Genomic DNA, 114,659 nt, shown 5'->3' on the forward strand with positions numbered 1-114,659 from the left:
AATACTCCTGGGTCAACCAGACCATCTTCGTCGGACAAGGACGCGTCCAACCCGGACCCGTCGTCGAATTCCAAGTCTTCCGAGTCACCGCATGAGTGGGCTGCATACGCAGGTCCGGCAGTTGTTGCACTCCCTCTCCGGACGCCCTGCCGCACAGCCGTGGGAGATGTCGATCGCGGCCTACCGAGAGGCCGGCGAGAAGTTGATCGCATTGGCAGGCGATGTTGAAACACGCTGCGAAGTAGCCGATTTCACGATACCCGTGCGCCAGGGCGCAGTCACCGCGCGGCGCTACCGGCCAAACGTGGCCACACCGGTGCTGCCGGGCGTTGTCTATCTGCACGGCGGGGCATTCGTACGCGGAAGCCTAGACACCCACGACCGGCTCTGCCGAAAACTCTGTGTACGGGGCGAACTCATCGTGATTTCGGTTGCCTACCGCCTTGCACCAGAAGAGCGGTTTCCCCGTGCTCACCATGACAGCGCCGATACGTTTGCCTGGGTCGGTGAGCATGCCGATGTACTGGGCATCGATGCCGAAGCTCTGGCGATCGCCGGTGATTCCTCCGGGGGCGCGCTGGCGGCCAGCATCGCACTCGCCTCGCGTGAACAAGGCCCCCCGGTCAAGGCCCAAGGTCTGGTGTGCCCCGCACTCGATGCCACCATGAGCAGTGACTCGGTCGAACGGTACATGGACGGCCCATTCCTCACCCGAGCCGCACTCGAATGGGCTTACGACATGTACTTACCCGAGATCGACGACCGCCGTTCGAGCCTCGCCTCACCGTTGCTGACACAGAATCTCCTGGGTGCCCCGCCTGCCGTGATCGTCAGTGCTCAGGTGGATCCCGTCTCCGACGATGCCCACCGCTACGGCGAAAGGCTCGCGGCCACAGGAGTCAAGGTCCAGGCTCACGAATACGAGGGCATGCCGCACAGCTTCCCGTTGCTGGCGGGCGTACTCGACGATGGCGATCACGCCATCACTGTCTTCGCAAGGGAACTCGCCGCGCTGCTCAGCTAGATTTCTGATACGCCCTACCGGCGTTCACCCCTGATCTAAACACGCACCAGCACACGCCATTACGGCGTGGGCTGTGCTGACCCTGTGCTCTCTCCAGATGTCGGCACAACCCCGGTCCAACCAGTCCAACCAGAGGAAACCAACGATGATTCCCTTTTCGGATGACGAACATGCGCACGTCCCGAAATATCGCGCGCGAAGCCGGGTCAGGGCACTGATAATCGTCCTGTATATCGTTGCGTCAGCGACGATTTCGACGAATGTACCGGCTGCCCAGGCTGACGAAGCACAGTATCTGGCGTTCTACACTCCGCCGGATCCCCTGCCCGCGGGGGCCCCGGGTGACCTCATCCGAACGGAGCCTTCCAGGCTGGTTCTGGAGCCTTCCGGACAACTGGGCTCATTCGTGGGGACCGGGACTCGAATCATGTATCGCAGCGCCGATGCACAAGGTCACCCCGTGGCGGTCACGGGCACCTACATCGAACCTGAAGTCCCCTGGCCTGGCAGTGGACCCCGCCCGCTGCTGGCCTACGCCACCGCCCCGTACGGGATGGGAGAGCAGTGCGCTCCCTCTCGCCTGTTCAACCAAGGCATCCATGCCTCTTTGGACACGGGATTCGACCTGATGTTCAATCTCGAGGAGGGATTCATCGCGACGCTGCTGGCGCGGGGCTACGCCATCGTCGTCACCGACGGGGTCGGACTGGGAGTGCACGGTCAGATGGCGCCGCAGTTCCTCAACCGGGTGGCAGGCGGGACGGCACTCAACGACGCCGCACGTGCGGCGATGAAGCTTCCCGGTACCACGTTGGATCCGCATGGGCCCGTGGCCTTCTGGGGCTGGCTGGCCGGCGGCGGACATTCCGCGTTGGCGGCGGCCGAGCTGGCCGGCGCGTATGCACCCGAACTCAACGTTGTCGGAACCTATGCCAACGGCGCGACGACCGATCTGCCCAGCATGTTGCCGCCCCTTGACGGGAACCAGCTCGCCGGATCAATTGGGTGGGTGCTACGAGGTATTCAAGAAGCGTATCCCGATATGACACAACCGATTGCGGACTCCCTCACCCCACGTGGTGCGGAGATGCTCGCCAACACCAGTCGGCAGTGCATGATCCAAACCGGCATCAACTACGCGTTCCGACATCTGCAGCCATGGTTCAAGAAGGACCTCTATCAATCGGTGCAGGAGGAGCCCCTCCATTCGATCCTGGCGATGCAGCGGATCGGGAAAGTCAAACCCACCGGCCCGGTGTACCTTTCGCACAATCGGTGGGATTCCTTCGCGCCATATGAGTCGGTTGTGGCCACCGCGCGAGATTGGTGCGCACTGGGAGCCGACGTCACGTTGTGGACCAACGAGCAACCGCCTTTCCTGAACAAGACGGATGCCAATGCACTGTTGACCGCCTTCGTCGATGGCGAGCGGAGCATGGCTTGGCTGGCCGACCGGTTCAACGGCGCGCCCACCACGCCCAACTGCGTTGACGTCATGTCGGAATACTCTTGAGCGCAAGGCGAGTTGATAGAGCAATGACCCATCCGACTCTGGGCACCTTCGGCGTTTTCGGCCTTTACGGGCAGTGGAAACAACTGACCGCCGCGCAACTGAGGGACATCGAGGCGCTCGGCTATGGCGCCATCTGGGCAGGCGGCTCACCGCCGGCCGAACTCGACTGGGTCGAGTCCATCCTGGAGTCCACCGAGAAGCTGAAGGTGGCAACAGGCATCGTCAACATCTGGTCGTCCGCCGCCGGTCCGGTTGCCGAGTCGTTCCACCGCATCGAGGCAGACCATCCCGGGCGGTTCCTGCTCGGGATCGGGGCGGGACACCCGGAGTTGATCACCGAGTACAAGAAGCCCTACGCCGCGCTGACCGAGTACCTGGACAAGCTCGACGAGTACGGGGTGCCCAAGGACCGGCGCGTTGTCGCGGCGCTCGGCCCACAGGTGCTCAAACTGTCGGCGCGCCGGAGTGCGGGAGCCCATCCCTACCTGACCACGCCGGAGCACACCGCCCAGGCGCGGGCTCTGGTCGGACCGGATGCCTTCCTCGCTCCGGAACACAAGGTCGTGTTGACCACCGACGTTGCGCAGGCAAGGACCGTCGGGCGCAAGGCTCTCGACACCTACCTCATCGGCACCAATTACGTGAACAGCTGGAAGCGACTGGGGTTCACCGACGCCGACGTCGCCCCGCCGGGAAGCGACGCCCTGATCGACGCCCTCGTCGGGTATGGCAGCACCGACGCCATCGCAAGCAGGCTCAAGGAACATCTGGCCGCCGGTGCGAATCACGTACCCGTGCAGGTCCTGACGGGACCTGACAACCTGGTTCCCGCGCTAGCCGAACTGGCCGGACCGCTCGGCCTCTACTGATCCGACGGCCTTGCCTACGCCCCGCCGTACGCCGCCTGCAATTCGGCGACGTCGAACTTGCCGACCGTCTTCAGCACCGCTGACATCAACCGGCCGTCGGCGGCGTCATCGCCCTTGGCTAGCAGGTCGTAGTACTCGTTCGGGGTGATCTGCCAGGCCAGCCCGTACTTGTCCTTGAGCCAGCCGCAGGGCAGTTCCTCGCCGCCCTCGACCAGTGCCGCCCAGATCTGATCGAGCTGCTCCTGGCCGTTGACGCGGACTTCCAGGGAGACGGCCTCGGTGAAGTGGAAGTGCGGGCCACCGTTGATGCCGACGAAACGCTGCCCGGCGAGCTCGAACTCGACCACCACCGGCACATCCTGCGGAGACGGCGAATCCGGGTGCGAGGCGATGGTGGTGACGATGCGGCCGTTGCCGCCGAACGCGTCGATGTAGTGCTGCGCGGCCTGTTCGGCCTCCCGGTCGAACCAGAGGTTGGGGACGATGCTGGCTTTGATTTCGGTCATGGCATGTAGACCCGCGACAGACCGCGAGCTCATCGGCACGCAGCCTTACAACGAAATCAAGCATGAATATCTGCAGCTCAGAGGGCAGTTACTCGACAGTACTGCAACCTGTTCTATTATCGCCTTCCATGAAGACCAAAGGCGCCCTGCTGTGGGAACTCAACTCGCCATTCAAGGTCGATGAGATCGACCTCGGTGACCCTGTCGCCGACGAAGTACAGATCCGGATGCACGCCGCGGGCATGTGCCATTCCGACTATCACCTGACCACCGGTGCCACCCCGATGGCGCTGCCCGCGCTCGGCGGCCATGAGGGCGCCGGCGTCGTCACCAAGGTCGGCAAGAACGTCACCGGCATCGAGGAGGGCGACCACGTCATCCTCGCCTTCATCCCGGCCTGTGGTGAATGCCCGCCGTGTTTGAAGGGCTTCCGCTCGCTCTGCGACCGCGGCGCCGTGCTGCTCGGCGGCAAGGCCATCGCCGACAGCACCAGCCGCATCACCGCCGGCGGTCGTGACGTGTCGCCGATGAACCTGCTCGGCACCTTCGCCCCGTACATGACCGTGCACAAGGATTCGGTCGTCAAGATCGACAAAGACATCCCGTTCGAGACGGCGGCCATCATGGGCTGCGCGGTGCCCACCGGCTTCGGCTCGGCCACCAACGTCGCCGACGTCAAGCCCGGCGAGACCGTCATCATCGTCGGTGTCGGCGGCATCGGCATGAGCGCGCTGCAGGGCGCGGTGATCTCCGGCGCCAAGCACGTCATCGCGATCGACCCGAACGAGTGGAAGCGTGAGCAGGCGATCAAGTTCGGCGCCACCCACGTCTACCCCTCGATGGCCGAGGCCATCGCGCCGGTCATCGATACCACCTGGGGCCTGATGGCGGACAAGGTCATCATCGCCGTCGGCGACATGAAGGGCGAGTACATCGAAGAGGCGATGATCCTCACCGCCAAGACCGGCACCTGCGTGGTGACCGGCATGGGTTCGATGATGGATGCCGACGTCAAGCTCAACCTGTTCCTGTTCACCATGTTGCAGAAGACGTTGAAGGGCAACATCTTCGGCGGCGGCAACTCGCACGTCGAGACGCCCCGGCTCACCGCGCTGTACAAGTCGGGCCTGCTGAACATCGACGACATGGTCACGCGGACCTACAAGCTCGAAGATATCAACCAGGGCTACCAGGACATGTTGGACGGCAACAACATTCGCGGCGTCATCAAGTTCGACGAGTCGGACTGGTAACGACTTCTGCGCAAGCGGACGCGGAAGCCCCCTTTTCAGCGTGGAAAAGGGGGCTTTTGCGTCTTCTCAACGGGCCAGCCCGGTCAGGCGCACCAGGGCATCGAACCCGTCGTCGGTACCGGGCCAGTGCGCCCGCACGGCGTCCAGCCCGGCGTGGCGCACGACACTGCGCAGCACCACGGCGACGATGATGGCGTCGTCGGCGTAGCCGAGCACAGGGATGAAATCGGGGATCAGATCGATGGGCAGCGCCAGGTAGACGACCAGCAGCGCCAACCGGACGCGCACGCCGCGGGGCAACGACTTGTCCCCGGCCAGCCGCGGGATGAGGCGCAGCAGGTCCGGAAGTATGCGCAGCGCCTCACCGAGCAGGTTTCCGCGCGGCCGCACGATGAGCAGCGCGATGACGAGGACGAGCCAGCTCAGCAGCAGCGCGGCGCCGAGGCCGATCAGCGCGTTGCCCCACCAGGTATCGGTCATCCGACGATTCTGCCCAGCAGACACAAAATCGCACTCCTCCCCAGGGAGAAGAGTGCGATTTTGTGTGTTCGCGAGAGTTACTTGGGTGGCATCCGGATGCCGCCGTCGACGCGGACGACCTCGGCGTTCATGTACGAGTTGGTCAGCAGCTCGACGACCATGGAGGCCAGCTCGTCGGGCTTGCCGAGGCGGTGCGGGAACAGCACCGACTCGCCCAGCTTGGCCTTGAATGCCTCCGAGGCCTCGCCCTCGCCGTAGATCGGGGTGTCGATCAGGCCGGGAGCCACGGTGTTGACACGGATGCCCACAGCGGACAGGTCGCGGGCCACCGGCAGGGTCAGGCCGACCACACCGCCCTTGGACGACGAGTAGGCCGCCTGGCCGATCTGGCCATCGAAGGCCGCGACGCTGGTCATGTTGACGATCGCGCCGCGCTCACCGGTGTCGGTGAGCTCGTTCTTGCTCATCTGGGTGGCTGCGATGCGGATGCAGTCGAAGGTGCCGACGAGGTTGATGTCGAGCACCTTCTTGTACAGGCCGAGGTCGTGAGCCGAGGAGAACTCGCCGTCCTTGCCGATGGTGCGCTGGGCCCAGCCGACGCCGGCCGAGTTCACCAGGGCGCGCAGCGGGCCGAGGTCCGCGGCGGTCTTGACCGCGTCGATGATCTGATCGGTGTTGGTGACGTCGACGGTGACGAAGATGCCGCCGATCTCTTGGGCGAGGGCCTCGCCCTTGTCCGCCTGCAGGTCAGCCACGACAACGCGGGCTCCCTTGGCAGCCAACTGGCGGGCAGTCGCCGCGCCGATACCTGATGCGCCACCGGTGACGATGGCGCTTGCTCCGTTGAGTTCCACGCCCAACAGAGTAAGGCCCCGATTTTGCCTCCCGATCGACCGGTTGGTCAGTCAGGCCCGTCGGTAGGCTGACGCCATGGCTCCGGGGACGTCCAAGGTCGATATCCGACGCTCCGCGGACCGCGGCGCAAGCACGACCGGCTGGCTGCAATCACGGCATTCGTTCTCCTTCGCCGACTACTACGACCCGGCCAACACCCACCACGGCTTGTTGCTGGTGAACAACGACGACATCGTGGCGCCGGCCGCTGGATTTGATACCCATCCGCACCGGGACATGGAAATCGTCACCTGGGTGTTGTCGGGCCAGTTGGCGCACAAGGATTCGATGGGCAACTCCGGGGTGATCTACCCGGGTCTGGCCCAGCGGATGTCGGCGGGCACCGGCGTGCAGCATTCCGAGAAGAACGGATCTGCCAGTGAGCCCGTACATTTCGTGCAGATGTGGGTGTTGCCCGATACGGCCGGAGTGACGCCGAGCTATCAGCAGCAGGAGATCGAGCTGGCCGCCACGATGACCCCGATCGCCTCTGGGGCCATCGACGCGGCGGTCACCCTGCACAACCGCGATGCCACGCTGTACGGCGCGCGTCTGCAGCCCGGTGATTCGGTCAACCTTCCGCAGGCCCGCTACGTCCATCTGTTCGTCGCGCGCGGCACGGTCACTCTGGAGGGATCCGGGCCGCTCGCCGAGGGCGACGCCGTCCGGCTCACCGATTCGGGCGGGCAACGCGTCACCGCGGACACCGCAGCGGAGATCCTGGTCTGGGAGATGAATGCGGGTCTGGGCGGCGCGTAGCGCGATCGCACTCGTCACCGCGGTCGCCCTGGCCGCGTGTGGGACCGACTCGGACACCGCACCACCGCCGTCGTCGGGCACTCCGCCCGCCGGGCTGGCAGCTGCGCCCCTCCAGGTGCCGAAGGATCTTGCCCAAGCCCCACTCGACGAACCTCGCCGGGCCCTGATCCCAAAGGGCTGGACCATCGAGGTGATCGCCCGGGTGCCGACGGCCCGGATGGCCGCGTTCGCGCCGGACGGCGCGTTGCTGGTGTCGGTGCCGGCCACCGGTCAGGTGCTGATGGTGCGCCCCGACCGGCGGACCCTGCTCGACGGGCTGGAGCAGCCGCACGGTCTCGCCTTCGCCGGTACGACTCTCTATGTGGCCGAGAGCAACCGCATCGACGCCTACGACTATGTCGACGGCCGGGCAGTCAATCGTCGCACCATCGCCGACGATCTGCCCGACGCCAAGAGTCCCGACCTGCACGGCGCCTATGCCCACGCACTCAAGAGCGTGGCCGTCGGAACCGATGGCGCGGTGTACTTTTCGATCGGTTCGACGGGCAATGTCTCGGCCGACGACCGGACCGCCACCCCGCCGCGGGCCACCGTCATGCGGGTGCCGCCCGGCGGTGGACCGGCAGCACCGTTCGCCACCGGAGTGCGCAACGGCACCGGCCTGGCGTTCGCCGATGACGGGTCACTGTGGACCGCGGTGAACAATCGCGACGACGTGGCAGACCCGCAGGGTCAGGTGCGGCAGGACTATGTGGACGACCATCCGCCCGAGTCGGTCGCCAAGCTCACGCCGGGACGCGAATTGGGTTGGCCGTACTGCAATCCCGACGGGGCACCACCGGCCGGATTCATCCGGGACATGCAGACCAACGCCGACGGCAACCGGCTGGACTGTGCCGCGCTGGCACCGGTCGAGCAGACGCTGGCCGCGCATTCGGCCCCGCTGGGCATGAGTTTCACCGAGCTCCCCGGTTACGGCCCCGGCGCGTTGATCGGGGTGCACGGCTCATGGAACCGGCGATCCCCGCAGGCACCCGAGGTGTCGTTCTTCGGTTGGTCCAACGGCACATTGGGCCCGCAGCAGACCCTGGTCGGCGGTTTCCAGACCGATGACGGCGCCCGCTGGGGACGCCCGGTGGCCGCGGTCGCGGGCCCCGACGGCGCGGTCTACATCACCGACGACTACGCCGGCGCCGTGTATCGGCTGGCACCACCGGCCTAGTCGTCACCGCCGGCTCGCGGGCGATCGGTGATCCACCGCGCCGCCAGGATGCCCGAGACCGCCGTCAGCACCCCCGCCGCGACGACGGCGGACTCCAGCCCCAGCCAGTTGCCCATCACACCGGCGACCAGCGCGCCGACGGCATAACCCGCATCGCGCCAGAACCGGTAGGTGCCAAGCGCATTGGGCCGCCAGCTCGGGTGGGCGTGATCGGAGACCACGGCGATCAGTGCCGGGTAGACCATGGCGGTGCCCAGCCCGAGGGCGATCGCCGAGGTGACACCGGCCAACAGCGGCCAGTTCAGCAGCGCCAGGGCCAACCCGAATCCGCCCGCCTGGACCAGCATTCCGGCCACCACAAGAGGTTTGCGGCCAATCCGGTCGGCGAGATGCCCGGTGGGAATCTGCCCGAGACCCCACAACAGCGGGTAGAGGCCCTTGATCAGCCCGATCGCGGCCAGACCGAGCCCGTGATCGGTGAACAACAGCGGGAACACGCCCCAAGTGAGGCCATCGTTGAGGTTGTTGATCAGACCGGCCTGGCTGGCGCCCCGCAGGCTGCGGTCACCCCAGCTGGTGCGCGCGAAGACGGTGCGCAACCCGCCGTCTGCAGCGGGCGCCGGATGCGGGTGGCGCTCCAGTTCCAGGGCGACGTGCGCCGCGGTATCCCGTACCACCAGCGACAGCGCGAGTCCGGCGACGACGAACACCACGCCGATGAGCTCGGGGGCCGGGCGCAGCCCATAGGTAGTGGCGAGGTATCCGGTCAGCAGGGCGGTGGCACCGACCGCCACATAACCGGCGGCCTCGTTCAGGCCGGTGGCCAGGCCCCGCCGCTCCGGGCCCACCAGATCGATCTTCATGTTGACCGTCATGGACCAGGCCAGGCCCTGATTGAGGCCGAGCAGCACGTTGGCGGCCACGATCCAGCTCCAGGACGGACCCCAGGCCAGCATGAACGGGACCGGGACACCGACCGCCCAACCCGCCAGCAGCAGGTGCTTGCGCCGGAACCGTGCGGTGAGCGCTCCCGCCGCCAGGTTGGTCAGTGCCTTGGTCACCCCGAACGCGATGATGAACGAGAAGACCGCCAAATCGTTTGTCAGTCCGAATGTTTCGGATCCGATCAGCGGAACGGTGGTGCGTTCCAGACCCACCAGGGCGCCGACGCAGATGTTGACGATCACCAGCAGGGTGAACTGCAGCCAGTTCTCCCGCAGGCCGAGTTCGACCCGAAGGGATGGCCGGTTCCCGTCGACGCCCGTGGATCGCATAAACCCGACTGTACGTTATTCCATGAAATTATGGAATAATGCAGTCATGGATCGCTCACCAGCGAAGACGCGTCTGTACGAGGAGTTCGCCGCCAGCGGGAAGGCACTGTCCCACGCCAGCCGGCTGGAACTCCTCGACCTGCTGAGCCAGGGCGAACGCAGCGTCGAGGCGCTCGCCCGTGCGGCTGGCCTGAACCTGACCACCGCCTCGTCACACCTGCAGGTGCTCAAACAGACCGGCCTCGTCGAGACCCGACGCGAAGGTGTCAAGGTCTACTACCGCCTGGCCGGCGACGATGTCGCCCAACTCCTGGTCTTGTTGCGGACGGTCGCCGACCGTCGCCGGTCCGAGGTCGGCGCCGCCCGCGACGCTTATCTCGGTGAGCCCGTGGGTACGGGTATCGACCGCGACGCTTTGTGGTCACGACTCAACGACGACACCGGCGATGCGCGGGTGGTGGTGCTCGATGTCCGCCCCGACGAGGAGTTTCTCGCCGGGCACATCCCGGGCGCGGTCTCGATCCCGGTGGACCAACTCGCCGCGCGCATCACCGAACTGCCCACCGACGCCGACATCGTCGTCTACTGCCGCGGTGAGTACTGCGTGTACGCGCACGACGCCGCGCGAACCCTGATCGCCGACGGCCGTCGCGCCATCCGCCTCAACGACGGAATGGTCGAATGGCGGCTTGCCGGGCATCCGGTCAGCACTGGGCCCTAGACGTACGATCGCGATGTGGCCGACCAACAGCTGGGCGATCTCAAGCTGCTACGCCGGGTCCGGGACCGTATCGACCGCGAGTACGCGCAGCCGCTGAACGTCGAAGCGCTTGCCCGCGGGGTCAATATGTCCGCCGGGCACCTCTCCCGCCAGTTCAAGATCGCCTACGGCGAGTCACCGTATTCGTATCTGATGACCCGCCGTATCGAACGTGCGATGGCGCTGCTGCGCCGCGGCGACCTGTCCGTCACCGAGGTCTGCTTCGCCGTCGGCTGTTCCTCTCTCGGCACGTTCAGCACCCGGTTCACCGAACTCGTCGGCATCCCGCCCAGCCGGTACCGCGAACAGACAGCCGCGGTTACCGACGGCCTGCCGTCGTGCATGGAGAAACAGGTCACCAAACCGATCAGGAATCGAGAAGCGCCCGCCACCCGCCTCCACTTAGCGTGAGAGGCATGGAACTCACCATTCACTCCAGCATGTTGCCACTCGACGATCCGGACGAGTCCCTCGCGTTCTATCGCGACATCCTCGGCTTCGAGGTCCGTCTCGACGTCGGCAAGGACAGGATGCGTTGGATCACGGTCGGACCACCGAACCAGCCCGACACATCCATCGTCCTGTACCCGCCATCCGCCACTCCCGGCCTCACCGACGACGAGCGCCGCATGATCTCCGAGATGATGGCCAAGGGCACCTTCGGCACGCTGCTGCTCGCCACCAAAGATCTCGACGGTACTTTCGAAAAAGTGCAGGCCGGAGAGGTCGAGGTGGTCCAGGAACCCACCGAGCAGCCGTACGGTGTGCGTGACTGCGCCCTTCGCGATCCCGCCGGAAACATGGTCCGTATCCAGGAGTTGCCCTAGCCGATGAGCGCCAAGACCCATCCCGCCGACAGTCACGATCTGATCCGGGTCACCGGTGCCCGGGAGAACAACCTCAAGGACGTCGACATCGAGTTGCCCAAGCGACGGTTGACGGTGTTCACCGGCGTCTCGGGGTCGGGCAAGAGCTCACTGGTGTTCGACACCATCGCCGCCGAATCCCAGCGGTTGATCAACGAGACCTACAGCGCCTTCGTGCAGGGCTTCATGCCGAACCTGGCCCGCCCCGAGGTCGACGTTCTCGATGGGCTGACCACAGCGATCATCGTCGACCAGCAGCGGATGGGCGCCGACCCGCGCTCCACCGTCGGCACAGCCACCGACACCGGGGCGATGCTGCGCATCCTGTTCAGCCGGCTGGGCAGCCCGCATATCGGTTCACCGCAAGCATTTTCGTTCAACGTGGCCTCCATCAGCGGGGCGGGGGCGGTGACGCTCGAGAAGGGCGGCCGCACCGTCAAGGAACGACGTGACTTCAAGATCGTCGGCGGTATGTGTCCGCGGTGTGAGGGCCGCGGCGCGGTCAACGACATCGACCTGACCGCACTGTATGACGACACCAAATCGCTGAACGGAGGCGCGCTGAGCATCCCCGGATACAGCATGGACGGCTGGTACGGCCGGATCTTCCGGGGCTGTGGATTCTTCGATCCGGACAAGCCGATCAACAAGTTCACCAAGAAGGAACTCGACGCGCTGCTGCACAAGGAGGCGACCAAGCTCAAGGTCGACGGGGTCAACCTGACCTATCTGGGGCTGATCCCGCAGATCCAGAAGTCGTTCCTGTCCAAGGACGTCGAGGCCATGCAGCCACACATCCGGACGTTCGTCGAGCGCGCGGTCACGTTCACCACCTGCCCGGAGTGCGACGGCACCCGGCTGTCGGAGACCGCGCGGTCGTCGAAGATCGCCGGGGTCAACATCGCCGAGGCCTGCGCGATGCAGATCACCGACCTGGCCGAATGGCTCGGCACGGTCAAGGACACTGCCAAAGCGAAATCAGTGGCGCCCCTGCTGACCGCGCTGCAGCACACGCTGGATTCGTTCGTCGAGATCGGGTTGGGCTATCTGTCACTGGACCGCCCCGCGGGCACCCTGTCCGGTGGAGAAGCCCAGCGCGTCAAGATGATCCGCCACCTGGGCTCCTCCCTGACCGACGTCACCTACGTCTTCGACGAACCGACCATCGGCCTGCACCCGCACGACATCGCCAGGATGAACAACCTGCTGCTGGCCCTGCGGGACAAGGGCAACACCGTGCTGGTCGTCGAGCACAAGCCCGAGACGATCTCGATCGCCGACCATATCGTCGACCTGGGGCCCGGCGCCGGATCGGCCGGCGGCGAGGTGGTCTTCGAGGGCAGCGTGGCGGGCCTGCGGGGCAGCGACACCGTCACCGGCCGGCACCTGGGTTACCGCGCCACGCTGAAGGACGAGGTGCGGAAAACCAACGGCACCTTGGCGATCCGCGGTGCCGACACCCACAATCTGCGCGACGTGGACGTCGACATTCCACTGGGCGCACTGGTGGTGATCACCGGGGTCGCGGGCTCGGGCAAGAGTTCGTTGATCGGCGGCTCGGTGGCCGGCCGCGACGGAGTGGTGGTGGTCGATCAGAGCCCGATCCGCGGGTCGCGCCGCAGCAATCCGGCCACCTACACCGGGCTGCTGGAGCCGATCCGCAAGGCCTTCGCCAAGGCCAACGACGTCAAACCGGCCCTGTTCAGCTCGAACTCCGAGGGCGCCTGCCCGACGTGCAACGGTGCCGGGGTGATCTACACCGACCTCGGGGTGATGGCCACCGTCGAGACCACCTGCGAGGAATGTGAGGGCAGGCGGTTCGGAGCCTCGGTGTTGCAGTACACCCTGGGCGGGCGCGACATCGCCGAGGTACTGGCGATGCCGGTCAGCGAGGCAGAGCAATTCTTCGCCGACGGTGAGGCCAAAGTTCCTGCGGCGCAGAAGATCTTGTCGCGCATGGCCGATGTGGGCCTGGGCTATCTGACTCTCGGCCAGCCGCTGACCACGTTGTCGGGCGGGGAGCGGCAGCGGCTCAAGCTGGCTGCCCGGCTCGGCGATACCGGAGCAGAGAAGGCCGACACCTACATCCTCGATGAGCCGACGACGGGCCTGCACCTCGCCGATGTCGAGCAACTGCTCGGACTGTTGGACCGCCTCGTGGATTCGGGGAAGTCGGTGATCGTGATCGAGCATCATCAGGCGGTCATGGCACATGCCGACTGGATCATCGACCTGGGTCCGGGCGCCGGGCACGACGGCGGTCGCGTCGTCTTCGAGGGCACCCCGGCCGATCTGACCGCTCAGCGCGCCACCCTGACCGGGCAGCACCTCGCCGATTATGTGGGTAACTGAACCAGCATTGTCAGGGAACCCGAACTTTCGCGTGTCAACTCCCAAACTTATTGTCGAATAAGCACTTTCGGCGGGGACGGTTTGCGCCGTCCCCGCCGGCGTGCGTATGGTGGATGACAGCGAAGGGGAGTAGCCCCCAATCGGATACTCGACATACTGGCCGCACAGCGACGTGTTGACGGCCCGGATATCCGAACCGGCCAGTGGCCGGTGGGCGAGACCTTCGGCCGTAGACCATTGGTTTGCCGGCCGGAGGCATCTATTCAGCCCCCAACGGCAGCCAACGACCGAGGAGTTGTTGAGTGCTTGCTGCTCTGCTCTTGAGTTTCGCTGTCATCTTCGTCGCCGAACTCGGCGACAAGTCCCAGTTGATGGCCATGACCTTCGCGCTGCGCTACCGCTGGTGGGTAGTGCTCATCGGCATCACCGCGGCCACCACCGCAGTACACCTGATCTCCGTCGCAGTCGGTCACTACCTCGGCGCGGCACTGCCGACGCACCTGCTCGGCATCCTGGCCGGCGTGGCGTTCGTGTTCTTCGGGCTGTGGACCCTGCGCGGCGACAAGCTCTCCGATGACGAGGCGACACGCGCCCAGCGTTCGACCGCTCCGGCGTTCTTCACGGTCACCTCGGCCTTCCTGCTCGCCGAACTCGGCGACAAGACGATGCTCGCGACGATCACGCTGGCCGCCGACAACGACTGGGTGGGGGTGTGGATCGGCTCGACCATCGGCATGGTGGCCGCCGATGCCCTGGCCATCGTGGTCGGGGCGATCGCGGGCAAGCACCTGCCCGAGCGGATGATCCAGTTGGGCGCGGCAGCCCTGTTCGTCATCTTCGGTGTCGCAATGCTGCTGGAGGGCGCCTTCCCGGCGGCCCCGGTGCTGCTGACCACCGCGGGTGCGATTGCGGTGACCGCCCTAGGCGCAGCAGGCCTACGCGCGCTGCCCGCACATTTGCGGCCGGCAGTGCTGCGCAAGCCCGCTGCCGCAGAGCCAGCTAACACCGATCAACCAGGTGCGATCCCGTCTTGATCCAACCGTGACCAGGCTGTTACGCATGTTGACAGAGTTTCCTGTGTGGTTATTGTGTACTTCGTGCCAGGCCTGGCAAAACTCTTCCGGCGTGCGGTCGCTACTGCGGCCGCCGTTGCCGTCTGCGCGGCGCTAGCCACCACGGGCTCCCCCGTCGCACGAGCCGAGGACGCCAGGACGCTGTTGCTCGGGGCGATCGCCAACACCAAGGGCGCTTACCTCGTCTACAACTTCGGCGGCCAGTTCGCCGCACCGTTCCTGTCTGCCGACGGCCGCGCCTACACGCTCAACAACGGCGGTCACCTGATGGCCATGAAGAACGCCTCCGGACGGCTCAACCCGCGTCTGCTCGTCGACAGTCATCAGGGTTATCAGTCCCGCTGCGAGCGCACCCCCGGTGCCCGCACCGGGGAAGGACTGTGGCAGGCGTCGGAAACCTATGCCCCCCTCGCCGCCTGGCAGGTTTTGGGTCAGCCGACCATCGCGGTCAACGCAAACTTCTTCGACGTGCGCGGGCAGCAGGGCGGCTCGTGGCGCGATACCAAGTGCTCGTCCCCGCTGGGCGCCTACGTGGACAACACGCGCGGGCAGGGCCGGGCCAACGCCGCGGTCACCGGCACTCTGGCCTATGCCGGCAAGCAGGGCCTGTCCGGCGGTGACGAACGTTGGGCCGCACTGGCCACGATGATCCTTCCGATGGGCGGCGCCCCATATGTGGTGATGCCCAAGGGGCCCGACGACTATGACTCGGCCACCCCGGTGATCCAGCGGCTAATGGATCAGAACGCCCGGTTCGTCGCGGTGGCCGGCATCGGGCTGCTCGCGCCAGGCGACACCGGCCAGCTCAACGACAACGGCCCGAGCGCGGCGCGCACCGCGGTCGGCTACAACCGGGCCGCCGATCAGCTCTACGTCTTCCAGGGCGGCAGCTACACCCCGGACAACATCCAGGACCTGTTCCGCGGACTGGGCGCCGACAACGCGCTGCTGCTCGACGGCGGCGGCTCGTCGGCGATCGTGTTGCGTCGCGACACCGGCGGCATGTGGAGCGGCGCCGGATCACCGCGCGGGAACTGCGATACCCGTCAGGTGCTGTGCGATTCGCGCGAGCGGGCCCTGCCGAGCTGGCTGGCCTTCAACTGACCAGCCGGCTAGTTCACCAGGATTTCGGTGAGAACCGCATTCGGCATGTGTAAGGGCAGCAGGTACTTTCGTAATCCCGGGTGGCACAGCTGCAGCAGCCGTTCCTGAGGCTCGGTCTCTCCCATACGTTGGTCGCCAAGGTATTTCAGTGTCGCGCCGGAGGGAAGATCGCCGGCAACCGATGACGCAGTCGTGCCCGATATCAACGTCTGCCCAACATGCGCGACATCGCGCAAGCGCTCCGTGCCGGTGCGAGCAGTGTGCACTCCGATACACAATTCGAACGGATCCAACGGCGTCAGTTGCAGATACAGCGCGCAGGACACCGCGTCGGATGCGCGCTCGAAGCTGGCAGTGAAGCCGTGACAGGCGGGCTGCCTTCCCGACAGGATGCCGCCATGGAGTGCCACGAAGTGGGTGACCGTCGCGCGAAAGTACGGGAACGCGGCCGCCGTCTCCCCCGGCCGCATTTGCCGCAAGCCTGCGGATCCCTCGGTGCGGGCCATCAGCCACGTGGTGTCGGTGGACAACTTCTCCGTCACGCGCCCGTTGCTCCCGCCTGTTCGTCGCCAGTCACCTCGCACCAAGAGGCACGCAGAATGCCAGCGTAGCCACTTTCGGCAGTACCCGCGGCGACGATCAACGCCGTTGCCGCAGAACCTCGTTGCCAACCCGCGGCCGCGGCGCCGTTGCCCACGTGGGACGCGCGTAAGCCGTCACAGGCGCGATTTGCTGGCCCTCAACTGAGCGTCAGTTCTCCAGCCACAGGTCAACGCCTTCGTTGGCGAAGATCGACAGCACGGTGCTCCAGGTGTCTTGTCCGAGCGCTTCTTTGATGTTGCGGTACGACGTCATGACGAACCGGAACCTACGGTTGTCCGGGGTGCCGAAACCGCCGCGGAGGCAGTCGGCCAGCGCATCCAGATTCGACCCGAAGTAGCCGTCGTCGCCGTTGACCGCACGGCCCATCTCGGTGAAGAAGTCCGCCTTGGAGGCCACCTTGGTCCCATCGATCCGATACGTCTTCACATGCCTCCGATCAGGCAGAAGGATTCGTAGTGGTCGCCGGTGTAGTAGTACTCGGGCGGGTCGTTCTGCGGCGCTCCGCCGGTGACGATGCGCCGCTTGCCGCGGTGTTTGTTGCCGGGCGTCGGAACCGTGTACTCGTGGTAGTAGCCGCGCTCATGTTTGGGCAGCCGGCCTTCGTAGTTTCCGAAGACGACGCCGTCATTGCGCGGGTAGGGAAACGGCCCATCGGATTGGATGAGCTCCACGGTCTTGTCCACCTCCGGCGGAAGCCCGCCCAGGTCGCACGTACCGTCCGCTGCCGCCGACTTCGTCGGTGATGCCGACGCCGATACCGGCGGCGCGGCCGGAGATGACGTGGGCTGAGTCGGCGCGCAGCACCCCGAAAGCAGGCCGCACAGCACTGCCAGCGCCGCAATGCGTGATCGTCCCATCGGGATGAGGCTAGCAACAGGCTCACAACAGGCCCGGTAAATCCAGGGCCATTGCCGGTCGGCGTGCGACGATCGTTACTCGAGTGAACAGAGTGATTACCCCCGCGAGGCCCGCCGCCCGCCGCGACAGCACCGCGAGTGGGCGAAAGCCCCTGTCGAACAAACAGTTTCGCCCCGACATCGAGGGCCTGCGGGCGGTCGCGGTACTGGCCGTGGTGCTGTTTCATGCCGGGGTGCCCGGGTTCGGCGGCGGGTTCATCGGCGTCGACGTGTTCTTCGTCGTGTCGGGATTCCTGATCACCGGACTGTTGTGGCGCGAGGCCTCGGGCACCGGGACGGTGCAGATGGCGCAGTTCTATGCCGGACGCGCCCGTCGTCTGCTCCCCGCCGCCGCACTGGTCCTGGTCACGACGTCGATGGCGGCCACCCTCCTACTCCCGCCGCTGCGGGCCCGTTCGGTGCTGGCCGACGCGATCGCGAGTGCGCTCTACGCCGGCAACTACCGCTTCGCGGCGGAGGGCACCGACTATCTGGGTGGAGGGGGCACCGGCCATCGGGCGGCGGAGACGGCGGCGTCCCCGCTGCAGCACTACTGGTCACTGGGCGTGGAGGAACAGTTCTATCTGCTGTGGCCGGCGCTGATCCTGGGCACCGCCTGGCTGCTGGCACGCAGTGGCCGGGGCACCCGTTCCGCCGTCCCGTACACGTGCGTACTGGCAGTGGTGGCAGGCGCGTCGCTCGCCCTGTCGCTGTCGTGGACCCAGACCATGCCGCCGTGGGCGTTCTTCTCCCTGCCCACCCGCGCCTGGGAGTTGGCCGCCGGCGGTCTGATCGCGTTGACCGCGGCACACTGGCGCACCCTGCCGCCGGTCTGTGCGGCGTTGGTCGGCTGGGGCGGCCTGGCGCTGATCCTGGCCACCTGTACACAATTCGGCACCGCGACGCCCTATCCGGGCACGGCGGCTCTGCTGCCGGTGATGGGAACCGCCCTGGTGATCGGGGCGGGTTGCGCCATACCCGATCTCGGGGTGGGACGGCTGCTGTCGAAGCCGGCGATGCGCAGCCTCGGCCGGGTGTCGTACTCGTGGTACCTGTGGCACTGGCCGGTATTGCTGTTGGCGCCTGCACTGTTCGGCCACGGCCTGGGCCTGGCCGGCCGACTGGCCATGGTGCTGATGTCGCTCGGCCTGGCCGTCCTGACCTTGCACCTGGTCGAGAACCCGGCTCGGTTCGCCGCGGCGCTGCGGGGCTCGTCGTGGCGCAGCCTGGCCGTCGGCGCGACAGCGACGGGGGTCGCAGTGTGCGCGGGCCTGGTGCTGTTGGCGGTGCGCCCGGTGCCGACGGGATCCGGTCCCGCGGCAGTTCCGGTCGCCCTGCCGGTGAGCGGGGCGGTTCCGCCTCGTTCCGCTGCCCCGACGCTGACGCCCGAGCAGCAGGTCCAAGCGGCCGTGGCCGCCTCTGCCGAGCTCGGCGCGGTGCCGTCGAATCTGTCACCGCAGCTGGGCAATATCACCAAACCCGAGGCGTTCGTCAACGGTTGTGTCCTGTCCTGGATGGACGTCGCGGTTCCGGACTGCGCGTCCGGGGACACCGCCTCGGCCACCAAAGTCGCGTTGATCGGCGATTCCCACGCCGGGATGTGGCAACCGGCCCTGGAAGCCGCCGCACAGCAGCGCCATTGGCGGTTGGAGACCTTTGCGAAAGTCACCTGCCCACCGATGAAGCTCCCGATCCTCAGCCCCTACCTCGACCGCGCGTTCACCGAATGCCAGCAGTGGCGAGCTGACGTGCTGACCAGGATCGCCAAGGAACGCCCGGCGCTGATCGTGCTGGACATGGTGCGCCGCTACGGCGCCGACTTCGGGTTCGTCAGCTACGACCCGACCTGGCTGGACGGATTGACGCGGCTCGTGGCGCAGTTGCGCGGAACCGGCGCGCGCGTCCTGGTGCTCGGCCCCGTGCCCGACCCTCACACCACGGTGCCGACCTGCCTCTCGGCGCACATGGACGACGCCTCGGCCTGCGCACCTGGCCGCTCGATCGCGGTGAACGACAACGGCATTGCCGCCGAGACGGCGGCGGTGCAGGCCGGCGGCGGGCAGTACGCACGGCTGGACCAGTTCTTCTGCACCGACCAACGCTGCCCCGTGATCATCGGCAACACCCTGGTCTTCCGCGACGACAACCACATCACCGCCGAGTACGCACAGTTACTGTCCCCGGTGTTGGACCGCCTGGCCGTCAGTGCCTTGGCACCCAACTAGTTCCGATCAGAACCGGGCCACCCGCTCAGTGAACGCACCGTGGTAACTCATCGGCAGGTGGAACGGGAGCCAGGCCTCGGCGATGGGGCCGGCTTCCACCCGCGGGGCGTCGAACACCATGAGCCGGCTACGGTGCTGGGTTTCGTCGTAGCCCACCGTCAGCACCCATCCATCCCCTTCGGCGGTACTGCCCGGGCGGGGTACGAAGATCGGCTCGACGAGTTTGTGGCCTGGCGGGCAGTAGGTCTGCACGCTGCCGTCGGCGTGGTTGAAGCGGCCGATCCCCTCCCCTCCGCCCTCCCCATCACTGGGAACGGTCACATACGTCACCGAGTGCGGTTGAGTTGAGCGGCGCTGATCGATCTGCGGGAATTCGCAGCCCATCTGGGCCAGCGGTTCAGCCAGGACACGGTCGTCGGGGGTGATGCGGAACCGGGTGAGCCGCACCGTATCCGGTCTGTCCTCGGTGGCAACGTCGGCATACAACCGGGACGTGTCGCTGCGGCTGTCAGATCCCCAGGCCTGCATGCCGCCGAAGGTTTCGGGAGCGAACCGCGGCAGCTCCACCACCACGTCGGCTCCGTCCTCGTAGGCGTTGGCGTAGTGCCACATGTAGAACGGATCGGTCTCGATGACCCGAACCTTTCCGCCATCACGCGGGGCAAGGATGAAGTAGGACGGTTCGTTCTGTTTGAACTTCATGGCATCCCAATAGGATTGCCGTCCCATCAGGGCCCACGGATCGATCCGCAACGGGGACAGCATGAAGACCGCGTAGCGCGGGGTCAGCGCCATGTCGTGGATGAGTCCCACGCCGGGCAGCGGCACCGCACGCAGGTACCGGGTGACGCCACGGTTGTCGGTCTCGTAGAGGCGCAGCCGCATGCGGGGAATCGCCTCGCCCGCGAGTTCCCGCAGCCGCCTGATCTTTTCGGCCCGGTTCGGGGCGCTGCGGATGTGTCGCAGATCGATGCGGGGGAAGTAGGGCTCGAAACCGAAGTTGACCCGGGAGTCCGTCGTCGCGTCGTAGGTGTAGTGCGCGGAGTACGCGCCGACCGGGCCCTTGAGCACCCCGTCGAGGGTGCACATCCCGATGGTGTTGAGGGTGTCGAGGTCCATGCCGTGCGGACGCCCGCCCTCCCAGAGTGCGAGCAGTTGGTCCCGGCCGATCATCACGTTGGTGTTGGCGGTGTTGGCAGGTAGCCGAAACACATTGGCCCGCATGCCCCCTGGGCGCTGATAGGCGAATCCGCGTTTCACCATCCGGCCCGCCGCGGTGGTCGTCAGATAGTGCTCGGTGCGGACGAAGCGGTTCTTGAACCGGACCCCGTTACCGTCGATCGCGAAGGCCGACACCATGCCGTCGGCGTCGAACAGGCTGTCCACCCGCGACGCGCCGATGTTCCAGCGGCCCGATCCGTTGCGGTAGAGCGTGCCGGTCAATCCCTGCGGGATCCCGCCGGTGACCTCGGTGAGGGTCAGGTCATATTCGCCGGGGACGTCCTCCCAGTACCGCGAGGAACCGTCGATCTGGGGCGAGACGGGAGCAGCCATAAAAGACATCGTGTCTTTTATGGCGTACCGCTGTCAATAGCCGAAACATCGAATGGGCTGAACGGCAGGGCCGAGCCACCGTCCCAACACAGTTTCGTGAGGTGCTCGACGAGTTCGGCACGGGGCATCGAGGAGTCCCGGATCCACCATTGGGCACTCACCATGACCGAGCCGACGATGGCCCGCGCCCACGGCGCCGCCGCCGCGGTATCGGCGCCACCCGCCGCCATGGATGCCGCCAGCATGGCCTCGACCGCGGTGGCGAGTTCATCGAAGATTCCCGGCATCTCGTGACCACCGGCGGCATGCATGCTCAACGCCCGGTACAGGTTCGGATCGTCCTGCATCCAGGCGCAGATGACATCGAAGAACAACGACATGCGTTGGCGCAGGTCGGCCGAACCGGCGGCGCGCCTGGTGATCTCGATCAGCAGGCGATGAGCCTGACGCTCGCCGAGTGCCGACAGGATGGCCGCCCGGTTCGGGAAGACCGCATAGACGGCCGAGCGTACGAAGCCGGCCTCCTTGGCCAGCTCGGCGATCCCCACGTCGGGTCCGTGGGTGCGGATCGCGCGTTCGGCGGCGTCGAGCAGATCCGAGCGCCGCTGCTCGACGTCGACGCCAGGTCCGGCGGGCCTACCGCGCCTACGCCTTGCCGAAGTCACCGCTCAATCGTAGTTTCTGCCTGGGCTGCCTCAAGGTTCTCCGCGCAGCGCAGCAGCAGCGCCGCGAGTTCCTTCTGGGCCCGGTGAGGAATTCCGTTCAGCATGCCCTGCTCGACAAGGATCACCGTCGCGTGCGCCTCGGTCAGCCGACGCTTACCTGCGGGCGTCAGCTGCAATGCTCGGGCACGGCCCCGTTGCGGTCCGGACGATTCCTCGACCAGGGCATCGGCGCGCAGACCGCTCAACACGTCCTGCAGCGACTGACGCGTGACGAAGCACAGCCGCGCCAGTTCCGCCGCCGACGCTTGCGGGTGGTCGGCCAGCGCGCGCAAGGCTGTGTACTGCGCCATCGACAACCCGGTAGACCGCAGTGCCGCATCGCAATTGCGGCGCAGGCTCTGCTGTACCCGCTTGACGAGATAGCCGGCACCGACTTCCACGTTCGGACGCATGACAGGAACCTTACATTAGTGTTATCGTCGAATATGTAAGGAACCTGACATTGGAGAAATCGTGACGACCATCCAGGAACACAGCCCCCACGCCACTCTCATCAACGTGTTCACCGTGGAGCCGCAGCGGGCGACCGAACTCGTCGAGCTGCTCCAACGGGCAACCGAGGACGTGATGCGCCACGTCCCCGGATTCATCACCGCCAACATCCATCTGAGTACGGACGGCACTCGCGTCATCAACTACGCGCAGTGGCGCAGCGCCGAGGACTTCCAAGCCATGCTCACCGACCCCACCGCACGGGAGCACATGGGCCGGTGCGCTGACATCGCGACCAGTTTCGACCCTCACATCTACACCGTGGAATCGGTGCACCAGGCGGGCTAGCCGCGAGACGGGTCGGCCGTCAGGCGGCGTCCTTCTTCTCGGTCTTCTTGGCGGGCTTCACCGAATCGCCGGCCTTCTTGACGTTGTCCTTCACGTCGTTGACCGCCTTCTCCGCGCCCTTCTGGATGCCGTCGGCGGCCGACTTGATCTGCTTGCGCCCATCGTCGGCGAGCTTGTTCACGCGATCCTGAGCGTCCTGGACCGCCTTGGCCGTCCGCTCTCGCGCCTTCTCGGCGGACGCTTTCGCACGCTCGCCGGCTTCCTTGACGGTCTTGTCCACCTGTTCGCGCGCGTCGTCGGCCGCGGTGGTCAGCTTCTTCGCGCTGTCCTGGACGTTCACCTTCGAGTCGTTGACAACCGATTCGTCCGCAACAGATTTCAGATGCACCGTGTCCGTGCCGACATCGGTCTGCGCGATACCCTTCGGCTCGAAGGTTGTCTTCGCAAGGCTCTGTGTCCCAACGTTATTCCCAACGCTGTCGAGTGCGTCCGGAGTGAGGTTGTTCAGCGCGTCGGTGAGGGCAGAGAGATCCAGCCGGGACAGGTTCGGCGAGCCGCCGACGCCCAGCAGGCCCAGCAGGGTCTTGATGGGGTTGGAGACCGGGGTCTGGCTCACCAGGCCATCGTCGATGGCCTTCTGGATGCCGGTAACGAGGTTGTTGACCAGGTGCCCGGGCACCTGTCCCCAATCGACATCCGCGGGAAGGGTGCCGAAAGCCGTTGGGACATCGGCTTCGTCGAGTGAGCGCTCATAGATGCCCGTCGTCGGGTCGTAATACACGTCGGTGTAGCCGAGGTTGACCAGGCTGGTCAGCACCGGGCTCAGCGCCGTGCCGATCGGGTTGTTGAGGTTCGCCCCGGTCAGCAAGTTGACGACGTCATACGCCAGATACGTCGGCTCCAGCAGGGGCAGGCTGTTGGCCGGGATCGTGATGTAGATGTTGAGCTTGGGGCCTAGTTGGGGGTTGTCCCCGGGATCGGCCACGTAGTCGGCGATGTCTGCGCCGAGTTGCGATACGACTTGGTCGATCAGGACCGTAGTGAGCGTGTCGAGCGACTGGTTTCGCAGGATGTAGGTCGGGAACAGTCCTGCCGCAACATTGTTCGCCATCGTGAACGGGTTGGGCCAGGCGGCGAAGTCCGAGAGCGGCAGGTACTCGGCGGTGGCGTCGATCTTGATGGGGATCAGGTTGGCACCGCCCGGGGTCAGCCCGAACAACGGGATGTCACCGACCACGGGGATGCCGGAGACAATGCTGGTCCCGCTGCTCTGCACCTGCGTATCGGGTGTCACCGTGTCGATCCCGAGCAGTCCGAAGAGCGGATACGCTCGCGCCAGGATGCCGCCGTTGGCCCGGCCCGGGTTGTCGATCAGGATCATCGGCAGGATCGTGAAGCTGCCGAGCAGGGGGTTGGTTCCGGTGTAGTTGGCACCGCCAGGCTGATTCGGCAGATCGTCGACCACCTGTTGGTACGCCGCGCCCGCGGCGAACGCGCCGAAGCCCCAGCCCGCCACGATCGGGATGCGCACATCGGCGGCATTCGTGCTGAGGTCCGGCAGATGTATGCCGATCGCTGCGAGCGCCACGCGGATTGCCAGGAGCCCGGCGCCGCTCGTGGGGAGACCAAGCGCGTCGAAGATCGACTCGAGGCTGACCTGAAGGTACGGGGTGTTGTTGATCTCGTCGGCCACCGAATTCGGGAACGACGGCACCCAGCCGAGGTCTACGCCGAGCAGACGGATGAGAGTGAAGAGCCCGCCTGTCGTGATCAGGTTGACCCCGGCCGAGGAGAGTGGGTCCGCGAGGTCGAGGCCGAGAAGGTCACCTACATCAACTGGCAATCCTCCCAGCGCGCCGCCGAGCGCCCCACCCAGCGCATCATTGAGCGGGCCCTCGATTGCGGAGGTCGGATCGATTCCTGCCGCCTGCAGGAGGGCGAGCAGGTTGAAGTTGTTGACGAACGCTGTTTCGAGCTGCGCGCCGACGGTCTGGAACTGGTTGTAGACCTGGGTGCCGAAGCCGCCGGTGAGGTCCGGAATCTGGTCCGGCGGCGGGAAGATCTGGACCCCGGACTGCAGCCGAAAGTCGCGCTGGACCGCCGCGGCCTGAGCCGGAGGAGGAGCAACGCCCACCGTAAGCGCGGTGACTGTTGCGGTTGCCGCCCCGAAGGTCGCAACCCTCTTGACGCGCCGCCGCTGCCTACGGTGTTTGACTGCCATCTGACCAGTCCTTTCGGCCGTCTTCTCAGGTTGATCTCAGGCAACTTAACACCCCTGTGACCTTTGTCACTACATTGCTGAAAAGAATTCACTATTCGCCTTCGCAATCTGTCGCAAACTAGTTGCAAGCGACCCGATCGGCCTTGCGCTGGACTTAGAACTATTAACGCTTGCGTCAGGCAATGGCCCGCTCGGCGGCGAGGCGATCAGCGCGATGTTGCTACGGGCCGCCGGGTACTCGGCTTGCCGTTGTCAGAACGCGGCTCATGTGTCAACCGATTCCGATCGCCGTCGCAACCATCTCAACCTGCGTCAGTCGTCGCCGGATACACCACCTGAGCGGGTCGAACTACTGGATCCGTAGTTTGCTGGCGTGCGCCAGCGAGTTCAGCCGCTCGTCGCGTAGAACACGCCCCAAGAATCATTGCCGGCCAACGACATTGGCAACGGCTGCGACATCGGTCCGGATCGGGTGCTATCGCTGCAGCATCAATGATGTTGCGTCGTAGTCGATTACCGGAACACAGGGCACGCCGCCCTCCACCGCCGGCCAGTCCAGTCCGGCAACCTCCGCCACGAAGAACCCGGCCGGCGTGGACGCATCGCGTTTGGCGAAGGCGTCGGCCCGGTCGCCTATCCGGTCCTCACCACCGACGGCTCCGACGACTTTCTCACTTACGACAATGACCGGACCACCCTGCGCAACCCGGACGGACGTGAGCGATGCACGTTCAACGACCGTCCCACGGATGCCACGGGACGCATGTCCCCGGACGGCATGGCAGTGATCTTGGGCAAGCAGGTCGTGTTCGGCACCCGCGACGCACTCGCGAGCTTCGACCGAAATACCTGTGCGCCAGTGGCAATCATCCCGACCACGGTGCGCGCGGCGGCGCTCATGGCAGTCCCGGGAGCCACCCTTACCGTGCGCACCGACGACACCGGCACATGGGTCGACGGCTACGCCTGATCCGCGACGTTTCCCCGCGCTATGCGACTTTGGGCGGTGGTTGGGGTTGGAAGGGTTGGTACCACCACCAGTCGGCGCGCTCGCCGGTAGGCCCGGGGCACGGTGGAACATCGGGTGGAGGTGTGGTGGGTGGCCGGGCCAGCGATCCCTTAGCGAGTGGTCTGCCGGCACTGTCGGTGACACCGAGTTGGTGGGCGGGGCCGGTGATAGTGATGCCGCCCCGATGATGCAGCCGGTGGTGGTAGGGGCATACGAGTACAAGGTTGTGGAGTTCGGTGGGTCCGCCGTCTTCCCAATGCACGATGTGATGGGCGTGCAAACCACGGGTGGCCCCGCAGCCGGGAACCACGCAGCACCGGTCGCGGTGCTCCAGTGCCCGGCGTAGCCGGCGGCTGATCTGTCGGGTGGCGCGGCTCGAGCCGATCACCTGACCGTGGCGGTGGAACCAGGCTTCCCAGGTGGCGTCACACAGCAGGTATGCGCGTTCGTCGTCGATGAGTAGTGGGCCCAGATGCAGTGCGGCGGCGGGTTTGTCGCCGTCGTGGTCGAGGTCTACATGCACCACCACGGTGGTGTGCTGCCCATGTGGGCGGCGCGCCGCCTCGGTGTCCCAGCCGGCTTCGACCAGGCTCATGAACGCATACACGGTGTCGGGGAACGGCGGCGCCGGCACATCATCAGTGTCGTGATCGCGTTTCCAGTCGGCGATCACCGCGTCGTGGTGCGACTGAAGCGCCGCGCCGAATTTCGCGGCTTCCATCCGCGGCAGCCGAATCCGCCAGGTGGTGTACTCCGCCTCAACGATTTTGGTGATCGAACGCTCGGGCTCGGACCTGGGCTTGGGCGGTGGGTCGGTTTGTGGTTCCAGCTTGACCGCAGTGCGCAGCTGATCAACCGTAGCCACCGCAGCCAGCTCCGCGTAATGCTCATCGGATCCGTCGGCGGCCTTCTCAGCGATGACCCCGACCTGGTCCAGCGACAGCTGGCCTTCGCGCAAACCGGCGGCACACCGGGGAAACTCCTCGAGCCGACGCGCGACGGCCACCACCATCTCGGCGTTGCGTCGTGTGACACCGGTCTTCCACGCGACCAGCGCCTGGATAGACCGAGCACCGGTCGCGCCGCACAGCTCATCGCGGTCCAGTTCGGCGACGATCTCCACGATGCGACCATCGATCGCGTTGCGTTGACCGCACAGCTCCGACAACTCCTCGAACAGCACCGCGAGACGTTCATCCGGACGCGCCTCAGCGACCACGGAAGCGGCGGTCGAGGACATGACTCAATTGTGGCAACCGGGTCCGACAAGTTAGATCGACCGGAGCGGTGACAACCGCGACCATCCGGCAAGATAGCTGCGGTGGGGATAAACCTGTTGCCTTCTGCGCATCTCTCAGATGCTGACGTCGCCGGTGCGCTCGACAATGCGGTGGCCGTGATCAACCCCGTACTCGACATCTTCACCCGATTCGACCCACTCGGCCTGAGGCGGCGTACCCATCGCGAGGGCCCCTCAGACGGGGCTGTCGGCAAGTCCCTCGACATCGCGGCCGCTGTGCTCAACTTCGCCGAACTGCCGGGCACCAAGGCCTGGGCCGACATGGATCAGGACGGCCACGTGAAGTGGTGGGTGCATCGTGCGGGCGCGGTGACCACCATCCTCGTCGCCTTCCCCGGCGCGCTCGGGGCAATCGCCGATCGGCTTCCCATTCAGGACGTCCTGGGCTTCTCCAACCAGGCCATCGTGTTGTGCGCGGTGGCCCGCGAGGACGGCGTCACCGATCACGGTGATCAGGTGCAGCTACTGGGTGCGGTGTTGTGCGACCGCCAGCTCGCCGACACCGAGTCCGACGCACCGCCCGATGATCCCACCACAGCGCCCCCGCAGTCGCTACCCGGAAAGCTGTGGGAGTTCGCCGGGACGCTCCGCGCGGTGGGTGACGAGTTCACGAAAAGGCCGCACCCGCAAAAGCTTTACCGTTACCTCGGCATGCTGCCCGGGATCGGCGCAGTGGCCGACTACGTCGGCGAATTCACCGCCCTGCGGCACGCGGCTGATGCAGGTGCGGCGTGGATCAGCGAGCATCCTCCACAGGAGCCGGCCCGAACTTGAAGATCAACGCGCTGATCGCCACCACCACGGCCGCCGCTCCGATCACGGGCGCAACGGTGAACTGCGACACCGTCCCTCCGAGCACCGCACCGCCACACATCGTCAACACCACGCCGTAACGCAACTTCTCGCGGTCCCCGGTGCCGCCGGCCAGCCTGCTGTCGAAGCCGATGCCGACGATCGTCTGCGTCAGCACCGTGGTGCTCAGTTCCTGGATGCCGAACTGACGCGCCGTCGCATTCTGGATCCCGAACGTCATCGCGAGAACGATGAGGATGAATTTCCGGTTGTCGTCATAGGCCAGCACTCCCGTTCCGCAGAGAATCGAAAGCACGGTCAGCAGAACGACTTCCACCCCCAACGCGGTGGTCAGCCAGTTCCGGACGTGACTGTCGAGATGGCGCCGCAGCCGCCCACCCACCACAGTCCCCAGCACGAACCCCGCGAACGCGACCAGGGCCCCCGTCACATCCACACCCGAGTGCGGCACGAACCAGAAGCCCAGGAAGATCACATTCCCGGTCATGTTGGCGACGAACACATGACCCAGCACCAGCACACTGACCGCGTCGACGATTCCGGTCGCACACGTCAGCAACAGCAGTGCCACAACGGTCGACCGCTGCGTCACCGGGGAGGCGATGGCCATGCCTACATCCTCACCGCTACAGCTGCGGAGACAGGTCCAATTGGGTCAACGCGGGCATCTGGGTGATGCGCCAATCCCCATCCGTGCGCTGCAATGTCAGCCGATAGGACGAATACCGCAGCGACGGAACGTTCTTGGTGACCGGACTCGTCGACACCGTGTTGGTGTAGACGATCGCGGTGGCCTCATCGCCGCCGATGGTCTCCACCGCGGTGCCCATCACCTCGGTGTTGTTGGTGACCTTGGCCTGCTTGTTGGTGGGCACGATCGAATCGATCAGCTGCCGGTACTGGTTGGCGAAATCGGTCGACAGATACTTTGCGGCCCGGTCCGGCAGGCTTTCGATGTTGTCCGGGTTGTAGGTCCACAACGTGGTGATGGCATCGGCCGAGGTCTTCGCCACTTGAAGCTTGGTCGCCACCAATGCCCGGTCGGCCAGATACGGCTGCAGCATCGCACCGCCGAAAGCCCCGGCCGCCACGAATACCACCGCAGCACCCGCCGCGAAATACGTCAGGCGCTTGCCGGCCTCACGGTGCGGAACCAGAACCTCGTCCTCGGCCGGTTCAGTGTCCGTCGCCTCGACGTCGGCTTCACTGTCCGGCTCCTCCGTCGCCTCAGCGTCGGCTTCAGGCTCAGCTTCGGACTCGACGGACGCGTCAGGTTCCGCGTCCGACTCAGTTTCGCCGGCACCTGCGGACTCGGCGTCACCTTCGGGCTCGGTCACGGCCTTGCGGCGCGACTTGCCCGTCGGGGTCCGACGCTCCGGAGCGGACTCCGCATCCCCGGCGTCGTCGGATTCAGAGACAGACTCCGAAACCGATTCCTCTACCACCGCCTCGGCACGGCCACGCCGCCCGAAACGCAGTCTGCGGCGCGGCTTGTCAGGCTCGCCGGTGGTCAGATCACCTGAATCAGCTGGCTGATCTTCCACTGCTGTCCTTCCCAAATCGTCGTCGCAACCCAGCGGCTGCCGCTTTCGATCACGGACTTGCCGTCCGCGGTTCGTGTGCTGATCTTGGTGGCGACCAGCACGTCGGCACTGCCGTTGTCGTTCCATCGCTGGATGCCGGCATCGAGCACAGCACCCTCCGTCGGCTCGGCACGCGCTACCTGAACGACGATCTCGTTCTGCTTCTCGGAGAACATCTTTCGGAAATCACCGGTCGCCTGTTCCTTGATGCGATCCGCGTAGTCGTTGGCGTGGAACGGATCCAGCGTCGTATAGACCGTCATGAACTCGCGCACGTAGTCGAGCGCGCCGGCACTCTTGATCTCGGCACGCCGATCGGATTCGTGACGCACCAAGATCAGGCTGCTGCCCGCAATGGCGGCCGCGATGAGCAGGGCGGACAACATTCCGACGATCGGCAGGCCCCAACGGATGGGTTCCTTGGGCTCCTTGGGCTCGACCGCGAAGTAGTCGCGCTCATCGGGCTCGATCCGGCGACGCGGGCTCACTGTCCGCCCCCGTTCAGTACCGGCCGCTTGAGCACCGTGAGGTTGTCGACGAGCCAGTGATCATCCGACTTCTTGAACTCCACCCGCACCGTCGCGGTGATGAACTTCAGTTCCTGTGGATTGGTGCCGCGTTGGCCCTGCAGCGCCACCAGCATGTTCGCCGTATCCGAGGTCACGCCCGGCAGCACCGCGCTGCTCACCGCCCAGTAGTCGTTGGTGGTCGGCCCGGCCTTACGCACGGCGTCCTGCTGAGTGACCAACTGCTGCCGATAGTTTTCGGTGGCCAGCGCCTGCGCCTTGGTGAAATCCGCGTCGACGGAATCCACCCCGTAGCTGAGCAGCTGCTCGACGATGCGCGGGCCCTGCTCGGCGATCTGTGCGCGCGCCTGATCCACTGCCCGATCCTGGCGGTACACGGCCAGGTATCCCACACCGCACGCGATTCCGCTGAGCAGCGCGAGAGCCAGCAGCATCGCGCCGACACCACGCCGCACGTTGCGTTCAGGCCGCTCGACGCGGCGCACCTCGGTGCGGGTCAACAGATCGGCGAACGTCCGGTTGCGCGAATCCCACAACGGCCACAGCCAGCCCACGAACACCGCCGCGGTGTCCAGCAGATGCGCGAGATCACGCAGCAGCAGCCGCCCGAGACCGGCATCGCCGGCCCGTGAGACCACCCGGATGCCGAACACCGACCGACCCGGGCTCCAGCCCGTCACCGCCGGCAGCAGAACGCGATTCACACCGGCAACGGCGACCAGCAGGACCAACGCCCCCGCGTACACCGCCCACCACGACCACTCGCCCAACGCCGTTCCCTGGATGACCAGCATCAGCGTCACGATCAACCCGGCGGGCGCCAACACGTCGATGGCCAACGCCCCGGCACGAGCCGCCCACGACGCCAACCGCGCCTGGTCCGCTCCGGTGACCTCGGTGGCCGCCGGACCGGCGTTGTCCAGCACAGCGGTCACGACGACGTGACCTGGTCGAGCCGTGCGACCTTGTAGTTGCCGTCCTCGGCGCGGGCCATCTTCACCCGCAACCGATAACCCTGCTCTTCATCGGACTTCTCGCTGTTGGTGACCAGCACCCGCACCGCGACCAGCAGGTCCATCGACCCGTCGTCGTTGTGCTTCTCCACCGCGGCCCGCAGATCCGAAACCTTCACCTGCACATTGGCGGCCTGGTACGCATCGAGCAGCATGCCGCTGTAGAGACCGGCCTGTGCGCCGAAGTCACCCGTCGCGCATTCGATGATCTTGGTCTGGGCCTCGATCATCGCCTGGGTGTTGGGCGCCTGGGTCGCCGTCACACACTCCTTGGCCGCCTGCAAGGCCTCGGCCTCGTCGCTGGCGATCCGTTCACTGTCCTGATGAGCGCGCAGGGCCAGGTAGCCGCCGACACCGACGGCAGCCGCCAAGACCAGCAGCCCGGCGAGGATCGCCGCCATCCAGCCCCGACCCAGACGCGTCGGCCGCGAGCCGGCCTCCTCGGCGTCCGTGGCCGAGATCGGATCAGCGATCTCGGTGACTTCCTCCGCTTGCGGTTCGATGGTGTGAGTGTCCTGCTGGTCGGCGAGGTTCAGCTGGCTGGCGCCAGCATCTCCTTCCATCCGTCATCTCCTGGTTTATTCGAGTTGGTGACGGAGTACTTCACACCGCCGGGACCGACCACCTCGCCGCTTGACGGGCTATAGGTAGCGGTCGAACCTGCTGCCGGAGTGTAGATGCAGGGGTTCGGCTGCTGTCCACTACAACTCACATTGCCACCCCGCGGCGCCGTCAGCGGATCGCTGCGCATCGCCGTTGATTCCGGTGGTGGAAGCTGACTTGCCGGCAACGGGTTCAACCCATTATTCACCGAAGGCGCGGGAATCACCCGGCCCGGATCAACCGGCTGATCGCAGCGCGCGGCCGGGGCCGGGCAGTTGCGGATCTGGTTCGGATCGCCATACCACGGGTTGGTGCCCAGTGGCTGGTAGGGCTCATTGCTACGGCACTCCATGGGCGAGGCGGCCCGCTTACCGGGCACGTCGGCACACGGGTAGTTACGCGCCCCACGCACCGCGTTCGGCGCATCCTTGGGGATCTTGCAGTACAGACCCGACGGCAGCGGTGCCGTGGACGTGTCCGCAGGCGAGCGCCACTGCGACGCGGGCAGGAACCCGGTCAGGCACGGCGGCGGCATGTTGATACCGAGGCCAAAGTGCAGCAGGCCCTTGGGCGCGAAGATCGTCGCAGTCTGGGCGACGGCACCACCCTGGGGCAGTGCCACCAACACCTGCTCGACGTTCTTGTTGTACCGCTTGAGCATGTCGATGACGATTTCCAGGTTCGCCAGCGTCTGCGGCAACGACTCCTGGACATCACCGAACACCGAGTTCAGCTGATCAGCTGTCGGTGCCGCCTGCTGGATACCGCCCCGCAACGCAGCGTCGTTCTGAGCACTCTGCGCGGCCAGCGTGTTCAGGTTCTTCGCCCACCGCGAGATCGCGTCGCCCGAATTCACCTGACTGTCGATGATCGGCCCGGAGTTCTCGACAATGTCGTTGACCGACCCGATGTTGTCCTTGAAGTCACTGGCGATCGCCTGGGTGGAATCGACCAGATGCTGCAGTGACGGCCCGAGCCCACCTACCGCTGTGGCCGTCTCGTCGAGCAGCGTCGCGATCTTCTCCTTCGGCAGCGCCGCCAGGCCCCTCTGCGCGGCGTCCAGCGACGGACCCACCTCGGCGGGAACGGTGCCGATCTGGATCGTGTCGCCGTCGCGGAAGTACTCCTTCGCGCCGCCCTTCGAGACCAGGTCGATGAACTGCTCACCCACCGCCGACACCGAGTGCACGTTGGCGCTGGCGTCGATCGGCACCCGGAACTGGTTGTAGATGTTCATCTTGACGTGAGCGCCCTGCTCGGTGGGCTCCACCGAGGTGACCTTGCCGATCGTCGTTCCGCGATAGGTGACGTTGGCCGTGGCGTACAAACCGCCCGAATTCGGGAGGTTGGCGTTCAGGTTGTACATCCCGACACCGGCCCAGGTCGGCAACCGCAGGTAAACCAGCGCCAGCACAACCAGGGCGATCAACGTCAGCACCGTGAACAGAACGAGCTGCATCTTGATGAAGCGGGTCAGCAACATGTCTCACTCCCCCCTTTCCACAAGCGGGCCACCAGGTGCGTCGTGCGGGTTCGGCGTGAACCGGACATCCGGGATCATCGTCGCCGGATCGCGGCCCCACGCCTGCTCCAGCGCGCGGAGCATGCCCGAGACACCGGTACCGGACAGGAACGCGTTGTCCACCGAGCTCAACGTCAGGTCGATCGTCAGCGACACGTTGATGTAGTCGCCGCGCACCGCCTTCGGGATGTTCTCGATGTTGAACGGCACCGTGAGGATCAGCTTGAGCGCCTCAACCAGGTACGGAGCCGAGCGCGCCAACTGCTTGAGCGGCCGCTGCAGGTTTTGCAGGTTCGTGTGCAGGTTGGCGTTGCTGTTCGACAACGTGTCGTCAGCGGCCTTCGACAACCGGCCCAGCGAGGTCACCGCGTCGGCGAACAATTCGCGCGTGTCGGCGAAGTGCTGGATCAGCGGCGGGAACTCGGTCAGCACCCGATCCAACGTGTCGTTGCGCGCCGCGACGATGTTCAACAGCCGGTTGGTCGAATCGATCGCCCGGGTGATGTCGTTGCGCTGCTGGTTGAGCTCGTCGGTGAACGTGTCGAGCCGGCCCAGGAAGTCGCGGATCTGATCGGCGCGACCGTTGAGGATGTTGAACACCTCGGTCTGGATGGTCTCGACGTTCGGGATGCCACCGCCGGTCAGGATGCCGGAGATACCGGCCAGCGTCCGCTCGATCGTCGGGTAGGCCGACGACTGTGCCAGCGGGATGGTGTCCCCGTCGCGCAACTTCTCCTCGGACGGCTTCGCCGGCGGGTTGAGCTCGATGTGCTGCGACCCCAGCAAGCTGGTCTGGCCGATCTTGGCTTCGGTGTTCTTGGGCAGCTCGATGCCCGGCTCCAGGTCGAGGGTCAACGTCGGAACCCAGTTGATCAGCTCGATCTTGCGGACCCGGCCGACGAACACGTCGCGCACCCGCACCCGGCTGTTGGCGTTGAGCGCCAACGTCTCCGGCATCTGCACGTACACCGTGGTGTGACCGGACTCGGTGCCCGGCCCGCCCGGCAGTGGCACGTTGGCCACGCCGCGCCACTGCCCACACGAGGTGAGGATCAGCGTGGACGCCGACAACACCGCGACACGTCTACCGACGCGACCCCATTTGCGTGTCTTCATCCGGCCTGTCTGTTCGCTCATCATCACGGCTGCCCTCCGGCCTCGGCGGGCAGCGCCGGTCCGGCGGGCGCCGGGCCGGGTGCAGGAGCAGCTGCCGGTGCGGGACCCGACATCGGGTCACCCGGGATCACACCCGGCGCGGGCGCCGGCGGCGGTCCGGGCTGCGGATACCACGGCGGCGGCAACGGATTGGTTTCGTTGTACGAGTTCGGCGGTCCGGGCAGGTTGCCTCCGGGCGGAGCCCCGAACGCCGGCGGGGCCGGCGGGGCCACGATGTCCGGGCCACCCATCAACTCGGACAACGACTCCGGGGTCAGCATCTGCTGCGTGGCCGGCTGCACCTGCACACCCTGCATGCCCGGCGCGACGGTCCAGCCCGGCTCATGGTTGCCGTGCGAGAACAAGGTGTCGCGCGACCAGATGCCCGGGACGGTGGTGTCCTTGTAGCCCCCCGGCGGCTGCAGGCGCGGATCCGAGTAGGAGATCTGCTTCGGCAGCGTCATCGCGGTGTTGGCCAGGTTCTGGCCGAACGGCAGGAAGTTGAACTTGATCGCGTCGAGGATCGGCGCGAGGTACTGCGCGCACAACTCGGCCGAATCCTGGTACCCCAACCGGCTACCCGCCTGGATCGAACTGCAGATGAACTGCAACGGGTTGGAGAAGTTGGTCAGGCCCGGCAGAACCGGCAGACCCACGATGCCACCCTGGTTGGGCGAGACGATGTTGAGCACGTTGGCGGCCAGGTTCGGGTAGGCGTGCAGACCCGTCTCCAGACCGTTGCGCGGCTCGGGCTGCAGGATCGCCGTCGTCGCCTCCGACAAGTTGTTCACGTCGTGGGCGAGCACCCCGCCGTTCTTGTCGAGGAACTCACGGGTGGTCTTGAGCACCCGGTTGAGATCCTGCAGGGCCGTTGCCAACTCCTGATCGGTGTTGGTGAACGAGTTGGTGAACTGCGCCAGATCGTGGTTGAGCGCCACGAACTGCTGATCGCTCTTGTGCAGGGCGTTGACGAACAACGCCAGGCTCTTGACCACCTGGAAGAAGTCGCCACGACCCTGGTTCAGCGTCGTCAGCGCCTCCGACAACCCGTTGAGGGTGCGGTTGAGCTGTTCACCCTTGCCCTGGAAGCCGTCGGCGAAGGACTCGATGATGTCGCCGAACGGACCCTTGGGCTGTTCGGCGGTCGGGCCCAGATCGTCGAGCAGACGGGTGATCTGGTTGCGCAGCTCGTCGTATTCGACCGGGATCTGGGTGTTCTCGATCGGGATGACTGCGTTGTTCTTCATCTGCGGCCCGCCGGTGTAGGGCGGGGACAGCTGGATGACGCGCGAGGCCACCAGGCTCGGGTTCAGCACGGATGCCGTGGCGTTCTCGGGCATCTTGTACTTGTTGTTGACGTGGAAGACGACCTTCATCTTGTCGCCGTCGGTCTCGATGCTGTCGATCGCGCCGACCTTGACGCCCATGATGAGGACCTTGTCGCCGGGGTACAGCGCAAGGACCTCGGGGAAGTACGCGGTGACCGTGGTGTTGGTCATCTTCTTGTACAGGTTCAGGCCGAAGTAGCCCAGCACCAGGGCCGCCACCACCGCCAGCGCACCGACGATGATCGCTGCCCGTGAAGCCTTGGGCAACTTGATGTTTCGCACATTGAAAACGGTAGACATAGCTCCCTATACCCCTGTCTATCCCTGCGACCCGGGCGGAAGGAACGGCGGATTACCCGGCAGCGGCGGCGTACCCACCGGCCCCGCATCCGGCCCCGGTCCCGGCGGTGCCGGGGGAGCGTTCAGCGGCGGCGGGTGCGGTGCGTAACCCGGGATGTCTCCCGGCGCCACCGGCAATGGGGCAATCGGAACGGTGCGGGCGCCGGGCGGGCCGGGCGCCAACTCGACAGGGGCGCCGGGCTGATCCGGAGGCATCTGGCCGGGGATGGCCCCACTGGGCACACCCGGCGAATGCGCGATGCCGTCAGGATTCGGCGCCGAGGTCGCGAGGTCCGGCGGACCGTACTCCGGGCCGCCGAACGGACCCTGGGTGGCCGCTGCGCACGGCATCGGGTTGCCCGGGGACGGGATTCCGGCCGCGGTCGGCGTGTACGAGCACGGCGATCCAGGCGGGACGGCAGGTCCCGGATGCTCCGGGGTGCCTTCCAGCGGTGTCGGGGCCGGCGGCGGAGCGCCGTTCTCGAACCGCTTGCCATTGGGATCGGGGAAACGGGACGAGGGCAGGCCGGCGTTACGCCAGAACTCCTCGGGGTCGATGCCGCGCTTCTTGAACGCGGAATCGACGAAGGGCTGCAGGATCTGCGGCGGGATCAGGTTGACCAGCATCACCTTGAAGTACGGGCCAGAGGCCAGCGCCTCGGCCAGGGAGGTGATGAACTTCCCCGCCACGGTCAGCGTGTCGGCCAGATCCTGCTTGCGCTCGACCAACAGGTCGCTGACCGTACGCAGCTGCTCCAGCACGTGGTTGAGGTTCGGGTTGTCGTTGATCAGGCCCTCGACCTGACGCGACACCGACGACACCCGCTCCAGCAGCATGCTCACGGCCTGGCCGCGCTCGTTGACCGCGGCCAACAGGGTCTGGGCGTTCACCAGCAGCTGGTTGACCTGCGTGCTGCGGTCCCCCAGGATCGTGGCCACCTTGTTGGCGTTGGCCAGCAGCTTCTTGACGTCCTCGTCGCGCTTGCCGATGGTCTCGGAGAACCTGGCCACCCCGTCCAGCGCGGCGCTCAGGTGCGGCGAGGTCTGATCGACCGTCTCCGACAGGACATTCAGCGATTCCTTGACCGACTTGGTGTCCCAGCCCGACGCGTTGCGCGTGACGTCGAGGAACGCGTCGTAGATCTGGTACGGCGTGGTCGTCTGGCCCAGCGGCAACATCCCGCGGGGTTGCAGCGTCTGGCTGCCTCGCGGCTGGATCTCGATGTTCTTACGACCCAGGATCGTGTCGGTACGGATCGCCGCGCGGCTCTCGGTACCGATCGTCTTCCCACCCAGGGTGTAGCCGATCTCGACCTTGTCGCCGTTGATGTCCATGCTCTTGACCGTGCCGACATCCATACCCGCGATGCGGACCTTGTCGCCCACGCTCAGGCCACCGGTATCGGAGAACTGGCCGTAGTACGTGGGGACCGCGAACAGCATCGGCACACTCGTCAGCGTCGAGCCGACGCCGATTACCAGTGCCACGACCGCGACGCCCATCAGGCCTTTGCGGAAGCGGTCGGAACCTTGCAGTGTCCTCATCGCGGCGTGCACCTCCCCGACGGCTGTGAAGCGAGTCTGACGGTTCGGACGGGCCCGCCCGGCTGCAACCCGTTGAGCTTCAACGAAAGGTCACAGGCATAGAAGTTGAAGAAGTCACCATAGATGCCACCGGCACGGCCGATGATCTTCAACGCTTGTGGGAACTGCACCAGGATGTCGTTCAATTGCTGCTTCTGGTCGATCAGCGGCTGCTGGATGACCTCGAGTTGACCGATGGTGTCCTTGAGCAGCGGACGGTTGTCGGACAGCAGATCCGCCAGCGAACCGGCCGCATTGCTGATGTTGGCCACCGAGGCTCCGATCGGATCGGCACGGTTCTTCAGCCCGGTGATCAGCGTCTCGAAGTTCTTCAGGGTGTCGTTGAACTGCTGCTGATGCGCAACGGTGGTGTCCAGGACGATGTTCAGATTCCGGACCACCTCACCGATCGCCTGATCCCGGTCGGCGATGCTCTGGGTGAGCTGCGCCGTCTGGTCCAGGATGTCGTTGATGGTGCCGCCCTGGCCCTGGAAGATCGTGATGATCGACTGGGAGATGGTGTTGACCTTCTCCGGGCTCAGCGACTGGAACAGCGGACGGAAGCCGCCGACGAGTGCGTCGAGGTCCAGCGCCGGCTCGGTGCGTTCCAGCGGAATGGTGCTGCCGGGCGCGATCTTCGTATTGCTCTCGCCGCGCTTGAGTTCCAGGTAGCGGTTGCCGATCAGGTCCTGGTAGCGAATCGCGGCCGTGGTCTGGTCGAACAACGGCAGCGACTTCTCGACGTTGAACGTGACCTCGGCCTGCTGGCCACCGTTGACCAGCTTGACGCCCGAGACTTTGCCGACCTCGACACCGGACGCCCGGACGAACTGCCCGGTGCGCAAACCGCTGACGTTCTTGAAGACCGCCGAGTACTCGGCGGTCCGGTTGAACCGGATCTGACCGAAGACCACGAAGATGATCGCAGTGAAGGTGAGCAGCACCAGTGAGAAGATGCCGAGCTTGATAAGCGTGCCCTTGATGCTCATGGGTTGATCGTGTTCTCCCCCACTTGGCGTCCCCACACGTACTCGGCCACGAGAGGTTGCCCCAGCTCGAGGTGGTTGTATGGCGCGATCGATGCCCCGGTATCCATCACCAGGTACGGCATGGGCCACAGGTCCTTGGTAATCGGCTGCCAGCAACCGGGCCGGCCCTCGGGCCCACCCTTTGCGTTGACCCGCGGCAGGTTGTCGGGATAAACGTACGGGTTGCCTACACCCATCACCAACGACTGGGTCTGCAGCGAGTAGCCGTTACCACCAAGTGCGCCTGCAAGTTTCGGGCCGGCGTCGTGGTAGTTGCGGATCGTGCAGAACAGCGCCGGGCTGTACTTGTCGAGCAGTGCCGAAGTCGGCAGCAGGTCCTGCGCGCCGCGGACCAGGTACGGGCCACCCCGCTCGAAGATGTCGCCGCCGGTGTTGCCGAAGCCGACCGCGGCCACCAGGGCCTGGTCGAGGTTGCCGCGCTGCTCGTTGAGCGTGCGGGCAGTGGTGACGGCGTTCGTCAGGCCGTCGAACAGGTCCGGGCCGGCGTTGGCGTAGACCTCGCCCAGATCGGCCAAACCGGCGATGTCGCGGCGGATCTGGGGCATCCGCGGGTTGAGGTCGCTCAGGATGTCGTTGCCGTTGACGATCGACTGGCCGAACTTGTCACCCAGACCGTCGAGCGCCTGCGCGGTCGCGGTCAGCGTCTGGTTCAGCTTGATCGGGTCGATCTGCTCGGAGATCGCGGTGATCGTCTCGAACAGCGTGTTGAACTCCGTCGTCACACCCTGCGCACGGATCGGCGTCGACGGGGACAACCGCTCCTTCGACGGGTTCGGCGGCGACAGGAACGAGATGTACTTGTTGCCGAACACCGTGGTGGCCCGCAGTTCCGCACTCACGTTCTCCGGGATCAGCTTCAGATACTGGGGCTTGACGTCCAGGGTCAGCTTGGCCTCGGGGTTGTCGTCGACAGTGACGACGTCGACCGAGGACAGCCGCCCGATGGGCACCCCGTTGAAGGTGACCTTCGAGCCCGGGTCCATCGACAGACCGGCCCGACCCGACAACACGGTCAGCTGTGTCTTCTTCTCGAACGATCCGCGGAACTGCATCCACGTCAACGCCACGATCACCGAGGTGATGAGGGCGAGGATCAGGCCGGCCAACTTGTACGGCGGGATCTTTGGCTTGTTCAGAGGTGCTTGAGGTGCTGTCATGCCGCTACACCGTGAGGTTGAAGTTGGGGTCGGTGCCGTAGAGCGCCAACGATGCCAACAGGACCACCAACACGATTGCGATCAACGAGGTTCGCATCGACCTCCCTACTGCCTCACCCACACCGACGGCACCGCCACTGGCGTAATAGCCGAAGTAGCAGTGGTTCAACATGACTACGACGGACATGACGATGACCTGGAGGAAGGACCACATCACGTCGTCGACGCGCAGGAACGTATGGAAGTAGTGCTCATACGTACCGACTGACTGCGAGTAGAAGACCGTCGTGACGAACTGCGCAGACAGGAAGGACAGTAGGACCGCCCCGGCGTAAAGCGGGATGATCACGATCGAGCCGGCGATCAGGCGGGTGGACACCAGATACGAAATCGACCTGATGCCCATGACTTCCAGCGCGTCGATCTCTTCGCTGATGCGCATGGCGCCGAGTTCGGCGGTCGCGCCGGCACCGACGGTGGAAGCCAGGGCCTGACCGGTGACGACCGGGGCAACGACGCGGATGTTTGCCAGGGCGGCGAAGAAGCCGGTAAAGGCCTCGACACCGATGTTGCCCAGGGAGGCGAAGCCCTGGATGGCGATCAGGGAGCCTGCCGAGAGCGTGACGAAACCGATGATCGCCACGGTGCCGCCGATGACGGCCATGGCACCCGTACCCATACCGATCTCGGCGACCAGCCGCAGCGCCTCGCGCCGATAGTGCCGGAACGCGTGCGGGACGGAGCCGATGGATTGGACGATGAACCACGCGACGTGGCCCATGCTGTCGAGGAACCGGCCCGGCGTGCCCGCGATGTCTGAGGTGCGCGAGAACGCCCGGGGGAACCGGGAGCGAAGGACTGTTGCGGTACTCATGTCAGTGCCCTGTTCCGAACCGCACACCGATGGTGGTGAGCACGACGTTGACTGCGAACAATGCCACCACGCACAGCACCAGGGTCTCGTTCACCGCGGTACCGACGCCCTTGGACCCACCGGCCACCGTCAGGCCCCGATAGCAGCCGACGAGTCCGGCGATCAGGCCGAACAGTGTGGCTTTGATGACCGAGATCATCACCTCGGGGAATCCGGTGAGCAGGGTCAGCGTGGACACGTAGGCACCGGCGGACACGTTCTGGACGTAGACGCCGAAGAAGAAGCCGCCGATCAGCCCGATGGTGATCACGGCGCCGTTGAGCATGAAGGCCACGAACGTAGAGGCGACCACGCGGGGAACGACCAACCGCTCGATCGGGTCGATGCCGAGCACCTCAAGTGCGTCGATCTCCTCACGCACGGTGCGGGCACCGAGGTCGGCGCAAATCGCGGTCGATCCGGCACCGGCCACCACGAGCACCGTCACCAGCGGACCGAGCTGCGTTACCGCGCCCAGTGCGGCACCAGCGCCCGAGACGTCAGCCGCACCGAACTCCGCCAACAGGATGTTGAGCGTGAAGATGATGAGCACGGTCAGTGGGATCGATACCGCGAGCGTGGGCAGGAATGCCACGCGGATCAAGAACCAACTCTGCAGCACGAACTCTTTCCACTGGAAAGGCCGTGTGAGAAAGGCCTTTCCAGTGAGCACAGTCATCTTGAAGAAGCCACCGACCATAGCCAGCGGCTTCTCCAATTGACCACGTACGTAGCCGACGAGACCGTCGGCAGGCGCCGTCACCGGTGCGCCCCCTGGACGTGTCGCACGCCCCCTCCTCGTCGCCTGTCAGCTTGTGTGATCCGTCTCTCCCTACTCACCAGTAGTAATTGAGACCACCGGACTGTACCCGATAAAAACCGGGCCGTGCACTGCATCGGGAGGATTGTGCCATCAACCGTTAGCGAGGGCGTGCAAAGACAGCAAACTTTCGGCGCGACCTGCAGAAACCGTTGACACTGAGTTACTTTCGAACCCGTCAACCCTATTGGGCGTTGATGGGTGAGCCGAAGCGTTCCCTGAGTTCAGTCTTGAGCACCTTGCCCGAGGGGTTGCGGGGCAGAGCATCAACGATTTCGAGCGCCTTCGGGTGCTTGTAGCGCGCCAGGCGTTCGGTGAGGAAGCCGTCGAGATCCCCGAGGTTCAGGGAGTCCGACAGGGCTGCGAGAGCTATTACGGCGACCGGAACCTCGCCCCACTTCTCGTCATGCCGGCCGATCACGGCGACCTCGGTGATGGCGGGATGCCCGGCGAGGACGTTCTCCACCTCGGCGCAGTAGATGTTCTCGCCGCCGGAGATGATCATGTCCTTCTTGCGGTCGACGACCCAGATGTAGCCTTCCTCGTCCTGGCGAACCAGATCCCCGGAGTGGAACCAGCCGCCGGCGAACGCCTCGGCGGTGGCTCTGGGGTTGTTCCAGTAGCCCGCCATCAAAGTTGGGGCGCGGTAGACGATCTCGCCGACGTCGCCGACCGGGACATCGTTCATGTTCTCGTCGACGACGCGCGCGGAGACCGTGGGGATGACCTGCCCGACCGAACCGAGTTTGCGAATTGCGTCGTCCGCCAACAACATGCAGGTGACCGGGGACATCTCGGTCTGGCCGAACGCGGCGAGGATCTGGCTGCCGGGGAAGGTTTCGGCCATCGCACGCAGCAACGTGTCCGAGGCCGGTGCGGCACCCCACGACAGGGCGCGCAGGCAAAGGTCGCGCGGATTGGCTTTCTGCTCCGCGCAAACCGCCTGCCACTGCGCGGGCACCAGGAAGATCGCGGTCACCTTCTCGGCCGCCAGGACGTCGAGCAACGCACCCGGATCGAACGCGCCGAGCGGATAGATGACAGTCGGCAGGCCGAGCGTCAGACCCGTGTTCACGTTTCCGGCGACACCGGCGATGTGGAACAGCGGGACGCCGATGAAACCGACATCGTTGTTGATGTCGACACCGGTGGTGAACAGATTGGTCATGCTCTGTCCGACCAGGTTGTTATGCGTCAGCACGGCGCCCTTGGGCCGGCCCGTGGTGCCCGAGGTGTACATGATCAGCGCGGGGTCATCGCCGGGGATGTCGACAGGTTGCGCGGGTTCGCCTTCTTCGGCGATCAGGTCCTCGTACCCCAGGACGCCTTCTTCGGTGGCGGCGTCGGCCACGATGACCGTCGACAGCGTGGCATCGAGATCGCGTACCGCCGTGGCGACTCCGGCGAGCACGGGCTCGGTGACGATGACGCGGGCCTCGCAGTCGCTGACCAGGAAGGCCACCTCAGGCGGGGTCATGCGGAAGTTCACCGGCACCGCGATGGCGCCGAGCTTGTTGGCCGCCAGCATCGCCTCGATGAACTCGGGCCGGTTCAGCATCAGGATCAGCACGCGGTCGCCGCTTCCGATCCCGCGTCGGCTCAGGGCGCCGGCCAGCTTGGTCACCCGGTGGTCGAGCTCGCGCCACGTGGTGGTGTGCCCCAGGAACCGCAGGGCGGTCTTGTCGGGCTGCATCAGGGCATGCCGGGTCAGTTGGTTGGCCCAGTTCTGACGACGGGCCAGGTATGGCTGCTCGGTGGGGAACGGCTCGGCAGTCAACGGATCTGTACTCCATCGGTATCGAGTTGCATGAATTTTATATTTGATCAAACATGGGGTTGCCCCGGTCACACTATGGCCTCGGCGCCTCGGCGACAAGCCCACCAGAAAGGCGACCGGATTCGCGTGAATGCACCTGCCAGAGCGGCCGTGCAACGTCGTCGCGGAGGACGGCGCGAGCAACTCTCCGACGAGGTCGCCGCCCAACTGCGGGCCGAGATCATGACCGGCGTCCTGCGGCCCGGGACGTTCATCCGCCTCGACGACACCGCCGCGGCGCTCGGGGTCAGCATCACTCCGGTGCGGGAGGCACTGCGCACGCTGCGCGGCGAGGGCATGGTGCAGTTGGAGCCCAACCGCGGACACGTCGTTGTGCCCCTGACCCGCGCCGATGTCGAAGACATCTTCTGGCTGCAGGCCACCATCGCGCGGGAGCTGGCCACTACCGTCACGACCCGCATCACCCCGGCCCAGATCGACGAGCTGGAGCAGCTCAACGCCGACCTCGCGACCGCCGTCAGTGCTCAGGATCCCGGGGCGATCTCGTCAGCCGAATTCGCCTTTCACCGGGCCTTCAACCACGCCAGCGGCCGGATCAAGCTGGCCTGGTTCCTGCTGCACGTCGCGCGGTACCTGCCGTCCCTGATCTATTCGACGGATCCGAAGTGGGGCACCGAAGCCGTGGAGAATCACCGGCTGCTGATCGACGCGCTGCGCCGGCGCGATGCGGCGGCCGCGGTCGAGCTCAACTCGAACCAGTTCACCGACGCCGCCCAACGGCTCATCGCACGACTCAACGACATCGGGATGTGGGACTGACACGCTGACGCTGGATCCGCCCGAGTGTCCTGCGCCGCGTGTCGACGGGCGGGAACTGCGCGCGGCAGCGGCCGACCGCGCGGCCTAAGCGGACAGCTGCTGCACCCGGGTGACGAGAGCGTTGGCCAGGTGGTCCAGGGTGTCGCCGATCAGCTTCTTGACCATCATGGCCGGGATCGGCAGCTTGACCTCGACCTCGAGGTCGACCTGAAGCAGCGTGCTGTCCGGCCCGAGAGGCACGACCGAGAACCGCTGCTCCTGCTTGGTGAAGTGCTCGCCCTGCTGCAGCACGGTGTAGATCTGGCTCTCGGCGGGGTAGTAGACCGCGTTGATGAAGGTGCCGGACTGACCCTGGATCTCGACGTCCATACGCAACTGGCTGGGCCGGCCGTCGTCGTAGCGGGCCAGGATCCAGCAGCCCTTGATCTCGGGGTTCCACTGCGGGTAGGCCTCGAAATCGGCGACGATCGCCAGGATCTTCTCGGCAGGGGCTTCAACCTCGACGGTCTTGCTCACGAGCGGCATCCGGCGAGCATATCGACTGCAGCAGATCGCGGATCGCGCCGGGAATCGGTACCGGACGTCGCGAGGTCCGATCGACGTAGACATGCACCCAATGGCCGACCGCCGCGACCGGGCCATCCGGCTCGAACAGTCCGAGCCGGTAGGTGACGCTGCTGTTCCCCAACCGGGCCACCGCCAGACCGACCACCAACGGGTCGGGGAACTTCAACTCGGCGAAGTAGCGGCAGCCGGACTCGGCGACCACGCCGAGCCAGGGCGCGGTGACCGGATCGACGTCGCAGTTGGTGTTGATCCAGGCGTTGATCGCGGTGTCGAACAGTTCGTAGTACACCGCGTTGTTGAGGTGGCCGAACATGTCGTTGTCGGTCCATCGGGTCAGCACCGGCCAGTGCAACGGAAAGTCATCGCGGGTCAGGTCGGCAGCGTCGGTCATGGCTGAAGTCTGACAGCAGGTGACAGGCTGGTGACATGTTGATCCGCGGCGCCGTCCTCGAGCACATCGGTCTCCCCCGCCCGTACGCCGAGTCCCGACCGATCCGGGTGAGCGACGTCGAACTCGCCGAACCCGGTCCGGGCGAACTGCTGGTGCGCATCGAGGCGGCGGGGCTGTGCCACTCCGATCTGTCGGTCGTCGACGGCAACCGGGTACGCCCGGTCCCGATGCTGTTGGGTCACGAAGCCGCCGGGATCGTCGAGGCCGGTGACAGCGATCTGCCGGTGGGCCAACGCGTGGTGATGACATTCCTGCCGCGCTGCGGGGCGTGCCCGGCGTGCGCCACCGACGGGCTCACCCCATGCGGCCCCGGATCCGCCGCCAACGGCGCGGGCACCTTGATGAACGGCGACATCCGGCTGACCCGCGACGGCCAACCGGTGTTCCATCACCTCGGGGTGTCCGGGTTCGCAACCCATGCGGTCGTCGACCGCCGCTCGGTGGTGCCCGTCCCCGGTGACGTACCCGCCACGGTGGCCTCGCTACTGGGCTGTGCGGTGCTCACCGGCGGCGGCGCGGTGCTCAACGTGGGCACCCCGCGCCCCGGCCAGACCGTGGCCGTCGTCGGTCTCGGCGGCGTCGGCATGGCCGCGGCCCTGACCGCCCTGGCCCACGACGGCGTCCGCGTCATCGGCGTGGACCAGCTGCCCGACAAACTCGCCCGGGCCCGTGAACTCGGCGTACACGAGACCTACACACCCGAGCAGGCTGCCGACCTCAAGGCCGACGTGGTGATCGAAGCCGCCGGCCACCCGGCCGCGCTGGAAACCTCGATCGCGCTCACCGGGCCGGGCGGGCGCACCATCACCGTCGGCCTGCCCCGTCCTGACGCCCGAATCTCTGTGTCGCCGTTGGGTTTCGTGGCCGAAGGCCGGTCACTGATCGGCAGCTACCTGGGCTCGGCGGTGCCGGCCCGCGACATCCCGCGCTTCGTCGAACTCTGGCGGGCCGGACGGCTGCCCGTCGAGCAACTGGTGTCCTCCACCATCACCCTCGATCAGATCAACACCGGCATGGACGAACTGGCCGACGGACGGGCCGTGCGCCAGATCATCGAGTTCGGCTGAAACCAGGCTAGAACCAGTCGTCGCGCATCTCCAGCGTGGTGCGATCCAGGCTCTCGAGCAGGTCCAATTGCGGTGCGGTCCTGGGCAGTTCGTAGCGGAAGAAGTACCGGGCGGCCTGCTGCTTGCCTCGATAGAAATCGCCGTCGCGCCCTTCGGCGGCCAGAAACTGCTCGAGCCAGATCCACGCCACCACGATGTGCCCGAACGCCTCCAGGTACACCGCACTGTTGGCCATCGCGGCCTCGACATCGCCCGAGGCGAACATCCCTGCCGTGACCGTGACCAGGCGCTGCCAGCTCGCGTCCAGCTGGGCGGCCAACTCAGGTGCCGCACCCGAAGCCGCCGTGACCGTCGCCGCGATCCGCTCCCCCAGCGCTGCCAAATTGGCCCCGCCGTTCTGGGTTACCTTGCGACCCAGCAGATCCAGGCTCTGGATGCCGTGGGTGCCTTCGTGGATCGGATTGAGCCGATTGTCCCGGTAATGCTGCTCGACGTCGTACTCCCGGGTGTAGCCGTAACCGCCGTGCACCTGGATCGCCAGGTTGTTGGCCTCCACGCACCACTGCGACGGCCAGCTCTTGGCGACCGGCGTGAGGATGTCCAGGACAGAACTGTCCCCGGTGGCATCCCTGTCGATGAGCCTGGCGCAGTAGAGCGCCAACGCCAGCCCGCCTTCGACATAGGCCTTCTGCGCCAACAGCATTCGCTTGACGTCGGCATGCTCGATGATCGGCACCTGGGGGGTCGACGGGTCCTTGACGCCCATCGGCCTGCCCTGCGGGCGCTCTCGCGCATACTCCAGCGACTTGAGGTAGCCGGTGTAGCCGAGCGCGACCGCACCCATCCCGACGCCCAGGCGGGCCTCGTTCATCATGCGGAACATGTAGACGATGCCGCGGTGCGGCTCCCCGACGAGGTAGCCGACAGCGCCGTCGAAGTTGAGCACGGTGTTGGTGATACCCCGTTGCCCCATCTTGTGATTGAGCCCGGAGATGGCCACGCCGTTGCGGGTGCCGTCGTCCAGGAACTTGGGAACGATGAACAGCGAGATGCCCTTGGTGCCTGCCGGACCGCCGGGAATCTTGGCCAGCACGAGGTTGACGATGTTCTCGGTCATCTCATGCTCGGCCCCGGAGATCCACATCTTGGAACCGAACAGCCGGTAAGTGCCGTCGAGCTGCGGCTCGGCGCGGGTGGTGATGTCGGCCAGCGAGGATCCGGCCTGGGTCTCCGACAGCGCCATGGTGCCGGAGAACCGGCCGGCCAGCATCGGTTTGACGAAGGTCTCGATCTGCTCCGGAGTGCCGAAATGCGCCACCAGATTGGCGTTGGCGATGGTCAGCATCAGATAGCCCGAGGTCGACACGTTGGCCGCGGCGATCCAGGCGAACGCGGCCTGCGCGACGGTGGCCGGCAGTTGCGCTCCGCCGATCTCGGCATCCATCCCCATGGCGATCAGATCGGCCGCCGCGAACGCGTCCCACGCCTCTTTGACGTCCGGAATCAAGGTGACGGTCTGCCCGTCAAACGTCGGCTCGTTGGCATCGCTGAGCTTGTTGTGCGGCGCGAAGTAGCGGGTCGCAAGTTGCTCGCACAGATCCAGCACCCCGTCGAAGGTTTCGCGGGAGTGCTCGGTGAATCGGTCGAGCGCCGTGAGCTTTTCGACGTCCAGCCACTCGTAGAGCAGGAAATCCAGGTCTCGGCGCGAGAGGATCGTCGACTTCATGCCGCCAGGTTAATCGTCGGCAGGCGGCTCGGGCAGCGACATCCGGGCCAGCCGTCGTGGGTCGAGGATCGACACGATCCCGACCAGTCGGCCCCCGTCAACGGTGCAGGCCATCACGCTGAGCGGACGACCGGTCGGCCCCCACGCGAGGATCCCCGGCTCGCCGTTCACCGACACGCGCCGGGCGACGACGCGGGTCCCCTGCCCGCGCCTAACCGCAGCGATGACAGCGTCCGATCCGGTTCCGACGGTCACGCCGGCGGCCGTGAACCGCTGCCAGCTGACGTCGGGATCCAGCACGCGCAGCAACGCGTCGAAGTCACCGTCGCGGGCGGCGGCCAGGAAGGCGTCGACGACCTCGCGCTGCTCCTGCTTCCGGCGGCGGCCCCGGCTGGGCGGCGGCACGTCCTGCACCTTGCGGCGCGCGCGGCTGGCCAGCATCTTCGCGGCGTCGCTCGACCTGTCGAGGATCTGCCCGATCTCGGCGAACGGCACGGCGAACATGTCGTGCAGGACGAACGCGAGGCGTTCGTCCGGTCGCAGCGACCCCAGCACAACGAGCATCGCCAGCCCGACCGAGTCCGCGAGCACCGCAGCGTCCTCCGGGGTGTCGACGTCCTCGGTGACGACGAGTTCAGGAATATCGGCGGCGGCCGGGGACACTTCGGCGCGGCTGCTGCGCGCCCGCAGCGTGTCGATACAGATACGGCCCACCACGGTCGTCAGCCATCCGGCGACGTTCTCCACCGAGTCCGCGTCCTGGCGGGACAGGCGTAGCCATGCTTCCTGGACGGCGTCCTCGGCGTCTGCCCGTGACCCGAGGACGCGGTGGGCAACCGCGAGCAGCCGCGGGCGCTGTTGCTCGAATGTCTCCGCCAGTGATGCCTCGGGCGTCATGAGTTACCTCTCCTCGCGCGGATCCGTCAGAAGAGTGACGAGTCGGCAGAGCCCGACGTAACTACGAGGCCCGACGTAACCACGAAACGGAGCGCGCAATGAACACCACCCTCTGGATCATCACCATCATCGCCGCGGCGGCCTACGCGGCAGGCGGGACCAGCCTGCTCTTGATGTCGCGGGAAAGGTACCGGTCGATGGGCACCACCCAGCATTGGATCGATGAGTTCGGTGACGGTCACCTCAAGGTGATCGCGACCATCAAACTGGTCGGTGCGGTCGGCCTGGTGCTACCCGCCGCGGTAGGCATCGCGCCTGTGCTCACCCCCGTGGCCGCCTGCGGCCTGGCACTGTTCATGGCCGGTGCGGCCACGACCAGATTCCGTCGCAGCGAGTGGCTCTACATGGCCGGCGACGTGATCTATCTCGGTGTGTTCGCCTTCTTGGCCTGGGGCTGGTTCACCTTGCCCGTCACCTGATGGTGCTGACCCCGCCGTCGACCGGGATCACCGCGCCCGTGATGTACGCGCTGGCGCGGCTGGCCAAGAACACCGAGATCCCGGCAATGTCGTCGGGCTGCCCGATGCGGCCGAGCGGCAGGGCCGATCCCACCGCCTCGGATCCGCCACGCAGCATCTCCTTGGTCATCCGGGATTCGAACAGGCCCGGTGCGATCGCGTTGACCAGGATCCTCGGGGCGAGTTCGCCGGCAAGGTGGCGGGTCAGCATATGGACAGCGGCCTTGCTGGCGCTGTAGGAGAAGTTGTCGCGGCCCTTGCCGGGCGCGACGATGCCGTCGATGCTGCCGGTGTTGATGACGCGTGCGGGATCATCCTCGGTGGCAGCGGAATTCAGCAGCGGCGTGAGCGCCCTGGTCAGCAGGAACACGCCTTTGACGTTGACGTCGTAGACCTTGTCGAACCCGGACTCCGGGAACTCCTCGTACGGTGCGCCCCAAGCCGCGCCCGCGTTGTTGAACAACGCGTGGACCGCATCCTCTCGCTCGGCGACCGCCGTCGCCAGCGTCGCAACGCCCTCGACGGTTCCCAGGTCGGCAGGCACCGCGGAGACCCGGCCGAGCGGGGACAACGCCTCCACCGCCGAGTCCAGCTCCGCCTCCTTGCGGCTCGAGAGGTACACGGACGCCCCTGCCTGCAACAGGCCGCGGGCCATCATGAGGCCGATGCCACGGCCGCCGCCGGTGACGACGGCGACCTTGCCGTCCAATCGGAACAGATCAGTCACCTTCTAAGCCCTTTCCTCGACGTCGACACCGAGCGGGGATTCGTTGCGGATCCCCTCGTCGCGGATCAGCCCGCGCAGCAGCGCCGTGCTGAACTCGACGGCGATCTCCTGGGCCGACCTTCGTCCGTGCGGTCGCAGCCAGCGGTAGGAACCGAGCGTCATGCCGATGTAGCCGAGGGCCAACACGTGGGAGTCGCAGTCGTAGAACTCGCCGCTCGCGATACCGCGATCGATCACGTCGCGGACATGCTCGTACACCTGGGTCTCGGCGCGCCGGATGTAGGCCACCTGCTCCTCGGTGAACCACTCCGCGATGTACGGGCCTTCCTGGAAGTACACCGCGGCGCGCTCGAGATCGTTGGCGATGCCGACCATCAGTCGCCGGGTGAAGTTGTAGATGGTCTCCCGGGCCGTGGCAGTCGGGTCATCGTGGAGCGCCTCGACGGTGAAGTCCGCGGTGCCCTTGTAGATGTCATAAAGGATCAGCGACTTACTCGAGTAGTAGTGATAGACCGTGGCCTTGTTCAGTCCGACGGCCTCGGCGACGTCGTCCATCCGGGTGCCGTGATACCCGCGAGCGGCGAACAGTTTGGCGGCAACGGTCAACAGTTCATCGCGGCGGGATGTCCCGTTGCCAGTCGCACCCCCGCGGCCCCGGCCGCCCTCTGCATCGGATGACATAGCACACTCACTATCAGCATCGCCCGGACCTTGCCCAGGAAATCAATCAACTAGATGGTTGATCAGTGTAGGCAATTCCCTTCCCGACCCTGTTCCGGCCCGCCGTCCTACGTCTAGACTGCGGGAATGGATCCCAATCCTGACTACGACGTCAGCGACGAGAGCGACTTCTTCTTTCCGTGGCTGGCCTGGGGTCTGCGTGGCGTCTATCCGCCGCCGGCCTACCCCCCGGTGTAATCAGGACTGTTCGTCAGTCTTCGCAGTCCTCGCGCGCTGGTGATGCCGGCGCGCCTTCATGCGATTTCCGCAGGTAGCCATCGAACACCACCGTTTTGTGTTGGGCTTGGTCCGATCTATCAGGAAGAGCCGGCAATCCGGGTTCGCGCACGCACGTAGCCGCCCCGGACTCCCAGTTCGCAGCGCATCCCATGCCAGGATCGCCCGCTGGGCGCCGCGCATCGCATCGTCGGTATCAAGTTCCCATCTCACGCCGTCGGTGGTCGCGTGTGCCCGCAGTGCCGCTTCGCTGAGAAGGGGCTCCAAAGCGACCGCCGTCTCGGCCCCGCGCACCAACGCCTGAAGCACATTCCGCGCCGCGACCAGATCGGTCAGCTCGGCTTCGGTCGCCCCATGCCGGCGCAACCAGGCGTGCGCCTCCGTCCGTTGCGCAAGCACGTCGCATTGCTTTCCCTCCACCACCGGCGTGGTGTTGAGCAGATCGAGCAGCAAGGTCTCGTCGTTCAGCCCTACCTCCGTCAGCTCCATATCTAACCTCCAAAGAACTATTGACAGGTTATGCCTCCCGGCGTTAGATGTCACTAACCACTAAAACTAGTTATAGGAGTTAGACATGACCGTTCATCATCGCTACGCCACCGTCGACGGGCAGCGGCTGTTCTACCGCGAGGCGGGCTCGCCCGACTCCCCGACAGTCGTTCTGCTGCACGGTTTCCCGACGAGCTCGTACATGTTCCGCGACCTCATCCCCCGGCTGGCCGAGCGCTACCACGTGATCGCCCCCGATCACCTGGGCTACGGCCACTCCGATGCACCGGCTGTCACCGACTTCGACTACACCTTCGACGCCCTGGCCGATCTCACCGAAGGCCTGCTCAACCAACTCGGGGTGTCCCGCTACGCGATCTACGTCCAGGACTACGGCGCCCCGATCGGCTGGCGCCTGGCGCTGCGGCACCCGGACGCCATCACCGCGATCATCAGCCAGAACGGCAACGGATACGACGAAGGTTTCGTCGAGAGTTTCTGGACCGGGGTATGGGCCTACCAGCGCGAGCAGAACCCCGAGACCGAGGCCGGCGTACGGACCGCCTTGAGCATCGAGGGCATCAAATGGCAGTACCTGACCGGGGTTTCCGACGAAAGTCTGGTCAACCCCGACACCTGGGTCCACGACGCGGCAATGGTGGCCCGGCCGGGCAATGATCTGGTGCAGCTCAAGCTGTTCCGGGACTACGCGACCAACGCCCCGCTGTACCCGACACTGCACGAATACCTGCGCACCAGCGCGGTTCCCGTGCTGGCCGTGTGGGGCGAAGGCGATCCCATCTTCGGTCCCGACGGGGCACGCGCCTTCGCCAAAGACGCCGTCGACGCCGAGATCCACCTACTCGCCGGCGGACACTTCCTGCTGGAGACGCACGTCGACGAGGTCGCGGGCCTGATCGACGGATTCCTGCAGCGACGCGTCAGCTGATCCAGCCGCGAAAGTGACGCCATGGTCGTTGCCCGAGAGGATCTACGACCATGGCGTCACTTTCGGCGCAGAAGGTTATGCCGCGGCTTGCTTCACGGCCTCACTCACATCCGTCCGCAACTTGAGGTATTCCGGCGAGCGACGCAGTTCGTGCGCGTCGACGCCGGTGCGCGGCAGTTCCACCGGCAGGTCCACGGCGATCTTCCCGGGCCGGCGCGTCAGCACCACGATCCGAGAACCGAGGAACGCAGCCTCATCGGCACTGTGCGTCACGAAAACCGTTGTGCGACCGGACTCCGCGCTCACCTGACGGACATCCTCCTGCAACCGCTCGCGGGTAAGCGCATCCAGCGCCGCGAACGGCTCGTCCAACAGGAACAGCGGGGTCTCTGCGGCCAGCGCCCGCGCGATCGCGACGCGCTGCTGTTGGCCGCCGCTGATCTCCCAGATCTTGCGCTTGGCAGTGCCTTCCAGCCCGACGCGCTCCAGCAGTTCCTCGCGCCGTTCGACCCGTCGCTCGCGCGGCACGCCGGCGTACTTGAGCGCCAGATCCACATTGCCGCCGACCGTCCGCCACGGAAACAACCGCGGCTGCTGGAACACCACGCCGGAGGTGACACCGGGCGTCGGGCGGGAACCGGACACCTCGACCTCACCCTCCGACGGGGTCTCGAAACCGGCGATCAGGCGCAGCAGCGTGCTCTTGCCGCACCCCGACGCCCCGACCAGGACCAGGAACGAGCCGGGCTCGACGTCGAGATCCACCGGGCCAAGGGCGGTCACCTCGTCCGAGCCACGCCCGTAGCGGTGGGCGACGTTCTTGATCTTCAGACCGCCGGACGTGTCACTGCTTGGCGATGACATCCGGCAACCCCTTCGTGTAGATGGCGCCCTGGAAGGCCTGCAGCGGCGCGGCCTCGGGGATCTGCTTCTGCTCGGCCAGGAACTGCGACGCACTCTGCAGGTTGGCGGCGATGTTCCCCGGTGCCCCTTCGGTACCCAGCCATTCAGGTGACGCCACTTCGGCCGGCGTCAGGTAGACGCCCTGCTTCAGTTGTCCCGCAACATCTTCGGGGCTCAGGCCGACCTCGGCGGCGATCGCCTTGGCTGCGGCCTGCGGGTCGTTCTTGATGACGTTCAATGCGCGGGCCTGCTGCTGGCGCCAGATGTCGACGACCTCGGGGTGGGCGTTGGAGAACTCGTCGGACACGGCGGCCAGATCCAGCGTCGGCTTGCCGTCCTTAGCCAGCTGCCGGCTGGTGATCAGATCCCTGCCGGTCTTGCGCAGCTGGTCCAGCGTGGGCAGCCAGCTGTACGCCGCGGCGATGTCGCCGCGCTCCCAGGCCGCCAGGATGGCCTGCGGCTGCAGGTCGATCAACTGAACATCACCGGACGACAAACCGTTCTGTGCCAGCGCCGCCAGCAGGCTGTAGTGCGCGGTGGACGCGAACGGCGTGGCGACACGTTTGCCCCGCAGGTCGGCGATCGAATTGACGCCGGCGCCGTCACGGGCCACCAAAGCCTCGTTGTCACCGGCGACGTCGAGCACGAACGCCACCTTGTACGGAATGTTCAGCGGGGCCGACAATCCGCGGGCCACCGGGCTCGAGCCCAGGGCGCCGAAGTCCAGCTCCTTGGCGATGAACGCGGTGTTCACGTCCGCCCCGGAGTCGAACTTGGTCCACTTGATGTTGTAGTCGGGCAGCGCCTCTTCGAGCCACTTGTTGTTCTTGACGATCAGGTCCCCACTCGGAAAGGACTGGTAACCAAGGCGAATGGTGGGCTTATCGGAGCTCTGCCCGGAGTGGTCCACCGCGCAGCCGGCCAGCGCGACCATCGACAGCGCGGCAGCGGCCAGCAATGACTTGAATTTCATATCTTCCCTCTCCATGGAACAGCCCGCCGCTCGACGGCCCGCAATCCTCCGTCGATCACCAGACCCGAGATCCCGATCGCGAAGATCCCGACCAGCACGACCGGTGTGTTGTTGTAATTGCTTGCGTCCTTGACCAATCCGCCGATGCCGGGGATGCCGTTGAACAGTTCGGCGGCCACCACCGACGAGTACGCCATGCCCACCGCGAGCCGGATTCCGGTGAAGGTTTCCGGCAGCGCCGAGGGCACCACGACGTCGCGGATGACCTGTGTCCGGGTGGCGCCCAGGGCCCGGGCCGCCTCCTGCAGTCCGACCGGTGCGGCGACTACGGCCGCGGTGGTGGCCACCGCGGCGGGCGGCAGTGCGGCCAGGGCCAGCAGCGTGATCTTGGGCGCCTCGTCGATGCCCAGCCAGATCACCAGCAGGAAGAAGTAGGCCAGCGGCGGCAGAGCACGCAGGAACGTCAGCCACGGTTCGAGCACACTGCGCAACCAACCGACGGAGCCCATCAGAAGCCCCAGAAGGACACCGACGACCACGCCGATGACGACACCGGCCAGGACGCGGCGCAACGTCATATAGAGGTGCTCGTAGAGCAGGTACCCGGCGTAGCCGCGGGCACCGTCATGGGTTGTCGAAACGTCGACGAAGGCACGCCAGACCGCCGACGGGTAGGGCACGAAGGTCTGGTTCCAGATACCGGCCCAGGCGACGGCCTGCCAGACCACGAAGAACACCACGACCGACAGCAGCGGCAGTGCGGACCTGATCAGCAGGGCACGCCATCGATTGGACGGTGCGGCAGTACGTGGCGGACCGGTTTCGGCCTCGCTGGGAACGATGTCGACGAACACAGACACTGTGGGCAGCTTTCTGTTGCTGAAGGCAGGAGGTGGCGATGGGCTTCAGCGACGACAGCAGCCAGGCAGCGTTCCGTTCACTCGGGTATTGCTACCGGCGAGCGCCGGCCGGGTGAAGGTCTGAAATCGAGCTGAGTTTATTCACCCCGGTTGACATCGCTCGCAAATAGTGAGTACGTTCATTAATGAGCGCACTCATTAGCGAGGTGATCATGACCGGCCGGCGGACGCGGAACATGCAGGACAAGCAGCAGCGGATCTTCGCCGCGGCGAGTTCACTGTTCGACGCGCACGGATTCGAGTCCGTCACCGTGGCCCAGATCGCCGAGGCGGCCGACATCGCCGGCGGCACCCTGTTCCGGTACGCGTCATCAAAAGCCGAACTGCTGCTGATGGTTTACAACGACCAGTTCCGGCAGGCCATCGAGCTGGGCATGCACAACGCCGCCGATATCGACGATCCGAGCGCAGCCGTCTTCGCGATGGTGGCCCCCGTCATCACCGAGGCCGCACGCCGGCCGGGCAACGCGACGGCATACCAACGCGAATTGCTGTTCGGCGCTCCCACCGAGCGTTTCCGCGCCGAAGGCCTCGACAACGTCAGACGGCTCGAGGATGCAATCGCCGCGCGCCTGACGCGCGACCATCCGGCTGATCCGGACACCGACACCGAACTGCAGGCCGAGGCCGACCGCGCCGCCAGAAGCGTCTTCGCGGCGCTGCACCTGTTGGTGGTCCAGCCCTCGACCGGCATGAAGTGGGGCGCCGACGGCGCTCACGAACTGCTCCAGCAGATCAACCAGATCGTGCTGGGGTTCCTGGCAACCACAACACCACGAGAAGGAGAAACATCGTGACGAACTCGATCAAGACGGTGACCGTTCTCGGGACCGGAGTGCTCGGTTCCCAGATCGCGTTCCAATCCGCGTTCAAGGGCTTCACTGTCACGGCGTACGACATCAACGACAAGGTCCTCGAAGCGGCCAAGGGCCGGTTCGGGAAGCTCGCCGAGACCTACGCCAACGAGGTACCCGACGCCCGTGACGGCAAGGCCCAGGAAGCACTGACCCGACTCACGCTGACCTCCGATCTCGCCGCGGCGGTGGCCGACGCCGACCTGGTCATCGAGGCGATCCCCGAGATCCTCGATCTCAAGCGGGAGACCTACCAGAAGCTCGGTGAACTCGCGCCGGCCAAGACGATCTTCGCCACCAATTCTTCGACGCTGCTGCCCAGCGACCTCAAGGATTCCACCGGCCGGCCCGACAAGTTTCTGGCCCTGCACTTCGCAAACCGCGTGTGGCAGTTCAACACCGCCGAGATCATGGGAACCGCCGACACCGACCCGGCCGTTTTCGCCGCAGTGGTCGAGTTCGCCAAGGCCATCGGCATGGTGCCGATCGAACTGCACAAGGAGAAGGCCGGCTACGTCCTCGACTCACTTCTGGTGCCGTTCCTCAACGCGGCCGCCGAACTCGCCGCGGGCGGCTACGCCGACCCCAGCGCCGTCGACGACACCTGGCGGATCGCCACCGGCGCACCCGTCGGCCCTTTCCAGATCTACGACATCATCGGCCTGACAACGCCTTACAACATCATGGCCAACGGAGATGCCGAGGCCCAGAAGCTCGCCGCATGGCTCAAAGAGAACTACATCGACAAAGGAAAGTTGGGACTCGCCGCCGGCGAGGGCTTCTACAAGTACAGCTGACAAGGAGAAGTGAGTGAAATGTATTACAGCAGTGGAAATTACGAAGCATTCGCGCGCCCTCGCAAACCAGAGGGTGTAGAAGACAAGACCGCATGGTTCGTCGGAGCCGGCCTGGCGTCGATGTCGTCGGCGGTATTCATGATCCGCGACGGACAGCTTCCGGGTAACAAGATCACCATCCTGGAGCGGCTCCAGCTGCCGGGCGGCGCTCTTGACGGCATCAAGGAACCCGAGAAGGGCTTCGTGGTTCGCGGCGGCCGCGAGATGGAAGACCACATGGAATGTCTGTGGGACTTGTTTCGGACCATTCCCTCGATCGAGACCGAGGGCGCCAGTGTGCTCGACGAGTTCTACTGGCTCAACAAGGACGATCCCAACTACAGCCTGTGCCGGGCCACCGTGAACCGCGGCGAGGATGCCCACACCGACAACAAGTTCGCCCTCAACGCCAAGGCGCAGAAGGACATCGTCAAGGTGTTCCTCGCGACCCGCGAAGAGATGGAGAACAAGCGCATCAACGAGGTGTTCGGAAAAGACTTCCTGGAGAGCAACTTCTGGATGTACTGGCGCACCATGTTCGCCTTCGAAGAGTGGCACAGCGCGCTGGAGATGAAGCTCTACATCCACCGCTTCATCCACCACATCAAGGGCCTGCCGGATCTCTCGGCGCTGAAGTTCACGAAGTACAACCAGTACGAGTCGCTCGTGCTGCCGATGTACCGGTGGCTCCTGGATCAGGGGGTGACCTTCCAATTCGACACCGAGGTCACCGACATCGACTTCGACATCACGCCGAACCGCAAGCAGGCCACCAGGATCCATTGGATCAAGGACGGCCGGCCGGGCGGCGTCGACCTCAGCCCGAACGACCTGGTAATCACCACCATCGGCTCGCTGACCGAGAACTCCGACGACGGCGACCACAAGACTCCCGCCAAGCTCAACACCGGGCCCGCCCCGGCCTGGGACCTGTGGCGTCGCATCGCGGCCAAGGATTCGTCGTTCGGGCATCCCGACGTGTTCGGCAGCCACATCCCCGAGACCAAGTGGGAGTCTGCCACCGTCACCACCCTGGATCACCGTATCCCCGAGTATATCCAGAAGATCTGCAAGCGAGATCCGTTCGCCGGCAAGGTGGTTACCGGTGGCATCGTGACGGCGCGCGACTCCAAGTGGCTCATGAGCTGGACCGTCAACCGGCAGCCGCACTTCAAGCAGCAGCCCGCCGACCAGATCGTGGTGTGGGTGTACGGGTTGTTCGTCGACACCCCAGGCGATTACGTGAAGAAGTCGCTCAGCGAGTGCACCGGCGAGGAGATCACTCAGGAGTGGCTGTACCACCTGGGTGTGCCGGAAGCCGACATCCCCGAACTGGCCGCCAATGCCGCCAAGACCGTGCCGGTGATGATGCCCTACGTGACGGCATTCTTCATGCCGCGACAAGCGGGCGACCGTCCCGCCGTCGTCCCGGACGGTGCGGTGAACTTCGCGTTCATCGGTCAGTTCGCCGAGACCACCCGCGACTGCATCTTCACCACCGAGTACTCGGTGCGTACCGGGATGGAGGCGGCCTATCAGCTGCTGGGGATCGAGCGCGGGGTGCCGGAGGTGTTCAACTCCACTTACGACGTCCGCAAACTGATCGCCGGAACGGTACATCTGCGCGACGGCAAGGAGGTCGACCTGCCCGTTCCGGAGATCATTCGCAAGCGCGTGATCGGCAAGGTCACCGACAACGAGATCGGTGAACTGCTGGCCGAATACGGGTTGATCCCCGGCAACAGCTGACGATCGGCACCGATCAGGCCGCGGGTTGCGGCATCTCCCGTATCGCGTAGCGGACGGTCACCAGGATCAGTGACGTGGTGACGACGAACAGCGGCCAGCCCATGGCAATACGCGCGACGGCGAGCAGCCCGGCCTGATCGGTGACGTACAGGTAGTTCTGGACCAGGAAGCGCGACCAGGACACGGCAGCCAGCACGGCGGTAACGAGGTAAAAGGCCAGGCGCACCCGTGGGACCTCGCGCCAAGCGCCGCCACGGCCGGTCATCCAGGCCCAGACGACGCCGACGAGCGGGCGTCTGATCAGGATCGACAGGGTGAGCAGCAGCGCCGAGAACAATGCCATCCAGATACCCGGCAGGTAGAAGTCCTTGGCCTGGCCGGTGACCAGGGCCAGGCCGGCACACAGCGCGACGCCGGCGAACCCCCACAACGCCGGCCGGGCCGATTCCCGGCGCACCAACTGCCAGACCAGAATCGCCGCAGCCACACCGAGGGCCGCGGCGATTGCGGGGATGCGATCGAATGCTGCCGAGATCACCGCGAAGGTCGTCACGGGCAGAGCCGGGTACACCAGGCCTTGGATGCCGCCGACCCGCGCCAGCAGGCTCTCGACCGGACTGCTCGTCATTCCAGCGACAGTACCTAGCTCCCCTGCACAACTATCCTGACCAGCGCCGAGGTCACGAGCGAGGCCGCACAAGCCGGTTGCCGAGGGCGGCAGGCAACTCTCGGTAGCCGTGCAGATTGACCAGTCCACGTGGCTGCGGGTCCTGCGTGAGCCGCACGTCCGGATAGGTCTCGAACAGTGACCGCAGCGCGGTCACCCCCTCGATGCGGGCCAGCGCCGCGCCGAGGCAGGCGTGGATACCTGACGCGAAGGCCAGATGTTCGCGGGAGTTGGCACGGGTGATGTCGAAGCGGTCGGGTTCGGCGAACACCTGGGGATCACGATTGGCGCCACCGAGAAGCACGACGACCATGTCCCCGGCACGAATGCGTCGTCCGGCGATCTCCAGGTCGGACCGCGCGGTACGCGCAGTCATCTGCACCGGGCTTTCCATGCGCAGGATCTCCTCCACCGCGGCGGGCCACAGGTCAGGGTTGTCGCGCAGCAGGGCCAACTGCTCCGGATGCCGGAGCAGCAGGACGATTCCGTTGCCGATGAGGTTGACGGTGGTTTCGAAGCCGGCTCCGATGAGAAGCGCTGCGTTGGCCGCGAGTTCGTGATCGGTGAGATCATGGGCCGCCGCCATCCGGCTGAACGGCGTGACGCTCGTGTACCCGGCACGAACCTGGTCGAAGTGGTCCGTGAGATACGTGTCGATGCCGCGCAGTCCGTCGACCGCACGCCGGTAGGTCCGCCACGGAATACCGATGTCGAGCAGCGGCGATCCGTGGTGCCCCCACTCGAGTAGTTGCGCATGACGGTCGGCGGGCAAGCCCAGGATCTCGCCGATCATGACCAGCGGCAGGGTGGCCGCGAAATCGGCGATCAGATCGGGTTGTGGCGTTGCGGAAAGACTTTCGATGAGCTCGGCGGTCACCCCGGCCACCCGACTGTCGAGCTTGTCGATGGCCCGCGGAGTGAAACTCTGGGCCACCAGCTGCCGGTACCGGGTGTGATCGGGCGGGTCGACGATGACCATGGCCGGCGGTTCGACCGGGTTGGCCACCAACGGATCGGTCCACTCCAGTAAACGCGTCAGCGGTCGCGGCATTTCCATGCCGGTGGGCGGCGTGACACCGAATCGCTTGTCACGCAGCACTTCCCGGCACACTGCATGATCAGCACTGACCCAGGCGAATGGAGTCCGGATCAGCGGGCCCCGCCGCCTGACCTCCTCGATCAGCGGATAGGGGTCGTTTTCCCGACCATGGTTGGCGATCAGTCCGGCCAGCGGGTTGCCCAGGCGGCCCTGGATCCTCATGAAAGCCTTCGGCACCGCGTGCAGTGCCACCCATCGCGTCCACAACTTGATGTCCATAAATGCGCCCCCTCGCCTGACCCGATCATTAGAATGAGACGTGCGAGACAATTAGACACTCATCGTCTCTCTCGTCTCGATGGTTAGGCTACGACGATCGGGACACGCGGGCAAGGAGAACCTCGGTGACATCCACACGAACAGCGGACTTCGTGCGGCGACTCGCCGAACCGGATCCCGCTGCGCTGGCCCGGGTGCGCGATCCCGACCCGATCAGCAGCCGAATCCTGTCCGCCACGCTCGAACAGGCCGAACTCGTCGGCATCCGGCGCACCACGATGGAAGACGTGGCCCGCCGTAGCGGCGTCGGCCGCGCCACGCTCTACCGGCGTTTTCCCACCAAAGACGCCCTCATCGACGCACTGGTGCTGTCCGAGGCGCGGCGCTACCTCGACGGCAGCGCCCAGGCCCGGGCGCACGCCGACACCCTGGAAGACCGGCTCGTCTACGGCACCGTCTTCACGGTGACCTTCCTTCGGGACCACGCCCTGCTCAAGAAACTCCTGCGCACCGAACCCGAGACGATCCTGCCCAGCCTCACCGTCGACGCCGGGGCCATCATCGATTTCGCGACGGATCACTCGGCCGCGCAATTGCGGACCGACCTCTACGGGACCACCGAAACCACTCCGGCGCAGGAGCGCCACCTCCGCACCGTCGCCGAGCTACACACCCGACTCACGCTGTCGTTCATCGTCACTCCGCATACCGGCATCAAACTCACCAGCCTGGAAGACACCCGCGAGTATGTGCGCCGGTATCTGCTCCCGATGGTGGCCGCCGCGTGAAGACGGTGCAGGGGCGGGTTTGGCGCTCCGGAAAGCCGGTCGACGGCTTCGCGTTCTCGGACATCTCGGAGTATCTGGCCGACCAGGACACCCTGGTGTGGGCCGACATCTACGACCCCGATCACGACGCCCTACGTGCACTGGCCAAGGAACTCGGGCTCAACATGTGGGCCGTCGAGGATGCCGTCGCACCCAAGGAACGCACCAAAGCCTCGGTGTACCACACACATACGTTCTTCACGGTCTATGCGGTCGACACCCGGGAGCCGGCGCCGGACGCGGCGCCCGACACGTCGCTGTTGGTCAAACACCGCATCTCGGCATTCGTCCTGCCGCGAGGCCTGATCACCGTCCGGATCCCCAATGCCAACGGAGCGGGCACCGAGTTCGACGTGAGTGAGGTGTCACGGCGCTTCGACGACCTCGGCGGTCAGCGGTGCGGCGTGGGCTCCCTGGTGCACGGTCTGCTCGATGTCGTGGTGGACGGGCACTTCGAGGCTGTCGAGGCGCTCGACGACGCCATGGAGGGACTCGAGGACGAGTTGTTCGCCGACGGCGGTCCACGGCACGGCCTGCAACGGCGCACCTTCCAGTTGCGCAAGGACCTGGTCGAGCTGCGCCGCGTGGTGCTACCCATGCGCGAGGTGGTCAGCACCATTCAGCACCGCAGGCTCGATTCGTCCACCTCGCCCGACCTCGACCCGCTCTACGCCGACCTGTACGACCACGTGCTGCGGGCCTCGGAGTGGACCGAATCTCTGCGCGACATGGTCACCACGGTGTTCGAGACCAACCTGTCGTTGCAGGACGCGCGACTCAACACCGTGATGAAGAAACTCAGCGGCTGGGCCGCCATCATCGCGGTACCCACAGCCATCACGGGTTTCTACGGTCAGAACGTCATCTACCCCGGGATCAACACCGTCGTCGGGTTCGTCGCCAGCACCACTTTGATTGTTGTGCTGGTGATCCTGTTGTATGTGATGTTCAAACGTCGTGACTGGCTGTAGCCCCACCTGGGCCTTTGGTCACATCCCCCAAAAGGGGCATGGGCGTTATCTGAACACAAATGCGACACTCTTCCAGGCTGAACTAAGAGGCCTGAACACATAGAACGGAGCGGATTCGATGCTCATCGGGATCCCGCGCGAGTCCCTACCTGGGGAAACGCGCGTCGCCGCCACACCGCAGACAGTCGGGCAGATCATCAAGCTCGGCTATGCGGTAGTCGTAGAAACCGGCGCCGGTGCTGCCTCGAGCTTCTCCGACGCTGCCTACGTAGAGGCCGGCGCCGATATCGGCGACGTGTGGGACGCCGACGTCGTGCTGAAGGTCAACGCCCCCGATGATGCCGAGATCGGCAAGCTGCGCGACGGTGCGACGCTCGTGAGCTTGATCTCACCCGGGCTCAAGCCCGAGCTCGTCGAGAAGCTGTCCACCCGCCCGATCACGGTGCTGGCCATGGACGCGGTGCCGCGTATCTCGCGCGCCCAGTCGCTGGACGTGCTGTCGTCGATGGCCAACATCGCCGGCTACCGCGCCGTCGTCGAGGCCGCCCACGCCTTCGGCCGATTCTTCACCGGCCAGGTAACCGCTGCGGGCAAGGTGCCGCCGGCCAAGGTGCTCGTCGTGGGCGCCGGAGTTGCCGGCCTGGCCGCCATCGGCGCGGCAGGCAGCCTGGGCGCGATCGTGCGCGCCACCGACCCGCGGCCCGAGGTCGCCGACCAGGTCGCCTCGCTCGGCGGGGAGTACCTGTCCGTGGCGAACGAGGCCGCTGAGGTGTCCGCGACCGGCTACGCCAAGGAAATGGACGACGACTACAAGGCCCGCGAGGCGCAGCTGTACGCCGAGCAGTGCAAGGACGTCGACATCATCGTCACGACCGCACTGATCCCCGGTAGGCCCGCACCGCGCATCATCACCGCCGAGATGGTCGCCTCGATGAAGTCCGGCAGCGTGATCGTCGACATGGCCGCGGCCAACGGCGGCAACGTCGAGGGCACGGTCAAGGACCAGGCGATCGTCACCGACAACGGTGTGACGATCATCGGCTACACCGACCTGGCCGGCCGTCTGCCCGCCCAGGCCTCCCAGCTGTACGGCACCAACCTGGTGAACCTGCTCAAGCTGCTCACCCCGGAGAAGGACGGCAAGGTCGTCCTCGACTGGGACGATGTCGTGCAGCGCTCGATGACCGTGGTGCGCGACGGCGAGACCACCTGGCCCCCGCCACCGGTGCAGGTCTCCGCCGCGCCTGCCGCGCAGCAGGCTGCGGCCGCCCCGGTGGTCAAGGAAGCGAAGCAGCCAATGTCGACCGGGCGCCGGCTCGGCATCACGTTCGCCGCCGCGGCCGCCGTGTTCGCTCTGATCGCACTCTCACCCGCAGCACTGCAGGTTCACCTGACCGTGTTCGCGCTCGCGATCGTGATCGGCTACTACGTGATCGGCAACGTTCACCACGCGCTGCACACCCCGCTGATGTCGGTGACCAACGCGATCTCGGGAATCATCGTGGTGGGTGCCCTGCTGCAGATCGGCCACGGCGACATCGCCATCACCTCGTTGGCCTTCGTAGCCATCCTGCTGGCCAGTATCAACGTCTTCGGCGGCTTCGCGGTGACGCGTCGCATGCTCGCGATGTTCTCCCGCAGCTGACGCTCCCTACCCATAGAGACTTTGGAACGGACTCCATGTTCACCCTAGAAAACGTTGCCTCGGCCGCCTACGTCGTCGCGGCCCTGCTGTTCATCCTCGCGCTGGCCGGCCTCTCGAAACACGAGACGTCAAGGGCCGGAAACACCTTCGGCATGACCGGCATGGCGGTAGCCCTGATCGCCACCATCGCTCTGGCCTTCGACCGCAAGATCGAGCCGCTGGGCCTGGCCCTGCTGGTCGGCGCCATGATCGTCGGCGCCACGATCGGCCTGTGGCGCGCCAAGGTCGTCGAGATGACCGGCATGCCCGAACTGATCGCGCTGCTGCACAGCTTCGTCGGTCTGGCCGCCGTGCTGGTCGGCTGGAACGGCTACCTGCACGTCGAGAACAGCCTCGGCGGCGAGGAAGCCGTGAAGCTCGTCGGCGAGAAGATGCTCGGCATCCACTCGGCCGAGGTGTTCATCGGCGTCTTCATCGGTGCCGTCACCTTCACCGGTTCGATCGTGGCCAACCTCAAGCTGTCGGCCCGCATGAAGTCCGCGCCGCTGATGCTGCCCGGCAAGAACTTCCTCAACGTCGGCGCGTTGGTCGTCTTCGCCGCACTGACCGTCTGGTTCGTCATCGAGCCGCACCTGTGGCTGCTCATCGTCGTCACCGTGCTCGCCCTGCTGCTGGGTTGGCACCTGGTCGCCTCCATCGGCGGCGGCGACATGCCCGTCGTGGTGTCGATGCTCAACAGCTACTCGGGTTGGGCCGCGGCCGCATCCGGCTTCCTGCTCGGCAACGACCTGCTGATCATCACCGGCGCGCTCGTCGGCTCCTCCGGTGCGTACCTGTCCTACATCATGTGCAAGGCCATGAACCGGTCGTTCATCTCGGTGATCGCCGGCGGGTTCGGCATCGAGGCCGGGCCGGCCGAGGACAAGGACTACGGCGAGCACCGCGAGATCAACGCCGAGGGCGCCGCCGATCTGCTCAGCACGGCCGACTCGGTGATCATCACGCCCGGCTATGGCATGGCCGTGGCGCAGGCCCAGTACGGTGTGGCCGATCTGACCCGCAAGCTGCGTGAGCGCGGAGTCAACGTCCGCTTCGGCATCCACCCGGTCGCCGGCCGCCTGCCCGGCCACATGAACGTGCTGCTGGCCGAGGCCAAGGTGCCCTACGACATCGTGCTCGAAATGGACGAGATCAACGACGACTTCGAAGGCACTTCGGTCGTGCTCGTGATCGGCGCCAACGACACCGTGAACCCGGCCGCCGCCGAGGATCCGACCAGCCCGATCGCCGGCATGCCGGTGCTGACGGTGTGGAACGCCGACCACGTCATCGTGTTCAAGCGCTCCATGGCCTCGGGTTACGCCGGCGTGCAGAACCCGCTGTTCTTCCGGGAGAACACGCAGATGCTCTTCGGCGACGCCCGCGACCGCGTCAACGACATCCTGGCGGCGCTGCCCGCTGTGGAGCGCGTCTAAATTCCTCTGCCGAGCAGACGTGGCGGCCCCCTATTTCCTTGGAAATAGGGGGCTTTCGCGTCTCTTCACGGGAAGGTCTCCATGAGAATCGTTGTGCCGGAATGGATGCAGCCGATGTACGACGCCCACCACTTCTCTCCCGCGGTGATCGACGGCGATCACCTGCGCTGTTCGGGGATGATCGGGATGCGTCCCGACATGTCGGTTCCGGAGGATCCACGGGCGCAGTTCACTCAGGCCTTCTCGAACCTGCGGGGGCTTTTGGCCGAGGTTGGGCTGACGTTCGCCGATGTCGTCGACATCACCAGCTATCACGTCGGCCTGCAGCAACACGTGCAGACGTTCGGTGAGGTCAAGGACGAATTCGTGGCCGCGCCGTATCCGGCGTGGACGGCCGTCGGCGTCACCGAGCTTGCGATGCCCGGTGCGCTGGTCGAGATCCAGATCGTCGCCCGGTTCCCTTGAACGCCAACCGCTCCGACACACTCGCCGTGAAGTGAGCGGGTCGGAGCCGTTGGGTTGCCGAACTGTTCGAGGACTACATGTTTGCCCTGTCGTCGTCGATCCTGTCCTGATCGTTGACACTCTTTACGTCACCGTCGAGGTCAGAGGTGATGTGGCCGGTCATCGTTCGCTGCAGCTTGTTGATGGTGGCGTCCGCCTTGAGGTATCCGGTGTGCTCGCCTGTCACGGTGATATCGGCGAGGTAGCGGATGGATGATTGGCTGGCGGTGGTGTCCGTTGATTCCGTGCCGTTGAGGATCATCCCCTCTTCGTTGACGTAATCGGTGTAGGTGACGGTGCGGACGATGTGACCGGTCGTCGAATCGGTGACCTCGGTGACCACCGCGGCGCCGCCACCGGCGCCGGCATACGTTCCGGTGGGAGGCAGCGGCGCCGCGCTGGGCACATAGGTCTTTAGTTCAGGCGCCCATGTCGGGTCCGGCGTAGTCCTGTCGCCTTCCACCGGGCCGACGCTTGTCGTGTACTTCAGATTGGCGATCACCAGCCGGGATTCACCGGTCGGGCTGGCCTCCCAGAAAGTGACCGCATCGCCGGTGTTGTTCCAGCTCGCCATGCTGCGGGCGGTGTATCCATCGCCGTCGACGAACAAGGGAACCCCGTTCTCGCCGTCAAGATCATCCTCGGCGGCCAACGCCCACTCCTGGTTCGAGATGTTCGTTCCATCGCCGGTTCCACGGTAAGCCTCGTATACCGCGCCTTGGATGTCCGCCGGCAGGAATGCCGGCCGCACAATCCGCGACATCGGTGTCAGCGCGTCGTACCCGCGGGTGCTGCCGACCGCGATCCACTGTTCGTTGGGTGAGAGGTCGATGTCCTCGTCGTAGTCGAGGTTGCCGGTCAGGCGAGTCACCTCTCCGGTCTCGAGGTCGACGACGATGTCGTCGACGTTTCCGGCCTCATAGCGCCCGCCGAGAATGATCACCCCCTTGCCGTCAGGCGTCCATTGCTTTCCCTCACCGACCGGGTAAACGACGCGAGCATCGGCGATTTCATAGCCGGCATCCGTCCGCTCGAGCCTGCCCACCACCGGCACGGCCGTGATGAGGCCCTGCGGGGTCATCTGGATCTGACTGAACAACACGTGCGTCCCATCGGGAGAGATCCGCATCTCGCGTTGCGGGTCGAGCACGCGTGCCCCTGCCGGCGGCGTGATGACGGGAACCAACTGTTTGCCGTCGGCAGTCTCTTCGTAGACGACGTAGGAGTTGGGGCTCGTCGTGACCTGGATCATGATGCGGCCCGAACCATCCTGGAACGGAACGACTCTCGACAGTCCTGCGGTGACTTCCGGGGACACGCCGCAGGTGATGCACTCGACGTTGGAGCCGTCGACGCCGATGCGGTAGATCTCCTGGCGACCCCCCTCAGCCGGTGTGGCCCCGAAGTAGATGGACTGACCGTCTTCGGAGAACCGCGGGGTGTTCGGGTTCTTGATGCCGTCGGGCAGGTCCAGGATGACCCGCTCGACTGTGGGGTTGAGCACCGTGAGGTCGACGTCCTTCTGGGCAGTACGCGGTTTGAACAGCGCCAGCAGATTCACCTTGTCGCCGTCGGTGACTGACACGGTGAACGAATCGGTCTGTGCTGCTTCGTAGTTGATGTCATCCGGCGTGTAGGTGAACTCGCCCGTCTTCTGATCGATCGTCAACGTGCCGTGCTCAGGAGCCTTCGTGACCGTGTATGTCAACGCATCACCCTCGGCATCGGTCACCCCGATATTGCCGGTCACGGTCTGACCGGTCTGCACTGTTGTCGTCGGATTACTCACCACCGGCGCCTGATTGAACAGATTGCGCCGCACCCAGCCCAAGACCGCCCACGCCATCGGGGTGAACGGCTCCGGAGAATCGGGAGACGGTGCAAGGAACGGATTCAACAGATTCGTGACGATCCCGTTGAGCACCCCCGCCGCATCATCGGCAGGGTTGATCACCGGATTCTTCGGAGCGACCACCGCAGCGGTGGCGATCTGAACATCACTTGCCGTAGAAACGGCGAGCGTCTTGGCTTCGTGCACTGTAGAAGCCAACTTCGGCTCGGCGAGCTTGTCGGCGATCTCCTCCGACACCTTCTCGGTGATCGTGCCGGTGACCTGCTCCACCCGCTCAAGCGACTGCTTCACCCTGTCACTGAGTTTCACCTGACTCAGTGACGGCACGGCTTGCGCGGTCTCCGAGGCCCGCGGCGACGCAACAGCCGGCGCGGGCAGGTCCGGCAACACCAGTTCCGGCTCGCCCTTGCCATCGGCCAGGTCCAGCACCGTCGACCGAACCCTGTCAGGTATCGACGACAGAGCCTTCAAGGGCGCTTCAATCGCCTCGGCAACTCTGACGGGCTTGGTCGATTCCTCCTGCGTCCCAACGTTTTGATCATCACCGTTCGGCGATCCACCAGTGCTGCCAACGGTGACACCTGGCGCCACCTCCCTGGCCGACGACGTCTTGCCCGCCCGCTTCGGCTTGGCGGGTTTCTTGGTCCAGCCCTTCCCAAAGGCGGGTCCAGTCTTGCCCGCACCACTCGAGCCAGCCCCGGTCGGCGTTGCCGTCCCGGTGGACGCCCCACTCGACGATGCAGAGTCGGTCGAGCTGGGCGTGGAGGAATCCGACGACGACCCGGTGGTGTCGGCCGCGGCGACGCCATAGCCGCTGGCTACCGCGGCGACCAGCCATCCCGCCACCACGACGCCGCTGTATGCGCCGATCTTCGCGGTAGTTTGAGTTGTTCTCCGAGACACCGTCGGCCGTGCCGACGTACTCGACGACGACGAGGCGAGCAGGGGGTTGGTGAGGGGATTACTAGCGGTCATGGCGTGGCTCCGATGCCCTAGGTACCTATTTAATTTCTGTGACGAACTTAATAGCAGCCACCTTACGACGCCGTCAAGGAGGTTCCGCTGAAGCGGTCAGAATCAGTGCGCCAGGAAAAGCAGGTGCTGCACCTGCTGCACCGCCAGCGCGTCGTCCACCTGTTGCGGACCGAGGGTCCGCTAGCCCGAGCCGATCTGGCTGATCGACTCGGCCTGAGCCGTCCCTCCATCACCACCCTCGTCGGTGAACTGATCGAGGACGGGACCCTGGTCGAACTGGATTCCCGCGTCGAGGGCCCCGGTTACCGCGGCCGTCCCCGCAAACTTCTCGGCTGCAACCCGCAGGCACGTCGGGTCCTCGGTATCTGGATAGACGAACGTCGCGCACGTGTCGCCGTCGCCGACGCAACGGGCAACATCACCCACGAAGATGAGACACCCACGGCAGACAGAACGGCCGCGTCGGTGATCCGCTCGATCATCCGGATCGCGAAACAGCTGATCGACGACCCCACTGTCGGCTCCGTCGCGGCCGTGGGCATCTGCATACCCGGATTCATCGACAGCACAACCGGATTCGTCGTGGAATCTAAAGCGCTCGGGTGGTCCGAGGTAGAGCTGGGCCAACCGATCTCGCGCGCCCTCGGAATACCGACCGCCGTCCTGGATTCGACACAGGCCATGACTCTCGCCGAAACGATTGCCGGCGAGGCCCGAGAAGTGCGCTCCGCGCTGCTGCTCGACTGCGGAGGCCATGTGAACGTCGGGTTGATCATCGGCGGACGACCGTATTCCGGCGCGACCGGCGTCGCCGGAGCTATCGCGCACATGCCGGTCGCTGGCAGCGATGCGCAATGCCTTTGCGGCAGAACGGGCTGCGTCAACGCCACAGTGTCCCTGCACGCCATGCAACCCGTCGCCCCGCACACGGAAGGTGTACCGCTGAAGGACATCGACCTCGACGCGGTAGCGCAGGAAACGAGCCGAAACCCGGATGCCCAGAAGATCATCCGCGATGTGATCGACCGGATCGCTCACACTGCGATCCTCACCGAAGCACTCTTTGATCCGGAGGTCCTGATCCTCTCCGGGCTCATCACCGAGTTCGAGGAACTCATCGTTGCCCTCGAAGCGCGTATCGACGAGATCAGACCGCCCGAAAGGCGTGGCCGCACCACCACCGTGCGCTCACACATCGGCCGCGACTACCGGGTGGCGGTCATCGTGGCCCTGCAGCAACTGGATCCCGACATCGCCGGACTGCTGCGCACCCCAAATCCGTGAAAACTAGGATGTGCAAGTATGCCGGTTGATCGCCTCCTTCCCTCTGACGACGCTCGCGACCTGATCGCGCTGACCCGCGATGTCGCCGACAAGGTCCTCGACCCGATCGTCGACGAGTACGAGCGCGACGAGAAGTACCCCGAGGGCGTCATGGCGCAGCTCGGCGCGGCCGGGCTGCTGAGCCTGCCCCAGCCCGAGGAGTGGGGTGGCGGTGGCCAGCCCTACGAGGTCTACCTGCAGGTCCTCGAGGAGATCGCCGCGCGGTGGGCCGCGATCGGCGTCGCAGTCAGCGTGCACAGTCTCTCGTCGCACCCGCTGCTGGCCTACGGCACCGAGGAGCAGAAAATGCGCTGGCTGCCGGGCATGCTCGCCGGTGACCAGATCGGCGCCTACAGCCTGTCCGAACCGCAGGCCGGATCAGATGCCGCGGCACTGAACTGCAAGGCGACTCGCGACGGCGACAGCTACGTCCTCAACGGGTCCAAGGCGTGGATCACCCACGGCGGGAAGGCCGATTTCTACACGCTGTTCGCCCGCACCGGCGAGGGTTCCAAGGGCATCTCGTGCTTCCTGGTCCCCGCCGATCTCGAGGGCCTGAGCTTCGGGAAACCCGAGGAGAAGATGGGCCTGCACGCGGTGCCCACCACCTCGGCGTTCTACGACAATGCGCGGCTGCCCGCTGACCGCCTGATCGGCACCGAAGGTCAGGGCCTGTCAATCGCGTTCTCCGCGTTGGACTCCGGCCGGCTCGGCATCGCCGCGGTCGCCGTGGGTATCGCACAGGCCGCCCTGGACGAAGCCATCCGGTACGCCAACGAGCGCACCACGTTCGGCCGCAAGATCATCGACCACCAAGGCCTCGGGTTCCTGCTGGCCGACATGGCCGCCGCGGTGGTCAGCGCACGCGCCACCTACCTGGATGCCGCGCGGCGTCGTGACCTCGGACTGCCCTACTCGACACAAGCCAGCGTCGCGAAACTGATCGCCACGGACGCCGCCATGAAAGTCACCACCGATGCCGTGCAGGTGTTCGGCGGTGTCGGCTACACCCGTGACTTCCGGGTCGAGCGGTACATGCGGGAAGCCAAGATCACCCAGATCTTCGAGGGCACCAATCAGATTCAGCGCCTGGTCATCTCGCGGGGGCTGGGTTCTTGATGAACGGCGCCACTGCTGCCAGGAACTGATCGGGCTGCTCGACCATCGGAGAATGTCCGGACCCTTTGATCACCACGGGTGCCAGCCCGGCCGCGGTGTACCGCTCGACATTGGGGGCGGTCGGGGTCAGCACGTCCTCGTCACCCCACAGCACCAGCACCGGCTTGTGCAGTGCAGCAAGCGTTTCCGCGGTCGGGTGTGGACCATCTTTCGAGTCGCACAGCCCGGTGTAGGTGAGCCGCTCCAACGACCGGTGCGCGTAGCCCGGCACCGGGTAGTCCGCGGCGAACCCGGTCTGCAATGAGCCCTCGCTGATCGCGTCGACGCCACGGAACAGATCCAACGCGGGCCCGATCACCGGCCAGCACACCATCTTTCCGAGCAGCGGCATGCTGACCAGATCATCGGCCCCCGGGGTATCGGACACCACGACCCGCTCCACCAGGTCCGGATCCTGCCGGGCCAGTTCGGTGGCGACCGCTCCACCCATGGAATGACCGACCAACACCGCATGCCGCACACCGAGCTGCACCAGGGCGTTGCGCACCGCCTCGGCCTGCGCATCCGAGCGGTACGCAGCGCCGTCGGCGGGTGCCTCCGAGCCGCCGTGACCGACCAGATCGATCGCGATCACCCGCTGATCACGGGCCAGCTGCGGGGCCACCTGATCCCACCACTCGATCGAGGCCGAGTACCCGTGCAGCAACACCACCGCGCGCTCGGACGGCGGCCCGTATTCGCGCACGTTGAGGTCGGGACCGTCCAGCTCCAGCACGTGCCCGCCTGCGAACGGCTCAGCTTGGCGGTGCTCCTTGTTCGCCACCAATTCGTTCAGTAGCAACGCCACCACCGCCAACACCAGTACGCCCACGGCGATGCGCAATTTCACCCAGTGCACGCTAATGCCGAGACGCCGGTGTTGACCAGCAATTTTCCCCGGTGGAAGGTGGCTCAGCGAACGGCCTCATAATGGCAGGTGCAATGAACACACCTGCCCACGCCGCGAGCGTCCCCCGGCACCGTATGCCGCGCCGGGGCGTGCGGGCCGCCCGCCGTGCCGCAGTCGGCCTGGTTGCGGCGTCGGTGCTGGCCGGTACCGGTGCAGGCTGGGTGACCTACCACGGCGCCCTGGACGGCATCACCACGTCCAATGCGCTCGACGGCGGCCCGATGTCCGCGGGTGACACCGAGAACATCCTGATCATGGGGCTCGACAGCCGGCTCGATCAGCACGGCAACCCGCTGCCCGAGGATGTCTACCAGGCCCTGCACGCCGGTGACGAGACCGTCGGCGGCTACAACGCCAACGTGCTGATCGTGGTGCATCTGCCCGGTGACGGCGGCCCGGCCACCGCATTCTCCATCCCCCGCGACGACTATGTGGACCTGGCCGGATGTGACATCTCGCCGTGCAAGGGAAAGGTCAAACAGGCCTACGGTTGGGCCTATCAGCGCGAGATGGAATCGCTGGAGGCCGACTCCGAGAATCCGTCGGCGAACGAGCAGCAGGCCCGTGAGGCGGGGCGCAAGGCAGAGATTGCGACGGTCCGAAACCTGCTCGGCATTCCGATCGACCATTTCGTCGAGGTCACCCTCGGCGCGTTCTTCGAAATCGCCAAGGCCGTGTCACCGATCACCGTCTGCCTCAACGCCGACACCTCTGACCCGTACTCCGGAGCCGATTTTCACCAGGGTGTCCAGGAGATCAACGCGGCCCAGGCGATGGCCTTCGTGCGTCAGCGTCGCGACGTCAACGACGAGAACTTCACCGACCTCGACCGCACCCGCCGCCAACAGGCGTTCATCGCCGCACTGGTATCGGCGCTCGGCAAGAGTGGAACGCTGAACAGCCCGGCCGGGCTGCGCAGCCTGCTGGGCGTGGTCAAGCAGAATGTCGCGCTGGACGCCGGGTTCGACCTGCCCAGTTTTGCCCGACGTGCCTCCGCGCTGACCGACAAGCCGCCGACGCTCTACACCCTGCCGATCAAGGAGTTCAGCCAGAACTCGTACGGCGAGGACATCAACATCGTGGATGTGCCGACGATCCGCAAGATCGTGCACGACCTCGTCTCCAAGGACGACACCGCATCGTCGTCGGTGCCCACCAGCAAGGCTCAAACGCTCAACGGTCACGGCGCGGTGCTCGACGTGATCAATGCGTCCACCTATAGCGGACTGGCCGCGCAGCTCGAAACCACGTTCGCCGCACACGGATTCACCGAGGGGCAGATCGGCGACGGCGAATCGCTGGCGGCCACCACCACGATCGACTTCGGCACCGGTGCCGAAGTCGCCGCCCAGTCGCTGGCCGATGAGCTCGGCGTGATCGCGAACCCGTCCTCCGAGGTGGTGCCCGGCACGGTGCAGTTGACCGTGGGGACCGATTTCCCCGGCGACGATTACCTGTCCGGCGACACGTCATCGTCGTCGGAGTCCGGATCGGATTCTGGGTCGGACTCCGCCTGGGACTCGAGCAGCGAGACGACGAAGGAGACGACGCCCAGTACCCCGGTGACCACGGTGGCCGCCACCGCGACCGGCACCTACACCCCGGCACCCACCGACCTGAGCCAGATGAAGGTCTCCGGCATTCCCTGCGTGAAATAGCCTCGGCTACAGCGTGACCCGGACCTGGGTGCCGAACCCGTCCTCCGAGCTGATCGCCATCGAGCCGCCCATGGCGTCGATGCGAACCTGCAGTGAGGCCAGCCCGATGTGCCCCTCGGCGACGGACTGGGCCAACATCGACGGGTCGAACCCCTTACCGTTGTCGGCCACGGTCAGCACGATGCGCTCCCCCGACCGGTAGAGGCCGACGGAGATCATGGTCGCCCCGGCATGTTTGTTGATGTTGGCCAGCAGTTCGCGAGCGGCGCGGTACAGCAGCGCCTGTCCAACGGGGCGCCCGACGTCCTCGAGATCCGCCCGTACCGCGATTTCGGGTCGAGTTTCATACTGGCGCAACAGTTCCCGCACCGCCGGGGTGAGCCCCAGCTGAGCCAGCACCTGCGGATGCAGCGCGGTGACGGTGGAGCGTAATCCGACCGCGGTCTCCTGCAGCGCAGCGTGCACCCGATCCAGGCCGGGATCCGGTATGCGTTCGCGGATCTCGTCGAGGTCCAGGCGCGCGGCCAGCAGGGTCTGCAGCGGCCCGTCGTGAAGGTGTTCGGCCAGTTCGGCATTGCGCAGGTCGTCGGCCCGGGTTGACTCCGACACCAACTGGCGACGCACCTCCATCAACGTCCGTACCCGTGCCGATCGGCGCGCCAGCACAAACGACAGCGCGGCTGACGCGACCGCCAGCCAGGCCAGAAAGCCCACGTGCATGTAGACGATGTTGGGCAGACCGACGTTGTCGTCGCGCTCGGAATACAGGATCCACACCGCCAGGTACCCCAGTGCGGTGCTGCCACCGAGCAGCGCGGTCAGCCACGGACGGTCCTGGAACGCAACGGAGATGGGCAACAGGAAGAACACCGGCAGCAGCGCCGCGGTGGCCCCGCCCGACACCGCGCACAGGGCGACCAGCACCAGCACATCGACTGCAGTGGAGGCCCACTCGGCCCACGGCGGCATGGGTCCGCGGAACACCACCACCAGCCACAGCACCGCGACGGCGGCGTACACACTCAGGATCACCGCGTACAGGACGGGCAACCAGTGGTCGACATCCCACACCGAGACGAGCACCACGATCAGGCCGATCAGCGGAAGCCGCAGCAGCGCCGAAACCCGGACCGGTTGGGTGGTGAAGAATTCGACGACGCGCCCGCCTGCCATGTCAGTCCAGCAGCCGGCGGCGCATCGCCTCCGCGACCGCCGCGCCCCGGTCGCTGACGCCAAGCTTCTCGTAGAGGCGTTGCACATGGGTCTTCACGGTCGACGGGGCCAGGAACAGCTCCTTGGCCATCGCCGGGATGGAAAGACCCTTGGCGATCAGGTCGAGCACCTCGCGTTCGCGCGGGCTGAGCACGGGGACGTCGGGTTCGTTGCGACGACGGATCTCGCCGGCCAGCCCAGCCGCCAGGTTCGGGTCGAGTACGTCGCGGCCCTTGGCACAGGACAGCACGGCGTTCACCAGCTCACTGCGGGTGGACTCCTTGGACAGGAACCCGGCCGCGCCTTGCTGCAGCGCGGTGTACACGATCGCCGACTCGTCGTGCGCGGAGACCAGCAACACCCGGGTGGGCAACTCGTCGCGGCTCACCGCTGCGGCCACCTGGGCCCCGTCGAGTTGTGGCATCCGGTAATCCAGCAGGGCGACCTGCGGCTGGTGGGTCCGGATCAATTCCAGTGCGTCGGCGCCGTTGTCGGCCTCGGCCACCACGTCGATCTCGCCGCTGGACATCAAGGCGCGCACCACACCTTCGCGGAACATCGGGTGGTCATCACCCACGACCACCCGCACCTTGGCGACCATGCGACACAGCATGGCACAGGCTGACCGGTGATCAGCGCGTTTAGAGTCGGCGGTATGCATCTGGACGAGCTGCAGTGGTTCGTGGTGCTCGCCGAAACCGAGCACGTCACCGATGCCGCAGCCGAACTCGGCATCAGCCAGCCCACCCTGTCGCGCGCACTGGCCCGGCTCGAGGAACAGGTGGGGGTACCCCTGTTCGATCGGGTGAACCGGCGGCTACGGCTCAACGCCTACGGGCACATCCTGTTGGAGCACGCCCGCCGTAGTATCGGCGAAATCCGTTCGGCCACCGAGAGAATCGCCGAGTTGCGTGATCCCGATACCGGGACGGTGCGGCTGGCCTTCCTGCACTCGCAGGCCGGCTGGTACGTGCCGGATCTGTTGCGCCGGTTCCGGACCGAGGCTCCGCTGGTGCGCTTCGAGCTGTTCCAGGGCGCGGCCCACGAAATCGTCGAACGCCTGGCCGGCGGTGAGGCCGACCTGGCGATCACCTCGCCGCGGCCGGACGGATACCGCTGGCGCGGGCTGTACATGGAACGGTTGTGCCTGGCAGTGCCGCGCGAGCACCGGTTCGCCCGCCGATCCAGGATCCGGCTGGCCGACGCCGGAGCCGAACCCTTCGTTGCGCTGGCACCCGACTTCGGGTTGCGCCAGCTCACCGACGAACTGTGCACCGAGGCCGGTATCTCGCCACCTGTGGTGTTCGAGGCCATGGAGATCCCGACCATGGAAGGGCTGGTGGCCGCGGGTTTCGGGGTCGCCGTCGTCCCAGTGCCCCGGCCCGAACGCGCCGAACCGGGCGCCGCGTACGTGCCGCTGTCGGAAAGTTCGGCCAAACGTCAGATCGGACTGACGTGGAACGCCGACCGCCCGCTGCCGCCCGCCGCCGCGCGTCTGGCCGAATTCATCATGCAAAACGTTCATGACCTTGACTAAAGTCATGCATTGGACACATCTTTGCCGGCGTCCTACCGTCGACTGAGTGTCCACCTCCCTGACCTCCGTTGAATGGCAGGGGCATTCCCGTGGCTCGAGCGAGTACCGGCGGCTGCTGGCCGCGTTGTTCTGCGCCGGCGTCGCGACCTTCGCGCAGTTGTACTCCCCCCAGGCCGTACTCCCGCTGATCGCCAAGGACATGGGCACCGGTGCCGCCCATGCCGCACTGACGATCTCGGCGGCCACCGTCGGCCTGGCCCTCGGCGTCATCCCGTGGTCAGCGCTGGCCGACCGCATCGGCCGCGTCCAGGCCATGACGATATCCATCACCGCCGCAACGATTCTCGGCTTGATCGTGCCCCTGGCGCCGGGCACCCCCCTCCTTCTGTCCGGCCGGCTCCTCGAAGGGCTGATGCTGGGCGGGGTGCCCGCGGTGGCCATCGCGTACCTCACCGAGGAGATCGACGCCGGGCACGCCGCCCGCGCGGCAGGCACCTACGTCGCAGGCACCACCATCGGCGGGCTGGCCGGGCGCCTCGTGACCGGGCCGATCGCCGAGTTCGCCGGCTGGCGCGTCGGCGTGCTCGTGGTCGCAGTGCTGTGCGGCCTGTCGGCGTTCGCGTTCGTCAAGCTCGCCCCACCGGCTCGGGGCTTCACCCCGTCCCGCAGCCGCAATCTGGGCAGTCGGCTGGCCCAGAACCTGCGCTCCCCGCGTCAGCTCGTGCTCTACAGCCAGGGTTTCCTGCTGATGGGCGGGTTCGTGGCGATGTACAACTTCCTCGGTTTCCGGTTGATGGCCGCTCCGTTCAACCTGCCGCAGACCGTGGTCAGCCTGGTGTTCCTGGCCTATCTCGCCGGCACCTGGGCCTCGGCCCGGGCGGGCGCCGAGGCAACCCGGTTCGGCCGCAAGACCGTGCTGCTCGGCTCTATCGCCACGATGATCGCCGGCGTCGCGATCACCCTGGCCGGCAATATCGTCGCCGTGCTGATCGGGCTCCTGATCGCCACCGCCGGATTCTTCGGCGCGCATGCCATCGCCTCAGGCTGGGTCGGCGCCGCCGCCGGCGACGGCAAGGCCCAGGCGTCCTCGCTGTACAACCTCTTCTACTACGCGGGATCCAGCGTCATCGGCTGGGTCGGCGGGCTGGCGTTCGACGGCGCGGGATGGCCGGCCGTCGCCGGCACCGTGATCGGCCTGGCCGTGCTCGCCGGGGTGTTGGCCCTGACGCTCACCACGCGCGAGTACCACCGCGGCGAGCCGCGCAATTACCACCGCGGCGAGCCGCGCAACTACCAGAGCTCGATGTCCCGGCCGTACTCCTCTTCGGGTCGCGGACCGAAGTAACGCCGCTGCGGTTCCTCGATCGCGACGTCGTTGATGCTGGCCTCCCTCCGGGCCATCAGACCCTCGGGGGTGAACTGCCACAATTCGTTTCCGTAGCTGCGATACCACTGGCCCTGAGCGTCATGCCATTCGTACTGGAACCGCACGGCCATCCGGTTCTCCCGGAAACCCCACAGGCTCTTGCGCAGCACATAGTCCAGTTCGCGCTCCCATTTCGCGGTCAGGAACTCCACGATCTGCTCGCGTCCGACGATGTGCAGGTCGCGATTACGCCACTGCGAATCGGGTGTATACGCCAGGCTGACCTTCTCCGGGTCACGCGTGTTCCACGCGTCCTCGGCGGCTTGGACCTTCTGCAGGGCTGTTTCGAGAGTGAAGGGCGGGAACGGCGGGCGGCTCTCAGTCATGCCACCTTTCTACCTGTCTAACCATGTGGCTATCGTGGCTGGCATGGACTTCGCGCTGTCGGCCAAAGCGGCTGATTACCACTCCCGGCTCACCGACTTCATGACCGGGCACGTGCTGCCGGCCGAAGCCTCCTACCACGCCTATCGCGAGGAGAAGGGCCCCAAGGACCACACGGTGCCCCCGGTGGTCGAGGAGCTCAAGGTCAAGGCCCGCGAGCTCGGCCTGTGGAACCTGTTTCTGCCGTCGGAGTCCGGCCTGACTAATCTGGAGTACGCGCCGCTGGCCGAACTGTCCGGGTGGAGCATGGAGATCGCCCCGGAGGTTCTCAACTGTGCGGCGCCCGACACCGGGAACATGGAGACCCTGCACCTGTTCGCCGACGAGGCCCAGCGCAAGCAGTGGCTGGAGCCGCTGTTGGCCGGGGAGATCCGCAGTGCGTTCGCGATGACCGAGCCTGCCGTGGCGTCCTCGGATGCCCGCAACATCGAGACCACGATGCTGCGCGATGGCGCCGACTATGTGATCAACGGCCGCAAGTGGTGGATCACCGGTGCAGCCGATCCGCGCTGCAAGCTCCTGATCGTGATGGGCCGCACCAATCCCGACGCGGCATCGCACGCCCAGCAGTCGATGATCCTGGTGCCGGTCGACACCCCCGGGGTGGACATTCAGCGCTCCCTTCCGGTGTTCGGTTGGCAGGACCAGCACGGGCACTGCGAGATCGTGTTCGACAACGTGCGGGTGCCGGCGGAGAACCTGCTGCACGAAGAGGGCAGCGGTTTCGCGATCGCCCAGGCCCGGCTGGGCCCGGGCCGTATCCACCACTGCATGCGCGCCCTCGGTGCGGCCGAGCGGGCGTTGGCGTTGATGGTCGACCGGGTGCAGACACGCGTCGCGTTCGGTAAGCCGCTGGCCGAGCAGGGTGTGGTGCGTGAGTCGATTGCCAAGTCCCGCAACGAGATCGATCAGGCCCGGCTGCTGTGTGAGAAGGCTGCGTGGATGATCGACCAGGAGGGAAACAAGGCCGCCCACGTGCTGGTGTCCCAGATCAAGTCGGTGGCCCCGCAGATCGCCTGCAATGTCATCGACCGGGCCATCCAGGTGCACGGTGCGGCCGGGGTCAGCGACGATGTCCCGCTGGCCCGGCTCTACAGCTGGCACCGCGCGATGCGGTTGTTCGACGGTCCCGACGAGGTGCACATGCGCACCATCGCCCGCGCCGAACTGGGCCGGGAGAAGTCCCCGCTCGCAGCGGCGGCGTGCCGCCCATCCGGCACGGCGGTGACGGCGAAATGACCAGCAACGGCACCGATCTCGGCGAACTGTCGGGGGCATGGAACTTTCGGGACGTCGCCGAGATCGCCGGAATCCGGCCGGGCCTGCTGTACCGCTCCAGTGAGTTGAGCCGGCTCACCGATGACGGCCGCGTGGCGTTCAGCGGGCTGGGCATCACCGACGTCGCCGACCTGCGCTCGCATCAGGAGGTCGCGCGGCGCGGGCCGGGACAGGTTCCCGACGGCGTGACGGTGCACATGCTGCCGTTCCACCAGGACGACGACTCCAACCAGGACGCACCACACGAGTCGACGTTTCAGCGGGTAATGGCTGAGTCACCCGACGGCGAAGACGTCTCCGCATCCGCGCGCCGCTACATGACCGAGGTCTACGAAGAATTTCCCGGCCTGCCCGGCGCGCATACCGCTGTACGGCAGGTGATTTCACTGCTCGGCGCGAACCGCCCGGTGATCGCGCACTGCTTCGCAGGCAAGGACCGAACCGGGTTCACCGTGGCGACCGTGCTCACTGCGGTCGGCGTGAAGCGCGACGCGGTCATCACCGATTTCCTCCGCAGCAACGACGCGACCGTCGCCCTGCGGGAACGCATCATGGAATCGGTACGGGCCCGCGCGGATTCGGCCGAGGCCATCACCTACGCCGAGGCCCGGTTGTCCGACGACGTGCTGGGCGTGCGTGAGGAGTACCTCGACGCGGCGTGGCGGAAGCTCGACGAGGCCTACGGGTCGGTGCAGGGTTTCCTCGAGGCGTCGGGGGTGTCCGCCGAGGAACTCGCCGCACTGCGGGCCAGGCTGGCCGGCTGACTCGGTCGACTCGGTCAACGAGTCACAACAGTCACGGCGCTGGAACACGATGCCGCGCTGCCCGACTATGACTTCGAAATCCGTGACAGCAGACTCGCCGTCCTCACGCCGGGTGGGTCACCGCCAGACTCACCCCGACCTCATCGGCCACCTTCATCGCGCCCATCAGCATCGAGTACTGCTTGATGCCGAAGTCGGTGTGGCACACCGCCGCCTCGCCCGCGATACGCCATACGTCGCCGTCCGCCTCAACCCGGACCTCGACGCTCTGGACACCGCTGTGGCCGGCGATCTCGAGCGTCCCGCCGATCCGATATGCCGCGCCTTCGTGACCGATCTCCGTCGATCGAAAGACCGCCTGGGGGAAGCGCTTCGCGCGCAACGTCTTCAACGCATTGGAACGGATCAGAATCTTCTCGGCCCCCGACAACGGAGTCATACCGCCCTCGCCCCGCAACACGTCGAGGGAGTCGAGGTCCACCGTCACCTCGATCCCCGACGGCACCTCGCCATCCCACTCCACGGTTGCGTGCCACGAGCGCATCGCGATGGTCAACCGGTGCCCCATGCGGGACGCGCTGCCCGTCACACCGGTACGCAACAACAGCTCGCCCGAGTCGGGGCCCAGGGTCCACCGCGTCACGAGGCGATCACCAGGCCTGTCACCCAGGTGACGGTCGCGAGTAACGCTCCGGTCAGCTCGACGCCGACTGACAGCGCAACGCCCTTGAGCGCGTGCACAGTTGACGTCCAGGCCCGCCGGTAGTCACGACGCGAGGCCAACTCGGCCAGGTACACACCCGCGACGAATCCGATCACCAACCCGATCACCGGGATGACGAAGAAGCCGATCAGGCCGAGTATCCCTCCGGCCGCCAGGCTCCAGATCCCCACTTCGGCCGCCCGCATCCGCCGTACCGGCCAGACGTACTTGATCACCTCCGCGGTCACGAAGAACACCGCCGCGACCCCGAGCGTCACCCACGACACGGTGGTCCGTTCGACGATCGCCCACACCGCGATCGCGGCGAAGACCAGAAATCCCCCACCGGGCAGGACGGGCAGCACGATGCCGAGAAGTCCGATGGCGATCACCAATGCGACAAGAACAACGCCGAGAGTGCTCACGGTTTCTGCCCGCGCACCCACTGCATGGTGCCCATGGTCTTCGACCGCACCCGTTCCAGACCGAGGCCTTCGAACCGATCGGCGAGCTCGTCTTCGGCGAAGGCGCGCGCACCGCCCTTCGACAGCAGCCGCGCCGGCCCCCGGTTCGTCGCCGTGGGCACCATGATCGCCATCCGCCCGCCGGGACGCAGCACCCGCACCATCTCGGCCAGTGCCGCCTCCGCGTCGGGGATCAACTGCAACACCGCGATCGAGGTCACCGCATCGAAGACGTCGTCCCGGAACGGGAGCTTCTGGGCGTCGGCGCGCAGGAAACCGACCTGGCGACCCCCTTCAGCCTCGACCGCGCGGGTCAACATCGGCTCGGAGATGTCCACACCGAACGCGAACCCGTCCAGCCCGGCCGACCGCGCCAGCGCGGCCGTCACATTGCCCGGACCGCTGCCGACATCGAGTGCGAGGCCGCCCGGCGGGATGCTCAGCCATTCGGTGGGCTCCTGCCACGCCGTCATCAGCTTGCGGCCGAGGGCCTGGGCGTTGTCGTAGAGCATCGACCCGACCGGAGACGCCCACACCTTCTGGATGAATCCCGCGTTCTTCGGGGCGTCACTGCCATCACCCAGCAGATCGAGATACCCCTTGCTGACGTCTGGCTCGGCAGGCGGATCGATCAGGAGTTCCAGTGCCTTGCGCAATGCCCCACTAGATGCGGTGTCCACACCTCTACGCTACGCACCAAGTTGGTCGGCAAGGTCGACAAAATCCGTCGCGATGATGTCGAAGCCATCGGCTGTGACGTCGTACGGAGTCCCCTCCGGGCCGTACTCCCGGGGCCGGGCCACGTACGCGGTCCCGAGCCCGGCGGCGCGGGCAGCCCGCAGGTCGGAAGGATGGGCCGCGACCAGCGTCAGCTCCTCGGGCGCGATATCGAGTAGTTCGGCGCAGCCCTGATAGGCCTCGGGGTCGGGCTTGTAATGCCGGAACAGCTCTGCCGAGATCACGCAATCCCACGGCAGCCCGGCATGTTTGGCCATGTTGGTCAGCAGCGAGACGTTGCCGTTCGACAACGTCGTGATGAGGTAGCGCTGCTTGAGCCGGGTCAGCCCGGCGACCGAGTCCGGCCACGGGTCCAGCCGGTGCCAGGCCCGGTTGAGGTGGTCGATCTCGGCAGGGCCGGCCTCGATGCCGGCCTGCTCGAGCAGCGAGACCAGGATCGCGCGGTGCAGATCGTCGATCCTGGTCCACGGCAGCTCACCACGGCGCACCCGGTCCATCGCCGGGGCATAGCCGGCCCGCCATCTGTCAGCGAATGCCGACCAATCCCGGTGCAGCCCACGGCTTTTACCGAACTCTTCCAGCTCGCCGATGATGCTGGACCGCCAGTCGACGGCGGTGCCGAATACATCGAAGGCCAGAGCTTTCATGGTTAGGGCTCCAAGACCAGCTTGCCCCGCACCGAGCCGTTGGCCAACGCATCGAGCGCGGCCGCACCCTCGGACAGCGGGAACCGCACCGGTGGCGGCGGACGCAGCCCGGCGGCCACCAACTTGTTCAGCTCGGCGCCGACCTGGGCCTGCGCGGCCGGACTGCGGCGCACGAACTCGCCCCAGCCGACTCCGACCACACTGACGTTGCGCAGCAGCAGCCGGTTGACCTTGACCGTCGGGATCCCTCCGCCTGCGGCGAATCCGATGACCAGCAGCCGACCTTCGGGTGCCAGCACCCGGATGGCGTCGTCGAAGGGCTCTCCGCCGATCGGGTCAACAACCAAGTCGACACCTTGTCCTCCGGTGGCGTCCATTACCGCCTGACGCCAGCCGTCTGTCAGCGGCAGCACCACATCGGCACCGAGGGACGAGACGAATTCCTCGGCCCCGGACCGGTGCACCATCGCAATCACCTTGGCGCCCATGGCTTTGGCCAGCTGGATCGAGGCAACGCCGATCCCGCCGGCCGAGCCGAGCACCAGGACGGTCTCCCCCGCCACCAGCCCGCCGCGACGGGCCAACGCGAACTGCATCGTGTAGTAGTTGCCCAGCAGCGATGCCGCCTGGCCGTCGTCGAGCCCGTCGGCGGTGGGGATCACGTTGGCCGGCACCGCCGCCACCTGCTCGGCGTAGCCGCCCAGCATCGTCATCGCCGACACCCGCTGGCCCGGAGTGAATCCCGAGCCTTCGGGTGCCGAGCGCACCGTTCCGGCCACCTCCATGCCGGGGGTGAACGGCGGTTCCAGCCGCAGCTGGTACTCACCGCGCAGCAACAGCAGATCGGGGAAGCAGACGCCGGCGGCGCCGACGTCGATGACAACCATGTCCGGAGACACGGGGGCATCGACGTCGACGTACGCCAGCCCGGATGTACCGGTAAGTGCCTGCGCTACAAGCGCCTTCACGTATTTCAGCCCAGCTTGAAGCTGGCCTGCTGAGCCGCAGACAGATCGGTGATCTCGCCCCACTTGGCGGCGATGTCATCGACCGATGGCACCTCGGAGAAGGTGATGCCGTCGTTCTGGAACAGCGCGGTGCGCTGCACCTTGCCGCCGCCGACGATGAACACCGAGTCGGTGTCGGGCAGTTCCTCGGTCATCAGGTAAGCCACGACCGGGGCGACATACTCGGGGGTGAGCTTCTCGAACACCTCGGGCGGCAGGATGTCCTGCGTCATGCGGGTGGCGGCGATCGGCGCGACCGCGTTGGTCTTGATGTTGTACTTGGCGCCTTCCTGGGCCAGCGTGTTGATCAGGCCGACCAGACCGAGCTTGGCGGCACCGTAGTTGGCCTGACCGAAGTTGCCGAACAGGCCGCTGGTGGAGGTGGCGACGACGACGCGGCCGAAGCTCTGCTCCCGGAAGTGCGGCCAGGCGGCGCGGATGACGTTGTAGCCACCGTAGAGGTGAACCTTGAGCACGGCGTCCCACTGCTCGAACGTCATCTTGTGGAAGGTGCCGTCACGCAGGATGCCCGCGTTGCTCACCACGCCGTCGACCTTGCCGAACTCGTCGATCGCGGTCTTGATGATGTTCTCGGCGCCCGCCTGCTCGGCGACGCTGTCGTAGTTGGCGACTGCCCGGCCACCGGCGGCCTTGATCTCGGCCACCACCTCGTCGGCCATGTTGTGTCCGGCGCCGGACCCGTCACGGGCGCCGCCGAGGTCGTTGACAACGACGCTGGCGCCCTCGCGTGCGAGCGTCAGGGCATATTCACGGCCCAGACCTCCACCGGCTCCGGTGACGACGACGACGCGGTCCTGCACTCCTGGCATGGGGATTCCTCCTCGATAACGGGCCGGAAAACGGCTCAGCTCCCCTCCTGTATACGGCGGGCGGATAACTCCCGGTTAACCGGGTCGGCTAGCGCTCATCAGGGCTGGCTGACGCGTTTCTGCCAGCGAGCGGTCAATTGCCGCCAACGGCGCCGATCAGGAATTAACCGTTGCCGCGTTTAGTTGAACCAGTCAAGAAAGACGTTGGGAAAGAGGTACTGATAATGAAGAAGTTCGGATTCACCGCAGTTGTCGCCAGCGGCCTCGCCGCCGCAGTTCTGGGCCTGGCCGGCCCGGCTTCCGCCGATGTGTCCCACCACGGCTGGCTGGATCAGATCGGCCCGCACGTGACCGTGCCGCACGTCGACACCACCGTGCACCAGAGCCACTGACCGAGACGAGAATGGGGGCGCTCCCTAGAGGAGCGCCCCCATTCTTGTTGTGAGTCAGATTGCGAGTCAGAGCTTTTCGGCAGTGACGAACGTGGAAAACGCCCGGGTGTCGTTGTGCTCGATCTCGACGTAGCGGCCCAGACGGCGCATTTCGTCGAGCGAGTGCACACCGTTGGCCCGCCAACCGTGGGCACCCAGCCACTCGGCGACATCGGCACGGTCGGGATCCTCGTAGATCAGGTCCTGGATGTTGAGCGCCTGCTCCATGTTGAACTGCGCGGCGAAGCGTTCGAAACGCTCGCGCATCTCCTCGCGGCGCTCGCTCGCGGAGACGCCGGCGGTCTCGGCGGCGATCCGGCTTCCCGGTGCCGACAGTTCCGTGACCAACTCGAACAGCCGATCCTGGGCGTCGGCAGGCAGGTACATCAGCAGGCCCTCGGCCAGCCACGCGGTCGGCTGCCCATCGTCAAAGCCCGCTTCCCGCAACGCCTCAGGCCAATCCTGGCGCAGGTCGATGGCCACCTCGCGGCGCTGCGCGGACGGTTGAGCACCATGGGCGGCCAGGGTTTCGGCCTTGTACTCCAGCACCTTGGGCTGGTCGATCTCGAACACCGTGGTGCCCGCCGGCCAGTCCAGCCGGTACGCCCGGGAGTCCAGGCCCGAGGCCAGGATGACGATCTGGCGGATGCCGGCCTTGGCGGCATCGGTGAAGTACTCGTCGAAGAAGTGGGTGCGCACCGCCTGATAGCTGCCCATGTGCTCGAAGATCTTGGCCGCCTCGGCGTCGACCGCTTCGATCTTGGCGGCGACATCGTGGTCCAGCAGGGTTTCCCAGAAGCCGGTTCCGGCACCGGCCACCAGGATCGCCGCGTACGGATCACGGATCAACGGGTTCTCGCGTCCGGTCTCCCCGGCCCGGGCGGCGGCGACCATCACGGCCGTCGACCCCACGCTGGTGGCGATGTCCCAGGTGTCGTCGTGGCTGCGCAGTGAGCTCATCGGGTTTCTCCGTCCAATCGGGCGCGCAACAGCACGCTGTCCAAACCGAGTTCAGCCAGTTCGCCGGCGTCGGCCGCGCGACCCAACCGGGCCATCTCGTCGGCGCTGGCCACCGCGTCGACCTCCCAGCCGTGTGCGGCGAGCCATTCGGCGGCGTCGGCCCGGTCGTCACCGGTGTACATCAGCGCGTCGGCATCGATGTCCAATCCCAACGAGGTACGCATGTGCTCGCCGCGGGCCCGTCGGGCGGCGCGCTTCTCCGGGGTGTAGCGGGCCGGGTCCATCGCGAAGTCCTCGACCGCGACGCGACTGCCGGGTGCGCTGTGGGCGCAGACGAGTTCGAACAGCCGGTCCTGGGCCTCGGCAGGCAGGTACGGCAGCAGCCCCTCGGCCAGCCACGCGGTGGGCTGCTCAGGGTCGAAGCCTGCCTCGATCAGGGCGGCGGGCCAGTCTTCACGCAGGTCGATCGGCACCGGGACGTGCTCGGCGTGGGCGACGGCCTCGTGCGCCCGCAGCGTCTCGGTCTTGTAGTGCAGCACCTTGGGCTGATCGATCTCGTAGACGGTGGTACCGGTCGGCCAGTCCAGCCGGAATGCCCGCGAGTCCAGGCCCGCGGCCAGGATCACGACCTGGCGGATGCCGTCGTGGGTGACCTCGGTGAAGTAGTCATCGAAGTAGTGGGTGCGCACGGCCTGGTAGTTGCGGGCCATGTCGTGGATGCGGTGGGCCTCCGGATCGTCACCGATCCAGTGCGGTTCGCTACCGGCCAACTGGGCCCAGGCCGGACCGGCGGCCGCCACCAGCAGGAAGGCGAACTCGTCGCGAATCAGGGGTTCCGGTTGCGCCGTCTCGGCAGCACGGGAGGCGGCCACCCCCAGCGCGGTCGCCCCGACGCTCTCGGTGATGTCCCAACTGTCGCCTGCGGCCCGACCCGGCCGTACCTCGCTCAGATCAGTCATTTGCCAAACAATGCTACCGAATAACTTAGTCAGGCTATGCGGTGATGTGGGGCACCTCACGGTGCCGACGCGTCAGTCGCGCAGTTGCCAGAGCTTGTTCGCCATCAGTAATTCGAACTTGTCGACGATGACGGCCACCTCGTCACGATGCCCCACGTAACCGGCGTAAAAGCCCATGCCCCACATCACGGCCACCAGCATCTCCACGATGGCAGGGATGTCGGTGTCGGTGGTCAACTCGCCGCCCTCGATCGCCTCGTCGACCGCCCACTTGACGAACTCGCGCGAGCTGCGCAAGGCGTCGTGCTCCTCGGCGACGAGCTCGGGATGGCGCTGCGCTTCCAGCACCGAGGTCACCAGAAACGCCGCCGCCGACCGATCGGTGGACTCGGCATCCATCGCCGCTGCGAAGAACGCCGAAATCCGGTTCAGCAGGCTGGTGGCCTCCCGCGCTTTGGCAATGCCTGCGGCGATCACCTTCGCATTGGTCTGCTCGACCACGTCGCGGTACAGAACGCGTTTGCTACTGAAGTAGTGGTTGATTGCCGGGCGGGTGAGATCGGCGCGAATCGCGATTGCCTGGAATGTAGCTGCGTCGTAGCCAAGTTCGCTGAAAACTTCACGGGCAGCACGCACGATGCGCTCACGCGTCTCCGCTGCCTTTGCTGCGGGAGGACGTCCCGGTCCTCGGCTCGCCATGTGGGCCACAGTCAAATTGTGCCACACGTCACCTGAGAGTCCCGATGCCGTCATGTTTGTGTGCGTTATATGCGGCTGACCAGCAAAGCCCCGCCGCGCCCAAAATGCTGACGACGAACTAGCGTGGGCCGCATGGCGGGGGTGGTGTCGCGGGAGGCGTACTTCGAAACCGGTCTGGATGTGTTGTCCGATCTCGGGTACGGCGGGCTCAAACTTGCCGAGGTGTGCAACCGATTGGGCGTCACAACCGGATCGTTCTATCACTACTTCCCCAACTGGGCGTCCTACACGCGGGAACTGATCGCGCACTGGCGTCAGGCCCGGACCCTGCGGGTGGTCGAGGCGCTGCGCGCCGACCACGATCCGCACCACCGCATCGAGACGATGATCGGCGAGGCACTGGCCCTGCCCCACGGCGCCGAGGCCGCCATCCGGGTGTGGAGCTCGCTGGACCCCGAGGTCTACACCGTGCAGGCCGTGGTGGACCAGTTGCGCTTCGACATCATCTACGAGTCGGCGCTCGAGATCATCGGCGATGAGCGCAACGCCCGTTACTTCGCGGCGTGGAGCCTGTATCTGGTCGTCGGCTTCGAACAGAGCACCCTGCCGCGCGACACCGACGCCCTGCAGTGGATCACCGGCCAGATGCGCGACGCGCTGGAATCGGGCCGGTTCACTCCGGCCGCCGGATCGGACCAACCGGTCTAACATCGGCGATCATGCTGACCCCGGCCGAGATCTGGCACCGGGCAGCTGACCGCCTGCGCGACGCGCTACGCGCCAGGGACCCCGAATTCGACGCGCTACGCCGTGCCCTGCGGGCCGCCATCGTCCTGCCCATCGCGGCCGCGGTCGGCTTCGCCGTCGGCGGCGACTCCCAGACGCCGCTGTTCGCGATCTTCGGCGCGGTGTCCCTGCTCATCACCGCCGACTTCCCCGGCAACCGGCCCGCCCGCGCGCTGGCCTACGGCGGTCTGGCCGTCAACGGCGTCGTATTGATCGTGCTGGGCACCGTGCTGGCCCCGTACCCCTGGCTGAGCGTGGCCGCGATGTTCGTCGTCGGCATGGTGGTGTCGTTCTCCGGGGTACTCAGCGAGATTGTCGCCGCCGGGCAGCGCGCCACCCTGCTGCTGTTCGTGCTGCCGCTGTGTACGCCCGTCGGTCCCATTCCCGACCGGCTGCTGGGCTGGCTGATCTCGCTGGTGATCTGTGTGCCCGCCGCACTGTTCCTGTTCCGGCCGCGCCACCACGACGAGCTGCGCCGCTATTCGGCCAGGGTGTGCCGGCTGCTGGCCGACCGGCTGGAAGGGCAGGCCTCGGCCCGCGATGTCACCCGCGCGATGAACGCGCTCTACGAAAGCTTCCTCGGTGCCGACTACCGGCCCGTCGCCCTCACCGCGGGCAGCCGCGCGCTGGTACGCGTCGTCGACGACCTGGGCTGGATCTGCGACCAGGTCACCGACGACACCGGGGAACTGCTCGGCGCGATGCGCGACCCAGCGGTGCGGGTACTGCGCGACAGCGCCGCGCTGCTGCGAATCAACGACAAGGCCGAGCGTGCGGCTCGCGGAGCCGATCTACGTGCGGCACTGGCCGAGCAGCGCACCGTGGCCCAGGGCAGTTACCGCGATGACATCACCCTGATCCTCGGCACCGCCGGCGACGCGGCCGCCGTCGAGATCGGCCGCGGCCTGCTGATCCGGCGCACCATCTCGGCCACCATCGCCGTCACCGGACGGGTGATCGGCAATGCCGCGCTGGCCGACGCCCGCCCGGTGTGGGCCCGGGTGTTGGGCCGGCGGCTGCCCGAAACCGGTGCGGCCGATTGGGTGATGCCCGAGACGATGGCGGTCGCCGCTATTGCCAGAGGCCTGGTGGCCACCCGGGCGGTGGCGCTGCGCAACAGCCTGCGCACCGGGTTGGGGCTGGCCCTCGCGGTGGCGGTCACGCACCTGTTTCCGGTGCAGCACGGATTCTGGGTGGTGTTGGGCGCCATGTCAGTGCTGCGCAGCAGCGCGCTGACCACCGGGACGCGGGTGCTGCGGGCGGTGGCCGGCACCGCTATCGGTTTCGTACTCGGCGCAGTGCTCATCGAGTTCGTCGGGGTGGACCCCGTGGTGTTGTGGATCCTGTTGCCGCTCGTGGCATTCGGGTCGGCCTATGTGCCCGAGGTGGGATCATTCATCGCCGGGCAGGCAGCGTTCACGATGATGGTGCTGATCAACTTCAACCTGATCGTGCCGACGGGCTGGCGGGTGGGGCTGGTGCGGGTCGAGGACGTCGTGGTCGGCGCGCTGGTCGGAATCGTGGTGTCGCTGCTGTTGTGGCCGCGCGGTGCCACTGCGTCAGTGTCGAAGGCGATCGACCAAGCCCGCGGAGTGGGTGCGCGGTTCCTCAATGCGGCCGTGCTTCGGGTGACCCGGGGTGCTTCCGAGCAGGCCACCGACCGCGTCGTCGCACTGGGCCACGACGCGCTTTCGGCCTCCCGGACTCTTGATGATGCTGTCCGTCATTATCTTTCGGAGAACGGCGGGCCCACCGACCAGCGCGCTCCGGTGGTGCGCGCAGCCAACCGAGCCAACCGGGTGAGAGCCGCGGCCGAGCTGATCGCCGACGTCGTGCCCCCACCGCTGGGCATCTATCCCAGCACCCGCGCAGTGATCGAGGAACATGCCGCTGCCATCTGCGCCCGGCTCACCGGCGTCGACGCCGCCGCGGTGCTGGTGCCGATCGGAGAGAGCTTCGTGGTGTCGTTGCGCGCCGAAGCCGCCGGAACCGATCTGGCGGTTTCGGCGGCCCTGCCGCTGGTGGCGGCTGCAGCGCATCTCGGCGAGCTGGAGTTGCTGTACCCGCAGCCCGCCGAGTCGGTGGGTTGATCGGTCAGTTCAGGGGCCGGTGCGGCATCAGCGCATTCGGCGGAATCTGGCCGAACTTGCCCGCCTGGTAATCCTCCAACGCCTGGATGAGCTCGGACTTCGAGTTCATCACGAACGGGCCGTAGTGGAAGACCGGTTCCCGGATCGGGCGGCCGCCCAGCAGCAGGACCTCCATGGCGGGCCGGTGCGAATCCTGAGTTCCCTCGGCCGACACCGTGATCCGGTCGCCCGGGCCGAGCACAGCCAGCTGGCCCTGATGGATCGGGTGGCCGACGGGGCCGACGCTGCCGCGTCCGCTCAGTACGTACACCAGCGCGTTGAAATCGCGGTTCCACGGCAGGTTGAGCTGGGCACCCGGTTCAATCGTGGCGTGCGCCAAGGTGATCGGGGTGTGCGTAGAACCAGGGCCCTGCGCGCCGTCGATCTCGCCCGCAATGATGCGGACCAATGACCCGCCGTCCTGGGACGACAGCAGCTTGGCGTCGGGACCCTCGATGGCCTGGTAACGCGGCGTCGCGAACTTGTCCTTCTTGGGCAGGTTCACCCACAGCTGGATGCCGTGGAAGGTGCCGCCGCTCTCGACCAGTTCGGCCGGCGGGGTTTCGATGTGCAGGATGCCCGATCCGGCGGTCATCCACTGGGTGGCACCGTCGGTGATCAGGCCGCCGCCGCCATGTGAATCCTGGTGGGCGAACCGGCCGTCGATCATGTAGGTGACGGTTTCGAAGCCGCGGTGCGGGTGCCAATCGGTGCCCCGCGGTTCTCCGGGCTGGTACTCCACCTCACCCATCTGGTCCATGTGGACGAACGGGTCGAGGTCGGCGTCGCTCACCCCGGCGAAGGCTCGGACGACGGGGAATCCCTCGCCCTCGAATCCACGCGGGCCGGTGGTGATCGAGCGGACCGGGCGTTCGGTGTCCGACGCCTGGGCCGCCGCGATACGGGGCAGGGTCAAGGTGTCTGCGGTGATGGCTGGCATCTCGTACCTCCAATTTGTGAAGTCTGATGACAGCTATAACCGGACTGCGGTCCGATTATTCCCCGCTTGGGTTTCCCCAGGTCAGGACAGCGCAGCCAGCGCGGCCTCGCGGGCCTCAGCAGCCGTCGCGGTGTCGAGCACCGCCTCTGCGGCAGCGCGGCACTGCTGCAGCGTCACCTGGGCGAGCTTCGCGCCCACCGCGGAGATCGCGGCCGGCGCCATCGACAACGACGTCACTCCCAGGCCCACCAAGACGGCGGCCAGCAGCGGATCGGCCGCAGCCTCACCGCACACCCCGACCGGCTTGCCCGCCGCAGCCCCGGCCCGCGCGGCCATCGCCACCAGTGCCAGCACCGCGGGCTGCCACGGATCGGTGAGGGTGGCCAGGTCGGCCGACATCCGATCCGCAGCCATCGTGTACTGGGCGAGGTCGTTGGTGCCGATCGACAGGAATTCGACGTGCTCCAGAATCTTGTCGGCCAAGAGCGCCGCGGCAGGCACCTCGATCATCACGCCGGGCGTGAGCCCATGCGAGCGCGCCTTGGCGGCAAAGCTTTTCGCTTCCGCCGCGGTGGCGATCATGGGTGCCATCACCCACGGCTTGCTTTCGGCTTGCTTGGCCGCGGTGGCCACCGCTGCGAGCTGACGATCCAGCAGCCCGGGATTCCGCTCGGCGATCCGGATACCGCGCACGCCCAATGCCGGGTTGGCCTCGTCCGGATGGCCCGCGAACTTCAACGGCTTGTCCGAGCCTGCATCGAGGGTGCGGACCACCACCTTGTGCCCGGCGAACGCCTCGAGTACCTCGCCGTAGATCTTGGCCTGCTCGTCGACGGTCGGCTCGGTGTCGCGGTTGAGGAAGCACAGCTCGGTGCGGAACAGCCCGACGCCCTCGGCAGGAGTTCCGCGGGCCGCGCGGGCGGCGGCACCGTCCTGCACGTTGGCCAGGATCGCGACGGCGTGACCGTCCGCCGTCGCGCCCGGTCCGGCCCATTGCCGGGCCGCCAGGGCGGCCCGTTGCGCGGCGGCCACCGCGGAAGCGGCCTGCGAGGCGTCGGGGTCGGCGGTCAGCGTGCCCGCGGTGCCGTCGAGCAGAACCATCACGCCGGCGGCGACGGTGTCGAGCCCGCCGATTGCGACGACGCACGGAATCCCGAGCTGACGGGCGATGATCGCGGTGTGGCTGGTGGGCCCGCCCAGCGTGGTGGCCAGCCCGACCACCAGCTGCGGGTCCAGGCCCGCGGTGTCGGCGGGCGCCAGATCCTCGGCGCACAGGATCGACGGGATATCCGGCAGCGGCACACCGGGTTCCGGCAATCCGGACAGCTCTGCGATGACGCGATCGCGGATATCCCTCAGGTCGGTGACGCGTTCGGCCATCAGCCCGCCGAGCTGCGTGAACAGCTCCACGAACTGGTCGACGGCCTCGGTCACGGCGCGGACCGCGGGAGCCCCTGCGGCGATCTTCTTGTCGGCAGCGCCGAGCCAGGCCCGGTCCTGGGCCAGCGTCGCGGTGGCGGCGAGAACCTCCGAGGCGGCACCCGTGGCGTGCGCGGCCCGGTCACGCAGTCGGGTGGCGACTTCCGTCGCCGCCGCGGCGAAACGCCCCGCCTCAGCCGGCCGATCCGTCTCGGCGATGTCGCCGGGAGGTACCTGAATTTCCGGAAGCCTGCTGACCCGGATCACAGGTGCGTACCGCACACCAGGAACCACCGGAACCCCGCGCAAGACCGTGGGTGACGCAACCGAGGACGTAGTGCTCATGTGACCTAGATTACTAGAAACCGTTGACAAGTCAACACAGTCAAGCGTAAAACAACATATATCAACATTTGATCGGGCTCTAACCCACACAAACGGAGGCTCATGTACGCCGAGGAGCGCCAGCAGGCCATCGCCGCGCTGGTCATGAGCAGGGGCCGCGCATCCGTCGCGGAACTGGCGCAGGCCTACGACGTCACCACCGAGACCGTCCGCCGCGATCTCGCGGTGCTCGACAAGGCGGGCGTCGTGCGCCGCGTGCACGGCGGGGCCGTGCCGGCCCGGACGCTGCACCTCGTGGAAGCCGGCGTCGGCGAACGCGACACCACCCGCGCCGCGCAGAAGGATGCCATCGCCGCGGCCGCCGTCGACTTCTTCCCCCTCAGCGGTGCCAGCGTGCTGCTGGACGCGGGGACGACCACCGCCCGCGTCGCCTCGCAATTGCCGACGGATCGGGAACTCACCGTGGTGACGAACTCGGTGCCGATCGCCGGCCTCCTCGCCGCGACGCCCACCGTCACCCTGCAATTGCTCGGCGGACGGGTCCGCGGCCTCACCCAGGCCGCGGTGGGCGAGCAGGTGCTGCGCGTACTCGAAACCCTGCGGGTGGACATCGCGTTCATCGGCACCAACGCCATCAGCGTGCGGCACGGACTCTCGACCCCGGACACCGAGGAAGCGGCCGTCAAGCGCGCCATGGTGCAGGCCGCGAACTACGTCGTGGTGGTCGCCGACTCGTCGAAAGTCGGTGAAGAAGACTTCGTGAGCTTCGCCCCGATCGACAGCGTGGACACCCTGATCACCGACAATGAGGTCTCCGATGCCGACCGGGCACTGCTCACCGAGCATGGCGTCGAGGTGGTGATCGCATGATCATCACCGTCACCCCGAACCCCAGCCTGGACCGCACCGTCACGTTGGGATCGCCGTTGACGCGCGGTGCGGTCCAGCGCGTCGACTCGGTCACCGTTGAGCCCGGCGGCAAGGGCATCAACGTGGCCCGAGCTTTGACCTTGGCCGACGTCGCCGCCGAGGCGGTGTTGCCCGCGGCCGACACGGATCCCCTGCTCGGTGCGTTGCGTGGTCTGGGCGTCCCGTTCACCGGCGTTCCCATTGCGGAATCCGTGCGCACCAACGTGGCCATCACCGAATCTGACGGCACCACAACCAAACTCAACGAGCGCGGCGCTCTTGTGGACGCTGACGCACTGGAGGCACTGACCCGCTGCGTGTTGGCGAAGGCACAGGATGCGTCCTGGGTGGTGCTGTCCGGATCGCTGCCGCCTGGGATGCCGGTCAGCTGGTACGCCGACGTCGTAGCCTTGCTGGCTCCGTTGGATTGCCGCGTCGCCGTCGACACCTCCGAGGCACCGTTGGCCGCGCTGGCCGCCGGGTTCGAGGTGGCCGCGCCCGACCTGATCAAGCCCAACGCCGAGGAGCTGGCCGACCTCGCCGGGGTGTCCGCTGCCGTTCTGGAAGACGCTGCCGCCCAAGGCGATATGTCGCCCGTGGTGACTGCCGCTCTTGGTCTCGTCGCGCGGGGCGTCGGTGCGGTGCTGGCGACACTGGGCGCTGCCGGCGCCGTGCTGGTCGACGGAACCGGCGCCTGGCTGGCCACGCCGCCGCCGATCGTTCCGCGCAGCACAGTCGGCGCGGGTGACGCCTCACTGGCGGGTTACCTGCGCGCTGCCGTCTCCGGCGCCGAAGCCCCGCAACGACTGCAGATGGCCGTCGCCTACGGCAGTGCCGCCGCGGCACTTCCAGGGTCGGCCCTGCCCACACCCGCCCAGCTCGACCTCGATGCAGTCCGTACCCACCCCATGAAGGTGTCGCTATGACTCAACCAATCATCACCCCCGATCTGGTCCTGCTCGACGTCGACGCGGGCGGTGACAAGGAAGCCGTCATCACTCGTCTGGTCGGCGCACTCGCCGAGGCGGGCCGCACCAGCGACACCGACGGTCTGGTGGGCGCCGCGATGGCCCGCGAGGCACAGTCCGCCACGGGTCTGCCCGGCGGGATCGCGATTCCGCACTGCCGCTCGCCCTACGTCGACACCCCGACCATCGGCTTCGCCCGGCTGTCGCCCAAGATCGACTTCGGGGCTCCCGACGGGCCGGCTGATCTGGTATTTCTGATCGCCGCACCGGAATCGGGTGGCGCCGAACATATGAAGCTGCTGTCCAGCCTGGCCCGCGCACTGGTCCGCAAGGACTTCGTGGCATCGCTGCGGGAGGCCGCAAGCGTCGATGAGGTGGTGTCGCTCGTCGACGGTGTCGTGAATCCGGCGCCTGCTCCTGTTCCTGAGCCTGCTCCTGCTCCGGCTGCTGAAGCGCCCAAGGCGGTGTCGGTCGTCGCGATCACGGCCTGCCCCACCGGCATTGCCCACACCTACATGGCGGCCGACGCGCTCAAACAGGCCGCCGAAGATGCCGGGGTTGAATTGACCGTCGAAACCCAGGGCTCGTCCGGGAGCACGCCGCTGTCCGCGGCGACGATCGCTGCGGCGGATGCCGTCATCTTCGCCACCGACGTCGGGGTCAAGGACAAGCAGCGCTTCGCCGGCAAGCCCGTCGTCGCCTCCGGCGTCAAACGCGCCATCAACGAGCCCGGAGTCATGATCTCCGAAGCCGTCAGTGCGGCAAGCAATCCCAATGCAGCGCGGGTGGCCGGCTCTGTTGACGAGGCTGCTCCGGCCGCGTCGGGCGACGTGGGCTGGGGCACGCGCATCCGGCAGATCCTGCTCACCGGCGTGAGCTACATGATCCCGTTCGTCGCGGCGGGCGGTCTGCTCATCGCGCTGGGTTTCCTGTTCGCCGGCTACGACATCGGTAATACCCCGGAGGGGCAGTCGAGCCCGCTGGCCTACGGGATGAACTCGCTGGGCCACCACATCGCCGTCACCAACACCTTGGCCGACCTGCCACCTGGTGGGCTGACGCAGTATCTCGGGGCGGTGCTGTTCACGCTCGGCGGGCTGGCTTTCATGTTCCTGGTGCCCGCCCTGGCCGGCTACATCTCGTTCGCGATCGCCGACCGGCCCGGTATCGCACCGGGTTTCACCGCAGGCGCGGTCGCGGTGTTCGTCGGCGGCGGGTTCATCGGCGGCATCGTCGGCGGTCTGATCGCCGGATTCGCCGCGCACTGGATCAGTTCTTTCAAGGTGCCGCAGTGGTTCCGGGGACTGATGCCGGTGGTGGTGATCCCGCTCGGCGCGTCACTGATCGTCGGCCTGCTGATGTTCCTGTTGCTCGGCCGGCCGCTGGCCGCGTTGACCACCGGGCTGACCAACTGGCTCAGCGGCATGACGGGAACCTCGGTCGTGATCCTCGGAGTCATCCTCGGCCTGATGATGTGCTTCGACCTCGGCGGCCCGGTCAACAAGGCTGCCTATGCGTTTGCGACCGCGGGCCTCAACGTCGCCGACCCCGCGACCCTGCGCATCATGGCCGCGGTGATGGCCGCAGGCATGGTGCCGCCGCTTGCGATGGCGCTGGCGTCGACGCTGCGGCCGGGGCTGTTCACCGAGCCTGAGCGCGAGAATGGCCGCGCCGCATGGCTTCTCGGTGCGTCCTTCATCTCCGAAGGTGCCATCCCGTTCGCCGCGGCAGACCCGCTGCGGGTGATCCCGTCGATGATGCTCGGCGGCGCCGTCACCGGCGGGCTGATCATGGCCTTCGACGTCACGCTAAAGGCCCCGCACGGTGGCATCTTCGTGTTCTTCGCGATCGGCAACCTGCTGTGGTTCCTGGTCGCCCTGGCTGTCGGCACCGTCGTCAGCGCCCTGGCCGTCATCGCAGCCAAACAATTCGCCAAACCCACCGTCACCACGCCGGAAGCTCCGGCGCTGGCCACCACCTAAATCACAACCCAAAGGAGAAACAATGCCCAGCAAGACTGTCACCGTCGGTTCGGCCATCGGCCTGCACGCCCGCCCTGCCGCGATCATCGCCGAAGCCGTGGTCAACGCCGGAGTGCCCGTCACCCTGTCCATGGACAGCGGCGAGCCCGTCGACGCCGGGTCAGCCCTGATGATCATGACGCTCGGTGCCGGCAACGGGGCTCAGGTGACGGTGGATTCGGATGATGCCGATGCGTTGGCCACTGTGGCCGGGTTGGTCGAGCAGGATCTGGACGCGTAGGCGGGCGACCAAGGTGGCGCCTATTCTGTTGCCGCGAAATCGAATAGGACGTCCGCGGTGCTCACGCCTCGCTGTTGCAGCTCGCTCACGACGATCTGGTTGCCGAATCGCGTCGGTGGATAGTGGCCGCTGTGGTCAGTCAGCACGAGCAGTCGTCCTTCGCGAACACGAAGCTCACCTGCAGCTGCGACGGGGCCTCCCCCGGACAGCGTGGAGTGATGGATACGTGAAACAACCCGCCACAGCGAGACATACAAGTTGCCGTGCGGATCCATGATGAACAGCGCAAGTTCGGCATTCGCACGCCACGACGCCGAGGCCATCCGCGTGTCCAAGACGCCTCCGTCGATGGTTCTGAATCGGCTCTCTTTGTCGATGACAACTCGATGCCGTTCGATCCGCTCGGATGACCACCGCTCCACCCCCGAGCGCTGAGGTTCGAGATCTGGCAGGAGGCTCCTTTGTGCCGATGGGGCCTGTTGCATTCCGGCTGCACTCTGGTTCCCCGCCTGCTCAAATACCGTCAGTTCTGAGGGTCGCAGCGTCAACGCCCGACTGAACTGATCGATAATCTGTCGGGCTTCGAGTCCGCCGCTCACAAAGAGCACAACACCTGGATCGCTCAGCTTCGTTGGAGCCAAGAATCCCACGACGGCACCCGACTCCAACCGAAGCAACAATCCAGGCTCTTGCTTGCCTGCGATATCGCCGAATTCGAATCCCAGACGTTGGCTCACTTCGAGTTGGCGCAGTTCGATTCTTGCGACGGGCTGGACTCCTCCTAATAGGTGATCCCAGTTCTCCAGCTGCAATTCCAGAACCGGAGGCAACGGCCAAGGGTAGGTTCGTCGCAGCTCCGTGGCCAATGCCTGTAGAAACCGCCGAAGATCGCCTTCAGAATGTGGCGTCTGTGTCACACGAACCGATCCGCCCTGAGCGAGAGCGGCCTCGATGGCCTCAAGATAGACTTGCGGCCCATCTACTACACATCGACGGGCGATCATTGCGTGAGATAACTCAAACGCTACCCGCCCATTCAAGGCAATATATTCTATACAATAGAGTATCTGGGTAATTGCACCCCGCCACCACATGGCCGCTGATTCCTCTTTCCATCAGGGAGAACTAGTCCGAGGTCAAAAATTGAGCTCACACCAACTCAGGCGTAGCTAATCACGTGTACCTGACCGGTCCCGCTCAGGCTGAGGCGGCCACGGTTGTCGTCGACGGAGTTCATCACCGACCATCGCCAAGAATCCGCGCATATCAGACTCCGTGTGCCGGAGCTCTTCGCGCCCGTATGGTGGCTCCGCCCAGTCCTCGGTCATGATTACCGCATCGCTGGCCAGTGCACCTTCAATGGCGTCGAGAAAATATTGAGGCCCCTGACCAAAGGTCCGATACATGATGAAAGCGTCGGCTAGCATTTCAGCATTAACCGCACCTAGATCCTCTATAAATTGCATGTGATATACGATCATATTTACGCCACCGCGCCACGCCTTTATAGTCAATTCATGTTCCTTCCGGTGCTATCCAGTCGATCGAAACGGAGCTGAGGTCGACCCCTCGACTATCGAATTCATCGAGAACGCTTTGCGTATTAGAGCGAAGCGGCTTGTAGTGCCCGCTATTTCCTGTTATCCCCATCAGTCGGCCGTTTATTACTTCTAGCTCTCCGGCACCGGCGACCGGTCGCCCACTTGAGAGTGTAGAGTGGTGAATTCGACCACGGTCTTGTTCTAGTGACGCGTAAATATTCCCATTGGAATCCATCGTAAATATCGCTTTACCCCCCTCCGCATTCCACAGTATTGCCTCTCGAGTATCGAAAAGGCGGCCATCAATATGGCGCAAGAGACCGTCCTGATCGACGACTATTCGGTGCTGCTCAATTTTTTCCGGAGGCCAGCGCTCGCACCGTCACCACGCCGGAAGCTCCGGCGCTGACCACCACCTAAATCACAACCCAAAGGAGAAACAATGCCCAGCAAGACTGTCACCGTCGGCTCCGCCATCGGCCTGCACGCCCACCCCGCCGCGATCATCGCCGAAGCCGTGGTCAACGCCGGAGTGCCCGTCACCCTGTCCATGGACAGCGGCGAGCCCGTCGACGCCGGGTCAGCCCTGATGATCATGACGCTCGGTGCCGGCAACGGGGCTCAGGTGACCGTGGACTCCGACGACGCCGATGCATTGGCGACTGTCGCCGGGTTGGTCGAGCAGGATTTGGACGCGTAAGTGGGGTGGGTGCGCGTCATCGATCCGGGTTCGTGAGGCCACACGCCGACCGGACTCTCCCACAACAGTGCGCGGCCACATCTCATCGGCACAGATCGATGCGCTGTCAGAGGGTCAGAGGGTGATGTGGATGAGATACTTTGCGCAACACGCAACAATTGGTTATTAGCTAGGCGCCCGCAATCGCACGAAGCGTGGCCTCATATTTGGTCACGGCGGACGCCAGCTCTCTGTATGCAGAAAGATAGTTGATGAGTTGAGCGTTATAAAGGCTGAGTGGACCACCCTTCAAACTTGTCGGAGAGATGAGACCGCCGTCTTTGTCGAAGTATTCAGCGCTGATTCGTGGATCGTGGCCGTGGATCATCCGTGAGACGATCGCGAAACGCAGTTCCGACGTCGCGGCGCCTGGGATTGAGGTCCTATCGCTCGGGGTCGCTATCGGCTCGCTACGAGCCAACAGTCCAAGTAAACGCGCAGACCATTGAGCATAGTTCCACTCAGGGTGGTCATCGGGAAGGGTTGGATTAGCGGCAGCAAATTCTGCGAATTGCGTTTGGTATATTTCCGCGCGCGCCTTTGCTTCAGAGACAAACTTCTCTTGAGCGGGTGCGTTTTGCATAACGGCGAATACCGACGCAGTTCTTTGGAGGATGCTGTCCAATTTGTCGAGGGGTTCAAATCTTGACGTTCCTCGGGGATCGCCGACCATAGCACCTTGGTATGGGACCAACGCTTCTGCGTATGCAGTTAATAGTTCCGGATTTTCGGCGGCGGCAACCCTTAGTTTGCCTGATTGGTCGGCTAAAAATCCGGCAAGCGCATGAGCGGCAACGCCAGCCTGCCCGGATGTTGTCTGATCGGGGGATTTTGCGGCACTGGAAATCCAATCAAACAACTCACTGGGCTTGCGGCCCTCGTCGGGCCAGTCGTAGCTCGTGATGCGATCGAGGAACTCTGTACCGCCTGTGCCGGCAAGCAGGGCTGCCACTGCGGCTGGACTGGTATCGGATGGCAGCGTTGGTGTATTCGGTGAGCAGCCTGCACCAAATACCGCCGTCAACATTATGGCGAGGAGTCTATTTTTGAGTTTCATACTTCAGCTCTCGCTTGTATCAAGACTTGGGGGGAAGGCCATTGATTCGGTTGAGGTCGTCGCGGAACGTTCCTATGAAGGAGTCGATGCTGCCGAATTTAGACGTATAACTCAGAAGTTGCGCGTTGTACAGAGTTCTTTGATCGGCTGGAATGTCCACGGGGGACTTCAATTGACCAGATTCATTTAGAAAGTCCGTACTGAAATGGGGGTCAAATGGTGGCGCCATGCGTGTTGCAATTTCGTACTGCGCATTGGCAACCATGCGCTGGACTTGGGAGTCGGTTGCGCTGACACCGGTGTTTACCTTTCCTGTATCTGGATCAATCTTGATGTCATCCATTGTGGGTGTTGGGCCCAGAAGCGCGTCCGCTATAGGGGTAATACGTCCGCCCTGAGGAACATTCCCGAGGGCTGTATCGAGCCAGAGTTTGCGGTTGTCATATGACTCTTGAGCTGCTTTTAGTGCTGCGTCGCGCGTATTGTCAATATGCGCGCTACTCTCAAGGTGCGCCCCGCCATTGATGGAGCCGAGTAATCTTGCTGAAGATTGCAGATCATCGAGACGCTTATCCGTTGTAACAAGGTCTGGATTCGACTTGGCGAGATCGGCGAAAGAGTCCTGCAAATCCATAGCGTGTTTGAATGCGGCCTGGTTGAATGCTTTTGCGGCGACGTCGTCGGAATCGATAACCGCGAAGAGGCGCTTTGTGTTCTCCATATTGCCCTCGAGGTTGTCAATGGGCTGAAACCCGTGCCCTGAATCGTAATGCTCGCCGACCATCTGCAGTTGGTAGGGCTCCAGCCCGGCGCCGTACGCTTGGACCAGTTCAGGATTGACTTTGCCGATCGTCTTGTCCCCGGGAAGATCGAGCAGACCGTCCCCGTGCTTCCCGAGGTAGTCGGCGTAGATATTTGCCGTGTCTGCAGCAATTTCAGATTCTCCGGCGGGAGCGTCCTTCGTCCACTCGAATAAGGATCCCGCGGACTCCCCCTTGTCGCCCCATGCGTGTTGATTGACATCGTGCAAAAAGTCTTGACCTTTGTCGCTATTTAAGTGGTCGTAGATAACTTCATGATCTGCGCTTACAGCGGAGAATACGTCCGAAACCGCGGGGTCAAGGTAAGGATCACGCCCGACATCTTTGCCATTGCTCGCGGGGTCCTTCTCCCAGATTGGCACGTCCATTATTTTGTCAGCCTTGCCGATCAGCGCTCGGTCAAGTTCGGTACCCTTCTGCAGAGAGTGGTCACCGCTCTTAACGATGTTTGCGATGTCGCGAGTCTGATCGGTGTACAGGGCGCCCGACGAATTCAGCGCTTCCGTCACGCTCTTCGGTAGCTTGTCCGATCCGCCATGCGTCATATTTCCGGGATCGTCCAGGGCGTCCTGGTCGGTCTTGGTGGTCGGGAACTCTACGTCTTTGTTGCTCATCAGCTGCCAAGAGTTCGGGATGATGTCACCGTGCTCGCCTAGTTGGTCACGGACTTCTTTGAGCCGCTCCACGGACATTCCATGCTGTTGAGCTTGCATCTGGCTCAGATACGCGCCTTGCGTCTCAGAGAGTTTTTGCCCGGGCGTTATGCCACTGAGCGCATCGTCAACACGAGCTGCAGCCTCCTTGTCACCGCTGAGGGCGTCCTGCACATCTTGTTCTGCCCGCTTGTGGACATCATCCTCGTCGGGTTTGCCGTCACCGTCCGTATCCCTGAGGCCCTCGGCATCATTTTTCTCCGAACCGGACCCACGCTTCTGATTTGTACTCAGCTCGTCGTACTGGTTCTTGATATCAGTGACGCGGAAACCGACTTGGAGCATTTCCCCGTTGGCGTTCTTGACTGTTTCAGAGACCTGCGTGATGCCTTGGTTGGCGATCGGGATCAGGCTCTTCTCCCGGGCCTGCGCATTGAGGGATGTAGGTAGCGAGCTCACCATGCTGTCCACCCATGACTTCGTGGTGTCCAATTGGGTACGACCAGTGGTGACGATGTTCGCCGCGTTGGTGACCTCGGCAGCCATCTTCTTATCGAGATCTGCCAGCTTCTGGTAGACGCCGGCGTGCTCTTTGTTGGCAGCAGCGTAGGCCTGTGACGCCGTGCCTTGCCAGCGGTCGTCCGGCACAGCCGATTCGACGGCGGACTTCATCTTCATCAGCGTGGAGCTGCTGCCGTCGAAATGGCTGCCGTCGGTGGGGGTGCCTACGCCGAATGTGGCCTTGGCTCTATTCCACGTCGAATAGAAACCATCAAGCGCACTCACAAAAAGCCCCCTCGCAAGGATCTCGACAGTCAACCGTCAGTATCTCAGTACTTGAGCTACCTAGGTGTCAGGAATCCGATGGGCCTGGGGGGACCGACTTACCCGCAGTGCGGGTGCCCGTGGGCTCAACCCGGAGTCTGCCTGTCTACCCGGAACCGGGCGATCGATCTCCGTGCACACGCCAACACCGCCGCACCGTCGGTCAGCATCTCTCTCGGTGGCTGAACCTCCCTAGTCCCCCAACCGATTACATGGTCCGGTTGCAGAGTCGGGCTTTGCCGTTGGCCCATGGACAGGCAGGTTTGACGAATCGGCGTTTGATTCCCCAGGCCGAACACACCCAGCCCCAGTCAGTGCGGCGGCGGTAGACCCGAGCATTGTCGGTGAGCACACGCTGCACGCGCACTGCGTGGCCGGCAAACCAGGCCGGTGCTCGGTGCAGGAATGTCGCAGCGGCGATCCATCAATGTTCTCGGCCATGCCCTGCTTGGCGAAACTGGTTGAACCGCCGGGAATTACAGATCTCGAGCGGTTCGAGGATGAACCCGAGGCAATGGCGCTGGCCCGGTGCCATGCGGAGCCTCTTCGCGTTGTAGCGGTGGCAGGCCCTGCAGCTCTCGCATCCGCTCCTCGCTCATGATGCCCGCTTGAGCTGGCGCCTTCTCACCCTTGTCAGGCGCTCCTGCGCCATCGGATTCGGCGGCTCCTGCCGGTGGCGCTTCCGGGCCGGTCGCTCCGCCCCCGGCAGCACCCTGGGTCGCCGCTTGGACGATGCCCTGCACTCCCTGCATGACTTGTTGCGGCATCTGCGTCAACCCTTGCACGATGCCTTGAACCGGTTGCGTGATTCCCTGCATCATTTGTCCGGCCATCTGAGAGAACTGGCCCATCATCTGGCCCCCGGCCTGCATCCCGCCGTCCTGGCCGCCGCTGGGACCACCTGCAGTATTCGATGAGCCGGAACTGCGCCCACCACCTAACCGATCAGCTTGTGCCTTCAGCTTCTCTGCGGCCTCCACGTCACCACGCTCGTACGCTTTCGCTGCTTGACGGAGGGTTTCAGCCATCTTCTCGGATACCACCTTCGTAGCGCCTACTGCCGCGCTACGCGCTTCAGACGCACCCGCAAAATCAGCCGGGAAGCCGATGGTTCCGTGACTATCAATCAAGCTGGACAGCGCTGGCGCACCATCGATGACTGCGCCCACGTCCGCGGCAACGTTATCGAGCTGCCCTCCCAAAGCCGTGACTGCGCCGGTGGAGGCTCTCAGTTCCGTCATCGCCGTCCTCCCTTAAGGGCGTTCTTCTTTGCATTAATTCTAGGCAGGGCCTCGTAGCGTCAGTGACAGAACATTTTCTGCCCGCAGAACTGACGTCGATCAGGGCCTATTGGCTGAAGCCGCTCGTTGCTGCCTCGAAAGCCTGGCCCCCATCGCGCTGCTCCTCGCCGAACTGCGTCGACTACACGGCATCGGCTGGACCGCCTCCGCGCGAGCCCGCTCACACCCCCGCCTTGCCGGGTGCAACACTCACTGCGGGCACAAAGCGTTATCAGCCTCACCTGGGCACCCTTATGATTGCCTGCGTGCAAAGAGCCGGACGGCTTGAAGTGAGAAGATGCATTGTTGAGCGGACCGGACTTTGTTTGCTGAAAGTGCATCAGCACACTGCAGACGCGTCCGATGTCATTGGGGGAGTGTGAGGCGTGCAGCGCTTAGCCGTGATGCTGCTGGCAGTTTTGCTGGCCCTATTCAGTGCGCCTCCGGCGTTCGCGATCGATCCCCCGGCGATCGATGCCGCGGCCGTTCCTCCTGATGAGACCGGCCCCGATCAGCCGACCGAGCAGCGCAAGATTTGCGCAGCGCCGACGGTCATGCCGAACTCGAACTTCGCCGACAAGCCCTGGGCAGCCGACTACCTGAAGCTGGCCGAGGCGCAGAAGTTCGCAACCGGCGCCGGCGTAACTGTCGCCGTGATCGACACCGGTGTGAACGGCTCACCCCGGGTTCCGGCCGAGCCGGGCGGTGACTTCGTCGACGCGGGCGGCAACGGAATGTCCGACTGTGACGCCCACGGGACGCTGACCGCGTCGATCATCGCCGGACGCCCGTCCCCCACTGACGGATTCGTCGGTGTGGCCCCCGATGCGCGACTGATTTCGCTGCGTCAGACGTCGGTGGCGTTCCAGCCCAAGGGTTCGCGCCAGGATCCCAACGACCCCAACTCCACCCAGACCGCGGGCTCGATCCGCAGTTTGGCCCGCTCGGTGGTGCATGCCGCGAACCTGGGCGCGCAGGTGATCAACATCAGTGAGGCCGCCTGCTACAAGGTGACCCGCCGGATCGACGAGACCAGTCTGGGCGCTGCGATCAACTACGCGGTAAACGTCAAGGGTGCGGTGATCGTGGTGGCCGCCGGCAACACCGGTCAGGACTGCACCCAGAACCCGCCGCCGGATCAGTCGCTTCCGGCCGATGCCCGCGGCTGGAAGGGCGTGCAGACGATCGTCAGCCCGGCCTGGTACGACCCGCTGGTGCTCACCGTCGGCAGCGTCGGCCAGAACGGTCAGCCGAGCAACTTCTCGATGTCGGGCCCGTGGTTGGGCGCGGCGGCTCCCGGCGAGAACCTCACTGCACTCGGCTATGAGGGACAACCCATCAATGCCACCCCCGGCGAGGACGGCCCGGTGCCGCTGAATGGCACGTCGTTCTCGGCCGCGTTCGTCTCCGGTCTGGCGGCGCTGGTCAAGCAGCGTTTCCCGGATCTGACCCCGGCCCAGGTCATCAACCGGATCACCGCCACTGCACGCCATCCCGGCGGCGGCGTCGACAACTATGTCGGTGCCGGCGTGGTCGATCCGGTGGCCGCGCTGACGTGGGAGGTCCCTGAGGGGCCGGCCAAGGCGCCGTTCCGCGTCAAGGAAGTTCCGCCGCCGGTGTACATCCCGCCGCCAGACCGCGGCCCGATCACCGGTGTGGTGGTTGCCGGTGCCGCACTGGCCCTGATTCTCGGGATCGCGGCGATGACCCGACGCGCATTGCGACGGCGCCAATGAGCTTCCTGCGGCGGCATTTCGGCTTCCGTTTCACCACGGGGCACGCGATTTGGGTGGCCACGCTGATCCCGGCGTGCATCGCGATATGCCTGCACTTCAACCTGCTGTGGCTGGGGATCACGCTGTCGGTGCTGATCGCGATCTTCTCGGTGCTCACCATCCGCGGATACCGGCTCACCGGTTGGGTCCGAGCGATCTTCTCCTGGCGGCGCCGCCACCGCAGTACCCCCGATGCGCCGTCGGAGCCTGCGGTCGGCGCCACTGTGATGCCCGGCGATCACGTCGCGGTGCGCTGGCAGGGTGACTACCTGGTCGCGGTGATCGAGCTAGTGCCAAGACCTTTCACCCCGACGGTGATCGTCAACGGCGGTGCCGTCTCCGACGACACCGTCAGCACCAAGCTGGTCGAGAAACTGCTGGCGGCGTACTGCCCCGACCTGGAAGCCGACATCGTCTCGGCCGGCTATCGCGTCGGCAAAACCGCTCCCGCGAGCCTGGTCGCCCTCTACGAGCAGGTGGTTGGCCCGTACCCGGCGCCGGCCAACCGGCGGACCTGGATTGTGCTCCGAGCCAACCCGGAAGAGACCCGGCGCTCGGCCCAGCGACGCGACAGCGGGGTGTCCGGGCTGGCCCGGTACCTGGTGGCATCGGCCACCCGTATCGCAGACCAGTTGGCCAGCAACGGGGTTGACGCGCAGTGCTCGCGCAGCTTCGACGATTTCGACAAGGCCACCGAGATCTCCTTCGAGAAGGAGACCTGGTCGGTGATCAAGGGCCGCAGCACCTTTACCGCGGCCTACAACGCTCCCGGCGGCCCCGACGTCTGGTGGTCGGCGCGGGCCGACCACACCACCACCTGCGTACGGGTCCGGCCCGGGGCGGCGCCGACGACGACGGTGCTGTTGACCACGTTGTCCAATCCGACTACGCCGCGCGGGTTTTCCTGCCTGTACGGCGGGCAGCGGGCAGCGCTTCAGGGCCTCACCCCGGTGACCGACAAGCACCATGAGCTGCCGATCGGTTCGGCCGGGGTGCTTGTCGGTGAGACCTCAGACCGCTATCCGGTGTACATGCCGTTCGACAACGTCGACGTCAGCATCAACCTCGGCGACGCGCGCCTGTTCACCCAATTCGTCATCCGTTCCGCCGCATCCGGCGCCGTGGTGACCCTCGGGCCGCAGTTCCGCGAATTCGCCACGATGATCAACGGCCGCGTCGGGCGCGTGCCGCGCGTCGCCTGGCCGCACTCGACGACGTACCTCGGCCCGCATCAAGGCGTCGGCCGAGTAATCATGCGGCCCAACTTCATTGACACGCCACGGCACCGTCAGCTGCCCATCACGTTGATCAATCCACGTGAAGAGAGCCGCTACCAGATGGCGCTGGAGCAGTGACATCAAGCTTCCTGGGAGAGGGGTCCCAGAAGGGTCGGGAGGACAAGTCATGACGAGGACATCGGTGGCCGTGTCTGGCCACGCGGGGCAGGATCCGAAGTGAACGACGATATGCACCCGGAAGTCGCCGCGGTTCTACGTCAGGCGCAGCGCCTGCAGTCGCTGATGGACGATCAGCTGCACAAGATGGCTAATGAAACCTTCACTGCCAGCGACGAAACCGACACAGTTGACGTAACCCTCGACGGTCACCACAACCTGAAGTCGATCTTCATCGAGGATGGCCTACTGCGGCTTGGTGCCCAGGTGGTTCAGCAACGCCTCAACGAGGCGCTGCAAAAGGCCACTGCACTCGCGTCGGCTTCGATCGAGGCCGACCGCGAACGCCTCGACGAGGTAGCTGCCCGGATCACGGGCGAAGGCGTCTAGAGCGGACGAAAAGCCGCTGCGTCGCCGGGATTTCAGCTGACAGTACCCGGACCGACCTGATCAGCACACCGACAGGGGTGCGACCGTGACTGTATGCGAGTCCCGGTATGCGCTATGTGAAAGACGTTTCGACGCATCCTACGACCCAGTCGTGTCGGGCCGCCCATCTGTCGAACGTCGCACCTTCGGGTTCGCCTCGACTTCGCCGCCCTACCCGACGCCCCGACGGCAACAACAATGCCTCCGCAGCGCTTGGGCGGGCTGCTGCCCGACAGGGAATGTGTGTCCGGTGGCTGACAGATTGTTGGCGTCCGAACGACCTCCGGTGCTGCGGAGCTCGAGTGGCCCACCGAAGATCAAGTACTCGCCAACTGCTTCGCGACGGCGCCCGACGCCGCTCGAACGGCGCAATCAGCTAGCACGCGGCCCACTCACCGCGGCAGATTTCGCACCGTCGCCCGCCGATCCTGGATGACCGGAATAGCCGACCACGGCGGTCGGCCCCAAGCACCCCAACGCGCCTCCAATGCAACATGATTGGGTCCTCAGCTAGCGCGGTGAACCTGTAACGCTGTCACCGTTCACCGCGCTAGCTGTGGCACGCCCAACCGGGCTACTTGTTGCTTTCCTTACCTTCTCTGCGCGGCCGGTGCCCGATGATGGCTTCGGTGTGGGCACGGTCTTCGACGTAGAGGTCGTCGTCGGGAGTCAGGTTGGGATCGCGGCGTTTCTCTTTGCCCTGGCCGCCCTGACCGGCACCGTGGCCACCGCCCATACCGCCACCCATACCGCCGCCCATGCCGGCACCGCCCGGCGCCGCGCCGGCGGGGCCGGCGCCACCGCGTGCCGCAGCTGGGTTCGCAGCGACGGTTTCCGCGCCGACCGCCGGTCCCAACGGGGAGGACGGCACTCCGCCGCCACCGCCGCCACCGCCGAGACCACCTCCGCCGCCACCGGCGCTCGCCGGCTTCAGGCCAGGCTCGCCCGATCCGGGAAGGTCACCAAGCTTGTCGCCCGGCAAGCCACCGGGCATGCCGCCGGCCGGAGACCCTCCACCGGACGGAGAGCCACCGCCAGATGGCGAACCGCCGCCCGAACCGGAGCCACCACCGGCGCCTTTCCCTTCACCAGACTGAGCCCCGGATTGCTGCCCGGTTTGACTGGCGCTGGCAGGCGACATGGACGGTTCGCCGGCGGGCGACTGACCGCTACTCTTACCCTCGCTCTCACCGCTGCCGCTCGTGTTCCCGCCGCCGGTTCGGTCGTTGCCACTGGGGTTGCCGGGACTGGTGCCATTTCCACCAGCTTTCCCGAATGGCGGACTCGGCGGCGTTGGCATCTCCGGCCGCGCCGACTGCGCGTAAGAATCACGAACCCCCAGAGATTTGCGTTCCTCTTCCTCCATGCGGTTGGCGACAGCGTCGATGTCGGCCTGGCTCGGGTTGGTCCCGTTCAACAGGTCGTCCATGGCGTTTTCCAGGTCCTTGTAGGCCGCTGCAATCGGTTTGTGTTCGGCCATTGCCTTGGTATGCCCATTGAGGATCGCGAGCGCCGCCGTGCCGTAATGGCCCCACGCGATTGACAGGTTTCCGATCCAATCACGGAGGAGATTGAATTTTGCGAACGCCGCATCGGCCGCGTCACCTTCCCAATCCTCGACATTCGACTCTGGCACTTGGTTGACGAGACAGGCTTGTGTCGTGCTCGCCTTGGCCATGGCTTCGATGAGCGAAGGTGAGGCGCCCGGGTTGTTGAGCAACTCCTCGGTGTCGGGCACGGTGGCGTATCCATCCGAGGTGACCATCGTCGGCGGCGGCGGCGCGGGGGGCAGCTGAACTTCGGCGCCCGCTGTTTGCGGGATCGGGATAGCCTCGACGGCCGCCGTCTGCTCGATCGCAGTCTTGCCGGATTTGTCGACGTTGTCGTAAGCGGTAGCAGTATCGCGCAACATGGCCGCCATGCGCAGGCTTTCCTGCTTGGTGGCATCGGTGTATTGCTGCAGCGATTCGCCGTAGGCGTTCAGGTTGTCGACTGCCGACGCGGTCGACTTCAGCCCGTCTGGAGGCGTAACTTTCGGAGCCTCAGTGGGCCAGTCCTCGACGTTGGCTTTGATGTCGTTGGCCCGCTGGTGCAGCTTTTCGGCAGCGACCTTGATCTTATACCCCACCCGTACTCCTCATGCCACGGCCTTCAACGAAGACCCTTGAGCCACAACAAGATACATTCACGTTCGCGCCACTAACGGTCGGCCCGACCCATTTGGTATCAGCAATTTCCAGGCCTGAGTCGTTGAGCGGCGGAATGACCGCGGTCAGCCGCACAACGAAGTCCGAGGCGCAGTGTTCGATCAACTGTCCACGGGTAGAAGGTAATTGGCAGATCCTCGGATGTGCGGCGACCTTGCCGACAGTCACTTCGACTCTCCGAGTGCATCGGAGTTCAGCACACTCACGTGCTGCCAATACAGTGCGTCGGCGATCGCCTCCCGCTGACTGGGTCCATCGGTGGCCGTGTACGCGGCATGCATCGCCACCTCATACATGTGCTGGCCGTAGGCCACCATCGCCTGCAACTGCACCGCCACCCGACCCGGGTCACTGTTGAGCAACGGACGGAACACCGCCATCAGCAGCTTCACCCGACGATCTTCCGGCGGTTGTGGATCCACGGGCGCCGGCGGCAACAACTCCGTCAACCCCGCATCGCTGACCTTCGACAAACGCTCGGCCACCTCTGGCGCAATCAACATCAACCGCGACCGCCCCTGCATCTGGCCATTGGTCGGCAAGTCGTCGGGGTGCAATATAACGGTCGCTGCCCCCGAATCGAACCCCTTGAGTTGCTCCTCGAGCGCAATCACGGCCCGTAGTTGCGTGTCGTGGGCCTGAGCCCAACTCTCCAGCGCCAACATCGGATACGTCGCCGACCGCCCCCGCTCCTTAGCCGCAACCGACTCATCCAGGCTGGCGAACTTCACCTGATCCGGCAAATTCACCCCGTCCGGCACAAATCCCAACCCATAGTTATTGGCCACCACGATCGTGCCGTCGTTGGTCAATGCGGTCAGCCACATGAACCGCGGAGCAGTGGTACCCACGTTCAGCGCCGCCGCTATCCGCCGAGCGAGCTCCAACGGATCAGTACTGGACCGCCGCGACGCTTTCGCAGCTGCGTCGCGCTCGGCACGTGCGGCTGACACCGGAATAGGCGCCACCTGCGCCCCGCCACCGGCGGTCGCAGTAGCTGCCGGGTTCATCGCCGGACCGACTGCGCCCGGAGCCGGCCCGCCGGGCGAAACAGGCGCGGCGGGAGGCGCGGTCGGTGGCGGGCCCAACGGCATCGGAGTGCTCGGTGCGGCACCGGTGGCCGCACCCGAACTCACCGGAGCAGAACCGGCGCCGGCGACGCCACCTGCTGACTGCGCCATGGTTCCCGGTGCCGGCGGCGCTCCCGTCCCGGCCGGCGCGGTGTTGAGCGGCTGCGTGGTGGGCTGTCCGCCAAGTGGCTGCGACGGCGCTGACGACATCTGCTGCGGGGGCCCACTGGCCTTGGCAGCGTCTGCCATGCCCTTCTGGAACTGATCCAGCGGATTCGTCGGCTGAGCACCCGTGCCGGCGGCACTGGTCGGAGCGCCAGTGGCCCCCGCTGCGGACGCAGCGTCGGACTTCGGCCCACCCGCCGACATCGGGGACACGCTTGGTCCCTGCGAACCGCCACCGGTCGACGGTGGCGCGAGCGTGCCGGATACCGCTGCCGGGGGAGGCGGCGCACTGGGTACTGATGGTTGCGGATCTGGATTGATTGGCGCGGGCCGCGTACCTGGCGTCTGATTTCCGAGATCAGTCGCGGGCGCCGGATCACCCTGGCTCCCAGGCGAAGCTGGACCCGGCAACGGGGCGGGCGTCTGATTGCCGAGATCAATAGCGGGCAACGGATCACCCTGCCCCCCAGGCGAAGCTGGACCCGGCAACGGGGCGGGCGTCTGATTGCCGAGATCAATAGCGGGCACCGGATCACCCTGACCCCCTGGCAAATCAGGCGGCTTCGTCGGCGCTGGTCCGGGCACCTTCCCGTCCGCGCCCGGGGTATGCGCCGGCACATGCAAATGGTGCGCTAGAGACTTCGCCGCATCGGAGACATGCCCGACGTTTTCGTCGTAGCCCTTAAGTATCTCGTCCTCGATCCGATCGGACCGAGTGTCTTTTAAGGGAATCTGAGGAAAGCCCTCGTTGTGAATATCTTCGCACGCCTTCTGCACCCGTTGCGCGGTCGAATTAACCAGATCTTTGGTGTCGGCGATCTTCTTTTCGATGAGTTGCAGTTTGCCTTTGACCCGCTCCGCGGCGGCCTGACTGAGTTCGTGATCGTGGATGATCCCGGAAGCCTCGTCGTAAGCGGCATGGGCTCCCGTGCCTTCCCAGTGATCGGAAAGCTTCATTCTCTGCCGGCCGGCCTCCGGCACCACTTGATCGCGTAGGTTCGTTGCCAACGTGCCGAACGCATCCGCTGCCGCGCCGATGGCCTCTTCATCAGCGTCTGGCCACCCGGCACCAACTACGGTTTGGCCGCCGTATTCACTGGTATCGGGCTGTTTTGTCCCCACGGCGACTACTCCCTGCTCGGCTTCCTGGCGCGACTCCTCATTTGCGCCCCGTCACCCCAAAGCCTTGCAAGCGGCAGCAACCACATTCGCAGTGCGACTCGCAGCGGCCACGAGATACTTGTCGGCCGGGGTATAGGTAGGCAGCGCCTCCAAATAGGCCTGACGATACTGAACTGACAGGTCTGCAAGATCCCGCAGAGTCGGATTCCCACTTTGCCGACCAAACGCGGACAGTTGAGTGTTCAAAAGCCTCATGACCGGAACCACGTCGTCGTTGATCTTTCGCTGTTCCGGTGACCATTCGACGCCGGGGGTATCCGGACTTGTCGCGTTCCAGGCGTCACTATTGGCGAAGTACTGCTCCATCGCGGAGTTCCATTCCGGGCAGACTGGATTTGGCTCGGACAGCAGTTTTTGCGCATCGGCGGGATCACGCACCGGCGCAACCTCGGACGGTGTGGGTAGGGGCGGAACAAGCGGCCCCCGTGCGGTCGCCGAACCGTAATTGATCGCCGCGCATATTCTGTCAATAGCATCGGATGCGCTGGCTACGACCGCGGCCAAGTTGTTGTCGATTGCGGTATAAGTGGGGATACTGTCGGCGTAGGCGCGTGCGTATGCGATTAGCTGTTCATACAGTTCCCGCATAACCCGATGCGGGGTCAGTTTCGCCGAGGGGATGAGTTGATTGGCTGCATCCCTCAACGCCTGCCCAACGGCCTCATATTGGCCACGAACCTCGGGCGTCCACTCTGCCGCTGGCAGGTCCAGATCGCGTTTTTCCCAGCCATTCTTGCTCCGACTCTGGAGAGCACTGATTACGGGATACTGCGTTGCACACGACGGGTCCTCGGTAATCACCGAAACCGGGCCTGTGTCATTCGCGCTGGCAATGTCCGGGTGCGCCGCACCGCTGACGGATGCGGTGGGCGGAGCGGCCGTCGGCGAACCGGGCCCGCCGCCGTCGCCCTTGTTCGCCACCGACAACGTGACCGCGGCGGTCACTCCGACCACCGCCACCAACGCCACCCCACCCAGCGCCCACTTCCAGCCGTTGCCGCGCTTGGGGGCCTGCACCGGCAGCGGCTGCTGCCATGCCGCGGGCTGGCTACCCGGCCCGACGCCGGCGCCTGGGTACCCGCCCGACGCACCATACGGCGGCTGAGAACCGCTGTACGGCGGTAGGGGACCGCCATGCGGCGGCTGAGAACCCCCCGCGGGGGGCACCGAACCAGAGGGAGGCGGTGGGAGCGTCACCGATGCACCCCCACACAAGCATTCACGACATTCATCCCAACAACATTGCCGTGCTTCACAGCGCAACCTCCGGTGACGTCTCGGTCATCCGTCGATTCCCGTCACCCGGAATCGACGGTTTTGCCTGCGGTGCACCCACGGGTGCCTGCGGTCCAGAGCCACCACCAGCCCGGTCCGCATCCTTCTTCTCGTGCTCATCCGAAGACCTATCGGCGGTGGACTTCTCCTCGTCCTTCTTTTCCTCGTCCTTGCCTGCCGGGGAGCCGGGCTGCTGGGCGCCATCAGCACCCCCGTTGGCAGCCCCATCCGCCTTGGCGCCCTCACCCGGTTTCTCTGAACCCTGAGACGCCTGTTGCACGATGCCCTGCACCCCTTGCATCACCGGCTGCACCATCTG

110 protein-coding genes and 1 pseudogene (1 of these 111 running past the window's edge) are annotated in these 114,659 nt (G+C 65.8%); 49 read left to right on the plus strand and 62 right to left on the minus strand.

The features are described 5' to 3' along the window. The 4 genes and pseudogenes from AB0I14_RS12870 to AB0I14_RS12885 all read left to right on the plus strand — a co-directional run. A pseudogene (locus AB0I14_RS12870) lies at positions 1-95 on the plus strand (DUF3237 domain-containing protein); the annotation flags it as partial. Between the two features lie 71 nt (positions 96-166). Next, positions 167-1,024: an alpha/beta hydrolase gene (locus tag AB0I14_RS12875; protein WP_358021319.1), complete on the plus strand. Its 858-nt coding sequence runs from the start codon at positions 167-169 to the stop codon at positions 1,022-1,024. A gap of 73 nt (positions 1,025-1,097) precedes the next feature. Next, a complete protein-coding gene (locus tag AB0I14_RS12880) occupies positions 1,098-2,537 on the plus strand; it encodes a lipase family protein (RefSeq protein WP_358021322.1) in 1,440 nt (479 codons plus the stop codon). Between the two features lie 23 nt (positions 2,538-2,560). Further along, positions 2,561-3,406, plus strand: coding sequence for an LLM class F420-dependent oxidoreductase (locus tag AB0I14_RS12885; protein ID WP_358021325.1), 846 nt, complete (start codon positions 2,561-2,563; stop codon positions 3,404-3,406). A 14-nt stretch (positions 3,407-3,420) separates the two neighbouring features. On the opposite strand, the gene AB0I14_RS12890 is transcribed toward AB0I14_RS12885, so the two are convergent. Then, the gene (locus AB0I14_RS12890; protein WP_358021328.1) at positions 3,421-3,912 is read right to left on the minus strand and encodes a VOC family protein; all 492 of its coding nucleotides are present in this window, start codon (positions 3,910-3,912) and stop codon (positions 3,421-3,423) included. 128 nt (positions 3,913-4,040) lie between these two features. Here AB0I14_RS12890 and AB0I14_RS12895 point away from each other — a divergent pair, with 128 nt between their 5' ends. Continuing rightward, positions 4,041-5,165 carry an NDMA-dependent alcohol dehydrogenase gene (locus AB0I14_RS12895; protein ID WP_358021331.1) on the plus strand — a complete coding sequence of 375 codons (1,125 nt, stop codon included), beginning with the start codon at positions 4,041-4,043 and terminating at the stop codon, positions 5,163-5,165. A gap of 66 nt (positions 5,166-5,231) precedes the next feature. Here AB0I14_RS12895 and AB0I14_RS12900 read toward each other — a convergent pair whose 3' ends face one another. Together AB0I14_RS12900 and AB0I14_RS12905 are read right to left on the minus strand one after the other, a co-directional pair. Continuing rightward, positions 5,232-5,645, minus strand: coding sequence for a DUF1232 domain-containing protein (locus tag AB0I14_RS12900; RefSeq protein WP_358021334.1), 414 nt, complete (start codon positions 5,643-5,645; stop codon positions 5,232-5,234). Positions 5,646-5,722: 77 nt separating this feature from the next. Next, positions 5,723-6,499, minus strand: a complete 777-nt coding sequence (locus AB0I14_RS12905) for an SDR family NAD(P)-dependent oxidoreductase (RefSeq protein WP_358021337.1) — start codon at positions 6,497-6,499, stop codon at positions 5,723-5,725. A gap of 76 nt (positions 6,500-6,575) precedes the next feature. Here AB0I14_RS12905 and AB0I14_RS12910 point away from each other — a divergent pair, with 76 nt between their 5' ends. Continuing rightward, a complete protein-coding gene (locus AB0I14_RS12910; protein ID WP_358021340.1) occupies positions 6,576-7,298 on the plus strand; it encodes a pirin family protein in 723 nt (240 codons plus the stop codon). After that, positions 7,276-8,520: a gluconolaconase gene (locus AB0I14_RS12915; RefSeq protein WP_358021343.1), complete on the plus strand. Its 1,245-nt coding sequence runs from the start codon at positions 7,276-7,278 to the stop codon at positions 8,518-8,520. Before AB0I14_RS12910 ends, AB0I14_RS12915 begins: the two co-directional genes overlap by 23 nt. On the opposite strand, the gene AB0I14_RS12920 is transcribed toward AB0I14_RS12915, so the two are convergent. Further along, a complete protein-coding gene (locus tag AB0I14_RS12920; protein WP_358021346.1) occupies positions 8,517-9,794 on the minus strand; it encodes an MFS transporter in 1,278 nt (425 codons plus the stop codon). The genes AB0I14_RS12915 and AB0I14_RS12920 overlap by 4 nt on opposite strands. 46 nt (positions 9,795-9,840) lie before the next feature. Between AB0I14_RS12920 and AB0I14_RS12925 the strand changes: the two genes are divergently transcribed. The 6 genes from AB0I14_RS12925 to AB0I14_RS12950 all read left to right on the plus strand — a co-directional run bounded on the left by AB0I14_RS12925 (position 9,841) and on the right by AB0I14_RS12950 (position 15,949). Beyond that, the gene (locus AB0I14_RS12925; protein WP_358021349.1) at positions 9,841-10,515 is read left to right on the plus strand and encodes a metalloregulator ArsR/SmtB family transcription factor; all 675 of its coding nucleotides are present in this window, start codon (positions 9,841-9,843) and stop codon (positions 10,513-10,515) included. Between the two features lie 15 nt (positions 10,516-10,530). Beyond that, positions 10,531-10,965: a helix-turn-helix transcriptional regulator gene (locus tag AB0I14_RS12930; protein ID WP_209921161.1), complete on the plus strand. Its 435-nt coding sequence runs from the start codon at positions 10,531-10,533 to the stop codon at positions 10,963-10,965. Between the two features lie 5 nt (positions 10,966-10,970). Further along, positions 10,971-11,381, plus strand: coding sequence for a VOC family protein (locus AB0I14_RS12935; protein ID WP_358021353.1), 411 nt, complete (start codon positions 10,971-10,973; stop codon positions 11,379-11,381). 3 nt (positions 11,382-11,384) lie between these two features. Next, positions 11,385-13,772 (plus strand): excinuclease ABC subunit UvrA, encoded by a 2,388-nt coding sequence (locus AB0I14_RS12940; RefSeq protein WP_358021356.1) that lies wholly within the window; start codon positions 11,385-11,387, stop codon positions 13,770-13,772. Between the two features lie 302 nt (positions 13,773-14,074). Beyond that, positions 14,075-14,806: a TMEM165/GDT1 family protein gene (locus AB0I14_RS12945; protein WP_358021359.1), complete on the plus strand. Its 732-nt coding sequence runs from the start codon at positions 14,075-14,077 to the stop codon at positions 14,804-14,806. Positions 14,807-14,860: 54 nt separating this feature from the next. Next, on the plus strand, positions 14,861-15,949 hold the full coding sequence (locus AB0I14_RS12950; protein WP_358022782.1) for a phosphodiester glycosidase family protein: 1,089 nt from the start codon (positions 14,861-14,863) through the stop codon (positions 15,947-15,949). A gap of 8 nt (positions 15,950-15,957) precedes the next feature. Here the strand turns inward: AB0I14_RS12950 and AB0I14_RS12955 are convergent, their stop codons facing one another. The 3 genes from AB0I14_RS12955 to AB0I14_RS12965 form a co-directional block, all read right to left on the minus strand. Further along, positions 15,958-16,479, minus strand: a complete 522-nt coding sequence (locus tag AB0I14_RS12955) for a LuxR family transcriptional regulator (RefSeq protein ID WP_358021362.1) — start codon at positions 16,477-16,479, stop codon at positions 15,958-15,960. A 220-nt stretch (positions 16,480-16,699) separates the two neighbouring features. Next, on the minus strand, positions 16,700-16,978 hold the full coding sequence (locus AB0I14_RS12960; protein ID WP_358021365.1) for a barstar family protein: 279 nt from the start codon (positions 16,976-16,978) through the stop codon (positions 16,700-16,702). Continuing rightward, the gene (locus AB0I14_RS12965) at positions 16,975-17,409 is read right to left on the minus strand and encodes a ribonuclease domain-containing protein (protein ID WP_358021368.1); all 435 of its coding nucleotides are present in this window, start codon (positions 17,407-17,409) and stop codon (positions 16,975-16,977) included. Before AB0I14_RS12965 ends, AB0I14_RS12960 begins: the two co-directional genes overlap by 4 nt. Before the next feature lie 152 nt (positions 17,410-17,561). Here AB0I14_RS12965 and AB0I14_RS12970 point away from each other — a divergent pair, with 152 nt between their 5' ends. Next, positions 17,562-19,673: an acyltransferase family protein gene (locus AB0I14_RS12970; RefSeq protein WP_358022785.1), complete on the plus strand. Its 2,112-nt coding sequence runs from the start codon at positions 17,562-17,564 to the stop codon at positions 19,671-19,673. A 6-nt stretch (positions 19,674-19,679) separates the two neighbouring features. Here the strand turns inward: AB0I14_RS12970 and AB0I14_RS12975 are convergent, their stop codons facing one another. Genes AB0I14_RS12975 through AB0I14_RS12985 form a run of 3 tightly spaced genes read right to left on the minus strand, consistent with a single transcriptional unit; the run spans position 19,680 to position 22,344 of the window. Beyond that, the gene (locus AB0I14_RS12975) at positions 19,680-21,227 is read right to left on the minus strand and encodes a carotenoid oxygenase family protein (protein ID WP_358021371.1); all 1,548 of its coding nucleotides are present in this window, start codon (positions 21,225-21,227) and stop codon (positions 19,680-19,682) included. A 17-nt stretch (positions 21,228-21,244) separates the two neighbouring features. Then, positions 21,245-21,892: a TetR/AcrR family transcriptional regulator gene (locus AB0I14_RS12980; protein ID WP_358021374.1), complete on the minus strand. Its 648-nt coding sequence runs from the start codon at positions 21,890-21,892 to the stop codon at positions 21,245-21,247. Then, positions 21,889-22,344: a MarR family transcriptional regulator gene (locus tag AB0I14_RS12985; RefSeq protein ID WP_358021377.1), complete on the minus strand. Its 456-nt coding sequence runs from the start codon at positions 22,342-22,344 to the stop codon at positions 21,889-21,891. The genes AB0I14_RS12980 and AB0I14_RS12985 overlap by 4 nt, the downstream gene beginning before the upstream one ends. Before the next feature lie 61 nt (positions 22,345-22,405). On the opposite strand from AB0I14_RS12985, the gene AB0I14_RS12990 reads away from it, so the two are divergent. After that, positions 22,406-22,732: an antibiotic biosynthesis monooxygenase family protein gene (locus AB0I14_RS12990; protein WP_358021380.1), complete on the plus strand. Its 327-nt coding sequence runs from the start codon at positions 22,406-22,408 to the stop codon at positions 22,730-22,732. Between the two features lie 19 nt (positions 22,733-22,751). On the opposite strand, the gene AB0I14_RS12995 is transcribed toward AB0I14_RS12990, so the two are convergent. Continuing rightward, positions 22,752-24,953 (minus strand): AAA family ATPase, encoded by a 2,202-nt coding sequence (locus AB0I14_RS12995; RefSeq protein WP_358021383.1) that lies wholly within the window; start codon positions 24,951-24,953, stop codon positions 22,752-22,754. A gap of 778 nt (positions 24,954-25,731) precedes the next feature. Between AB0I14_RS12995 and AB0I14_RS13000 the strand changes: the two genes are divergently transcribed. Beyond that, positions 25,732-25,923, plus strand: coding sequence for a hypothetical protein (locus AB0I14_RS13000; protein ID WP_358021385.1), 192 nt, complete (start codon positions 25,732-25,734; stop codon positions 25,921-25,923). 19 nt (positions 25,924-25,942) lie between these two features. On the opposite strand, the gene AB0I14_RS13005 is transcribed toward AB0I14_RS13000, so the two are convergent. Beyond that, complete coding sequence (locus tag AB0I14_RS13005; RefSeq protein ID WP_358021388.1) at positions 25,943-27,202, minus strand: DUF222 domain-containing protein; 1,260 nt, start codon at positions 27,200-27,202, stop codon at positions 25,943-25,945. Positions 27,203-27,298: 96 nt separating this feature from the next. Between AB0I14_RS13005 and AB0I14_RS13010 the strand changes: the two genes are divergently transcribed. Further along, complete coding sequence (locus tag AB0I14_RS13010) at positions 27,299-28,036, plus strand: hypothetical protein (protein ID WP_358021391.1); 738 nt, start codon at positions 27,299-27,301, stop codon at positions 28,034-28,036. Here the strand turns inward: AB0I14_RS13010 and AB0I14_RS13015 are convergent. The 14 genes from AB0I14_RS13015 to fadD5 all read right to left on the minus strand — a co-directional run bounded on the left by AB0I14_RS13015 (position 27,999) and on the right by fadD5 (position 43,445). Beyond that, positions 27,999-28,685: a YoaK family protein gene (locus tag AB0I14_RS13015; protein WP_358021394.1), complete on the minus strand. Its 687-nt coding sequence runs from the start codon at positions 28,683-28,685 to the stop codon at positions 27,999-28,001. The genes AB0I14_RS13010 and AB0I14_RS13015 overlap by 38 nt on opposite strands. A 16-nt stretch (positions 28,686-28,701) precedes the next feature. Then, positions 28,702-29,619, minus strand: a complete 918-nt coding sequence (locus AB0I14_RS13020; protein ID WP_358021397.1) for a mammalian cell entry protein — start codon at positions 29,617-29,619, stop codon at positions 28,702-28,704. Next, on the minus strand, positions 29,586-30,146 hold the full coding sequence (locus tag AB0I14_RS13025; RefSeq protein ID WP_358021400.1) for a mammalian cell entry protein: 561 nt from the start codon (positions 30,144-30,146) through the stop codon (positions 29,586-29,588). The genes AB0I14_RS13020 and AB0I14_RS13025 overlap by 34 nt, the downstream gene beginning before the upstream one ends. Beyond that, the gene (locus AB0I14_RS13030) at positions 30,143-31,120 is read right to left on the minus strand and encodes an RDD family protein (RefSeq protein ID WP_358021402.1); all 978 of its coding nucleotides are present in this window, start codon (positions 31,118-31,120) and stop codon (positions 30,143-30,145) included. The genes AB0I14_RS13025 and AB0I14_RS13030 overlap by 4 nt, the downstream gene beginning before the upstream one ends. Further along, positions 31,117-31,761: a hypothetical protein gene (locus tag AB0I14_RS13035; protein ID WP_358021405.1), complete on the minus strand. Its 645-nt coding sequence runs from the start codon at positions 31,759-31,761 to the stop codon at positions 31,117-31,119. Before AB0I14_RS13035 ends, AB0I14_RS13030 begins: the two co-directional genes overlap by 4 nt. Then, on the minus strand, positions 31,731-33,281 hold the full coding sequence (locus AB0I14_RS13040; RefSeq protein ID WP_358022788.1) for an MlaD family protein: 1,551 nt from the start codon (positions 33,279-33,281) through the stop codon (positions 31,731-31,733). Before AB0I14_RS13040 ends, AB0I14_RS13035 begins: the two co-directional genes overlap by 31 nt. A gap of 6 nt (positions 33,282-33,287) precedes the next feature. Further along, positions 33,288-34,439 carry a virulence factor Mce family protein gene (locus tag AB0I14_RS13045; RefSeq protein WP_358022791.1) on the minus strand — a complete coding sequence of 384 codons (1,152 nt, stop codon included), beginning with the start codon at positions 34,437-34,439 and terminating at the stop codon, positions 33,288-33,290. 23 nt (positions 34,440-34,462) lie between these two features. Next, positions 34,463-36,106: a virulence factor Mce family protein gene (locus AB0I14_RS13050; RefSeq protein ID WP_358021408.1), complete on the minus strand. Its 1,644-nt coding sequence runs from the start codon at positions 36,104-36,106 to the stop codon at positions 34,463-34,465. A gap of 18 nt (positions 36,107-36,124) precedes the next feature. Then, positions 36,125-37,690 carry an MCE family protein gene (locus AB0I14_RS13055; RefSeq protein ID WP_358021411.1) on the minus strand — a complete coding sequence of 522 codons (1,566 nt, stop codon included), beginning with the start codon at positions 37,688-37,690 and terminating at the stop codon, positions 36,125-36,127. Then, the gene (locus AB0I14_RS13060; RefSeq protein WP_358021414.1) at positions 37,687-38,718 is read right to left on the minus strand and encodes an MlaD family protein; all 1,032 of its coding nucleotides are present in this window, start codon (positions 38,716-38,718) and stop codon (positions 37,687-37,689) included. The genes AB0I14_RS13055 and AB0I14_RS13060 overlap by 4 nt, the downstream gene beginning before the upstream one ends. Next, entirely contained in the window at positions 38,715-39,935 is a 1,221-nt protein-coding gene (locus AB0I14_RS13065; protein ID WP_358021417.1) for an MCE family protein, read from the minus strand. Before AB0I14_RS13065 ends, AB0I14_RS13060 begins: the two co-directional genes overlap by 4 nt. 4 nt (positions 39,936-39,939) lie before the next feature. Next, positions 39,940-40,809: an ABC transporter permease gene (locus AB0I14_RS13070; RefSeq protein ID WP_358021419.1), complete on the minus strand. Its 870-nt coding sequence runs from the start codon at positions 40,807-40,809 to the stop codon at positions 39,940-39,942. Position 40,810: 1 nt separating this feature from the next. Further along, positions 40,811-41,548: an ABC transporter permease gene (locus AB0I14_RS13075; RefSeq protein WP_165610635.1), complete on the minus strand. Its 738-nt coding sequence runs from the start codon at positions 41,546-41,548 to the stop codon at positions 40,811-40,813. 304 nt (positions 41,549-41,852) lie between these two features. After that, positions 41,853-43,445 (minus strand): fatty-acid--CoA ligase FadD5, encoded by a 1,593-nt coding sequence (fadD5, locus tag AB0I14_RS13080; RefSeq protein ID WP_358021423.1) that lies wholly within the window; start codon positions 43,443-43,445, stop codon positions 41,853-41,855. A gap of 126 nt (positions 43,446-43,571) precedes the next feature. Here fadD5 and AB0I14_RS13085 point away from each other — a divergent pair, with 126 nt between their 5' ends. Continuing rightward, positions 43,572-44,264, plus strand: a complete 693-nt coding sequence (locus tag AB0I14_RS13085; protein ID WP_358021426.1) for a GntR family transcriptional regulator — start codon at positions 43,572-43,574, stop codon at positions 44,262-44,264. A gap of 84 nt (positions 44,265-44,348) precedes the next feature. On the opposite strand, the gene AB0I14_RS13090 is transcribed toward AB0I14_RS13085, so the two are convergent. Together AB0I14_RS13090 and AB0I14_RS13095 are read right to left on the minus strand one after the other, a co-directional pair. Next, positions 44,349-44,789: an SRPBCC family protein gene (locus tag AB0I14_RS13090; protein ID WP_358021429.1), complete on the minus strand. Its 441-nt coding sequence runs from the start codon at positions 44,787-44,789 to the stop codon at positions 44,349-44,351. Further along, the gene (locus AB0I14_RS13095) at positions 44,758-45,222 is read right to left on the minus strand and encodes a thioesterase family protein (protein ID WP_358021431.1); all 465 of its coding nucleotides are present in this window, start codon (positions 45,220-45,222) and stop codon (positions 44,758-44,760) included. The genes AB0I14_RS13090 and AB0I14_RS13095 overlap by 32 nt, the downstream gene beginning before the upstream one ends. Before the next feature lie 35 nt (positions 45,223-45,257). Between AB0I14_RS13095 and AB0I14_RS13100 the strand changes: the two genes are divergently transcribed. After that, on the plus strand, positions 45,258-46,349 hold the full coding sequence (locus tag AB0I14_RS13100) for an alcohol dehydrogenase catalytic domain-containing protein (RefSeq protein WP_358021434.1): 1,092 nt from the start codon (positions 45,258-45,260) through the stop codon (positions 46,347-46,349). 7 nt (positions 46,350-46,356) lie between these two features. Here the strand turns inward: AB0I14_RS13100 and AB0I14_RS13105 are convergent, their stop codons facing one another. Then, on the minus strand, positions 46,357-48,075 hold the full coding sequence (locus AB0I14_RS13105; protein ID WP_358021437.1) for an acyl-CoA dehydrogenase: 1,719 nt from the start codon (positions 48,073-48,075) through the stop codon (positions 46,357-46,359). Positions 48,076-48,084: 9 nt separating this feature from the next. Next, complete coding sequence (locus tag AB0I14_RS13110) at positions 48,085-48,972, minus strand: sigma-70 family RNA polymerase sigma factor (RefSeq protein ID WP_358021440.1); 888 nt, start codon at positions 48,970-48,972, stop codon at positions 48,085-48,087. Positions 48,973-49,070: 98 nt separating this feature from the next. On the opposite strand from AB0I14_RS13110, the gene AB0I14_RS13115 reads away from it, so the two are divergent. Then, on the plus strand, positions 49,071-49,451 hold the full coding sequence (locus tag AB0I14_RS13115) for a DoxX family protein (RefSeq protein WP_358021443.1): 381 nt from the start codon (positions 49,071-49,073) through the stop codon (positions 49,449-49,451). On the opposite strand, the gene AB0I14_RS13120 is transcribed toward AB0I14_RS13115, so the two are convergent. Then, a complete protein-coding gene (locus AB0I14_RS13120; protein WP_358021446.1) occupies positions 49,444-50,217 on the minus strand; it encodes an SDR family oxidoreductase in 774 nt (257 codons plus the stop codon). The two genes, AB0I14_RS13115 and AB0I14_RS13120, sit on opposite strands and share 8 nt — an antisense overlap. A gap of 3 nt (positions 50,218-50,220) precedes the next feature. Beyond that, positions 50,221-50,898, minus strand: coding sequence for a TetR/AcrR family transcriptional regulator (locus AB0I14_RS13125; protein WP_358021449.1), 678 nt, complete (start codon positions 50,896-50,898; stop codon positions 50,221-50,223). Between the two features lie 126 nt (positions 50,899-51,024). Here AB0I14_RS13125 and AB0I14_RS13130 point away from each other — a divergent pair, with 126 nt between their 5' ends. Next, positions 51,025-51,135 (plus strand): hypothetical protein, encoded by a 111-nt coding sequence (locus tag AB0I14_RS13130; RefSeq protein ID WP_088305440.1) that lies wholly within the window; start codon positions 51,025-51,027, stop codon positions 51,133-51,135. Here the strand turns inward: AB0I14_RS13130 and AB0I14_RS13135 are convergent, their stop codons facing one another. Beyond that, positions 51,136-51,663: a CGNR zinc finger domain-containing protein gene (locus tag AB0I14_RS13135; RefSeq protein ID WP_358021452.1), complete on the minus strand. Its 528-nt coding sequence runs from the start codon at positions 51,661-51,663 to the stop codon at positions 51,136-51,138. A gap of 85 nt (positions 51,664-51,748) precedes the next feature. On the opposite strand from AB0I14_RS13135, the gene AB0I14_RS13140 reads away from it, so the two are divergent. Further along, on the plus strand, positions 51,749-52,612 hold the full coding sequence (locus tag AB0I14_RS13140; protein ID WP_358021455.1) for an alpha/beta fold hydrolase: 864 nt from the start codon (positions 51,749-51,751) through the stop codon (positions 52,610-52,612). 75 nt (positions 52,613-52,687) lie between these two features. On the opposite strand, the gene AB0I14_RS13145 is transcribed toward AB0I14_RS13140, so the two are convergent. The 3 genes from AB0I14_RS13145 to AB0I14_RS13155 are packed head-to-tail and all read right to left on the minus strand — an operon-like array spanning position 52,688 to position 55,348. Continuing rightward, positions 52,688-53,476: an ABC transporter ATP-binding protein gene (locus AB0I14_RS13145; RefSeq protein ID WP_358021458.1), complete on the minus strand. Its 789-nt coding sequence runs from the start codon at positions 53,474-53,476 to the stop codon at positions 52,688-52,690. Beyond that, positions 53,457-54,488: a glycine betaine ABC transporter substrate-binding protein gene (locus AB0I14_RS13150; RefSeq protein ID WP_358021461.1), complete on the minus strand. Its 1,032-nt coding sequence runs from the start codon at positions 54,486-54,488 to the stop codon at positions 53,457-53,459. Before AB0I14_RS13150 ends, AB0I14_RS13145 begins: the two co-directional genes overlap by 20 nt. Continuing rightward, positions 54,485-55,348: an ABC transporter permease gene (locus tag AB0I14_RS13155; protein ID WP_358021464.1), complete on the minus strand. Its 864-nt coding sequence runs from the start codon at positions 55,346-55,348 to the stop codon at positions 54,485-54,487. Before AB0I14_RS13155 ends, AB0I14_RS13150 begins: the two co-directional genes overlap by 4 nt. A gap of 185 nt (positions 55,349-55,533) precedes the next feature. On the opposite strand from AB0I14_RS13155, the gene AB0I14_RS13160 reads away from it, so the two are divergent. The 3 genes from AB0I14_RS13160 to AB0I14_RS13170 are packed head-to-tail and all read left to right on the plus strand — an operon-like array spanning position 55,534 to position 58,847. Continuing rightward, a complete protein-coding gene (locus AB0I14_RS13160; RefSeq protein ID WP_358021467.1) occupies positions 55,534-56,205 on the plus strand; it encodes a helix-turn-helix domain-containing protein in 672 nt (223 codons plus the stop codon). Continuing rightward, positions 56,202-57,059, plus strand: coding sequence for a 3-hydroxyacyl-CoA dehydrogenase (locus tag AB0I14_RS13165; RefSeq protein ID WP_358021470.1), 858 nt, complete (start codon positions 56,202-56,204; stop codon positions 57,057-57,059). Before AB0I14_RS13160 ends, AB0I14_RS13165 begins: the two co-directional genes overlap by 4 nt. Before the next feature lie 18 nt (positions 57,060-57,077). Beyond that, positions 57,078-58,847 (plus strand): oleate hydratase, encoded by a 1,770-nt coding sequence (locus tag AB0I14_RS13170; RefSeq protein ID WP_358022794.1) that lies wholly within the window; start codon positions 57,078-57,080, stop codon positions 58,845-58,847. Positions 58,848-58,860: 13 nt separating this feature from the next. On the opposite strand, the gene AB0I14_RS13175 is transcribed toward AB0I14_RS13170, so the two are convergent. Together AB0I14_RS13175 and AB0I14_RS13180 are read right to left on the minus strand one after the other, a co-directional pair. Continuing rightward, on the minus strand, positions 58,861-59,475 hold the full coding sequence (locus tag AB0I14_RS13175) for a DUF3159 domain-containing protein (protein ID WP_358021472.1): 615 nt from the start codon (positions 59,473-59,475) through the stop codon (positions 58,861-58,863). A gap of 52 nt (positions 59,476-59,527) precedes the next feature. After that, positions 59,528-60,832 carry a cytochrome P450 gene (locus AB0I14_RS13180; protein WP_358021475.1) on the minus strand — a complete coding sequence of 435 codons (1,305 nt, stop codon included), beginning with the start codon at positions 60,830-60,832 and terminating at the stop codon, positions 59,528-59,530. Between the two features lie 125 nt (positions 60,833-60,957). Between AB0I14_RS13180 and AB0I14_RS13185 the strand changes: the two genes are divergently transcribed. The 5 genes from AB0I14_RS13185 to AB0I14_RS13205 all read left to right on the plus strand — a co-directional run bounded on the left by AB0I14_RS13185 (position 60,958) and on the right by AB0I14_RS13205 (position 66,215). Further along, positions 60,958-61,620: a helix-turn-helix domain-containing protein gene (locus tag AB0I14_RS13185; protein ID WP_358021478.1), complete on the plus strand. Its 663-nt coding sequence runs from the start codon at positions 60,958-60,960 to the stop codon at positions 61,618-61,620. Next, entirely contained in the window at positions 61,617-62,630 is a 1,014-nt protein-coding gene (locus tag AB0I14_RS13190; protein WP_358021481.1) for a magnesium transporter CorA family protein, read from the plus strand. The genes AB0I14_RS13185 and AB0I14_RS13190 overlap by 4 nt, the downstream gene beginning before the upstream one ends. A 118-nt stretch (positions 62,631-62,748) precedes the next feature. Further along, positions 62,749-64,275 (plus strand): Re/Si-specific NAD(P)(+) transhydrogenase subunit alpha, encoded by a 1,527-nt coding sequence (locus AB0I14_RS13195; protein WP_358021484.1) that lies wholly within the window; start codon positions 62,749-62,751, stop codon positions 64,273-64,275. Positions 64,276-64,310: 35 nt separating this feature from the next. Further along, a complete protein-coding gene (pntB, locus tag AB0I14_RS13200; protein WP_358021487.1) occupies positions 64,311-65,750 on the plus strand; it encodes a Re/Si-specific NAD(P)(+) transhydrogenase subunit beta in 1,440 nt (479 codons plus the stop codon). Between the two features lie 81 nt (positions 65,751-65,831). Next, the gene (locus AB0I14_RS13205; protein ID WP_358021490.1) at positions 65,832-66,215 is read left to right on the plus strand and encodes a RidA family protein; all 384 of its coding nucleotides are present in this window, start codon (positions 65,832-65,834) and stop codon (positions 66,213-66,215) included. Positions 66,216-66,288: 73 nt separating this feature from the next. Here the strand turns inward: AB0I14_RS13205 and AB0I14_RS13210 are convergent, their stop codons facing one another. Continuing rightward, positions 66,289-69,081, minus strand: a complete 2,793-nt coding sequence (locus AB0I14_RS13210; protein ID WP_358021493.1) for a hypothetical protein — start codon at positions 69,079-69,081, stop codon at positions 66,289-66,291. 105 nt (positions 69,082-69,186) lie between these two features. Between AB0I14_RS13210 and AB0I14_RS13215 the strand changes: the two genes are divergently transcribed. Together AB0I14_RS13215 and AB0I14_RS13220 are read left to right on the plus strand one after the other, a co-directional pair. Further along, positions 69,187-70,365 carry an ROK family protein gene (locus tag AB0I14_RS13215; protein ID WP_358021496.1) on the plus strand — a complete coding sequence of 393 codons (1,179 nt, stop codon included), beginning with the start codon at positions 69,187-69,189 and terminating at the stop codon, positions 70,363-70,365. A gap of 18 nt (positions 70,366-70,383) precedes the next feature. Further along, positions 70,384-71,523: an acyl-CoA dehydrogenase family protein gene (locus AB0I14_RS13220; protein WP_358021499.1), complete on the plus strand. Its 1,140-nt coding sequence runs from the start codon at positions 70,384-70,386 to the stop codon at positions 71,521-71,523. Here the strand turns inward: AB0I14_RS13220 and AB0I14_RS13225 are convergent. After that, positions 71,498-72,412, minus strand: coding sequence for an alpha/beta hydrolase (locus tag AB0I14_RS13225; protein ID WP_358021502.1), 915 nt, complete (start codon positions 72,410-72,412; stop codon positions 71,498-71,500). The two genes, AB0I14_RS13220 and AB0I14_RS13225, sit on opposite strands and share 26 nt — an antisense overlap. A 134-nt stretch (positions 72,413-72,546) precedes the next feature. Here AB0I14_RS13225 and AB0I14_RS13230 point away from each other — a divergent pair, with 134 nt between their 5' ends. After that, positions 72,547-74,130 carry an LCP family protein gene (locus AB0I14_RS13230; RefSeq protein ID WP_358022797.1) on the plus strand — a complete coding sequence of 528 codons (1,584 nt, stop codon included), beginning with the start codon at positions 72,547-72,549 and terminating at the stop codon, positions 74,128-74,130. Between the two features lie 6 nt (positions 74,131-74,136). On the opposite strand, the gene AB0I14_RS13235 is transcribed toward AB0I14_RS13230, so the two are convergent. Both AB0I14_RS13235 and AB0I14_RS13240 read right to left on the minus strand, forming a co-directional pair. Next, on the minus strand, positions 74,137-75,303 hold the full coding sequence (locus AB0I14_RS13235) for an ATP-binding protein (RefSeq protein WP_358021504.1): 1,167 nt from the start codon (positions 75,301-75,303) through the stop codon (positions 74,137-74,139). Position 75,304: 1 nt separating this feature from the next. Beyond that, a complete protein-coding gene (locus tag AB0I14_RS13240; protein WP_358021507.1) occupies positions 75,305-75,955 on the minus strand; it encodes a response regulator transcription factor in 651 nt (216 codons plus the stop codon). 42 nt (positions 75,956-75,997) lie between these two features. Here AB0I14_RS13240 and AB0I14_RS13245 point away from each other — a divergent pair, with 42 nt between their 5' ends. Both AB0I14_RS13245 and AB0I14_RS13250 read left to right on the plus strand, forming a co-directional pair. Continuing rightward, entirely contained in the window at positions 75,998-76,879 is an 882-nt protein-coding gene (locus tag AB0I14_RS13245) for a LysR family transcriptional regulator (RefSeq protein ID WP_358021510.1), read from the plus strand. Positions 76,880-76,925: 46 nt separating this feature from the next. Then, positions 76,926-78,224 (plus strand): MFS transporter, encoded by a 1,299-nt coding sequence (locus AB0I14_RS13250; RefSeq protein ID WP_358021513.1) that lies wholly within the window; start codon positions 76,926-76,928, stop codon positions 78,222-78,224. Here the strand turns inward: AB0I14_RS13250 and AB0I14_RS13255 are convergent. Continuing rightward, entirely contained in the window at positions 78,170-78,631 is a 462-nt protein-coding gene (locus tag AB0I14_RS13255; protein ID WP_358021516.1) for a nuclear transport factor 2 family protein, read from the minus strand. The two genes, AB0I14_RS13250 and AB0I14_RS13255, sit on opposite strands and share 55 nt — an antisense overlap. Before the next feature lie 55 nt (positions 78,632-78,686). Here AB0I14_RS13255 and AB0I14_RS13260 point away from each other — a divergent pair, with 55 nt between their 5' ends. Further along, complete coding sequence (locus tag AB0I14_RS13260; RefSeq protein ID WP_358022800.1) at positions 78,687-79,928, plus strand: acyl-CoA dehydrogenase family protein; 1,242 nt, start codon at positions 78,687-78,689, stop codon at positions 79,926-79,928. Continuing rightward, positions 79,925-80,731, plus strand: coding sequence for a tyrosine-protein phosphatase (locus tag AB0I14_RS13265; RefSeq protein WP_358021519.1), 807 nt, complete (start codon positions 79,925-79,927; stop codon positions 80,729-80,731). Before AB0I14_RS13260 ends, AB0I14_RS13265 begins: the two co-directional genes overlap by 4 nt. A gap of 103 nt (positions 80,732-80,834) precedes the next feature. Here AB0I14_RS13265 and AB0I14_RS13270 read toward each other — a convergent pair whose 3' ends face one another. The 6 genes from AB0I14_RS13270 to AB0I14_RS13295 are packed head-to-tail and all read right to left on the minus strand — an operon-like array spanning position 80,835 to position 85,120. Then, positions 80,835-81,374 (minus strand): YceI family protein, encoded by a 540-nt coding sequence (locus AB0I14_RS13270; protein ID WP_358021522.1) that lies wholly within the window; start codon positions 81,372-81,374, stop codon positions 80,835-80,837. Beyond that, a complete protein-coding gene (locus tag AB0I14_RS13275) occupies positions 81,371-81,859 on the minus strand; it encodes a DUF456 domain-containing protein (protein ID WP_358021524.1) in 489 nt (162 codons plus the stop codon). Before AB0I14_RS13275 ends, AB0I14_RS13270 begins: the two co-directional genes overlap by 4 nt. Then, positions 81,856-82,578: a methyltransferase domain-containing protein gene (locus tag AB0I14_RS13280; RefSeq protein WP_358021527.1), complete on the minus strand. Its 723-nt coding sequence runs from the start codon at positions 82,576-82,578 to the stop codon at positions 81,856-81,858. Before AB0I14_RS13280 ends, AB0I14_RS13275 begins: the two co-directional genes overlap by 4 nt. A gap of 9 nt (positions 82,579-82,587) precedes the next feature. Next, positions 82,588-83,283 carry a haloacid dehalogenase type II gene (locus AB0I14_RS13285; protein ID WP_358021530.1) on the minus strand — a complete coding sequence of 232 codons (696 nt, stop codon included), beginning with the start codon at positions 83,281-83,283 and terminating at the stop codon, positions 82,588-82,590. Between the two features lie 2 nt (positions 83,284-83,285). After that, a complete protein-coding gene (locus tag AB0I14_RS13290) occupies positions 83,286-84,251 on the minus strand; it encodes an NADPH:quinone oxidoreductase family protein (RefSeq protein WP_358021533.1) in 966 nt (321 codons plus the stop codon). Positions 84,252-84,256: 5 nt separating this feature from the next. Next, entirely contained in the window at positions 84,257-85,120 is an 864-nt protein-coding gene (locus AB0I14_RS13295; protein ID WP_358021536.1) for an SDR family oxidoreductase, read from the minus strand. Between the two features lie 224 nt (positions 85,121-85,344). Here AB0I14_RS13295 and AB0I14_RS13300 point away from each other — a divergent pair, with 224 nt between their 5' ends. Continuing rightward, positions 85,345-85,512 carry a hypothetical protein gene (locus AB0I14_RS13300; RefSeq protein ID WP_358021539.1) on the plus strand — a complete coding sequence of 56 codons (168 nt, stop codon included), beginning with the start codon at positions 85,345-85,347 and terminating at the stop codon, positions 85,510-85,512. A 66-nt stretch (positions 85,513-85,578) separates the two neighbouring features. Here the strand turns inward: AB0I14_RS13300 and AB0I14_RS13305 are convergent, their stop codons facing one another. The 3 genes from AB0I14_RS13305 to AB0I14_RS13315 form a co-directional block, all read right to left on the minus strand. Next, positions 85,579-86,511 carry a class I SAM-dependent methyltransferase gene (locus AB0I14_RS13305; protein ID WP_358021543.1) on the minus strand — a complete coding sequence of 311 codons (933 nt, stop codon included), beginning with the start codon at positions 86,509-86,511 and terminating at the stop codon, positions 85,579-85,581. Next, positions 86,508-87,470, minus strand: a complete 963-nt coding sequence (locus AB0I14_RS13310) for a class I SAM-dependent methyltransferase (RefSeq protein ID WP_358021546.1) — start codon at positions 87,468-87,470, stop codon at positions 86,508-86,510. The genes AB0I14_RS13305 and AB0I14_RS13310 overlap by 4 nt, the downstream gene beginning before the upstream one ends. Positions 87,471-87,542: 72 nt before the next feature. Then, positions 87,543-88,178 (minus strand): TetR/AcrR family transcriptional regulator, encoded by a 636-nt coding sequence (locus AB0I14_RS13315; protein ID WP_358021549.1) that lies wholly within the window; start codon positions 88,176-88,178, stop codon positions 87,543-87,545. A gap of 123 nt (positions 88,179-88,301) precedes the next feature. Here AB0I14_RS13315 and AB0I14_RS13320 point away from each other — a divergent pair, with 123 nt between their 5' ends. Beyond that, a complete protein-coding gene (locus tag AB0I14_RS13320; RefSeq protein ID WP_358021552.1) occupies positions 88,302-88,877 on the plus strand; it encodes a TetR/AcrR family transcriptional regulator in 576 nt (191 codons plus the stop codon). A gap of 11 nt (positions 88,878-88,888) precedes the next feature. Next, positions 88,889-91,045: an FUSC family protein gene (locus AB0I14_RS13325; RefSeq protein ID WP_358021555.1), complete on the plus strand. Its 2,157-nt coding sequence runs from the start codon at positions 88,889-88,891 to the stop codon at positions 91,043-91,045. Between the two features lie 4 nt (positions 91,046-91,049). Here AB0I14_RS13325 and AB0I14_RS13330 read toward each other — a convergent pair whose 3' ends face one another. Together AB0I14_RS13330 and ptsP are read right to left on the minus strand one after the other, a co-directional pair. After that, positions 91,050-92,024, minus strand: a complete 975-nt coding sequence (locus AB0I14_RS13330; RefSeq protein ID WP_358021558.1) for a pirin family protein — start codon at positions 92,022-92,024, stop codon at positions 91,050-91,052. 81 nt (positions 92,025-92,105) lie between these two features. Then, positions 92,106-93,788 (minus strand): phosphoenolpyruvate--protein phosphotransferase, encoded by a 1,683-nt coding sequence (gene ptsP / locus AB0I14_RS13335; protein WP_358021560.1) that lies wholly within the window; start codon positions 93,786-93,788, stop codon positions 92,106-92,108. A 102-nt stretch (positions 93,789-93,890) separates the two neighbouring features. Between ptsP and AB0I14_RS13340 the strand changes: the two genes are divergently transcribed. From AB0I14_RS13340 to AB0I14_RS13355, 4 genes are read left to right on the plus strand one after another with little or no spacing between them, the layout of a single operon-like run. Continuing rightward, entirely contained in the window at positions 93,891-94,658 is a 768-nt protein-coding gene (locus AB0I14_RS13340; protein WP_358021563.1) for a DeoR/GlpR family DNA-binding transcription regulator, read from the plus strand. Then, the gene (locus AB0I14_RS13345; RefSeq protein WP_358021567.1) at positions 94,655-95,623 is read left to right on the plus strand and encodes a 1-phosphofructokinase family hexose kinase; all 969 of its coding nucleotides are present in this window, start codon (positions 94,655-94,657) and stop codon (positions 95,621-95,623) included. Before AB0I14_RS13340 ends, AB0I14_RS13345 begins: the two co-directional genes overlap by 4 nt. Next, the gene (locus AB0I14_RS13350) at positions 95,620-97,647 is read left to right on the plus strand and encodes a fructose-specific PTS transporter subunit EIIC (protein ID WP_358021570.1); all 2,028 of its coding nucleotides are present in this window, start codon (positions 95,620-95,622) and stop codon (positions 97,645-97,647) included. The genes AB0I14_RS13345 and AB0I14_RS13350 overlap by 4 nt, the downstream gene beginning before the upstream one ends. 22 nt (positions 97,648-97,669) lie before the next feature. Beyond that, complete coding sequence (locus tag AB0I14_RS13355) at positions 97,670-97,927, plus strand: HPr family phosphocarrier protein (protein WP_358021573.1); 258 nt, start codon at positions 97,670-97,672, stop codon at positions 97,925-97,927. 20 nt (positions 97,928-97,947) lie between these two features. On the opposite strand, the gene AB0I14_RS13360 is transcribed toward AB0I14_RS13355, so the two are convergent. After that, the gene (locus tag AB0I14_RS13360; RefSeq protein ID WP_358021576.1) at positions 97,948-98,757 is read right to left on the minus strand and encodes a hypothetical protein; all 810 of its coding nucleotides are present in this window, start codon (positions 98,755-98,757) and stop codon (positions 97,948-97,950) included. A gap of 1,153 nt (positions 98,758-99,910) precedes the next feature. Between AB0I14_RS13360 and AB0I14_RS13365 the strand changes: the two genes are divergently transcribed. Then, positions 99,911-100,168 carry an HPr family phosphocarrier protein gene (locus tag AB0I14_RS13365; protein WP_358021579.1) on the plus strand — a complete coding sequence of 86 codons (258 nt, stop codon included), beginning with the start codon at positions 99,911-99,913 and terminating at the stop codon, positions 100,166-100,168. Between the two features lie 169 nt (positions 100,169-100,337). Here AB0I14_RS13365 and AB0I14_RS13370 read toward each other — a convergent pair whose 3' ends face one another. The 3 genes from AB0I14_RS13370 to AB0I14_RS13380 form a co-directional block, all read right to left on the minus strand. Then, positions 100,338-101,264 (minus strand): cell division protein ZapB, encoded by a 927-nt coding sequence (locus AB0I14_RS13370; protein WP_358021582.1) that lies wholly within the window; start codon positions 101,262-101,264, stop codon positions 100,338-100,340. A 19-nt stretch (positions 101,265-101,283) separates the two neighbouring features. After that, a complete protein-coding gene (locus tag AB0I14_RS13375; protein WP_358021586.1) occupies positions 101,284-103,557 on the minus strand; it encodes an EspA/EspE family type VII secretion system effector in 2,274 nt (757 codons plus the stop codon). 482 nt (positions 103,558-104,039) lie between these two features. After that, positions 104,040-104,804, minus strand: coding sequence for an ESX-1 secretion-associated protein (locus AB0I14_RS13380; RefSeq protein ID WP_358021589.1), 765 nt, complete (start codon positions 104,802-104,804; stop codon positions 104,040-104,042). 425 nt (positions 104,805-105,229) lie between these two features. Between AB0I14_RS13380 and mycP the strand changes: the two genes are divergently transcribed. The 3 genes from mycP (at position 105,230) to AB0I14_RS13395 (ending at position 108,402) form a co-directional block, all read left to right on the plus strand. After that, positions 105,230-106,579 carry a type VII secretion-associated serine protease mycosin gene (gene mycP, locus AB0I14_RS13385; protein ID WP_358021592.1) on the plus strand — a complete coding sequence of 450 codons (1,350 nt, stop codon included), beginning with the start codon at positions 105,230-105,232 and terminating at the stop codon, positions 106,577-106,579. Then, positions 106,576-107,973 (plus strand): type VII secretion protein EccE, encoded by a 1,398-nt coding sequence (gene eccE / locus AB0I14_RS13390; protein ID WP_358021595.1) that lies wholly within the window; start codon positions 106,576-106,578, stop codon positions 107,971-107,973. The genes mycP and eccE overlap by 4 nt, the downstream gene beginning before the upstream one ends. A 99-nt stretch (positions 107,974-108,072) precedes the next feature. Beyond that, positions 108,073-108,402, plus strand: coding sequence for a YbaB/EbfC family nucleoid-associated protein (locus AB0I14_RS13395; RefSeq protein ID WP_358021598.1), 330 nt, complete (start codon positions 108,073-108,075; stop codon positions 108,400-108,402). Positions 108,403-109,015: 613 nt separating this feature from the next. On the opposite strand, the gene AB0I14_RS13400 is transcribed toward AB0I14_RS13395, so the two are convergent. Together AB0I14_RS13400 and AB0I14_RS13405 are read right to left on the minus strand one after the other, a co-directional pair. Then, complete coding sequence (locus AB0I14_RS13400) at positions 109,016-110,569, minus strand: hypothetical protein (protein ID WP_358021601.1); 1,554 nt, start codon at positions 110,567-110,569, stop codon at positions 109,016-109,018. A 243-nt stretch (positions 110,570-110,812) separates the two neighbouring features. Further along, entirely contained in the window at positions 110,813-112,096 is a 1,284-nt protein-coding gene (locus tag AB0I14_RS13405) for a secretion protein EccK (protein ID WP_358021604.1), read from the minus strand. 537 nt (positions 112,097-112,633) lie between these two features. Here AB0I14_RS13405 and AB0I14_RS13410 point away from each other — a divergent pair. Further along, positions 112,634-112,879 (plus strand): hypothetical protein, encoded by a 246-nt coding sequence (locus AB0I14_RS13410; protein ID WP_358021607.1) that lies wholly within the window; start codon positions 112,634-112,636, stop codon positions 112,877-112,879. Positions 112,880-113,056: 177 nt separating this feature from the next. On the opposite strand, the gene AB0I14_RS13415 is transcribed toward AB0I14_RS13410, so the two are convergent. Both AB0I14_RS13415 and AB0I14_RS13420 read right to left on the minus strand, forming a co-directional pair. Next, entirely contained in the window at positions 113,057-114,082 is a 1,026-nt protein-coding gene (locus AB0I14_RS13415) for a hypothetical protein (RefSeq protein WP_358021610.1), read from the minus strand. Between the two features lie 235 nt (positions 114,083-114,317). Next, positions 114,318-114,659, minus strand: the 3' portion of a protein-coding gene (locus tag AB0I14_RS13420) for a hypothetical protein (RefSeq protein WP_358021613.1). 303 nt of this gene lie beyond the right edge of the window; 342 of the gene's 645 nt are visible here — the last part of the coding sequence; the start codon falls outside the window, past its right edge; its stop codon occupies positions 114,318-114,320.

This window comes from Mycobacterium sp. NPDC050441 (genome assembly GCF_040655355.1).
GTDB lineage: Bacteria > Actinomycetota > Actinomycetes > Mycobacteriales > Mycobacteriaceae > Mycobacterium.

Coding starts and splice junctions, on each gene's coding strand:
- AB0I14_RS12875 (WP_358021319.1), top strand. CDS start 167: ATGTCGATCGCGGCCTACCGAGAGGCCGGCGAGAAGTTGATCGCATTG.
- AB0I14_RS12885 (WP_358021325.1), top strand. CDS start 2,561: ATGACCCATCCGACTCTGGGCACCTTCGGCGTTTTCGGCCTTTACGGG.
- AB0I14_RS12890 (WP_358021328.1), bottom strand. CDS start 3,912: ATGACCGAAATCAAAGCCAGCATCGTCCCCAACCTCTGGTTCGACCGG.
- AB0I14_RS12895 (WP_358021331.1), top strand. CDS start 4,041: ATGAAGACCAAAGGCGCCCTGCTGTGGGAACTCAACTCGCCATTCAAG.
- AB0I14_RS12900 (WP_358021334.1), bottom strand. CDS start 5,645: ATGACCGATACCTGGTGGGGCAACGCGCTGATCGGCCTCGGCGCCGCG.
- AB0I14_RS12910 (WP_358021340.1), top strand. CDS start 6,576: ATGGCTCCGGGGACGTCCAAGGTCGATATCCGACGCTCCGCGGACCGC.
- AB0I14_RS12915 (WP_358021343.1), top strand. CDS start 7,276: ATGCGGGTCTGGGCGGCGCGTAGCGCGATCGCACTCGTCACCGCGGTC.
- AB0I14_RS12920 (WP_358021346.1), bottom strand. CDS start 9,794: ATGCGATCCACGGGCGTCGACGGGAACCGGCCATCCCTTCGGGTCGAA.
- AB0I14_RS12925 (WP_358021349.1), top strand. CDS start 9,841: ATGGATCGCTCACCAGCGAAGACGCGTCTGTACGAGGAGTTCGCCGCC.
- AB0I14_RS12935 (WP_358021353.1), top strand. CDS start 10,971: ATGGAACTCACCATTCACTCCAGCATGTTGCCACTCGACGATCCGGAC.
- AB0I14_RS12940 (WP_358021356.1), top strand. CDS start 11,385: ATGAGCGCCAAGACCCATCCCGCCGACAGTCACGATCTGATCCGGGTC.
- AB0I14_RS12965 (WP_358021368.1), bottom strand. CDS start 17,409: ATGGGACGATCACGCATTGCGGCGCTGGCAGTGCTGTGCGGCCTGCTT.
- AB0I14_RS12975 (WP_358021371.1), bottom strand. CDS start 21,227: ATGGCTGCTCCCGTCTCGCCCCAGATCGACGGTTCCTCGCGGTACTGG.
- AB0I14_RS12985 (WP_358021377.1), bottom strand. CDS start 22,344: ATGCGTCCGAACGTGGAAGTCGGTGCCGGCTATCTCGTCAAGCGGGTA.
- AB0I14_RS12995 (WP_358021383.1), bottom strand. CDS start 24,953: ATGGCAGTCAAACACCGTAGGCAGCGGCGGCGCGTCAAGAGGGTTGCG.
- AB0I14_RS13000 (WP_358021385.1), top strand. CDS start 25,732: ATGGCAGTGATCTTGGGCAAGCAGGTCGTGTTCGGCACCCGCGACGCA.
- AB0I14_RS13005 (WP_358021388.1), bottom strand. CDS start 27,202: ATGTCCTCGACCGCCGCTTCCGTGGTCGCTGAGGCGCGTCCGGATGAA.
- AB0I14_RS13015 (WP_358021394.1), bottom strand. CDS start 28,685: ATGGCCATCGCCTCCCCGGTGACGCAGCGGTCGACCGTTGTGGCACTG.
- AB0I14_RS13035 (WP_358021405.1), bottom strand. CDS start 31,761: ATGGAAGGAGATGCTGGCGCCAGCCAGCTGAACCTCGCCGACCAGCAG.
- AB0I14_RS13045 (WP_358022791.1), bottom strand. CDS start 34,439: ATGAAGACACGCAAATGGGGTCGCGTCGGTAGACGTGTCGCGGTGTTG.
- AB0I14_RS13050 (WP_358021408.1), bottom strand. CDS start 36,106: ATGTCTACCGTTTTCAATGTGCGAAACATCAAGTTGCCCAAGGCTTCA.
- AB0I14_RS13055 (WP_358021411.1), bottom strand. CDS start 37,690: ATGAGGACACTGCAAGGTTCCGACCGCTTCCGCAAAGGCCTGATGGGC.
- AB0I14_RS13060 (WP_358021414.1), bottom strand. CDS start 38,718: ATGAGCATCAAGGGCACGCTTATCAAGCTCGGCATCTTCTCACTGGTG.
- AB0I14_RS13065 (WP_358021417.1), bottom strand. CDS start 39,935: ATGACAGCACCTCAAGCACCTCTGAACAAGCCAAAGATCCCGCCGTAC.
- AB0I14_RS13070 (WP_358021419.1), bottom strand. CDS start 40,809: ATGAGTACCGCAACAGTCCTTCGCTCCCGGTTCCCCCGGGCGTTCTCG.
- AB0I14_RS13075 (WP_165610635.1), bottom strand. CDS start 41,548: ATGGTCGGTGGCTTCTTCAAGATGACTGTGCTCACTGGAAAGGCCTTT.
- AB0I14_RS13090 (WP_358021429.1), bottom strand. CDS start 44,789: ATGCCGCTCGTGAGCAAGACCGTCGAGGTTGAAGCCCCTGCCGAGAAG.
- AB0I14_RS13095 (WP_358021431.1), bottom strand. CDS start 45,222: ATGACCGACGCTGCCGACCTGACCCGCGATGACTTTCCGTTGCACTGG.
- AB0I14_RS13100 (WP_358021434.1), top strand. CDS start 45,258: ATGTTGATCCGCGGCGCCGTCCTCGAGCACATCGGTCTCCCCCGCCCG.
- AB0I14_RS13105 (WP_358021437.1), bottom strand. CDS start 48,075: ATGAAGTCGACGATCCTCTCGCGCCGAGACCTGGATTTCCTGCTCTAC.
- AB0I14_RS13110 (WP_358021440.1), bottom strand. CDS start 48,972: ATGACGCCCGAGGCATCACTGGCGGAGACATTCGAGCAACAGCGCCCG.
- AB0I14_RS13115 (WP_358021443.1), top strand. CDS start 49,071: ATGAACACCACCCTCTGGATCATCACCATCATCGCCGCGGCGGCCTAC.
- AB0I14_RS13125 (WP_358021449.1), bottom strand. CDS start 50,898: ATGTCATCCGATGCAGAGGGCGGCCGGGGCCGCGGGGGTGCGACTGGC.
- AB0I14_RS13130 (WP_088305440.1), top strand. CDS start 51,025: ATGGATCCCAATCCTGACTACGACGTCAGCGACGAGAGCGACTTCTTC.
- AB0I14_RS13135 (WP_358021452.1), bottom strand. CDS start 51,663: ATGGAGCTGACGGAGGTAGGGCTGAACGACGAGACCTTGCTGCTCGAT.
- AB0I14_RS13140 (WP_358021455.1), top strand. CDS start 51,749: ATGACCGTTCATCATCGCTACGCCACCGTCGACGGGCAGCGGCTGTTC.
- AB0I14_RS13145 (WP_358021458.1), bottom strand. CDS start 53,476: ATGTCATCGCCAAGCAGTGACACGTCCGGCGGTCTGAAGATCAAGAAC.
- AB0I14_RS13150 (WP_358021461.1), bottom strand. CDS start 54,488: ATGAAATTCAAGTCATTGCTGGCCGCTGCCGCGCTGTCGATGGTCGCG.
- AB0I14_RS13160 (WP_358021467.1), top strand. CDS start 55,534: ATGAGCGCACTCATTAGCGAGGTGATCATGACCGGCCGGCGGACGCGG.
- AB0I14_RS13170 (WP_358022794.1), top strand. CDS start 57,078: ATGTATTACAGCAGTGGAAATTACGAAGCATTCGCGCGCCCTCGCAAA.
- AB0I14_RS13175 (WP_358021472.1), bottom strand. CDS start 59,475: ATGACGAGCAGTCCGGTCGAGAGCCTGCTGGCGCGGGTCGGCGGCATC.
- AB0I14_RS13180 (WP_358021475.1), bottom strand. CDS start 60,832: ATGGACATCAAGTTGTGGACGCGATGGGTGGCACTGCACGCGGTGCCG.
- AB0I14_RS13195 (WP_358021484.1), top strand. CDS start 62,749: ATGCTCATCGGGATCCCGCGCGAGTCCCTACCTGGGGAAACGCGCGTC.
- pntB (WP_358021487.1), top strand. CDS start 64,311: ATGTTCACCCTAGAAAACGTTGCCTCGGCCGCCTACGTCGTCGCGGCC.
- AB0I14_RS13205 (WP_358021490.1), top strand. CDS start 65,832: ATGAGAATCGTTGTGCCGGAATGGATGCAGCCGATGTACGACGCCCAC.
- AB0I14_RS13210 (WP_358021493.1), bottom strand. CDS start 69,081: ATGACCGCTAGTAATCCCCTCACCAACCCCCTGCTCGCCTCGTCGTCG.
- AB0I14_RS13220 (WP_358021499.1), top strand. CDS start 70,384: ATGCCGGTTGATCGCCTCCTTCCCTCTGACGACGCTCGCGACCTGATC.
- AB0I14_RS13230 (WP_358022797.1), top strand. CDS start 72,547: ATGCCGCGCCGGGGCGTGCGGGCCGCCCGCCGTGCCGCAGTCGGCCTG.
- AB0I14_RS13235 (WP_358021504.1), bottom strand. CDS start 75,303: ATGGCAGGCGGGCGCGTCGTCGAATTCTTCACCACCCAACCGGTCCGG.
- AB0I14_RS13240 (WP_358021507.1), bottom strand. CDS start 75,955: ATGCTGTGTCGCATGGTCGCCAAGGTGCGGGTGGTCGTGGGTGATGAC.
- AB0I14_RS13245 (WP_358021510.1), top strand. CDS start 75,998: ATGCATCTGGACGAGCTGCAGTGGTTCGTGGTGCTCGCCGAAACCGAG.
- AB0I14_RS13255 (WP_358021516.1), bottom strand. CDS start 78,631: ATGACTGAGAGCCGCCCGCCGTTCCCGCCCTTCACTCTCGAAACAGCC.
- AB0I14_RS13265 (WP_358021519.1), top strand. CDS start 79,925: ATGACCAGCAACGGCACCGATCTCGGCGAACTGTCGGGGGCATGGAAC.
- AB0I14_RS13285 (WP_358021530.1), bottom strand. CDS start 83,283: ATGAAAGCTCTGGCCTTCGATGTATTCGGCACCGCCGTCGACTGGCGG.
- AB0I14_RS13295 (WP_358021536.1), bottom strand. CDS start 85,120: ATGCCAGGAGTGCAGGACCGCGTCGTCGTCGTCACCGGAGCCGGTGGA.
- AB0I14_RS13300 (WP_358021539.1), top strand. CDS start 85,345: ATGAAGAAGTTCGGATTCACCGCAGTTGTCGCCAGCGGCCTCGCCGCC.
- AB0I14_RS13305 (WP_358021543.1), bottom strand. CDS start 86,511: ATGAGCTCACTGCGCAGCCACGACGACACCTGGGACATCGCCACCAGC.
- AB0I14_RS13310 (WP_358021546.1), bottom strand. CDS start 87,470: ATGACTGATCTGAGCGAGGTACGGCCGGGTCGGGCCGCAGGCGACAGT.
- AB0I14_RS13320 (WP_358021552.1), top strand. CDS start 88,302: ATGGCGGGGGTGGTGTCGCGGGAGGCGTACTTCGAAACCGGTCTGGAT.
- AB0I14_RS13325 (WP_358021555.1), top strand. CDS start 88,889: ATGCTGACCCCGGCCGAGATCTGGCACCGGGCAGCTGACCGCCTGCGC.
- AB0I14_RS13330 (WP_358021558.1), bottom strand. CDS start 92,024: ATGCCAGCCATCACCGCAGACACCTTGACCCTGCCCCGTATCGCGGCG.
- ptsP (WP_358021560.1), bottom strand. CDS start 93,788: ATGAGCACTACGTCCTCGGTTGCGTCACCCACGGTCTTGCGCGGGGTT.
- AB0I14_RS13340 (WP_358021563.1), top strand. CDS start 93,891: ATGTACGCCGAGGAGCGCCAGCAGGCCATCGCCGCGCTGGTCATGAGC.
- AB0I14_RS13345 (WP_358021567.1), top strand. CDS start 94,655: ATGATCATCACCGTCACCCCGAACCCCAGCCTGGACCGCACCGTCACG.
- AB0I14_RS13350 (WP_358021570.1), top strand. CDS start 95,620: ATGACTCAACCAATCATCACCCCCGATCTGGTCCTGCTCGACGTCGAC.
- AB0I14_RS13355 (WP_358021573.1), top strand. CDS start 97,670: ATGCCCAGCAAGACTGTCACCGTCGGTTCGGCCATCGGCCTGCACGCC.
- AB0I14_RS13365 (WP_358021579.1), top strand. CDS start 99,911: ATGCCCAGCAAGACTGTCACCGTCGGCTCCGCCATCGGCCTGCACGCC.
- AB0I14_RS13370 (WP_358021582.1), bottom strand. CDS start 101,264: ATGAAACTCAAAAATAGACTCCTCGCCATAATGTTGACGGCGGTATTT.
- AB0I14_RS13380 (WP_358021589.1), bottom strand. CDS start 104,804: ATGACGGAACTGAGAGCCTCCACCGGCGCAGTCACGGCTTTGGGAGGG.
- eccE (WP_358021595.1), top strand. CDS start 106,576: ATGAGCTTCCTGCGGCGGCATTTCGGCTTCCGTTTCACCACGGGGCAC.